The following is a 114,161-nucleotide window of genomic DNA, read 5'->3' on the forward strand; positions in this document are numbered from 1 at the left end:
CCGCCGCCCTTGCCTCGGCGCGGGTCAATGTCACCGATCCGCGTGCCATGTTCCACTGGGCCGATGCGACCACATTCCGGCTGCCGCGCGGGGTTGACCATGTCCTGTGCAACCCGCCCTTTCACCAGTCGCGTGAGGCCGATCCGGGGCTGGGCCTTGCCTTCCTGCGGGCCTCGGCCCGCCTCTTGGCACCGCATGGCACGCTGTGGCTGGTCGCGAACCGCCATCTGCCCTACGATCGGCCCCTGTCCGAGTTGTTCCGTGACTGTGCCGAAATCGGCAGCGACACCCGCTTTCGCCTGACGCGCGCAAGCCGTCCCCACCGCCCGTAACCCTGACAGCAATCACCGGAGAAATCCCATGTCCTTCGCCCTGACCGGCAAGACCGCCATCGTTACCGGCTCTGCCGCCGGGATCGGCCGCGCCATCGCCCGGCACTTCCTCGACAAGGGCGCGAATGTGATGTTCGCCGATATCGACGATGACCGGCTGTGCGACGAATGCGCGGAAGAGGCCAGGACCGAAGGCGCGCTGCGCTATTTCGCGGGCGATCTGCGCCAGAAACTGACCATCGCCAATCTGCTTTCGGCAACGATCGACGCCTTTGACCGGGTGGATGTTCTGGTCAATGCCAGCCGCCAGTTCCGCATTTCCGATCCGCTGAACCCCGAAGAGGATGCAGTCGAGCCGCTGTTGCAGCAGAACATGATCACCAGCCTGCGTCTGGCGCAGGCCACGGCGAAACGCATGATCGCGCAGGCCGAAAAGGCGGGCCAGACCGAGGGGTCGGTCGGGTCCATCATCAACCTGTCCTCGATCGCCTCGACGCGCACGCAGGCGGAATTGCTGGGCTATTCGGTGTCCTGCGCCGCAGTGGATCAGATGACCCGGTCACTGGCCGTGGCGCTGGCGCCCAAGCGGATCCGGGTCAATGCGATTTCCTTCGGCTCGGTCATGAGCGCAAGCCTGCAATCGGCGCTGAAAGACAATCCCGATATCCGCGACGAGATCGCCCGGGGCACGCCGATGGAACGCATCGCCCCGGCCGAGGTGGTGGCCGAGACGGCACAATATCTGGCCTCGGATGCGGCGTCTTTCGTGACCGGGCAGATCATCACGGTCGATGGCGGGCGCGGCCTGATCGACGCGGTGACGGTTCCGGCCTATTGACCGGGGGCGTGGCACCCCGGGCACCGCTGGCCCTTGGGCGCAGACCCGGTCATTCCGGATATGTCGCGCGGCATTGCGCAATGGCAGGTTCCGCCGCGCGGGCAAGGCTTTGGCGTTTCTTGCGCATCTCGGCCAGTTTCACGCGCTCTTCGGCCAGATTGATCGAGACCGGCCGCGTTACCGTCCGGTCATAGTCGCGCCAGCAATATTGCGGCGCAATGGCAGGACTGTCCGCGGTTGCCGGGCGGCCCGGATAGCACATGACAAAGCGGCTGTCGGTGCGGATCTCATCGCGCAGCGCATAGCCGCGCTGCAGGTTGCTTTCACTTTCCACGATCAGCCGGTCCAGCACCCGCATGTCGCGCGTGACCCCCGCAATACATTGCTCCTGCGGCGTGCCACAGGCGGCAAGCAGCGTCATTCCGGCAAGGGCGGCGGTGGCGATCAGGCGCATGGCGGTTTCCTTTCAAGGCGGGGCCCGATGGGGGCTGCAGGCCGAAGCGGTCAGTCCGGGTCGCGCGGCCCGGAGCGGGCAAGACGATAACTTCCCTCGGGCAGGTCAAGCGCCGCCATCAGGTCATTGAGCTGCGCCATGGACAGGGTGACGGTCACCGGCTCACCGTTCAAGGGATCCAGTTGCTGCAGGGTCACGCAATCCTCGAAGGCGGAAATCGTGACATCCTCGCCCAGCATCACGCTGCCCTCGTCGATGAGCGTTATGACGGTCGCGTCGAATTCGTGCTCGATGGTGAACATGATCTGAAGATAACACCGGCGGCGGCGTTCACAAGACCGCGCAAGCGGGCTTTCCTGTCGATGTGGTCGTGCTAGAAACCCGCAAAGACCGGCGCGGCGCCGGGACGGCCCGGCAAGGGTGTTTGTGGATGGAGCGGATCATGAAAGTGTTATTCCCCGTACTGGTCACGCTGGCGCTGGCAGGCTGTGTTGTTCCCTCCGACCCCATGCCGCAGCCCGCGCCCGTGCCGGTTTCCGGAAGTCCTGCGGGGACGGGGCGGCTGACCTCGGATCAGGCCGCGCGCAATTTCGTGACCGCGATCAAGGCGGTCGAACCCGTGGCCGAGCGGATCTGCCGGGAGCGCACGCGCAATGTTTCCTGCGATTTCCGCATCGTGGTCGATGATCGCCCCAATCAGCCCGCCAATGCCTTTCAGACGCTTGAGGCTGATGGACGCCCCGTTCTGGGCTTCACGCTGGGGCTGATCGCGGATGCGCGCAATGTGCATGAAATCGCCTTTGTCATCGGGCATGAGGCCGCGCATCACATCCTTGGCCATATCCCGCAGGTGCAGCGCAGCGCCTCGCAGGGGGCGATGCTGGCGGGGATTCTTGTCGCGGTCGGCGGTGGCGGGCAGGGCGCGGTGCAAAGCGCGCAGCAGATCGGCGCAAGCCTTGGGGCGCGGCGCTATTCCAAGGAGTTTGAACTGCAGGCCGATGCCCTTGGGGTCGAGATCACCGAACGTGCGGGGTTCGATGCCCTTTCGGGGGCCGAGTTCTTTTCCCGCATCCCCGATCCGGGCGACCAGTTCCTTGGCTCCCATCCCCCCAATGCCGAGCGGATGGCCGTGGTGCGCCGCAGCGTGGCGGCGATGCGCTAGGCCTCGCATTGCGGGGCGGCACTGGACGCGGGGGGTGTCGCGGTCCAGACTGGCGGTGATTGGCTTGCAGGGGCGGTGCAGATGATTTCCCGATGGCGTTGGTATCTGCGGCAGATGCTGCGCAAGCTGTGGGTGATTGCCGGGCTTTATGCCCTGCTGGCCATCATCACGCCTTTTCTCGCCGGGCTGATCGGGCCGTTCCTGCCGTCTGGGCTGGGGGAAAAACTGGGCTCGGGCGCGGTTGAGACGGTGCTGTCGATCCTTGCCAGCTCCATGCTCTCGGTCGTCACCTTCTCCCTCGGGATCATGGTTTCGGCCTTCGGGGCGGCCACCAGTTCAGTGACGCCGCGCGCGACGGCACTGCTGAAATCGGACCGGACGACGCAGCGGGTTCTGTCCACCTTTCTTGGCGCCTTTCTTTACAGTCTGATCGGCATCATCGCCCTGAAGGCGGGGGCCTATTCCGAAAATGACCGGCTGGTGCTGTTCATTGTAACGGCGCTGGTGGTGGCCGTGATCGTCATGACGATCCTGCGCTGGATCGCGCATCTTACGGTGTTCGGCCTGATGGATGATTCGATCGCCAAGGTCGAGAAGGCGACGCGCGACGCGCTGGAAACCCGGATGGCGGCGCCGTTTCTGGGCGGGGTCCGCCATGACGGCGACCCGCCTGCCGATGCCCTTGCCGTTGTCCATCCGGATATCGGCTATGTCTGCAATGTCGACATGGCCCACCTGCAGCAGCACGCCGCAAACTTTGATCTGCGGTTGTATCTGGCGGCGCTGCCGGGGACGTTCCTGCATCCGTCCGAACCAGCGGTCTGGTATCGGGCCGGGGCAGATCTGGATCCCCAATTCGATCCGCGCCTGCTGCTTGAGGCGTTCACGATCAACATGACGCGCAGTTTCGATCAGGACCCGCGTTTCGGGCTTTCGGTGCTGGCCGAGATTGCCGAACGCGCGCTGTCCTCGGCGGTGAACGATCCCGGCACGGCCATCGACATTCTGGGCCGCGCGGTCCGGCTGTTGTCGGGTTGGGCCGAGGGCGATCCGCCAGACCCGGATTTCCCGCGCGTGGGCGTGCCGCCACTGCGGCTGTCGGATGCGTTCGAGGATGTCTTTTCCCCGATTGCCCGCGACGGGGCAGGGGTGTTCTCGGTGCAGATCCGGTTGCAGAAGGCGCTGCTGGCACTGACGCTGCATGCGCCCGAAACCTTTGGCCGCGCGGCGCGGTTGCAGTCGCTGGAAGCGATGGAGCGGTGCCGCGACAAGATGCTGGCCTCGGAACTGGAGCGGTTGGAGAAGGTGGCGGGTGAAGTCGAGGAATGCGCGCTGCGGATCCGGGCCCGACCGATCTGAGAGTTGCCAATCTGAGAGTTGCCAATCTGAGTGTGGCCGATCCCGGGGCCAAACCCGGGACGAAACGGAAACCCGGGACGCAGAACGGAAAACGGCGCCCCCGGATTGCCGGAGGCGCCGTTTCTGCAATGCCCCGAAGGGCATCGCTTCAAAGGTCAGGCAAGCGTCGGGTCAATGCCCTTGCAGGCCTCGACAAGGCCCTTCACAGCCTCCACCGACTTGTCGAACATCACCTGCTCGGTCGGGTTCAGCTTAATATCGACGATCCGCTCGATCCCCTTGGCACCGATGACAGTCGGCACGCCGACATACATGCCCTTCAGCCCGAAAGCACCATCCACCCATGCCGCGCAGGGCAGAAGGCGCTTCTGGTCCTTCAGATAGGATTCCGCCATCTCGATGGCCGAGGTTGCCGGGGCATAATAGGCCGAACCGGTTTTCAGAAGGCCCACGATCTCGGCGCCGCCATCGCGGGTGCGCTGGACGATCGCATCCAGTTTTTCCTGCGTGGTCCAGCCCATCGTGATCAGATCCGGCAGCGGAATGCCCGCCACGGTGGAATAACGGGTCAGCGGCACCATCGTGTCGCCATGCCCGCCCAGAACGAAGGCGGTCACATCGCGCATCGAGACGTCGAATTCGAGGCTCAGGAAATGGCGGAAACGGGCCGAGTCCAGCACCCCGGCCATGCCCACGACCTTTTCATGCGGCAGGCCCGAAAATTCGCGCAGCGCCCAGACCATCGCGTCCAGCGGGTTGGTGATGCAGATGACAAAGGCGTTCGGGGCGTGCTGCTTGATGCCTTCACCCACGGCCTTCATGACCTTCAGGTTGATGCCCAGCAGGTCATCGCGGCTCATCCCCGGTTTACGCGGAACGCCGGCGGTGACGATGCAGACATCAGCGCCCGCGATATCGGCATAGCTGTTGGCGCCCTTCATCACGGCATCGAAGCCTTCCGAGGGGCCAGATTGCGCGATGTCCAGCGCCTTGCCCTGCGGCGTGCCTTCGGCGATATCAAACAGAATGATATCCCCCAGTTCCTTGATCGCGGCGAGATGGGCGAGCGTGCCGCCGATCTGCCCCGCGCCGATCAGTGCAATCTTGGGTCGGGCCATGATGTCTGTCTCCGGGTCGGTTGCGTTGCATGAGACGGCGGCATCGGGACGCGCCGTTTCGCGGCGATGGGTAGTCGTTTGCAGCGCATAGCGCAAGCCTGCTGCACTGCGGCGGGGGCGCGGACTGGCCGCGACGCGCCGATTGCGCTAGGAGGCGGGGCAGGGACGGGGCAGGGGGCAGGGAGCGGGCAGGACCGGCATGGAAGGCGCGTTTTTCTGGACGGTCGCGGTGATCGCCTCGATCATGGTCGGGCTCAGCAAGGGGGGATTGCCGGTCGTCGCGATGACCTCGGTGCCGATCCTCAGCCTTGTGATGCCACCCTTGCAGGCGGCGGGGCTGCTGCTGCCGATCTATATCGTCTCGGACGCTTTCGGCCTGTGGGCCTATCGGCGCGACTATGACCTGCGGGTGCTGAAGATCATGGTGCCGTCGACGGCCATCGGCATCTTCATCGGCTGGGCCACGGCGGCCTGGGTTTCGGATGCGGTGGTCGGCGGCCTGATCGGGCTGCTGGGGGCGGTGTTTGCCGCCACACGCCTTGCCGGGATCGGGGTCTCGGCCGCACCACGCCCGGCCCGGACGGGGCCGGGGCTGTTCTGGGGTGCGGTGGCCGGGTTCACCAGTTTCGTCAGCCATGCGGGCGGGCCACCTTATCAGGTCTATGTGTTGCCGCTGGGGCTGACCAAGACTGTCTTTGCCGGCACCTCGACCATTCTGTTCGCATGGGTCAATGCCGCGAAACTGCCTGCATACTGGTCGGTCGGGATGCTGTCATGGGACAGTCTGCCGGTCGCGGTCTGGCTGATGGCACCCGCCTCGCTGGCCGTTCTGGCCGGGGTGCGGCTGGTGCGGGTGATCCCCGAGGCGCTGTTCTTCCGCATCGTGCTTTGGGCGCTGCTGTTGCTGTCCTTGCGGCTGATCTGGGTGGCCTTCACCTGACCGCGATCAGACCGGTTCGATCAGACCGGGCTGCCCTTGGCGGGCAGGGGATCGGTCAACGCCTCAAACCCGCTGCCCGAGGCCAGAAGGCAGGTCTGGCCCTGTGGCGTGGTGATCGTGATGGTCCAGCTTTGCGAATCGGAATTCACGAAAAGCTCCATCACCATGTTGTTTGCGGCGATCCCGACCGAGCGGCGGTTTTCGCCGTAACGGTCGGCCAGTTGTTCCAGAACCACCGCGCGCGGCGCGCAGCGGGGGGCGGCCCCTGCGGCCTGCGCCAGCAGGATCAGCGCCCCGAACCCCAGCGACAGCGCGAAAAGTCTTTCTGCCATGGTCATCCCTTTCCGATGGGTCGCGCCGGTCCGGTTTCACCGGTTCTGCGCGACGGATGCGACAGGGCCCTTTCCCGGCCCCGTCCCCAAACCTGCGCCGCGATGCTGGATATAAGGTTAACGTGACGCGCCGGGATTTCTGCACTGCGGCAGATCCGCCCTTGCCGGAAGTGGCCGGAATGTGATCTTTGGCGCAAGAATATTGCGCAGGAGAGAATCATGGACAGCCTTGCCCGCCCCTACCGGTCAGTCCTCTACATCCCCGGATCGAAGGAACGCGCGCTGGAAAAGGCGCAAGGCCTGCCCACGGATGCGATCATCTTCGATCTGGAGGATGCCGTCGCCCCCGAGGAGAAAGCCGCCGCAAGGGCGCTGCTGGCGGCGACGTTGCGGACGGCCGATTACGGGCGGCGGGCGCGCATCGTGCGGGTCAACGGGCTGGACACGGACTGGGGCAAGGCGGATCTGGCGGCCTTTGCGCATCTGCCGCTGGATGCGATCCTTGTGCCCAAGGTGAATTCGGCTGCCGATCTGGATGCTGTGGCGCGGCTGGTGCCGGATCAGCCCCTTTGGGCGATGATGGAAACCGCGCGCGGCATGCTGAACGCTGCCGAAATCGCGGCCCATCCGCGCCTTGCGGGCATGGTGATGGGCACCAATGACCTTGCGCGCGAGTTGGGCAGCCGCAACCGCGCCGACCGTCTGCCGATGCTGCCGGGGCTGGGTCTGTGCCTTCTGGCCGCAAGGGCCGAGGGCCTTGTGATCGTCGATGGCGTCTATAATGCCTTCAAGGATGAAGAGGGCCTGCGCGCCGAATGCGAACAGGGCCGTGACATGGGATTTGACGGCAAGACGCTGATCCATCCCGCCCAGCTTGAGATTGCGAATGCGGGTTTTGCTCCGTCAGAGGCGGAACTGACCCTTGCCCGCCGTCAGATCGAGGCGTTCGAGGTGGCCAGTGCCGCAGGGCAGGGCGTTGCGGTTCTGGATGGTAAGATCGTCGAGAACCTGCATATCGTGACCGCAAAGGCGATGCTGGCGAAAGCCGAAGCGATTGCCGCAATGGCCAGCTGACCCCGCTACAGGGGACCGGCAAGCAAGGGAGACTGCCATGATGATGCTTGTTCTGATCCTCGGGGTCGCGCTTTGGGCAGGGGCGCATCTGTTCAAGCGGGCGCAGCCCGCGCGCCGCGCCGCCATGGGCGAGGCGGGCAAAGGATTGATAACGGTGCTGGTGCTGCTGTCGGTCGCGCTGATGATCGTCGGCTATCGCGGGGCGGATTTCATCCCGCTCTGGTCATCGCCCGCGTTCCTGACCCATCTGAACAATCTGCTGATGCTGCTGGCCTTCTATCTTTACGCAGCCTCGGGCCTGAAAACAGCGATCACGCGCCGCATCCGGCATCCGCAACTGACCGCGATCAAGACATGGGCGGTCGCGCATCTGCTGGTCAATGGCGATCTGGCCTCGGTGATCCTGTTCGGCGGGCTTTTGGCCTGGGCCGTGGTCAGTGTCATCGTGATCAACCGGGCGCAGCCGGTCTGGAAGAAACCCGCCCCCGCGCCGGTCAGCCGTGAGATCATGGCGGCAGTCGGCGCCGTTGTCGTGATGGTCGCGGTCATGCTGATCCACAACTGGCTGGGCGTCACGCCCTGGGGCTGAACTGCAAGGAAAAGACCATGAAACTTTATCGTTTTCTGTCCGAGGATGACACATCGGCCTTTTGTCACAAGGTGACGGCGGCGCTGAACAAGGGCTGGGCGCTGGAAGGCGGGCCGACCTATGCCTTTGATGCCGCGCGCGGGGTGATGCGCTGCGGGCAGGCCGTGGTGAAAGAGGTGCCGGGCGATTATTCCCCCGGGATCAAGCTGGGTGAACAGTAAAAGGCGCGCGCGATGAAAACCAATCCCGGCCGGTTCTTTGAGGATTACCGCCTTGGCCAGAGCATCGACCATGCGGTGCCGCGCACGGTTGGTGCCGGGGAACGGGCGCTTTATCACGCGCTTTATCCCGCGCGGCATGCGCTGCAGTCCTCGGATGAATTTGCCCGCGCCTGCGGCCTGCCCGCCAGCCCGCTGGATGATCTGCTGGCCTTCCATACGGTGTTCGGCAAGACGGTGCCGGATATCAGCCTGAACGCGGTTGCCAATCTGGGCTATGCTGAGGGGCGCTGGCTGGCCCCGCTTTGGCCCGGGGATACGATCCGGGCAAGATCAACCGTGATCGGGTTGAAGGAAAATTCCAACGGTGCGTCGGGCGTGGTCTGGGTGCGCACGACGGGGCTGAACCAGCGCGACGAACGGGTGCTGGATTATGTCCGCTGGGTGATGGTGCGCAAGGGCGACCGCGCGGCCCCTGTCCCGCAGACCGTGGTGCCGGATCTGGCCCCCGCCGTTGCCGCCGCCGATCTGGTCGTGCCGCAAGGGTTGGATTTCACGCGCTATGATTTCGCGCAGGCGGGTGAGCCGCATCGCCTGTCCGATTACCGGATCGGTGAAAAGATCGACCATGTCGATGGCGTCACCATCGAGGAAGCCGAGCACATGATGGCGACGCGGCTGTGGCAGAACACCGCCAAGGTGCATTTCGATGCCACCTTCCGCCCCGATGGTCGCCGCCTGATCTATGGCGGCCATGTCATCAGCATGGCCCGCGCGCTGTCCTTCAACGGGCTGGCCAATGCGCAGATGATCGTTGCGCTGAATGCGGGCGCCCATGCCAATCCCTGTTTTGCAGGCGATACGCTGCGGGTCTGGTCCGAGGTGCTGGAAAAGGCCGAAACGCTTGCGCCCGGGGTGGGCGCGATCCGGCTGCGGCTGGTGGCGGTTAAGGCAGGGGCGGCCCCCTTCACCCTGCGCGGCGAGGACGGCAAATATGCGCCCGAAGTGCTGCTGGATCTGGATTACTGGGCGCTGATGCCGTTCTGATTTCGCGCATCGGCGCAAAAACGGGCGCGGAGTGGCAGCCTTGTGCGAAAGAGCTGCGAAACCGTCGTGAATCTGTGACCTTTCAGCATGGCGCGCGGGGGACGATGCGGGACTCCCTATGCGGATCGCGGGCGATGTGCTGAAGATCTGCCATTCACATACGATCACGGGGTCAAACATGCGTCGCTATCTCGCCACCACTGCCCTTATTGCCCTTTTCGCCGCGCCCGGAGCCTTGCTTGCGCAGGATTTCTCGGTCTCTGCCGGGGCGACACTGACAAGCCGCTACATGTCCAGCGGCATCGAACAGACAAACGGTTTTGCGATCCAGCCATGGATCGAGGTCGAGGCGAACGGCTTCTATGCGGGCGTCTGGGCATCGAATGTGTCGAAATCGCTTCTGGGGTCCTCGGCGGAGGTCGATCTTTATCTGGGGTATCGCAACGAGATCGGGGCCTTCAGCTATGATATCGGCTATGCGCGCTACTACTACCGCAGCCCCAATGTGGATTGCTGTGGCGAGTTCATTCTGGATATGGGCTATGCCGTGACTGATGAATTCAGCATCGGGGGCAGGGTTGCCTATGACCCGAAGGCCGAGGTGACGAATACGAGGCTCAGCGCGGCCTACGCCTTCACCGACCAGATTTCGGCCGATATCACCTATGGCAAGATCAACAAGGGCGGGCATCGCTACTGGCAGGTCGGTGGCAGCTACGCGGTCAATGACACCCTGTCGCTGGGGCTGGCCTGGCATGACACGAATATCACAAAGGGGCGGCTTGTGGCCTCTATGGATATCAGTTTCTCGCTGCGCTGAGCGGCGCAGGCGTGACCAGATAGCGGTGGGCCGGACGACTCGGCCCGGGACGGGATGATACGGGGGCCGCACAACAGCGCGTGGCCCCCTTTTCCATACAGCAGGTTTGTGATCGCACAGAAAAATTGTGTGATCACAACATGAATTTTTCTGCATCCGCGCAGCGCATCCGGGCTGTTTTTACCGCCTTCGGGCGTGACTTCGCCGAAAAAACCGCTAAGGAGAAGGGAAACACCCGCCTCGGATCCGGCAGGCGCCGAACCGGGCAAGGCAAGAAGGGAACCGAGATGGCAGAACCGAAACGGGTCGAACGGCCCCTTTCCCCCTTCATGATCGGGCCGTATTACCGCCCGCAACTGACCTCGATGACCTCGATCCTGACGCGGATCACCGGCAATGCGCTGGTCGTGGCGGCGGTGCTGGTGGTCTGGTGGCTGCTTGCGGCCGCGACCGGGCCGGAAAGTTTTGCGACCGCCAATGCGGTTGTCACCTCATGGTTCGGCGATCTGGTCTTTGCCGCCTCGGCGCTGGCGCTGTGGTATCATTACCTTGCGGGCCTGCGGCATCTTTGGTTCGATGCCGGGCACGGGCTGGATGTGCCCACGGCGGAAAAGCTGGGGATCGCCTGTCTGGTGGGTTCGGTCATCCTGACCGCGCTGACCATCCTGATTGTGCAGTAAGAGGGGCCGGGAATGCGTTTTCTGACAGACCGCAAGCGCGCTGTGGGCAAGGGTGCCTCGGGCACCGGGACCGAACATCACTGGTATATGACCGTGTCCGCCGTCGGGCTGGCCTTTCTGCTGCCCGTCTGGGTCTATATCTTCGGCTCGGCGCTGGGCCAAAGCCATGCCGAGGTGGTCGCCACCTTTTCACGTCCCTTCCCGGCGATCCTGACGGGGCTGGTGATCGTCGTGGGCATGCGCCATTTCGCCAAGGGTGCCACAAGCATGATCGAGGATTACTGGCGCGGCACGACGCGCAAGATCCTGATCATCCTCGCCCATTCGATTTCCTATGCGGTGATTGCGGCCGGGCTTTTCGCTCTGGCCCGCATCGCGCTCTGAAGGGTCCGACATGACTGCCTATCCTTATGAAGTGCATGAATATGATGTTGTTGTGGTCGGTGCGGGGGGTGCAGGACTGCGCGCGACGCTGGGCATGGCAGAACAGGGGCTGCGCACGGCCTGCGTGACCAAGGTGTTTCCGACCCGCAGCCATACGGTTGCCGCACAGGGCGGGATTGCCGCCAGTCTTGCCAATATGGGTCCCGACAACTGGCAATGGCATATGTATGACACGGTGAAAGGCTCGGACTGGCTGGGCGACACTGATGCGATGGAATATCTGGCGCGGGAGGCCCCGAAGGCGGTCTATGAGTTGGAACATTACGGCGTTCCCTTCAGCCGGACCGAGGATGGCCGCATCTATCAGCGCCCCTTTGGTGGCCATACGACCGAGTTTGGCGAAGGCCCGCCGGTGCAGCGCACCTGTGCCGCCGCTGACCGCACCGGTCATGCGATGCTGCACACGCTCTATGGTCAGAGCCTGAAGCAGAAGGCGGAATTCTACATCGAATATTTCGCGCTCGATCTCATCATGACCGAAGGGCGCTGCACCGGCGTCGTGGCGTGGAAGCTGGATGACGGCACGATGCATGTCTTCAACGCCAAGATGGTCGTTCTGGCCACGGGCGGATATGGCCGGGCTTATTTCAGCGCAACCTCGGCCCATACCTGCACCGGCGACGGCAACGGGATGGTGGCGCGCGCGGGCCTGCCGCTGCAGGATATGGAATTCGTGCAGTTCCACCCGACCGGCATCTATGGCGCCGGCTGCCTGATTACCGAAGGCGCGCGCGGCGAGGGCGGCTATCTCACCAATTCGGAAGGCGAGCGGTTCATGGAACGCTATGCGCCGACCTACAAGGATCTGGCCAGCCGCGACGTGGTTTCGCGCTGCATGACCATCGAAATCCGCGAAGGGCGCGGGGTGGGGCCGAACAAGGACCATATCCATCTGCACCTGAACCACCTGCCGAAAGAGGCGCTGGACCTGCGCCTGCCCGGCATTTCGGAATCCGCGCGCATCTTTGCGGGCGTGGATGTGACCAAGGAACCGATCCCGGTTTTGCCCACCGTGCATTACAATATGGGCGGCATCCCCACGAATTACTGGGGTGAGGTGCTGAACCCGACCGCCGACAATCCCGATGCCGTCTTCCCCGGTCTGATGGCCGTGGGGGAAGCCGCCTGCGCAAGCGTCCATGGCGCGAACCGTCTGGGATCAAACAGCCTGATCGACCTTGTGGTCTTCGGTCGGGCGGCCGCAATCCGCGCCGGTGAGATCGTGGACCCCAAGGAACGCAACCGCCCCGTGGACGGCGCGGGCGTCGACAAGGCCTTCGCGCGGTTCGACGGGCTGCGTCATGCCAAGGGCTCGGTTTCCACGGCAGAGCTTCGGTTGGAGATGCAGGTCACGATGCAGGCCGATGCGGCGGTGTTCCGCACCGACAAGACGCTGGCCGACGGGGTTGAGAAGATGACCGCCATCGCCGGAAAGATGGACGATCTGCGCGTCACCGACCGCAGCCTCGTGTGGAATTCCGACCTGATGGAGACGCTGGAACTGACCAATCTGATGCCGAATGCGCTGGCCACGATCGTGGCCGCCGAGGCGCGCAAGGAAAGCCGTGGCGCCCATGCGCATGAGGACTGGCCCAAGCGCGATGACGAGAACTGGCGTGTTCACAGCCTTGCTTATGTCAATGGCACCGATGTTCGGCTATCCTCGCGTCCGGTTCACCTTGAACCGCTGACCAAACAGGAAGATGGCGGGATCGACCTGAAGAAGATCGCGCCCAAAGCGAGGGTCTATTGATGCTGAAAGCTGCCGCCTGTTCAATCGCCACCCTTGTCGCGCTGACCGTGGCCGCCCCGGCCCGGACGGTGGTGACACCGGATGACTGCCGGGCCGAGTTCCAGACCAATCTGCGCCTGCAGGGTGGACTTGCCTCGGAACGTGATGCGCTTGCGCGCCGCCCCGGCACGGCCGAGGCGATCTATAATGCCTGTCTGGCCCATACCCGGGGGCAGGGCGGCTATGTCGCGGTGCGCGCCTCGGGCAGCCGGTTTGCCGAGCCGGTCGTGCAGCGGCGCGGGCCGCGCCCGGACTGCGCGCTGACCATGGTGGGCGGTGCGGAATATGCCTGTTACTCGACCCGGTTCGGGGGCTGATCCTTCGGTGTATCCGTCGTTTGTTCCTGTCGCTTTGGCTCCGGTCGCTTTGGCCCTTGCCCTTCTGGTCGCCTGTTCCCCGCAGCGGATGGCCGAGGATATGACACGCGCCGCCGCGAAATCGGTGATCCTGCCGGTCGTGGGCCAGCGCCTGCCCGAAACGCAGGCCGAGCAGGTGACCGCCTGTGTGCTGGACAATGCGACCCTGCCCGAATTGCAGGCGCTGGCGCGCGATGTCGGCACAAGGGCCGGAACGCGCACCGTGGCCGTCGTTGCCGATGTGCTGCGCCGTCCGGGCACGGTGCAATGCGTGGCCCGGCTGGGCCTGCCGGGGATCGCGTCATGACCCGGCATCGCGGCGTTGCACTGGCCCTGCTGACCGTGCCGGCGCTGGCCGCCTGCGCCCCGGTTCCGCTGGACCGGGCCGAGCGGCAATGCCTGCGCGATGCCGAGCTTGCCAGCCGCCCGAGGGGCGAGATTGCCATCGGCACCGGAACCGGCGGCCCGCAAGGCCGGTTCGAGGTCGATATCTCCTCTGATTTCCTGCTGCAGCGCGACCCGTCGGCGGTTTATGCGCGCTGCGTGCAGAACCTGTCCGGCTTGCCGCCGTCGCAGCCGCTTTATACCCGCACCGACTGGAAGGGATGATCCATGGCCCAGTTCACTTTGCCGAAAAACTCTACCCTGCGCACCGGCAAGACATGGCCGAAGCCGGAGGGTGCCACCAATCTGCGCACCTTCCGCATCTATCGCTGGAGCCCGGATGACGCGGAAAACCCGCGCGTCGATACCTATTTCGTGGATATGGATACCTGCGGCCCGATGATTCTGGACGCGCTGATCAAGATCAAGAACGAGATCGACCCGACCCTGACCTTTCGGCGGTCCTGCCGCGAAGGCATCTGCGGATCCTGCGCGATGAATATCGACGGTATCAACACTCTGGCCTGCATTTATGGCATGGATGAGGTGAAGGGCGATGTGCGCGTCTATCCGCTGCCGCATATGCCGGTGGTCAAGGACCTGATCCCGGATCTGACGCATTTCTATGCGCAGCATGCCTCGATCATGCCCTGGCTTGAGACGGAATCGAATACGCCCGCCAAGGAATGGAAACAGTCCATCGAGGACCGCGAGAAACTGGACGGGCTGTATGAATGCGTGATGTGCGCCTGCTGCTCGACCTCCTGTCCCAGCTATTGGTGGAATTCGGACCGCTATCTGGGCCCGGCCTCCTTGCTGCATGCCTGGCGCTGGATCGTGGACAGCCGGGATGAGGCGACACCAGAACGGCTGGACCAGCTTGAGGATCCGTTCAAGCTGTATCGCTGCCATACGATCATGAACTGCGCCAAGACCTGCCCCAAGGGGCTGAACCCGGCCAAGGCAATCGCCTCGATCAAGAAACAGCTGGTGGAGCGGATCGTCTGATCCGCTTCCCCTGCTGCTATGCCTGTGTGATGTGACTTTTGTAACCAGTTGACCAGTGTAAGGGGTGTTGTCCGTTGCCCATCCTTGCCCTTGCCATTGTGGCCTTGATCGTTGTCGTCGTGTTGTGGAGCCAGCGAAAACCGGGCTGGTCCGGATCGCGTTGCCGATGGCGCAGGGAGGGGTTCCGGCATGGCACCGCCTCGACCCGCTGGCTGTGCATGGCCTGCCGCGCCGAGGCCTATAGCTGGGACGGCAAGCCCCCCAAGGACTGCAAGCGCGACCTGCGCCCGACCGATCTGTAAGGCGCGGGGGGGTGTTCTGCACCGGGGCCAGGATGAAAGGAAGGATCGGGGCCGATGCCGTTGTTCCTGCTGGCTCTGGCGCTTTCGGTGCTGTTGTGGATGTGGCTGGCGCGGCGCGGATCAAGCCTGACGCGGCAATGCCGCTGGCGGTTGGACCGCAGCGGCGGCGCGGATCATTACCGCTGTGCGGCCTGCGGCGCCGAGACCGACATGCCAGCCGGACGCGCGCCGCGCGACTGCCTGCGGCGCTCGGACTGATGAGCCGGACTGATGGGTAAGCGGCGGGGCAGCGACCGTCCGGCGTAACCTCCGGAAGCCGCCGCCCGCAAGTTCAGCAGTAGCTTTCCACCGACAGCGTCTGATGCTCGCCATAGCGCGCACCAGCGGCAAAGCCGACCGGCAGGACCCTCTCGATCTCGGCCCGGTCGGCGGCGGACAGGTCAGGCAGGGGCAGCCATTCGTGCAACCGTTCGGCGCGGCGCGTGCCCGGGATCGGGATGACATGGTCGCCCGCGCCGATCACCCAAGCCAGTGCGGTGGCCGGTGTCGACCAGCCGCGCGCGGCGCAAAAGGCGCGGAAGGCGTCGATCCGTGCCGTGTTGCGGGCGAAATTCGGCTCGGTGAACCGCGGATTGCGTCCGCGGAACCCGTCCTGCACCTGCGCGTGATCCAGCGCGCGATTGCCCAGCATTCCGCGCGCCAGCGGCGAGAAGGCGACAAGGGCCACGCCCAGCCGCGCGCATTCCTGCAAAAGCCCCAGTTCCGGCGCGCGCGTCCAAAGCGAATATTCGTTCTGCACCGCCGTGCAGGGATGGATCGCATGGGCCTGCCGCAGGGTTTCAGGCGCGATTTCCGAAAAGCCATAGCCGCCGATCTTGCCCTCTTGCTCCAGCCTTTGCAGCGTGCCGATCACCTCATCCAGCGGACGGTCCTGTTCGCGGCGATGGATGTAGAACAGATCCACCCGCTCCACCCCCAGCCGCTTCAGCGAGCCTTCCAGTTCCGCGCGCAGATAGGCGTCGGAATTGTCGGCCCGTCTGGGTGTTCCGTTCACGATCCCGGCCTTGGTGGCCAGCACGATATCGGGTTTGCGGCTGGCGATCCAAGTGCCAAGGATCGTCTCGCACAGGCCGAGCCCATAGATATTGGCGACATCGACATGGGTGATCCCGGCCTCCAGCATCGCGTCCAGACAGGCAAGGCTGGTTGCCTCATCCGTCGCGCCATACATCCCGCCAAAGGACATTGCGCCATAGCCAAGCGCCGCAACACTGCGGCCGCCGATCATGCGTTGCTGCATGCGGGTTTCCTTTCCTTCAATCCGCGCGCAGTCAAACCCGGTCCGGGGGCTGGGTTCAAGTCCTGTCAGCCGCTTTGGGTGTCTTTGATCCGGTGCCGTTTCATCCTGGCCCAAATACCTCCGCCGGAGACACCCAAAGGGGCCGCCCGCGGGCTGGGGTCAGGCAAAGGCGGCGGCCAGCGCGATCTCGACCATATCGCCGAAGCTTTGTTCGCGATCCTCGGCCGGCAGGGATTCCCCGGTCTGCAGATGGTCCGAGATGGTCAGGACGGCCAGGGCCCTGCGACGGTGCCGGGCGGCAAGGGTGTAAAGCTCTGCTGCCTCCATCTCGACGCACAGCACGCCATGGCGGGACAGTTGCGCGCTCAGATCCTCACGTTCGTCATAGAACACCTCGGTTGAATAGATCGGCCCGACATGCACCCCCGCCTTGCGGCCCTGTGCTGCCTCCCATGCCGCGCGCAACAGGCCGAAATCGGCGCAGGGGGCGAATTGCGCCTCGCGGAAGATCGCGCGCGACGGGGTCGAGGTGGTCGAGGCCGTCATCGCCAGAACCACATCGCGCAGTTGCACATGCGGCTGCATCCCGCCCGCCGATCCGATCCGGATCAAGGTCTGCGCGCCATAGTCGCGGATCAGTTCATTGGCATAGATCGACAGGGACGGCATCCCCATGCCGGACCCCTGAATGGTGACCCGATGGCCGTTCCAGAGGCCGGTATAGCCCAGCATCCCCCGCACCTCATTCACCAGAACGGGGTTTTTCAGGAAGGTCCGGGCGGCCCAGCGGGCGCGATAAGGATCACCCGGCATCAGGACGGTTTCGGCGATATCGCCCGGTTTGGCGCCGATATGGGTGCTCATGCTTCCTCCTCAACCGGCCAGATGGCGCAGGCCCTGGGTGACATCGGTGCGGATCGCCAGCCGCAGGCCGGGTTCGTCCCCGGCCTTCAGCGCGGCAAGGATCAGCCGGTGATAAGGCGGCGCCTCATTGCGCCGCAGGCGTCCGTAAAGCGCGCGCATCGTCGGGCCAAGCTGCAACCAGACGGTTTCGGTCAGGGCCAGCATCGCCGGGGCCTGCGCGCGCAGATAAAGCGTGCGGTGAAATTCCAGATTGGTGCGGATATAGCCGACCGCATCCTGCCGGATCACCGCCTCGCTATTGGCGGCATTGATCGAGGCCAGCCGGTCGATCAGCGCGAAATGGGCGCGCGGCAGGGCGCGGGCGGCCAGTTCAGGTTCCAGCAGGGCGCGGATCGCGGCCAGCTCCTCAATCCGTTCAGGCGTCAGTTCTGGTGTTGCCACCCGGCCTGACGAGGACAGCGACAGCGCCCCTTCTGCCACCAGCCTCCGGATCGCCTCGCGCGCAGGGGTCATCGACACCCCGAAACTGCGCGCCAGTCCGCGCAGGGTCAGCGCCTGTCCGGGGGCGAGTTCGCCATGCAGCACCTGCTGGCGCAGGGACCGGTACAGCCGTTCATGCGCGGCGGCATTGGGATCCACGGGGCGGGTCCCGAACAGGGGCGGGGCAGAGATGACCATCACAGCAGCCAAGCACCAAGCCCGCCCGGCGGTCAATCCCCGGAAAGCGGCGCATTGGCGTCAATCGCCGAAACGATAGGCATGCAGCGCGTGGCCTTCGGTCTTCAGCCAGCGGCGGGGGGCTGCGTAATCCGGCATCAGACGTTTGACCACGGCCCAGAAGGCGGCAGAGTGGTTCATCTCGACCAGATGCGCGACCTCATGGGCCGCGACATAGTCCAGCACCTCGGGCGGGGCCATCACCAGCCGCCAGTTATACATCAGCGCACCATCAGCCGTGCAGGAGCCCCAGCGGGACCGGGTGTCGCGCAGCGTCAGCCGGCTGTAGCGGCGTCCGGCCTGTTCTGCATGACGGTCCGAGGCCTCGGCCAGCCGGTCGCGCGCCCGGGCCTTGAGAAACGCCGCCGCCCGGATCGCCGCCCGCGCCGGGTCACCGGGCAGGAGCAGCCGGTCCCCCTCAAGCCGGGGCAGGCGTCCGGGGCCGCTTTCCAGCCGCACCGGTTGCCCCTCGACCGGGATCGTATCGCCCGGTCCGACCGGCGCAGGCCCCGCCGATGTCGCCAGCGCCTGTCGCAGCCAGTCCTCCTGCGCGCGCAGAAAGGCCATCGCCTCGGTCATGCGCACATGGGGGGGCATCGACAGGGTGACCCGCCCGTCCAGCCGCGAGACCCGCAGGCTGAGCCGTCGGGATTGCGCCGAACGGCGCAGTTGCACGGAAACGGGAGGGGGGCCGGGAAGCAGCAGCATGACAGGGTCCTGAGGGTCCGCAGCGGGATAATCGCGCGCGACGCGCAGGGACACAAGGCCGGGTAGGGGCGCGCCATAACCATGGCTGCGACAGCCCTTGGTACAGCCGATCCGGGCGGTCACGACAGCCGTTGAGCGGTGAGCCGCAGAGAGGCCCGCAGAGGGGCTTGCACAGAAGGCTGAACGGGCTGTCACGGGGCGCGCGCGACTGTGATGCGAAAGCCTTTGACAGCCGCTTCGCCCTGTGGCAAGGGGCGCCTTTGCCACCGACTGGATCGCTTTCGGCCAGCCCCGGTCGCAAGGGCCCTGTCGCGAGGGCCGCAACAGCGCCCGCAATCACGAGGAACTGCATATGCCCAAGCAAGAATGGGGAACCAAGCGCATCTGTCCGACGACGGGCAAACGCTTCTACGATCTGAAAAAGACCCCGATCGTCAGCCCCTATACCGGCGAAATCGTCGATATCGAAAGCGCGCGCCGCAAGATCGTCGCTTCGGTCGCTACGCGCGCCACGCCCGGCAAGGAAGAGGATGATCTGCTGGTCGATGATCTGGATACCGATGACGATCTGCTGACGAATGCGGAAAGCGACGACGCTGAAACCGATGACGACCTGCTGGAAGATGATGCCGATGACAATGTCTCGCTGGACGACATCGCCGATGTCGGCGGTTCGGATGACGACAGCTAAGGCTGTCTGACCGGCCCGGGCACCAGTCCCGGGGCGGTTGCCGAGGTTTTCCGTCTGCACCCGATTTTTCGCTTGCAGCCTTCCGGAGCCTCCCCTAAATAGCCCGAGCGCAGGGCAACCTGCGCACCCGGTGGGGTCATAGCTCAGTTGGGAGAGCGCTTGAATGGCATTCAAGAGGTCCGCGGTTCGATCCCGCGTGGCTCCACCAAATAAACCAAAGACTTAGACGAAAAGTGGCCTCGTTTCGACGAGGCTTTTTCTTTGCGCGCAACGTCGGGGATGACAGAGCGCGCCGGGCGATTCCCGCCAGCACATCCCGCGACCCTCAACGGGCCATGCCACGCGCAGCTGCAAGTCAGAGAGCAGTCGGTGGACCGATCCTGTCTGTGCGCTCGGAACGGTCTGCGATTCCGCCTGGCCAAGGTGGGGACTCTTCACGACGTCGCGTGTCTGGGCCGGTGCCGAATCTTATGGCGCAGGGTCCTTGCCCGCATCACGCGGACCGGCCCGGCGCTTGCCTGTTGTCTTCCTGTATCGGCTGCACATTTCCCTTTGGCGTCCGTGTCTTCCTGTCGGCAAGGGGCGGCGCCGGCGTCGGGTGATCTCCGGGTTTCGGGGTTTTCGGGCCTTGCCTCTGCCCCCGGAAGGTGATTGACAACAAGGGATTGTCAGGGACACCGCCGATGCGACCGCTGCGCGGAATCATCTTCAAGCTGCTCTCGGTCACGCTGTTCATTATGATGTCGGCGCTGATCAAATACATCTCGGATGAGGTGCCGCCGGGGCAGGCGGTGTTCTTCCGCTCCTTCTTTGCCATCCCTGTCATTCTGGTCTGGCTGATCCTGCGGCGTGATCTCAAGCGCGGTTTGCGGGTCACATCGGTCTTTGGCCATGTGCGGCGCGGGGTTTCGGGCACGATGGCGATGGGGCTGGGATTTGCCGGGCTGGCCTATCTGCCCTTGCCCGAAGTGACGGCGCTTGGCTATGCCGCGCCGCTGCTGACGGTGATCTTCGCGGCGCTGATCCTTGGGGAAAAGGTGCGGCTGTTCCGCATTTCCACGGTGCTGCTGGGGCTGGCGGGCGTTCTGGTCGTACTGTCGCCCCGGTTGGGATTCGGGGACAGTCCCAATGACGCGGCGGCCGCCTTCGGGGCGATGCTGGTTCTGGGTGGCGCGGTTTTCGCGGCCCTTGCCCAGATCGCGACGCGGGCGCTGGTCAGCACCGAATCGACATCGGCCATCGTCTTCTGCTTTTCGGTCACGGCGTCAGTCATCTCGCTGGCAAGCCTGCCTTTCGGCTGGGTGGTGCCCGAGCCTGCCACGGCGGCCATCCTTGTGCTGATCGGTCTGATCGGGGGCTTTGGGCAGATCCTGCTGACCAGCAGTTACCGCGAGGCCGATGCCTCGTTGGTGGCACCGTTCGACTATGCCTCGATCCTGTTCGCACTGGCCATCGGTTATTGGGTCTTTGACGAGGTGCCGACGGTCACGATGCTGGCGGGGGCGGCACTGGTGATCCTTGCGGGGGTCCTGATCATCTGGCGCGAGCACCGGCTGGGGCTGGAACGCGCGCGGCAGCGCAAGGCGATGACACCGCAGGGTTGAACCCTGCGCCCCCTCCTGCGCCAATTGCGGCATGTTGCCGCGCGACAGCCTGCGACAGGGGCGCGCAGGCATGGCCAATTCGACCGGAATCGCGCCGGTTTTGCTTGACACTCACGACCCTGTCACACAGTTAAGGGGCGAAAGCGGCATCCCTTCATGCCGCATTTTTCATATCTGACGACCCGCGCAAAGAATGGACCGCCCATGTCGCTTGCCCTGATCGCCGCACTTCCCTTTCTCGGCGCCCTGCTTCCCGGTTTGCTGATCCGGTCGGGCCGGACCGCCTGTGCCATGGTGACCGGTTCGGTGACGGCGCTGGCGCTGCTGGGCATCCTGCTGCACGCCCCCGCCGTGCTGCGCGGTGAGGTGATCCAGACCCGGATCGAATGGCTGCCCGCGCTGGGGCTGAATGCGAATTTCTTTCTGGACGGACTGGGCCTGCTGTTTACCGGGCTGATCCTCGGCATCGGTCTGCTGATCATCCTCTATGCGCGGTTCTATCTGTCCTCGAAGGATCCGATGGGGCAGTTCTACAGCTATCTGATGCTGTTTCAGGGTGCGATGGTCGGGATTGTTCTGTCGGACAACATCCTGCTTTTGCTGATTTTCTGGGAACTTACATCGCTTTCCTCCTTCCTTTTGATCGGCTATTGGAAACATCTGCCCGAAGGGCGGCAGGGCGCGCGCATGGCGCTGGCGGTGACCGGTGCCGGCGGGCTGGCGATGATCGGTGGCATGCTGATCCTTGGCAATATCGTCGGCAGCTATGACCTGACTGTGATTCTGACGCAGAAAGAGGCGATTCAGGCCTCGGAATGGTATCTGCCCGCGCTGATCCTGATCCTGCTGGGCTGCTTCACGAAATCCGCGCAGTTCCCGTTCCATTTCTGGCTGCCCCATGCGATGGCCGCGCCGACACCGGTTTCGGCCTATCTGCATTCGGCCACGATGGTGAAGGCGGGGCTGTTCCTGATGGCGCGGATGTGGCCGGTTCTGGCGGGCACGCCGGAATGGTTCTACCTCGTCGCGACGGCAGGGCTGATCACGATGGTTCTCGGCGCTGTGATCGGCGTCTTCAAGGATGACCTGAAGGCGCTGCTGGCCTTTTCTACCGTGTCCCATCTGGGGCTGATCACGATGCTTCTGGGCTTCGGGACCAAGGCCGCCGCGACGGTTGCGGTGTTCCACATCCTGAACCATGCGACTTTCAAGGCGGCGCTGTTCATGTCGGCGGGGATTGTCGACCATGAGGCCCATACCCGCGACATCAAGCGGCTGGGGGGCTTGCGCAAGCTGATGCCGGTCACCTTTGCGATTGTCTGCATCGCGGCGCTTTCGATGGCGGGCATCCCGCCGCTCAACGGTTTCCTGTCGAAGGAATTGATGCTGACCGAGGCGGTTGAGACGCCCTGGGCCGGCAATGCCTGGATCCTGCCCGCGCTTGCGACCATCGGTGCGCTTTTCTCGGTCGCCTATTCCTTCCGGCTGATCGCGCATGTCTTTCTGGGCCCGGTGCGGGATGATTACCCGCACAAGCCCCATGACCCCGGTTTCGGCATGTGGGCGGCGCCCGCCTTTCTTGCGCTGCTGGTCGTTCTGATCGGCCTGATGCCGATGACCTTTGCCGGGGATCTGGTGCGCGCCACGGCCAGCGCGGTGATCGGCGAGCCGGCCTATGTGAACATCTATCACTGGCACGGCTTTGTGCCCGCGCTGTTCCTGTCCTTGCTGGCCGTCGGTGGCGGTCTGGTGGTCCTTGGCCTGCATCCACGGCTTGAGGCCGGGTGGAACGCCGTGCCGCGGCCCGAGGCCAAGGCGATTTTCGACGGACTTGTCGAGCCTTTCGCGCGCCTGTCGCGCCGGGTGACGGACTGGCTGCATGACGGGCGCATCGCGGGTTATTTCGCCATTGCGACGGTCGCGATCGTCGCGGCGGGTTACTACGCATGGTCCAGCACGACCGCCGGTGTCGTCACGCGGGACCTGACCCCCATCGCACCGGTCGCGGCGGTGGGCTGGCTGTTGCTGATGGGCTGCACAGGTGCGCTGTTCTTCATCCATCGCAGTCGTCTGGTGACGCTGGTGGTGCTGGGTGTGGTGGGGTTGATGGTCTCGGTCGGCTTTGCCTATCTTTCCGCCCCCGATCTGGCGCTGACCCAGATCAGCGTCGAGGTGGCGACCATTATCCTTTTGCTGCTGGCGCTGAACTTCCTGCCGAAGGCCGATGCCGAGAAGATCACCGCCGGGCGCGGGTTCCGCGATCTGGTCGTCGCCGGGGCGGCGGGGCTTGGCGCGGGCGCGCTGGTCTATGCGCTGATGATGCGCGATTTCTTCTTCCCGACAATCTCGGACTTCCACCTTGCCAATTCCTATATCGGGGGCGGCGGCACCAATGTCGTCAACGTGATTCTCGTGGATTTCCGGGGCTATGACACCTTTGGTGAGATCATCGTGCTGGGGATTGCGGGCCTGTTGATCTATGCGCTGGCCGAGGCGCTGCTGCGGGGCGGCCCGGCGAATGACCGGCTGCTGTCCTGGGTGCCGGACCAGAAACGCGCGGGCGACCGTCATCCGCTGATGCTGGTGATCGCGACGCGGGTAATGCTGCCGGTGGCGCTGCTGGTGGCGGTGTTCATCTTCCTGCGCGGTCACAACATGCCGGGTGGCGGCTTCATCTCGGGTCTTGTCGCGGCGATTGCGCTGGTCATGCAATACATGGCCTCGGGCTATGGCTGGACGGCGGCGCGCCAGCGCGTCGATTACCATGCGATGATCGGCTGGGGCGTCACCATTGCCGCACTTTGCGGTGTCGGGTCCTGGCTTGCCGGGCGGCCTTTCCTGACCTCGGCCTTTGGCTATGTCCATCCGCCGGTGATCGAGAAGTTCGAGATTGCGACGGCTGCGATCTTCGATCTGGGCGTGTTCCTGACCGTGGTCGGCGCGGTGATGCTGGCGCTGGCCTCGCTGTCGCGTTTCGCGGTCCGGGCCGGAGAGACGGTTAACACCGCGCCTTTCGACATCCGCCCCGACCAGTCCCCCGCATCCGTGGCAAAGGAGGGCCACTGACATGGAGCTTCTTGTTGCTTCGGCCATCGGGCTGATGACGGCCTGCGGGATCTACCTGATGCTGCGTCAGCGCAGCTTTCCGGTGATCGTCGGGCTGGCGATGATCACCTATGCGGTCAATGTGTTCCTGTTCGCCTCGGGGCGGCTGACGCTGGGCCTGCCCCCGATTCTGCGGGATGACGCGGCGGGCTATACCGATCCGCTGCCGCAGGCACTGGTGCTGACGGCCATCGTCATCAGCTTCGGGATGACGGCGGTCATCGTGATGATGGCGCTTGGCGCTTTCCTCGATACCGGATCGGACAAGATGGACCTTGATGATGACCGCGCCGAAGACCCGGAGGCCCGCAAGTGAACCACTGGATCATCGCCCCTGTCATTCTTCCTGCCATGCTTGCGCCGTTCATCGTGCTGGCGATGCGGCACGATCTGGGCCTGCAGCGCATCTTCTCGACGCTGGGCACGGCGGCACTGGTCGCCATTTCGGCGGGCCTTCTGGTCATGTCCCATGGCAACCCGCCCGAAACCTATTTCCTTGGCAACTGGGATGCGCCCTTCGGCATCGTTCTGGTGCTGGACAAGCTGGCCGCGACTATGGTGCTGCTGACTGCGGTGCTGGCGCTGATGGTGCAGCTTTACGCCATCGGCAGCGGCTGGGATGCGCGCGGCAAGCATTTCCATGCGCTTTTCCAGTTCCAACTGATGGGCGTCTGCGGCGCCTTCCTGACCGGCGATGCCTTCAACCTGTTCGTCTTCTTCGAGGTGCTGCTGATCGCAAGCTATGGTCTGATGATCCATGGCGGCGGCGGCGCGCGGCTCAAGGCGGGGGTGCAATATGTCGCCTATAACCTGCTGGGATCGACCCTGTTCCTGTTCGCGCTGGCAACGATCTATGCGACGACCGGCACGCTGAACATGGCCGATCTGGCCGTGAAGGCGGGACAGCTTGCGGCCGAGGATGCCGCCTTGCTGCGGGTCGGCGCGGTGCTGCTGTTGCTGGTCTTTGCGGTCAAGGGCGCGCTGGTGCCGCTGCAATTCTGGCTGCCTGCGACCTATGCGCTGGCACCCGGTCCGGTGGCCGCGCTGTTTGCGATCATGACCAAGGTCGGGGCCTATGCCGTCATCCGCTTCTACACGCTGATCTTTCCCGACGGGGCGACCTCGACGGGGATGCTGTATTCCGAACTGCTGATGCCTGCGGCGCTGGTGACGCTGGCGCTGGGGGCGGTGGGTGTGCTGGGGGCCTCGGGCCTTGCGCGGCAGGTGGCCTTTGCGGGCATCGCCTCGATGGGGACGCTGTTTATCGCGGTTGCGGCCTTCACGCCGCAGGGGATCGCGGCGGCGCTTTACTATGCGGTTCATTCCACCATCGCCACGGCATTGCTGTTTCTGGTCGTCGATCTGGTGCGCGCACGGCGCGACAGCGATACGCTGGACAGCACCCTGCCGCGTTTCGGGCAAAGCGGCCTTCTGGCGGCCTTGTTCTTCGGCGGGGCCATTGCCATGGCGGGGATGCCGCCGCTGTCGGGGTTCCTTGGCAAGCTTCTGGTGATGGATGCGACGCGGGGCGACCAGATGGCCCTGATCTGGGGCGTGATCCTTGTGTCCTCGCTGCTGATCGTGGTCGGCTTTGCCCGGGCGGGATCCACCGTGTTCTGGAAATGTCATGCGGTATCCGAACCTGCCGAACCGCAGTCCCGGCCCGATCTGCTTGCCTTTGCGATGGTCTTTGCGATGCTTGCCGCCCTTGTGGGTCTGACGCTGGCCGCCGGGCCGCTGATGGGCTGGTTCGACACGGTAGCGGAAGAGCTTTTCGCCCGCAGCCCCTATATCGACTCGGTTCTGGCCCCAAGGGAGGAGTAAGACATGCTGCGCAGGCTTTACCCCCACCCGTTCCTGACGCTGCTGCTGATCGTCAGCTGGATGCTGCTGGTCAATCAGGCCAAGCTGGGTTCGCTGCTGATGGCGGTCATCCTTGGCACGGTGATCCCGCTCTTGACCGCGCCCTATTGGCCCAACCGTCCGGCCCTGCGCAACATGCCGGCGCTGGCGGGCTATCTGGCGGTGGTGATTTATGACATCGTGAAATCGAACTTCATCGTCGCGCGGATCGTGCTGTTCATGCCCAACAGTCAGCTGCGCCCGGCATGGGTGTCGATTCCGCTGGATCTGCGCACGCCTGAGGCGATCACGGTTCTGGCGGGCACCATCACCATGACGCCCGGCACCGTCACTTCGGACATGTCCGAGGACGGGCGGACGCTGCTTGTTCATTGCCTTCATGCCCCCGATCCCGACGGGGTGCGCGACGAGATCAAGACGCGCTATGAGGCCCGGCTGAAGAGGATCTTCGAATGATCGCCCATGCCATGACCTTTGCCTTTGGCTGTTTCGGCCTTGGCCTCTTGTGCAACCTCTGGCGCCTTTATTCCGGGCCAGGCATCATGGAGCGCGTTCTGGCGCTTGATACCATGGTCATCAACATGATCGCGCTGATCGTGCTTTACGGCATGGCCACCGATACCGGGCTGTATTTTCAGGCAGCATTGCTGTTTGCGATGACGGGCTTTGTGTCGACCGTCGCCTATTGCAAGTTCATCCTGCGCGGCGACATCATCGAGTAAGGGGGCGACAGATGGAATTTGTTGCAGAGATCGTGATTTCGGCCCTGCTGGTCATGGCGGGCCTGTTCGGTCTGGTCGGATCCTTCGGGCTGCTGCGCCTGCCCGACACGATGACACGGCTGCATGCGCCGACCAAGGCCACCACGCTGGGCGTCGGCGGGGTGCTGGTTGCCTCGATGATCTATTTCTGGGTCTTCAACGGTCTGGTCAGCTGGCAAGAGCTGCTGATCACCATGTTCCTGCTGCTGACCGCACCGATCACCGCGAACTTCATCGCGAAATCCTATCTGCATCTTAACCGGGGCACCGAAAAGCTGCCCGCAGCACAGGATTGCCGGGAATGGGCCACCTATGCCGAGGCAGAGCGCGCGGTGGAACCCGTGATGACGGGCGCGCCAGGGCAGGACGGCCCCAACGCCTGAGGCATGCACCGTTGAAGCGGCATGACCTAACCTGACCGATCGGTAAAATTCCGCCGCGTCGCTGCTGCGGCCCGCTTGCGCGGGGACCGGACCCATGACAGCCTTGCATCCGAACAGACGGCCGGAGAAAGCGATGTCTGAGACGGTTTCCATGACGACCGGGGCGCGGGCAATGCAGGTGCTGCCGCAAGCGGGTCATCCGCGCAATCCGGGCATGACGCTGGATCTGGACTGGGTTGCCGCCGTGCAGGCCAATACCTCGGCCATCGAGCGACGCGCCGCGACCCTGCCGGGACGGCGCAGCGTCAAGAAGGACCATCAGGCGGCGTGGCTGTGCAAGGCCATAAGCCTGATAGACCTGACCACGCTTTCCGGCGACGATACGACAGGCCGGGTGCAGCGGCTTTGTGCCAAGGCCCGCGCGCCGGTGCGCGCCGATCTGCTGGACCGGCTGGGCATGACGGGGCTGACCGTCGGCGCGGTCTGTGTCTATCATGAGATGGTTGGACCGGCGGTCCGCGCGTTGGAAGGCTCGGGCATTCCGGTCGCCGCCGTTTCGACCGGGTTTCCGGCGGGCCTGTCGCCTTTCCATCTGCGCATTGCGGAAATCGGCGAAAGCGTCGCGGCGGGCGCGCAGGAGATCGACATCGTGATCTCGCGCCGCCATGTGCTGACCGGCAACTGGCAGGCCCTTTATGATGAAATGGCCGAGATGCGCGCGGCCTGCGGGGCTGCGCATGTGAAGGCAATCCTTGCAACAGGCGAGTTGGGCACATTGCGCAATGTCGCCCGCGCCAGCCTTGTCTGCATGATGGCAGGGGCGGATTTCATCAAGACCTCGACCGGCAAGGAAGGCGTGAACGCGACCCTGCCCGTCAGCCTGACCATGATCCGCGCGATCCGCGATTATGAGGCCCGGACTGGCTTCCGCGTCGGCTACAAACCCGCAGGCGGGATATCGAAGGCCAAGGACGCGCTGGTTTACCTGAGCCTGATGCGGGATGAGTTGGGCCTGCCCTGGTGCCAGCCCGACCTGTTCCGCTTCGGCGCCTCCAGTCTGCTGGGCGATATCGAGCGTCAGCTGGAACATCACGTTTCAGGCAATTACTCGGCGGGCAACCGCCATCCGATGGGGTGATCCATGACCATTCGCGACATTTTCGATGATATGAGCTATGGCCCCGCCCCGGAATCCGCGACTGAGGCGTTTGACTGGATCGCCCGGCATGACGGAAAATTCGGCCATTTCATCAACGGGGCCTTCATCCCGGCGGGGCAGGGGTTCGAGACCCGCGCGCCTGCGACCGGGCAGGTTCTGGCGCAGGTCACCCAAGGCAGTGCCGCCGATATCGAGATGGCCGTTTCGGCGGCGCGCAAGGCACAATCGAAATGGGCCGCCCTGCCGGGGCATCGCCGGGCGCAGATCCTGTATGCGCTGGCCCGGCTGGTGCAGAAACATGCCCGCCTTCTGGCGGTGCTGGAAACGCTGGATTGCGGCAAGCCGATCCGCGAAAGCCGCGATATCGACCTGCCGCTGGTCGCGCGGCATTTCTACTATCACGCGGGGCTGGCGCAGTTGCTGGAGGCCGAACAGCCGCAGATGGGGCCGATGGGGGTTTGCGCGGCGGTGATCCCGTGGAATTTCCCGCTGCTGATGCTGGCGTGGAAAGTGGCCCCCGCCCTTGCGGCAGGCAATACGGTGGTGCTGAAGCCCGCCGAATGGACGCCGCTGACAGCCCTTCTGTTCGCCGAGATCAGCCGCGAGGCGGGCCTGCCCAAGGGCGTTCTGAACATCGTCACCGGTGACGGTGAAACCGGGGCCGCGCTGGTCGCCCATCCCGGGGTGGACAAGGTGGCCTTCACCGGATCAACCGGGGTGGGCCGCAAGATCCGCGCGGCAACCGCCGGAAGCGGCAAGGGACTGACGCTCGAACTGGGGGGGAAATCACCCTATATCGTCTTTGACGATGCAGATCTGGATTCTGCCGTCGAAGGGCTGGTCGATGCGATCTGGTTCAATGGCGGTCAGGTCTGCTGTGCCGGGTCGCGCCTTCTGGTGCAGGAGGGCGTGGCCGAACGGTTTCATGCCCGGCTGAAGGCCCGGATGGACGGGCTGCGCATCGGCGATCCGCTGGACAAATGCATTGATGTCGGGGCCATTATAGACCCCGAGCATCTGGCCCGCATCACCGCCATGGTGGACGCCTGCGACGGGCAGATCCATCGCGCCGCAACCGACCTGCCTGCGGGCTGTTACTATCCGCCGACGCTGATCACCGGGCTTTCCGCCGCCTCCCCCCTGATGCAGGAGGAAGTGTTCGGCCCGGTTCTGGTCTCGATGACCTTCCGCACCCCCGCCGAGGCGGTGGAGCTTGCCAACAACACCCGCTACGGCCTCGCCGCCTCGGTCTGGACCGAGAATGTGAACCTTGCGCTGGACATGGCGCCGAAGATCCGTGCGGGCGTGGTCTGGATCAATGCGACGAACCTGTTCGACGCGGCGGCGGGGTTCGGAGGTGTGCGCGAAAGCGGCTTTGGCCGGGAAGGCGGGTGGGAGGGGCTGATGGCCTGGCTGCGCCCCAAGGTGCAGGGCAAGGCGCTGAAACCCGTTCTTCCCGTCGATGCCCCTGCGGATCCGCAGGTCGAGGGGATCGACCGCACCGCAAAGCTTTATATCGGCGGCAAACAGGCGCGGCCCGATGGCGGCTATTCCCGCGCGGTCTGGTCGCCGAAAGGGCGGCTTCTGGGCCATGTCGGGATCGGAAACCGCAAGGATATCCGCAACGCGGTCGAGGCCGCCCATGCCGCGAAGGGCTGGGCCTCGGCCACGGCGCATCTGCGCGCGCAGGTCATCTATTACATTGCCGAAAACCTGTCGGCCCGGGCCGACGAGTTCGCCGATCGCCTGCGGCAGATGACCGGCAAGGACGGGAAGGCCGAGGTCGAGGCGGCGATTGCACGGCTGTTCACATGGGCCGCGCGCGCCGACAAGGTGGAGGGGCGGGTGAAACCCGTGCCGATCCGGGGTGTCGCGCTTGCGATGAATGAACCGGTCGGCGTCGTGGGCGCGATCTGCCCCGATGAGGCGCCCCTGCTGGGTTTCGTGTCGCTGATGGCGCCGCTGATCGCCATGGGCAATCGCGCGGTTCTGGTGCCGTCCGAGGCCTTTCCGCTGGCCGCGACGGATTTTTATCAGGTGCTGGATACGTCGGACCTGCCGGGCGGGGTGGTGAATATCGTCACCGGCCGCCATGCCGAACTTGCGCCGGTTCTGGCTGGGCATATGGATCTGGATGCGCTGTGGAGTTTTTCCTCCAGCGATCTTTCGGCACGGGTCGAGGCGGGTTCGACCGCCAACCTGAAACGCTGCTGGGTCAATCACGGTCGCGCGACCGACTGGACCCGCGCTGACGGCCCGGACTTCCAACGCGCCGCGACAGAGGTGAAAACCGTCTGGCTGCCCTATGGGGAGTGATTGCGGCAGGGTGAATTTTTGCCGGGCGGATCTTTCATCCTGCCCCCTTTGCGCCGTTGGCCCGGTCTGCGGTCCTGATTCCGTCTGCGCTGCTGAGTCTGTCGCCTGTCCGGCCCCCTTTGCGCCGCGTCTGCCTCTTGACTGAGCCCCCCCGCTCTGGCACCCCATGGCGCAGGCCGGGCCTGTAGCTCAATTGGTCAGAGCAGGGCGCTCATAACGCCTTGGTTGGGGGTTCGAGTCCCTCCGGGCCTACCAAACCCCATCTATTTTTCCTTCTATGGTTCGACATTCAAAGACCGACTTTTCGACAAAAGTTGGTTTTTGAGGATCATGGGCTTGCAGTAAACGCTTTTTGCCGATTCTAGTGTTCCCCGCCTGACGCAAGACGCCCTGCGTCGCCGTCGAACCCATCAGCGATATTCAGGCGTCCCGTAGCATGGAAGGCCCTTTCGCAGGTGCGGCAACGCGATCGGCCCTAAGCCGACGGTCGGTCTAGTCGGATGCCGCACCTTCACCGGCCGAAAGGTGCCGTTCATTCTCTTGCTACATTAACCCCTTAAACGCGCCAATCAGGTTGCAGAAGTGTCGATGGGCAACACAGTTGTCGATTTCATGCGTTCCATCGAGAATTTGGAGGTCACGTTCCGGCAAGGCACGCGCTTCGTCAAGTCGAGGTAAAGGGCATCGTAGGCGGACATGCCGCTTACCACCACTTTCAGCAGATAGTCGACTTCGCCCGCCATGCGGTGAACCTCTTGGATTTCGGGATAGTCCGCGACCACTCCGGCAAAGGAAGCACGCCATTCCGGTGTGTGGTCGGCGGCCTCGATCTCGACAAAGACGCACAGGCCAAGGCCGATGGATACCGGGTCGACGATAGCGACCCGGCCAGTGATCACCCCCGCCGCTTCAAGCTTTTGCACCCGCTTCCAGCAAGGGGTCTGCGACAGGCCGACACGTTCGGCTAGCTGCGTCACAGGAAGGGTCGCATCCTGCATCAACTCATGCAGTATTTTCCGGTCGATCCGGTCGAGTGTCGGTGGCGGTGCGGGAACTCCGGTCATGCCGATATGAACTCCCTGACGAATTCGGTCTTCGGCCTGGCACGGATATCCTCGGGTTTGCCCACCTGTTCGATCCGGCCCATCGACATGACCACCACCAGATCGGCCAGTTCCATGGCCTCCTCCTGATCATGGGTGACGAAAATGCTGGTCAATCCGGTGGTATCATGGATGTCGCGCAAGCCTTGACGCAGTTCGCGTCGCACTTTGGCATCCAGCGCGCCGAAGGGTTCATCCAGCAGCATCATCCGTGGTTCGATTGCCAGCGCACGCGCCAGCGCCACCCGCTGACGCTGGCCGCCCGACAGCTGGCTGGGGTAGCGCGCGCCGATGTCGGGCAGCTTGATCAGCTCCAAAAGCTTGGTCACGCGGCGCGCAATCTCGGCCGTTTGCGGGCGCGACTTGCGGGGGCGGGCACGCAGACCATAGGCGATGTTGTCGAACACCGTCATGTGCCGGAACAGAGCATAGGACTGGAACACGAACCCCGCCCGGCGGTCCTGCACGCTGAGATTGGTGGCATCCGCGCCATCAAACAGCACACGTCCTGCGGTTGGAAACTCGAGGCCCCCGAGGATGCGCAAAAGCGTCGTCTTGCCCGACCCGGACGGCCCCAGCAGAGCAACCAGCGTCCCCGAGGGGATGGACAACGACACGGGATGCAAGGCTGCGGTGGTGCCGAAGTCCTTGGAAATCTCTTCAATCTCGATGTTCATGGCGGTCTCCATCAATGCCGGTAGGTGGCGGCCAACTGGTCGGCGTAGCGCCATTCCAGAGCCGTCTTGAGGGTCAGGGTCACAAAGGCCAGAAGCGCCAGAAGGCCCGCCATCGTGAAAGCCGCGACCGAGAGGTATTCGTTATAGAACATCTCGATCATCAGCGGCATCGTGGTGGTCTGGCCCCGGATCTTGCCCGAGACCACGGCGACCGCGCCGAACTCGCCCATCGCGCGGGCGTTGCAGAGCAGCACTCCATAAAGCAGTGCCCAGCGAATGTTGGGCAGCGTGACGGTCAGGAAGGTGCGCCAGCCGGATGCGCCGAGGGTCAGCGCCGCTTCCTCCTCGGCCCGGCCCTGTTCCAGCATCACCGGGATCAGCTCGCGCGCGACGAAGGGGAAGGTGATGAACAGTGTGGCCAGCACGATGCCGGGCACCGCAAAGACAACCGGAAAGCCATTCGCCACCAGCCACGCCCCGAGCGCTGAGTTCGCACCGAACATCAGCACGAACAGCAGGCCCGCCACGACGGGAGAGACCGAGAACGGCAGGTCAATCAGGGTGATGACCCACGCCTTGCCGCGCCAGTCGAACTTGGTGATGGCCCATGCGGCCGCAATGCCGAAGACGGCGTTCAGCGGCACGGTGATTGCGGCTACCAGCAGCGTCAGCCGGATCGCGGCCTGCGCATCGGGTTCGGACAGGGAGGCCACCGCAAAAGCCCAGCCGCGCCGCAGCGCCTCGTCAAAGACCGCGAACAGGGGCGCAAACAGCAGCACCGTCAGGACAGCAAGGCAGAACGCGATCAGCGCCCACTTCACCATCGTGGGCTCTGTCGTTGCCGGGCGAAAGGCGCGGGGGCGGGAGGAGATGGTCAGGGTATCGGTCATGATGTCCTCCATTACACCGCGCCCATGCGGCGGCGGCTCCAGATCTGGATGAGGTTGATGGCCAAGAGCAGCGCGAAGGAGATCGTCAGCATCGCGATGGCGATTGCGACGGCACCGTCATAGTCGAACTCCTCAAGCCGGATGACGATCAGCAAGGGCGCGATCTCGGTCACGTTGGGCAGGTTGCCCGCGATGAAAATGACCGACCCGTACTCCCCCACCGACCGGGCGAGCGCGAGGGCGAACCCTGTCAGCGCCGCGGGGGCCAGCATCGGCAGAACCACATGGGTCAACGTGCGCAGTCGGCTGGCGCCGAGGGTTGCGCTGGCTTCCTCGGTCTCGCGGTCGATTTCCTCGATCACCGGCTGCACGGTGCGGACCACGAAGGGCAGGCCCACGAAGATCAGCGCGATCCAGATGCCAAGCTCGGTATAGGCAACACGGACGCCGAAGGTGTCCTGGATTACCGACCCGAACACTCCGTTCGGCGCATAGATCGCCGTCAGGGCGATGCCAGCAACGGCCGTGGGCAAGGCGAAAGGCAGATCGACGGCCGCATCGATCAAGCGCTTGCCCGGAAATCGGTAGCGCACCAGCACCCACGCCAGGATCACACCGAAGACAAGGTTGAACAGCGAGGCGATCAACGCGGCGCGAAAGCTCAGTTCCAGCGCCGACCAGACGCGGGGGCGGTTCACAACATCCCAGATCCCGCCCGCACCGAAGCCGACAAACCCGCGCCACAGCAGCACCGTCATGGGGATCAGAACCACCACCGACAGCATGGTCAGCATGATCCCGAATGAAAGCCCCCACCCCGGCATCGGGGTGGGCGACCGCAATGTGAAAGAGCGCACGGTCATCTTACTGCGCCTGATAGATCTGGTCGAAGATGCCGCCGTCGCCGAAATGCTCGGGCTGCACGACCGCCCAGCCGCCGAAATCTGCGATGGTCAGGCGCACCAGATCGGGAAAGCGCGCCACATCCTCTGGATCGGCCGCAGATGTATCCCAGGCGCGGTAGTAATGCCGCAGCGCCATGGCTTGTGCTGGGGGGCTATAGAGCTGTTCCAGATAGGCCGTCGCCAGCGCCCGCGTGGCGTCGTCGGGGATATTGCCCTCGACCAGTGCTACTGGTGGTTCGGCCAGCACCGAGACGGACGGCACCACAATGTCGAACTGGTCCTCGCCCAGTTCTGCCAGCGCAAGATAGGCCTCATTCTCCCAGGCCAGCAGCACATCACCCAGACCCCGCTGCGCGAAGGTGGTGGTCGATCCGCGTGCAGCGGTATCAAGCACCGGGACGTTGCGATAGATCGCGCCGACGAATTCCTGCGGATCAAGGCCGTTGCGTTCCGCGTAGCCCCAGGCGGCGAGGTAGTTCCACCGCGCCCCGCCGCTGGTCTTGGGGTTCGGCGTGATGACCTGCACGCCGTCGCGGATCAGGTCGTCCCAGTCCTGGATGCCCAGCGGGTTGCCCTGCCGCACCAGGAACACGATGGTCGAGGTGTAGGGCGAGGCATTGTGTGGCAGGCGGGATTGCCAATCTTCGGGGATACGCCCTGTTCGCGTTGCGATGGCATCAATGTCGCCGGCCAACGCCAGTGTCACCACTTGCGCGTTGAGGCCGTCGATCACCGCCCGGGCCTGTGCGCCCGATCCGCCATGCGACGTCTGGATTTCCGGGCGCGGTTTGCCTTGCGCCACCCACCAGTCAGCGAACCAGACATTGTACTCGCGATAGAACTCACGCGTCGGGTCATAGCTGACGTTCAAGAGCGTCTGGGCCGAGACTTGTGGCGCAGCTGCTGTCAGCGATGAAAGACCGATCAGTGCGGCAGCGACAAACGCTTTCCATCCCCCTGCCCGCTGCAACACGCGTGCAAGTGGATGACCTGCAACCTGGCTGCCCCCCGCTTCGATCAGGAGACGGCCATCAGGCAGCCGTTTGATCAGCGGACCCTGTGCCTGGACATGGGACGAGATGGCTACGGTGTGGATCATGGCTAGGACCTCCTGTCAGATCGGAGGCACCCCGCCTCCATGTCGATAATCACGACAGAGATGGTCGAGAAAAGCAATGAAATAATCACGTCAAAGTTTGTCGTGAAAAGAGGGGATCCTTCTCCTGCTGATCACTCAGGCAGTGAGTGTGTTCTTCAAATCCCGATTTGACGTGCCGCAGTCGCGGGTTTTCCCGATTCGGGCCGATCCATCAAGTCAGCGAGCGTGAGGGACTCGATCAGAAGCAGGTAGGACCAGAACACCTGGCCGAAGACCTGTCTCAGTCGGCACGCTTCCTCGTCAGGGCAGTCATCGCATTTCTGATAGGCGCGGCGCGACAGGCATGGCAACGGCGCGATGGGCCCGTCGATCAGCCGCATGATTTCGCTGAGGGGAACCTCGCGAGGGTCCTTGATCAGGATGTATCCGCCATGGCGACCACGTGCAGAAGCAATGAAGCCAGCGTTCCGGATCTCCAACAGGATATGTTCGAGGAACCGCTTCGGCGTATCCGACCGCGTGGCGATCTCTTCGATCCGCAACGGTCTACCCTCGCCCGCCCGTTCAGCAGCGAGTTCCATGAGGGCCTTGAGGGCGTACTTCATCTTTTGCGTGATCATGACCTTGAATACGCCCCGATGCGGTGTCACTCAATACAAATCACGTCAAACCCTATCGTGTATCTGATCAATCACTTTGTCCGACGCGAAGAGTTGATCGGAAAGGGTCCGTAAGACCGGCCACCGGCATGGTTGCGAACGGCGGCTCAGCCATATGCTAGGGTCAGGACCCATTGATCTGCTTGAGGCCGCGGCGGCAGCGTGATTCAATCTCCCGAACTGACGGGGGTGATGATGAGCAACCTTTTCTGGCTGACTGACGCGCAGATGGACCGGCTTCGGCCGTTGTTTCCCAAGAGCCACGGCAAGCCGCGCGTGGATGATAGGCGCGTTTTGAGCGGCATAATCTTCATCAATCGCAATGGCTTGCGCTGGTGTGATACCCCAAAGGAATACGGCCCCGCCAAGACCCTTCACAACCGCTGGAAACGATGGGGCGAGAAGGGCATTTTCGCGAGGATGATGCACGGCCTTGCGTCGGAGGCAGCCGTTCCGAAGACTGTGATGATCGACGCGACCTATCTGAAGGCGCACCGCACGGCGAGCAGCCTGCGGTCGAAAAAGGGGGGGCCGAGGACCAGCGGGGGCGCGCGATCGGCCGAACCAAAGGTGGCATGAACACTAAGCTGCATGCCGTCACCGATGCTGATGGGCGCCCGATCCAGTTCTTCATGACCGCGGGTCAGGTCAGTGACTACACCGGTGCTGCAGCCCTGCTGAACAGCTTGCCCTCAGCAAATTGGCTGCTGGCCGATCGCGGCTATGACGCCGACTGGTTCAGAGATCCTGCTCAACGGAGCCGGTCCATCGCTTCTGGGCGTCCGAGGTCGCATGACCCCGCCTCGGACTTGCTCGCTACTTGCGACACCAGGTCAGGTGCCGGAGACCCTGCTTCGAGCTTTCGGGATGCAGGTTGGCCTATGGTCTCACCCCGTGGCAGGCCGTCTTCTGTGTCGTGCGCCACCGTCTGAACCGTCCAAACGACACAGTTCCGCCGATCAGGCGCGGTTTCCGTCGCCCTCCTCGATCAGTTCATGTTGCGGGCCGTAGAACAGTTCATCCGTCATGCGCTGCATGATCGAGAGCTGCTTTGCCGACGGTCTCCACCATGGCTTTTCGGCCTTGGCGGCAATCTCACTGGCAAACTGCTGTTCCCAACGGTTCCGGGCGGCCTTCTGGACCGCATCCCAGAAGATCAGGCATTCATCGGAGCAACGGCCCGTCATGCTGCTTTGCTCCTCTGCACATAGGCGAGGAAGGAAGCGCGATCCTTGGGAGGCATGGCGTTGAAGCTGGCGAGACAATAGGCTTTGCGCTCGTCTGGCGTTGCCCATTCCGCCCAAGATGACGCCTCGTCCACAGCTGACAGAAGGAGAGGCGGGGGAGACCCTGCCATCATCCGAGTGAGGGCAGCGGACATGATCGAGGCGGCGTCCGAGGCGTGCGCATCCCGTATCGCGACCTCAAGGGCAGTTGCCAGTTGAATCCGCGTCAGATATTCTGTCAGGCGAGACGAAGGTTTTTCAGAGGCTTTTTTCTCGTTTTCAGCCCCGGTTGCGCCCGCCAGCGCGCCGGGGTTTTCGTTTTCCTGCCCCTGCGAAAGGTTCGCCAAGCCTGCGTCTTGTTTTTGCGGGTGATTTTCAAGCCCTCCGGGCCTACCAAAACCCCACGCCTGAAAGATCCGACATCAGATGCCGGTCTTTCCCGGCCCGCAGGCTTTGCCGCAGGTTTCAGCGTGTCAGGGCTGCCGTCTCGACGCGGCGGCGTTCCAGCATCAGCGCGCGTTCTCGATGCCAGATATAGATGCCCGATGCGATGATGATCGCGGTGCCAAGGGCCGTGCCCCAGCCCGGCAGGTTGCCGAAGACCAGAAGGCCCGAGGCGGTCGCATAGATCGCCTGCACATAGGTCACCGGCGCCAGCGTCGAGGCCGGCGCATAGCGATGCGCGGTCACGGCCAGCCCATGCCCTACCGCGGCGAAAATCCCGATGAACAGCATCACCAGCCAGTCGGTCACGGTGGCAGGCCAGACCCAGCCGGGCAGGCCGAACGGAATCAGCGCCAGCGTGGCAATGCCCGAGGCCCAAAGCTGGCTGGTCGAATTGGCCTCGACCCCCGCCAGCCGCCGGGTCAGCACAAAATAGCTGGAGGCGCAGATCAGCGCCGAAAGCGACAGCAGCATCGCGGGATGAAAATCTGCACCCCAGGGCGCCACCACGATCAGGACCCCGACAAAACCGACAAGGATCGCCAGCGCCCGTTTCAGCCTGATCTTTTCCCCCAGAAAAGCCACCGACAGGATGGTGATGACGATGGGAGAGGCGAAATAGATCGCAGTGGTGATGGTGATCGGAAGGTATTTCAGCGCCGCGAAATTGAAGGCGGTGCTGGCCAGCAAAAAGAGGGCGCGCAGGAACTGAAGCCCGGGATGAACCGCGCGAAAGGCCGAAAGCCCCTCACGCGGCAGGAACATCACCAGCGAGGCGATGAAATGTCCGGCATAGCGGACAAACACCACCTGCATGATGGGCAGGCCCGAAAGGATCAGCCACTTGGCCGAAGTGTCGATCGAGGTGAACAGCGCCATGGCGATGCACATCAATCCCAGCCCGAACATGGGCCGGTCTTCCCTCGGCTGGTGTGGCTTCATCCTCAGCGGTCTTTCACGATGTCATCCTCAAGGAACCAGCGCACCGAATCCGCAAAGGACTGGTCCTGCTGAAAGCCAAGACGAAGCGCCTTGTCGGCCTTCAGATGCCCGCGCCACCCGGCGATGATCTTCTGGATCACCGGATCGGCGTTCCATGTGATGCGGCCTGCGGGCTCGGGGCCCGCAACCAGCGTCATGGCGGCAATCATCTCGGCCACGGTATCGGTGCGGCCGGGCAGGTTGATGTTGCGGTTCGGCCCGAAAGCCGCGCCGTCGATCTCGGCCGCATGGATGAAATTGGCGACCACCGTGCGCGGTGCTGTGTGAAAGATCGGGTAATCCTTCGAGGAGGGGCAGTTGGAAACCTCCCCCTGCATCGTGTCGCGGAAGATCGAAGACATGAAGGAGGACGCCGCCGCATTGGCCTTGCCCGGACGGATCGACACCGTGGGCAGCCGCAGACCACGCCCGTCCATCCAGCCCCGGCGGCTCATGTCATTGAGCAGCAACTCACCCATGACCTTCTGCGCGCCGTAGGAGGTTTGCGGGTTCAGTTCCACCCCGTCCACGATCACCTCGGGCTCTTCCCCGCCATGGGCGGCGACCGAGGAGGCATAGACCACGACCGGCGCATTGCCCGCGTGGCGGATCGCCTGAAACAGGTTCAGCGTGCCGAACAGATTGACCTGAAGCCCGAGGTCGAAATCAGCCTCGGCCTGACCCGAGACGACGGCGGCCAGATGGAACACCACGTCATAGGCTTCGGCAAAGGCCGCGCTGACCGCCGCGGCATCGCGGATGTCCAGCGCCATGCCCGACACGGGAAGGCTTGCGCCCTCCAGCGTCGGGGCATGCAGGTCGGCCAGCACGATCTCGGTGATTGCCTTGCCGCGAAGCTGGCCCTGTTTGTCAAGCGCGCGGGCCAGTTTCTGCCCGATGAAGCCGCCGCCGCCGGTAATAAGGATACGCATGATTTATGCCTTGCCCCCGAATTTCTCGGACAGGAAGTCCACCATCTGCGGCACAAGCTTGTCGCCCCAGCCATCCTTGACCGCCTCACCCAGCGTGGCGCGCGCAGCACCCGACATGCGCGAGGTCTTGCCCAGACCTTCGGCCATCTGCGTGTAATAGCCCACGTCTTTCGACGCATTGGCCAACGAGAAGGCAAGGTCGATCTTGCCATCAATGGCATAGTTGCGCACGAAATCCATCATGCCGGATTTCAGCGGACCCGCCGACATCACGTCATACAGCGCCTGACGCGGAACCCCTGCCGCATCGCCAAGCGCGAAAGCCTCGGACATGGCGCAGGCCGTGGTCATGGCAAAGAAGTTGTTGATCAGCTTGATCGTATGTCCGGTTCCAAGCGCGCCGAGGTGAAAGACGTTTTCGCCCAGATCATCGAGGATCGGCTTGACCTTGTCGAAGGTCGCCTTGTCGCCCGAACACATGATGTTCAGTTTGCCATCCACCGCATGGGCAGGCGTGCGGCCAAGTGGGCTGTCCAGATAGACAGCACCCGCCTTTTCCATATCGGCGCCGATCTTCTGGGTGGAACCCGGCAGCGAGGTGCCGAAATCGATGACCACCGCGCCGGGTTTCACGCCCGCCAGAACACCGTCATCGCCATAGACGCGGCTTTCGACCGATGCTGACGTGTCCATGCAGAACATCACGATATCAGAGGCCGCAGCCACTTCACGCGCGGTTTTCACCTCGGTCGCGCCTGCGGCCACGGCCTTTTCAACCGCGTCGCGCGAGCGGTTTGCGACGACTGTCATCGGATAGCCGAGGCTTTGCAGCCGTCCGACCATTGCGGCCCCCATCAGTCCGAGACCGATGAAGCCGATTGCTGGTTTTGCCATGATATTTTCCTCCTTACATGACCGCGCCGATTTGCCAGGGAACGAATTCGTAATCCCCCAGACCCTGCGCCTCTGATTTCGTCACCTCACCCGAGGCGACCGCCAGAATTTTCTGGTAGATCTCGCGCCCGACCTCCTCGACCGATTTGCCATCGGTCAGGATCGTGCCCGCGTTGATGTCCATGTCCTCGACCATCCGGGTATACATTTCCGTATTGGTCGCGACCTTGATCGACGGCGACGGCTTGGCCCCGAAGGCCGAACCGCGCCCGGTGGTGAACACCACGACATTGCAGCCGCTGGCGATCTGCCCCGTGACCGAGGCCGGATCATAGCCGGGGCTGTCCATGAAGGTGAAGCCGCGCGCCGTGACCGGTTCGGCATATTTGAACACCCCGGTCAGGGGCGTGGTGCCACCCTTGGCCGCCGCCCCCAGCGATTTTTCAAGAATGGTGGTCAGACCGCCCTTCTTGTTTCCGGGGGAGGGGTTGTTATCCATGCTGCCGCCTGCGCGCTCGGTGTAATTCTCCCACCATTTGATCAGACCGATCAGCTTTTCCCCCACGGCAGGCGTTGCCGCACGCTGCGTCAGCAGATGTTCGGCGCCGTAGATTTCGGGGGTTTCAGCCAGAACCCCGGTGCCGCCCTGCGCCACAAGAAGGTCGCAGGCATAGCCAAGCGCCGGATTTGCCGTGATCCCCGACATCGCATCCGACCCGCCGCATTGCAGTGCCACCATCAGATCCGAGGCGGGGCAGGGCGTGCGTTCAAAGGCGTTGACCACCGGCAGCATCGCCTCGACCTTGGCGATGCCCGCCTCGACCGTGCGGCGCAGGCCTGCCACATCCTGAATGTTCATGGTCTGGAACAGCGGCCCGGGCGTCAGCCCATAGCTTTCGATCAGCCAGTCGATCTGCATCATCTCGCAGCCCAACCCCACCAGCACCGCGCCGCCGACATTGGGGTTGCGGGCATAGCCCCACAGCACGCGCTGCAGCGCCTCGAACCCTTCGCCATTGCCGCCCATGCCGCAGCCCGTGCCATGGGCAAAGGCCACGACCCCGTCGACATTGGGATAGGCCGCCAGACGTTCGGGCGTGAAATAGTCGGCAATCCGGTGCGCGGCTGTGGCCGAACAGTTCACGCTTGTCAGCACCGCGATATAGTTCCGGGTCCCGGCCTTGCCGTTGGGGCGGCGGAAACCCATGAACGTGTCCTGTTCCGTCGCCGGGGCGACGGGGCGCAGGTTGGTGCCGAATTCATAGGTTGTGTCCACATTGCGGAATTCCAGATTATGGACATGGACATGATCGCCGGCGGCGATATCACTCGCGGCATAGCCGATGATCTGCGCGTATTTCCGCACCGGGCTGCCTTGGGTGATGGCTTCGCGCGCCAGTTTATGGCCGCGCGGGATCGGGCCGGTCGCGCCTTCATCGCCGGGGGCGAGGTTGCGCGTCGCGGTCACGACATTGTCGGAAGGATCAAGCAGGATGGTGGCGGACATGATGTCTGGCTCCGGAAGGGTCAGCAGGCTGCATGTCCCGCTGCCCGTCGGGCAGGGGGGACATGGGGCGGGGTGAGTTGCGGGAAAGCCGCGCAATCGGCGCGTCGGGCAAGGTCGGCGGGTCGGTCCGCAATCGGTGCGGTCGGCATGACTTAAGGCTCCGTTCTCCGGTGGGCGGCCCTTTACCGGGGCCGCCCGTCGGGGGCAGTTACAGCAGGATCGAGATGATCGGTGGCCAGATCAGCATCACCGAAAGCGCCAGAAGCTGCAGGCCGATGAAAGGCAGGAAACCCCGGAAGATATCGGTCAGCGAGATATGCGCCGGGGCGACGGATTTCAGATAGAAGGCCGCAGGGCCGAAGGGGGGCGACAGAAAGCTGACCTGCATGTTCATGCAGAACAGCACCCCGAACCAGATCGCGACATGGCTGGGGTCGGGGCTTCCGAGAAAGCCCAGTTCCTCAACCGGCAGGCGCATGACGATGGGCAGGAAGACCGGCATGACCAGCAGCACGATGCCGACCCAGTCCATGAACATGCCCATGACCAGAAAGACCAGCATCATGACAAGGATAATCCCCATCGCGGGCAGGTCATATCCGGTGATCATATTGGCCACATAGGTTGGTCCGCCTGCCAGCGTATAGGCGGCGGCAAGGGTCGCGGCGCCGATGGTCACCCAGATGATCGTGCCGGTGGATTTGATCGTCCGCATCGCGGCATCCCAGACGATATCGAACGTCATTTCACGGCGGATCATCCCTAGGATGAACACCGCGATGACGCCCATCCCGGCGGCCTCGGTGATGCCGGTGATACCGCCATAGATCGAGCCGAGAACCACCCCGATCACAAGGATCGGCGCGACCAGACCCTTGCCCATCTCCCAGCCGCGCCTGGACCGTTCAAGCCCCGCCACAAGGAAGATCACGACCAGAAAGACCAGCGCCGCCCCGATCAGCCAGGGCAGGTCGGACACCATGCCCAGCGGAATGGGCTGCACGCCCTCGCGGATCTGGTTCGCGCCGGTCAGCGTGAAGAACCCCGCGCGCAGCGTCAGCACCGCCGCGATGCCGCAAAAGACCATCGACAGGAAGCCAAGGAACATCAGCCCCTTTTCGCTGCCCTTGGGATCGTTCGGATCCTCGGGCGGCAGCGGGGCCTGATCGGGGTGCAGCGTGGTGCGGATGATGATGTAGAGGATGAAGAACGAGGCCAGCATCAGCCCCGGAATGAAGGACGCGGTGAACAGCGCCTTGATCGAGGTTTCCGTGACCAGCCCGTAGAAGATCAGCACGATAGAGGGCGGGATCATCGCCCCCAGCGATCCGCTGGCGCAGATCGTCCCGATGGCAAGGTTCTGGTTGTATCCCAGCCGCAGCATCTGCGGCAGTGCGATCAGCCCCAGCAGAACAACCTCGCCGCCGATGATGCCCGACATGGCGGCCATGATGACCGCCATGAGCGAGGTGACAATGGCAATGCCGCCCCGCGTGCGCGACAGCCAGACATTGAGTGAGGTATACATGTCGCGCGCAATGCCGGATCGTTCCAGCAGGGCCGCCATGAAGATGAACAGCGGCACCGAGATCAGGACATAATTCGTCATCTGGCGGTAGACCGCCTGACCCAGCACATTCAGCGGCCCCATGCCGAAGCGACCGAACAGCAGGTCGGGGCCGAATTTCATCAAGAGCGTCGCCACCGCCAGAAAGGCCGAGGCAAAGCCAAGCGGCATGCCGATTGCCAGCAGGGCGAACATGCCCAGCAGCAGGATCAAACTCATCGTACCGATATCAACCATTCTTCGGGATCTCCAGCGTGCGACGGATGTTCTCGATCTCGGTCTGGTCGATGTCATCGGCGGGCGAGTGATGCTCGGGCGCCTTGTTCCAGTCCGCGATCAGATTGGACAGGGCCTGAAGGGCCACCAGCACGACCAGCAGCACGATGGCGGGTTTCAGCGTGCCGGGAAGCGGCGGATCCCATGCGGTGCCGAAGGCCTCCCACCGCATCAGTTTGGTCAGGGCCTCGGAATAGCCGCCCCAGATGACGCAGAAGGCAAAGACCCAGATCAGGAAGACCGAAATGCAATCCGACAGTTTCTGCGCCCAGCGGGGCATCATGTCATAGATGACATAGATGCGGATATGGCTGCGTTGCTGCATCGCATAGAGACCGGCCAGCAGAAACAGGAATGCTGCCATCCACAGCGACAGTTCATTGGCCCAGAGGGTCGGTTTTTCAAAAACATAGCGGGCCACGACCTCATAGAACATGACCAGAACGATCAGGACGGTGCTGATCATCGCAAGCCGTGACAACACCAGTGAAATCCAGTCGAAGAAGCCTTCGGCCTCGATCTCGATGGCGCCACGGATATCGGACAGATAGACCGAGCCCAGCAGCAGGGCCGCGAAAAGCGACCAGAGCGCAAGCTTGACCGAAATCAAGTCGCCGGGGCGCAGCATCTGATGCATGCCGATCTCGGACCCCAGAAACAGACGGTTCACAATCAGCCAGCCGCAGGTCAGCACTGCTGCTGCCGTGGCGGCAATGGCTGCAACCCTGACCGGTTGCCGCATCGGACCCAGCCAGACACTTTCCTGCTGCATCGACATACCCACTACCCTCGTGATGCCGGACGCCGTGGGTCCGGGAGAAAAAGCCGACGGGCCTTGGGGGGCCCGCCGGCGCGTTGTTCAAACCCTGCGGATCAGTCGATCATGCCTTGCGAGCGCAGATAGTTGGTATGGCTTTCGACCAGCGCCTTGGCCTCATCCGTGGTGGCGAATTCGGGCCAGGTTTCCACGGCGACCTTGCGATAGGCGGCGCGGGATTCGGCGCTGAGATCATGCAGCGTCACACCCTGCGCGGTCAGTTCCGCCGCTGCCTTGGCATTCTCGAAATCAGCCGTCAGCGCCTGTTGCAGCGCCAGTTTCTGCATCGCGGTTTCCATCATGCGCTGGTGATGGGGGGGCATCGAATCCCACACCGTCTTGTTGCAGGCCAGATGGTCCGAAGGCATCGAATGAAAGCCGGGATAGGTCGCATGCTGGGCGATGTCATAGATGCCCATGCTTTTGTTATTGGCAAGGATCGAGGCATCCGCGCCTTCGATGATGCCCGATTCCAGCGCGGTGAAGACCTCGGTGAAATCCATCACGACGGGTGAGGAACCCAGCTTTTCAAAGATCTTGGTCTGCATGCCGGGGGGGGACCGGAATTTCCAGTCCTGCATCGCCTCGACATCGGCCAGAGGGACCGTCGAGGCAAGCGATTCCTGCCCCACGACCCACCAGCCGACCAACTGCATGCCGTATTGGTTGTAAAGCACCTGCGCATCCGCAAGGCCGCCGCCCATGTAAAGCCAGCCAAGCTGCTGATAGGCGGTGTCATAGCCGCCCATGATGTCGCCCACGAACTGGAAGGCCGGGTTCTTGCCGGTCTGATAGGCGGCGCCGGTCATGTCGCAGTCCAGAATGCCGTTGGCGGCTGCGTCAAAGGTTTCCACCGTCGCCACGACCGGCGACGAATAGAACATCTCGATGGTGATCTCGCCATCCGACATGGTCATCACGTCATCGGCGAACTGGGCGGCGTTCTTGCCCGAGATGCTTTCAGGGCCGTAATGCGTCTGGATGCGCAGCGTCGTCGCCTGTGCGGGCAGCGCGAATCCGGCTGCCACCAATGCGGGGATAAGATAGGTCCGAAGTTTCATGGTTCCTCCCACGGAATTGTTCTTTTATGGGCCGGGGCGACACCGCTGCGTTTGCCCACTCCGGAGCCGACCGGCCTGAGTAAATAGCCTAGCGGCTTCGTCGGGGAATGCAATAGTTCTGGTATACCAAAACCGGTGCCGGGATCAGAATGCTTGAAATGCGACGGGCAGAGGCGGCAAATGGAACGAGCACAGGGCGGGATGATTGCGATGAACGAAAACACACTGGCCGAACAGCTTGCGGACGGGCTGCGCAGGGACATCCTTCTGGGGCGGCTCAAGCCCGGGGCGCGGATCAAGGAGCGCGACAGTTCCGCCGATCTGGGGGTCAGCCGCACGCCCCTGCGCGAAGCGATCCGCATTCTGGCCTCGGAAGGGCTGGTCACGCTGCGACCCTCGCGCAGCCCGGTCGTGGCGGATCCGTCGCTGAAGGAAATCACCGATGATCTGGTGGTGATGAACACGCTGGAAATCCTTGGTGCGCGGCTGGCCTGCATGAATGCGACCCCGCAGGAACTGGCGCAGATCGAGGCCCAGCATGAGGAAATGCTGCGATTGTCCGAGATCGCCGATGCGGTGACTTATTTTGAGGCCGACATGACCTTTCACCGCCAGATCACCGCAGCCTCGCACAATAATGCGCTGATCGACACCCATGGGGCCTATATGGCGCGGCTGTGGCGGCCGCGCTTTCTGGCGGCCAGCCTGCGGCGCGACCGGCCGCGCGTGCTGCGCCAGCATGGCGATATGGTGCGGGGGCTCAGGATCCGCGACATCGTGCTGGTCAGTGCCGAGATCGAAAGCCATATGCGGCATCTCGTTCTCAATATCACCGATATCTACCAGTCGCAGGACAGAGAGCGCGCCGAGGCCGAAGCCCCGGCGTAATGGGTTCGGCCGCGGCGGTGGGCGGGAGGATCCGGACCGCCGCCGCGCCGTTCAGTTCAGGGCGGTCAGTTGACAGCTGTCAGCAATGGCTTGCCCGCTACAAATGCCGCGATATTGGCACGCTGCAATGCGCCCATGCCCTTGCGCGTCTCGACCGTGGCAGAACCCTGATGCGGCTGCAGATGCGCGTTGGTCAGCTTCAGAAAACGCGGGTCCAGATCGGGCTCTACCCGGAACACGTCCAGCGCCGCGCCACGGATGCGCCCGGCCTCAAGCGCATCCAGCATCGCGGGCTCGTCGATGGTGGTGCCGCGCGAGATGTTGCAGATCACCGAATCCGGCCCCATCGCCTCGATCACGCTGCGTGAGACATAGCCTTCGGTCGCCTTGCCGCCCACCAGCGCCACGACAAGGTAGTCGCAATTCGCCGCCAGATCCTCGGGGCGTTCATGCCAGATCCAGCCTTCGGGCGTCTCCTTGCGGGACCGGCTGTGGTAATGGATCTCCATCTTGAAGGCGGCCATGCGGTCGGCAATCTCCCGCCCGATGCGACCCAGACCCATGATGCCGGCGCGTGCCCCGCTCAGCTTGCGGGCCAGTTGCGGATCGCCCTTGGACGACCAGTCGCCACGATGCAGCCAGGCCTCATTCGCCGTCAGGTTGCGGTTCAGCGCCAGCAGCATGCCGATGGCCAGATCGGCCACATCGTCATTCAGGACATCGGGCGTGTTGGTGACGCGGATATTGCGTGCGCTGGCGGCCGCGACGTCAATGGCATCATAGCCCACGCCAAAATTGGCAATCAGTTCCAGCCCCGGCAGCAGATCCATCTGCGCCGCCCCGAACGGCGAATGCCCCTTATAGGCCACGGCGCGCACCGCTGCGCGGCGGTCGGCGTCCAGCCCGTCCAGTCCTGCGGGCGAGGACAGTTCGGTCAGGTCATAATCCGCCCGCATCGGCGGAATATCCCATTCTGCATAGCTGCCAATCGACAGAACGACGGTCTTGGTCACGGCTTCTCCCCCCGGGATCTGGTGAATTCTGGTATACCGGACGCAGTCATAACGCTTGCCGCCGGGTATTTCCAGCACCGAGGTGGCGGTTCCGGACAGGATTGCTGCCGCGAACCGGACCCGGTGATCGGCGCATTGGTTCATTTCGCGCCCCGATGGGCGGGAAAGCGCCCCAGTCATGGGGGCGGGGGATGCTTTGCTTGCGACCTTGCGGAGGCAAGGATATAGCAATCATTGATCGGTAAATCGCAATTGCTGCCCTGGCCGGGCGGTTGGGATGTGTTGGTTTGCGCGCGATTGTTCAGGAGTGATTATGCTGGGTACACTACAGGGCGTCTTTTTCAGATTTGTTGATTCCCTGTCGCGTTTCCAGAAACAGACGGTTCTTTTCGCTGTTGATACCGTGATCGCCCCTCTGGCGCTGCTGGTCACCCTTTTTGTCGTTTCAGGTGGCAGCCCGGGTTCTGATCTGCTCCCCGGCCTCTGGCCGCTCTTTCCCGTCGTGGCGTTTCTGGCGGCGATTGCGACCTTGGCGCTGCGCATGACGCGCATTCAGCTCAAATCCTACGAGACGAGCGGCATCATGCGCACGGCCTGGATGGCCGTGATGGTTACGGCCGCGTTGCATTTCGTGATCGTCGCGGGGCGGGTGAACCTAGGCGCCGAGACCGTCATCCTGTTTGGAATGATCTTTTTTCTGGGATGTGCGATCACCCGCGTCCTGATGTTGCAGGTCCTGCTCTGGGCGCTTCGCGCCGGAGAGCCGCGCCGCCGCGTGCTGATCTACGGGGCGGGCAATACCGGGGTTCAGCTTGTCGCCGCCTTGCGCAATCATGCCAGCATCCGTCCCGTCGCCTTCATCGACGACAGTGCCGCGCTGCAGTCGCTTTCGGTCGCGGGGCTGCGCATCTATTCGCCTGACAAGATCCGGATGCTGGCCACCAGTCTTGGGGTCGACAGGGTGATCCTTGCCATGCCCTCCCTTTCGGCACCAAAACTGGCACAGATCGCGCGGCGGGTTCAGGCGATGGATCTCAAGGTGATGTCGGTGCCTTCCTTTGCGCAGCTTGTCGGGCTGGAGGATCTGCTCGACACGTTGAAACCCATTGAACCGGATGAATTTCTGGGCCGCATCCAGATCGACCGTGCCATGCCGCAGGGCGGGGAAACCTATCGGGGGCGCACGGTGCTTGTCTCGGGCGCAGGAGGCAGCATCGGATCAGAGCTTTGCCGTCAGTTGCTGCGCGCGCGTCCCGCCTGTCTGATCCTGTTCGAGATGAGCGAAATCGCGCTTTACACCATCGAGCGCGAATTGCGCGATCTGGCCGAAGGCAGTGATACGCGGATCGTGGCGGTTCTGGGCTCCTCCACCGACAGCCGCATGGCGCGTATGGTCATGGCCGAACATCGTATCGACGTGGTTTTCCATGCCGCCGCCTATAAACATGTGCCGCTGGTTGAATCCAATCCTCTTGCAGGACTGGCCAATAACGTGCTGGGCACCAGAACGCTTGGCGATGCCGCGAATGAGGCAGGGGTGCGGAAATTCGTGCTGGTTTCCAGCGACAAGGCGGTGCGCCCGGCAAATGTCATGGGGGCGTCTAAACGGCTGGCAGAACTGGTCATTCAGGATCTGGCCAAACGCGCCGAGAAGACACATTTTTCCATCGTGCGTTTCGGCAATGTGCTGGGATCTTCCGGTTCGGTCATCCCGCTCTTTCAGGAACAGATCGCCCGTGGCGGCCCGATCACCCTGACCCATGATGACGTGACTCGCTATTTCATGACGATTTCCGAGGCGTCTCAACTGGTGTTGCTGGCCGGATCCTTCAGCGATGAACAAAGCCGGGACAGTGCCGATGTCTTCGTGCTGGACATGGGCAAACCCATCCGCATCCGCGATCTTGCGCGGCAGATGATCGAACGCGCCGGATGCACCCTGCGCGATGAAGACAATCCTGAGGGCGATATCGAGATCCTTGTGACCGGCCTGCGTCCCGGGGAAAAGCTGCATGAGGAACTCCTGATCGGTGAGGGTCTTCTGACCACGCCGCATCCCAAAATCTTGCGGGCCCAGGAACAAAGCCTGTCTGAACTTCAGATGGCCTCGGCGCTGCGGGCGCTGCGCGGTGCGGTCGCCACCGGCGACAAAGAGGCCGCGCTGGATCTGGTCCGCACCTATGTCGAAGGCTACGGCCAATCGGCAAGAGTTGCTGCAAAGCTATGATGCCCAACCGATTTGGCGGCGCAGCAAAAGTGCGATTGCCCTGCCGGGCAGTGCAGAATAGTTTCGAATGAAAATTGAGGTTGGCATGACCAGACGATCCCCCCCCCTGAACGCGCTTCCGCTGACCGTTTCCGGTCTGCTGCGCGGGGGGGCAATGACGGCGGCGCTGCTTTGCGGCACGGCGGGAGCAGCCTTGCCCGAGACGCGGCCCAGCCTGAATTTCTATGGCGCGACGGGTCTGATCGACATGCCCTCGGGCGAATCGCAGCCCGACGGGCAGTTTTCGGTCTCGGTCGGCCATTTCGGCCCGATCACCCGCACCACGCTGTCCTTCCAGATCACGCCCCGGATCTCGGCCAGTTTCCGCTTTCTGGGCATTGCCAAATGGAATGCGCAGATCCCCCCGGCCGACCGGGTGGGGACCAATGCGTTCGACACCTATTACGACCGCAGCTTCGACCTGCGCTTCCGCGTGCTTGATGAAAGCCGCTACCTGCCTTCGGTAACGATCGGTCTGCAGGATTTCGCCGGAACCGGGGTGCTGGCGGGGGAATATGTCGCCGCGACCAAACATGTCACCCCCTCGGTCAAGGTGACGGCGGGTCTGGGCTGGGGACGGCTGGGCAGCAATGGCAGCATCGGCTCGGTCTTTGGTGATCGTCCTGTCGCCACGGTCGGGCAGGGCGGGCGCCCGAACTGGGACCAATGGTTCCGCGGGCCTGCAGCCCCCTTCGCCGGTGTGGAATGGCAGATCAACCCGAGCTGGACTTTCAAGGCCGAATATTCCTCGGATGCCTATGAGGAAGAGGCCGGGCGGCGCGGCACCTTCGACCGCAAAAGCGATTATAACTTCGGCGTGGAATATCAGAAAAGCGACAGTTTTCGTGTAGGGGCCTATTATCTTTACGGCTCCCGTGTAGGACTTGCGGGTCATATCATGCTGAACCCGCGCAAATCCGCCGCGATAGATGAGCCCGCGCCCGCCCCCGTGCGGCCCCGTCCGCCGCGTTCGGATGTGGCGGCATGGTCGGGCGACTGGGTGACGCAGGCCGATGCGGGGGGCATCCTGCGTGGCAATATCGCGCGGCGGCTGGAAGATGACGGCATCCTTGTCGAAAGCCTTGGCTACAGTGCGGGCGTGGCGCAGCTGCGCATCCGCAACACACGTCTGATGTCCGAGGCGCAGGCCGTAGGCCGCGCCGCGCGGGTGTTGAGCCAGACCCTTCCCGCCTCGGTCGAACGGTTCGAGATCGTGCCGATGGTCAATGGCCTGCCCACGGCCGCAGCCGTGATGAACCGCGCCGATCTTGAGGCGCTGGAGTTTTCGCCGGATGCGACCGCGCGGATGCAGGACCGGGTGGCGATCACGGATGTGGCCGGTGATGCCCCCGGCATGGTCGCGCGCGATCCCGACCTTTACCCCCGTCTGACATGGTCACTTGGCCCCTATGGCCGGCTGGGCCTGTTCGATCCGGATGGCCCGATCCGCGCCGATGCCGGGCTGCGCCTGTCGGGCCGCTATGACCTTGCCCCGGGTTGGGTGCTGTCCGGGTCGGTGACGCAGAAGGTTGTGGGCAACCTGGACGACTATGACCGCCCGTCGAATTCGGTTCTGCCGCGCGTGCGCACCGAGGGTTATCTTTACGACCGCAATGACGGGCCTGCGCTCGAGAACCTGACCCTGGCCTGGTATGGCAAGCCGGGCCGCGACATCTATACCCGCGTTACAGGCGGCTATCTGGAACGGATGTTCGGCGGCGTTTCGGCCGAGGTGCTGTGGAAACCCGCCGGAAGCGCGCTCGCCCTCGGGGCCGAGGTGAACTATGCCCGGCATCGCGACTTCGACCAGCGCTTCGGCTTTCAGGATTACAGCATCGTGACCGGCCATCTGTCGGCCTATTACGAATTCGGCAATGGCTATCTCGGGCAGGTCGATGTCGGGCGCTATCTGGCCGGAGATATCGGGGCGACCGTCTCTCTTGACCGGGAATTCGCGAATGGCTGGCGCGTTGGGGCCTTTGCCACCAAGACCGATGTTTCCTCGGCTGATTTCGGCGAGGGATCGTTTGACAAGGGCATCCGGGTGGTCATTCCGCTGGGAACCGCATTGGGAACGCAGACGAAATCCAGCTATCGCACGACCTTGCGCCCGATCACACGCGATGGCGGGGCGCGGCTGAATGTCGACGGGCGGCTTTATGAAACCGTGCGCGAGACCCATGGCGGGCGGCTGGATGCGCAATTCGGAAGGTTCTGGAAATGACGCGGACGGCGATGATGCGCCCGGCGGCCTGTTTTGCCGCGCTGCTGCTGGCGGGCTGCGGGTCCGATCCTGAACAATTGCCGGTGTTGGGCATGGCCCGCGATGCGGTGCAGTCGACCCGCGCGGCACCCGCCGCGCAGCCGAAGGATCTGGGATTGACGCGCGCCTATATCGCCACGCTTTCGGCGCCGGTCGATCTGGTGACGATCGAACGGGTCGGCGCGCAGGGGGTGATCGCGCGAATCGCCACCAATGGCGGGGTAGAGACCTGGTCATCGGTCGATAACAAGACGCTGGGCCTGCGGCAGGGAATCGTCACCGCGACCCGTGGTCTGGGGGCAGATCTGATTTCGGCCTCGGTGCCCTCGCCGGGGCAGGTTGCAAGCGATGGTGGGCATCACCGCCGCAGCCATGTCGTGCTGGGGCCGGATGATGCGGCGGTCGCGCAGGTTTATGACTGCCGCGTGTCGCTTGTCGGACCCGAAACCGTCAGCTTTGTCGAGCGCAGCTACCAGACCCGCCACTTTCAGGAAGCATGCAGCAGCCCGATGGGCGGATTCCGGAATGACTATTGGTTCCAGATCGGCGGAAAGCTGCGCCAGTCGCGTCAGTTTGTAAGCGATGACGCAGGATATGTGCTCATTAAGCATCTATCCGATTGAGTTTTTGACTTTCCTGCCTTTGACTTGGTCCCACCCTGTGCTAGGAAAGAGCGTGAACCCTCGCGGTCAAATGGAGATACGATTATGAAGAAGATTACCACCATCCTCGCAGCTGCCGCAACGGTTGCTTCCTCGGGCTTCGCCTATGCTGGCGGCGCCAATGAGGTCATTGTCGAACAAGAGCCCGTTGTGGTTGTTCAGCAATCCTCCAGCTCCTCGGCGCCGGGCGCTGCCGGTTCGCTGGGTGGTCTGGGTGCAGGCGGCGCTGCTGCCGCAGTTCTGGGCGTCGCCGTTCTGGCAGCCGCGCTGTCCGACAGCTCCAGCTCGACGACCACCACCAACAACTGATTTTCCGTCAGAACGGAATGGATCGGGGGCCAACCGGGTTGGCCCCCGTATCAATTTGAAGGGCCGGCATGTTTGCACGCCTCCTAGGCATCTGGGAACGCCTGAACCGCGTCGATCTGAGCCTGATCTCGGCCGGGGTGGCCTTTTTCGGGTTTCTTTCGGTGTTTCCGGCCATTGCCGCCGTCATCACGATCTGGGGCTTCGCCTCGGATCCGACGGTGATTCGGGCGCAACTGAATCTGGCGCAGGACTACCTGCCAGCCGATGCCTATATCCTGCTTTATGGACAGGTTGAGCGGCTTCTGGCCACGACCGGCAGTTCGCTGGGTCTGGCGACGCTGGTTTCCCTTCTGATCGCAACATGGTCGGCGCGGGCCGGGGTTGCCGCCCTGATCGGTGGCGTCAATGCGATCCATGGATTTCCGGCGCGGGCCGGTCTGCACGGCGTGCTGCGGGCGCTTGTTCTGACAATGATGCTGGTGGCGCTGGTGATCGCGGCCATGGCGATGACGGTCATCACACCGGTCATTCTGGCGGTTCTTCCCCTGGGACCGGCTGAAAGCTTTGCGCTGGAAGCCGTGAATTTCGCAGTCGGCCTGCTGCTGGTGGTTCTGGCCATCGCGATGACCTATCGCCTTGGCCCGAACTGGCGCGGCTCGGGGTTTCGGCCCCGCCTTCTGACGATCGGGCTTTTTGTCGCGGTCACGCTTTGGGCTGCGGCCTCGCGCGGGCTGGTATTCTACCTGACCAATTTCGCGGATTATTCCAAGGTCTATGGTTCTATCGGTGCCGTTGCCGCGCTGCTGATGTGGTTCTATCTCAGCGCGTTTGCGGTGCTGCTGGGGGCGTCAGTGGATGCGATGCGACGCCCCGATCCGGATGCCGATGTGCCACAGGACTATCCCTTGCCTGCAACGGATGACCGGGAGGCCGCCCCCCCGGCCACACGCTGACCGCGCCAGCCTGTCCGCTCAGTAATCCTTTTCGACGAAGATCCCGATCCCGGCCTCGCCGGATGCGCCCATGGACCCGCGCACTGTCACGCCGGGCTTCACATCAAGGTTCAGGTTGATGCGGCTGCGTCCCTCCTGATCGACCTCGACCTCGGTATAGACGTTTTCCGAGATGTATTTCCCGGCGGTCAGTGACGCATTGCCCTCGGCATCGGTTTGCAGGTCCAGATCATCCAGCCCGAACCCGCGCCGCAGGCTGCCGATGATGCCTTCACCGCCGCGTCCGGCAAGGGTCGCCACCGCCGCTGCAAGCTGTGCGGCCTGCAGGGCCGAAATCTTGTCCAGTCCGCGCCCGAACAGCAGCCGCGCCAGAACCTCTTCCTGCGGCAGTTCCGGGCTTGAGGCAAAGCGCACTTCGGGTTCATTCGCCGGACCCTCGACAATGATCGAGGTTACGATCCCATCACTTTCATTCGAGGCCCGGACATCCAGATAGGGGATCAGCCCCCCCTGCATGGACAGCCGCGCCGAGGTCAGATCCAGCCGCTTGCCCAGAATGTCGAAGCGGCCCCGGATCAGGTCGAACTGCCCAAAGGGGATGATATCGGCTGTGGTGCCGCGCAGCGTGACCGAACCGCCAAGCTCGGCATCCAGCCCGCGGCCGCGGATGAAGATGCGGGCAGGCGCGTTCACCAGAAGATCCAGCCGGAAGGCACCGCTGCCGCGCCGGGTTTCGGCACTGCCCGGTTCGGTGGCGGGGAATCCGGCCCGGGCGCGGGTGGTGCGAACCGCTCCCGGTTCGCCCTGATGCTGCAACCCGGCCAGATCGCCGCCGCCGGAAAATCCGGTATCGGGAATGCGCAGCTCGGTTTCCCCTACCTCGATCCGGCCAGCAATCAGCCCGCCACCGGTCAGGGGCCCGCTCAGACGCAGTTCACCGTCCAGCGTGGTGCGGTAGAAATCCGGGTCGCGCAACCGTAACCCCTCCAGCGCGACGGTCAGGTTCGATGCAAAGGGCGCGGCCATGCCAACGGAGCCGCTGACCCGCATCTGCCCGCCGCTGGTCGCCCCCAGCGTGCCGTTCAGGTTGACCGAACCGCCGCCCAGCCGGGCCTGTGCCTCGATCCCTTCCAGCGAGAAGGGCAGGGCGGGGTCTGAAAACCGCCCGCCCGAAAGCTGCGCATTGCCCGACAGCGAGGACAGCGCCAGCGGACCGTTCAGGCGCAGATCAAACCGCGTCTGGCCGGATACGGCGCGCGTCCCAAGGAAAGGATTGGCCAGTGCCGCCTGCGCCGAGCCGGTGACCGAAAGATCCGCCGTGCCAAAGTCAGGGGCAAGCCTGCCCGCAACCCGCGCGTCAATCCCGCCCGGACCAGTGCCCGCCAGATCGACGACAAATCCCGAACTGTTCTCGGTCACTGTGCCCGACAGCCGGACAGGACCGGGGAATTCTGGCATGATCAGCGCCAGATTGGCCAGCCGACCCTCCAGCGCAATGCGCCTCAGGCTGTCGGATACCGTGCCGGTTGCGCGTGCCTCCAGTTGCGGATTGTTCAGCCGCGCGCTTTCAACCTCCAGCCGACCGTCGCGCAGATTGACACTGGCCTCGATCGTGCTTTGCCCCGCCAGCAGGCGGTCGGCCTGTGGCTGGCCGATACCAAGACCACGGCCCTGCCCGCGCAGTTCCAGCCGTCCCGCATCCAGCGTGCCGGTGGCGCGCAGATCGGCGTTCAGCCCGCCACGAAAGGAGCGCCGGACCGCGCCGATATCCGGCAGGGCCACGCGCAGGGCCAGATCACTGCCCGCCGGATCATAATGCCCCTCGGCGGTGGCGTTGATCTGCGCATTGCCGATCCGGGCCGTTGTGATGTCATAGCGTCCGTCCCGCAGCCCCACATCCAGCGTTACCCGGCTTTCGCCCGTCAGCAGCCCGTCCAGATCGGCGATGCCGCTGCGCAGGGACTGACCGGTGCCATCAAGTTGCACTTGCCCCTCGTCCAGTGTGCCGGTGAACCTCGCCTCGGCGCGCAGCGATCCGTCATAGCCCGCCCCCAGAACCGACAGATCGGCAAAGGTGAAGCCCGCCGTGATGTCATTGCCGGTAGAGGACAGCCTGCCGCTGGCCTCGGCCGTCAGTTGCCGGGCCAGAAGGTCGAACTGCCGCAGCAGCAGGCCGCTTTCGTCACGCTTTGCCGACAGGGTCATGGTGCTGCGCCCGGTCAGCAGGCGGTCTGCCTCATCAATGCCGATGGCAAGATTGGTGGTTGCCAGTTCCGCATCGCCGTCGAAATCGCCGCCCAGCAGGCTGCCATCGCCCTTGGCCGTCAGGCGCACCGCACCCGACAGGGGGCGACCGGCCAGCCCGGCCAGCCGTGTCAGATCATCATAGCGCGCCTCGATGCGGCCCGAGACCGGAAAGCCGTTGGCCAGATCCCCCAGTCGCCCGTTCAGCGCCAGCCCGTAATCGCTGCCATCCAGCGTCAGTTGCCCGATCCGCAGGCCAAGCCCGCCGCGCTGCCAGTCAAAAATCGCGCGGCCCGTTACTGCGCTGCCCAAAGCCTCGGCCAGCGCGGCATCGGCAGGGGCCACGCCTTCGGCGCTGAACCGCAAGGTGCCGCCGACGATATCGCCACCATCTGCCGGCGCCCGCCGCGTGATCCGGCCCGAACCGGTAAGTTCGGCCTGGTCCAGTTGCAGATCGTCGCGTTGCAAGCCTTGCAGACTGGCCGAGGCCCGCCAGCCATCACCGCGTGCCGCGTCAAATCCCAGCCGGATATCCGCCGAGGTCAGCCGCGTCTCGACTTCTCCGGACAAAGGCAGCAGCACCGCAGACCCATCGGGCAGGCCCAGCCGTCCCTCCAGCGTCAGGCGCTGGGGCAGGCCATCCGCCGCGATTTCGGCAGCGCCGTCCAGTTGCAGCGCCCGGGTCGTGACCGACAGCGACCGCAGGCTGATCTGTCCCAGCGGGCCGCGCAGACCGGCAGTGCGCAAGGCGATTTCGGGGCCGAAGAAGTCCTGATATTCCGGCAGGAACAGCGGGGCGAGATCGCCCGCGATATCGGCGCTGAACTCGGTGCCGCCGCCCTCGGCTGCGGCAACCGTCACCTCACCGTCCAGCCGGGGCTGACCATCGGTTTCCAGCGCAATCGTCGTGACCAGATTGCGGATCGGACCGCTGCCTTCGACCGCCAGCCGCACCGCAGGATCACCCGGCAGCCCCATCAGCCGCGCAGCGACGCCGCCGGGGCCTTCCTCGGCGGTGATGCTGATTTCGGTCTGGCCGGTGGCATTGGCATAGGACAGATCCAGATCGACCCGCCCCGATTTGCCCGCATCGGTGCGCAGCAGTTCCAGTTTCGCACTGCCCTCACCGTCCGACAGATTGGCCGAGGCCTCAAGCGTGGCGGTGATCTCTTCACCGAGCAGGGATGCGCCCAGGGTCAGGCTCTGGATCGACAGCTTGCCGATATCGACGGAAACGGGCAGTTCAGGAAGGGAAAACCCACCCGCCTCGGCCGCCGGAACATCGCCTTCCGCCCCAACCGGTGCGCGTTCGACCGTGACCTGCGCTGCGGACAGTTCATTGACCGAGATTTCCCCGCGCAGCACGGCCAGCCGGTTCCAGTCCAGCACCACATCGGTCAGTGTGATCCAGACGCCCTGTTCATCGGCAATCGTCAGACTGTCCATCGCGGCACGCGAGGACAGCGCCCCGCGAAAGCCGGTGACGGTAACCTGACGGCCCGACCCGGACAGATTGTCCTCCAGAAAGGCGGTGAAACGATCCCGCTCTTCTGTCGGGGTCTGCGCGATGGCGGGAACCGTGCCAAGACCCAGCGTTCCGGCCAGCAGAAGAGGAAGAATGAAATGCCGCATCAGAACGCCTGCCCTATACCGATATAGACCTGCACACCGTCGCCCGTATCGCCCGAGACGGGGGCCGCGACATCCAGCCGGATCGGCCCGAAGCCGGTGTCATAGCGCAGGCCAAGACCGGCCCCCGCATGGCTGTCGCTGACGCCCGATCCATCCGCGCCGATGAACCCCGCATCGACAAAGCCGACAACGCCGATCCGTTCGGTCAGCTTGGCCCGGACCTCGGCGGAAATCGCGGCAAAGGTGGTGCCACCCGTGCGCAGCGTACCGCCCTCGAGCACATTCACGCCCAGTGACTGATAGGGCTGGCCGCGCACGGTGCCGCCCCCCCCGGAATAGAACAACAGATCGCGCGGCGTGCCCTGCAGGCTGGTTCCGAAGACGCCGCCAAGCTGCATCCGGCCCGCAAGCGTTATCCGGTCGTCCGCGCCGAAACTGTAATAACCGCGCGCATCGACCGTGCTGCGCAGCCCGGAATCGGTGCTGCCGAAACCAAGGAAGGGCCGCAATTCGGCATCGACATAGAACCCCCGCTTGGCATCGGTGGTGGAATCGCGACGATCCCAGTTGACGCCCACTGGCAGGCCGAGCGTCTGGAACTTGGTGCGCCCGGCCGCATCCGTGACCTGCGAATACTGGAAGTCGATCCCGGCGCGATAGGTCAGGCTGTCCGAGACATATTGCGTGAAGCCCAGACCGATCTCACCGAAGTTGCGGTCGAAATCTGCCTCGTTCTCCTGCCCGATGCGAAAGCGGAAGGTGGCGGTCGTGTCGCGGGTCAGGGTCGCGGGGCGGTCGATGGTGACGCCCAGCACATAATCCGCACCACTGTCCTTGGCGCCGATCTGCGCGATCTCGGCATCGACGCGCAGACGCTCCCCCCCACGCAGAAGATTGCGATGCAGCCAGTAGCCCGAGATTTTCGCGCCCTCGCTGCTGGCGATCTCAAGCCCATAGCTGTAGCGGCGGGTCTTTTCCTCGACCACCTGCGCCGTGATGCCAAGAATATCGGGCGCGGTGACGGTTTCGTCCTCGACCAGCGTGACCGACCGGAACACCCCGCTGCGGCGCAGCCGGTTCGCGGCGTCCTCCAGTTCTTCGGGGTCGTAGGTTTCGCCTTCGGGCAGGCCCGCGATCCGCTTCAGCCGCCGCAGATCCATGCGTTCGGCGCCTTCCACCTGCAAGGGGCCGAAACGCAGCCGCGGCCCGGCGGCCAGCGTCAGATCCGCCGAAAGGCGTGCCTTGGGATGATCAGCGATCAGATCCTGACCCGAGACCCGGGCCTTGGCATGGCCCACATTGCGCCAGCCATCCACCGCCGCCTCTGCCGCGTCGCGGATCAGCCCGCTTTGCGCCGGTTGCCCCGCAGCATAGCCTGCGGGCAGTTCGGTGCCTTGCGCCAGCGGTGCGGCGGCGGCCCGGTCGAACAGGAATTGCGGGCCGGGATCGACGGTGACGACGATGCGGTCAATCCGGCTTGGCGCGTCCAGCGGCGGAATGGCCGCCGCCTCGCGCCCGTCCACCTGAACCTCGATCACCGCCGAATAATGCCCCAGCGCATAAAGCGCGCCCAGAAGGCGCGCATATTCGCCGCGCGCGGTTACCAACAGGTCCTGCGCGTTCTCGCTGCCCTCGGCCTCGGCGGCCAGCAGGCCCGAGGCATCGCGCACCGCCTGCTGCAGATCTTCCGACCCGCCGCGCAGATCGAATGTCACAGCCTCCAGCGCCGCTGCCGGCGTTCCTGCCATCAGCAAAGCCGCAAGCATCCATGCCGGGCGCCGCAGCGCCGTTCCGATCCTTTGTGACATTCCACGCCTGTTTGCACCAATATACGCAATATGTATGCCAGTCGCCGCGCGGCGATACAATTGAACGATGACGTGAAACATCCCGGGATTGCCCGCTTTTAGGAGCGCCGCAGTGAAGGCCGGAGAAATCCTGCCGATCCTGTTACCAAATCCGGGGATTTCGTGACCAGATCACCGCAGGACGGGGGTGGGGGCGCCTATTGTGCCGCAACATCGCGGCCCGGGGCATCCCGCGCGGCGGGGTCGCGGCCCGCGCCCAGCATCCCCTCGGTCACCGCCGACAGCGCCAGCGCCGCCGCGCCATGCGCCCAGAGCAGATCGCCCCAGGCATGGATCTCGATGGGCGGGCGGGGGCGGCCAGTGACGATGGCCAGATTGTCCATCTCGGCCAGTGTGTCATCGGCATAAAGGTAGTCATAGCGCATCCGTTCGCCTGACAGGATGATCAGCGAAGGGTCGAACAGATTGACAATATTCGACAGGCCCACCGCCAGATAGCGCCCCGCGCGGCGGAAGATCGACCTTGCGGCGGGATGGCCCGCCTTGGCATGGTCAAACAGGCTTTCCAGCAGCACGGTGATCGACTGGCTGTCCTTGTTGACCCAGTTCAGCGCGGTCGAGGCTTCGCGCGCCAGCGCGTAATCGGCGATATAGGCCTCAAGGCAGCCGCGCTGCCCGCAGCGGCATAGTGCGCCGTCCAGTTGCACCTTGGTATGGCCAAGCTCCATCCCCAGACCCTGCGCGCCGCGATAGATGCGATGGTTCAGCACCAGACCCATGCCGACGCCATGTTCGATGGTGACGACGGCAAAATCCGACAATCCGCGCCCGGCCCCGAACCACAATTCGGCCAGCGTCACCAGATTGGCGTCATTGTCGACATGGACCGGCAGGCCCAGATGCGCCGTGGCGGCACGGGCAAGGTCTATGCCGCGTCCGGCCAGAACCGAGGACCACATGACCTGCCCGGAATTGCAATCGACGAATCCCGGCAGGCCAAGGCCCAGTGCCGCCAGATCGCCCCGGTCCAGTCCCGCCCGCGCGCAGACCGTATTCAGCAGGGTGGCGGTGGTTTCCAGCAATTGCGGAAGCTGCATTTCCCCCGGCTGGCGCGGCACCACCGCGTCGGCGATCAGATTTCCCGCGAAATCGACGATCACGGCGGTATGTTCGCGATCCGAGATCTTCATGCCCGCCACGCGATACGCCTCGCGCCGCACGCCCAGCGCCACGGCGGGGCGTCCGCGCCCGGTTTCGCCTTCTCGCGGAGCTTCCCTTGGGGCGGCAACTTCCTCGATCAGCCCGGCCTCGATCAGTTCCGAGGTGATCGTGGTGACCGAGGCAGGACTGACCCCCAGCTCCTTGGCGACCTGAACCCTTGCGATCAGCCCTGCCGCCCGCACCCGTTCAAACACCTGTTGGCGCAGTGGGCGCTGCGAATCGGACAAGGGCGGGATCAGCGGACCGACGCCCTTGCGGCCTTCCTGCAGTTCTGTCGACTCGATCCGAGGCTTCATTTATTCGATGTCCGAACTAAAACTGACGGGTTTCGGTGGGTTTCAGGTGTGATCTGCCGAAATTTTGCTGCAGTGCGGCGAATATTCGGTGATATTTCTTGCACCTTGAGGATTGCGGATTATTTTTATTTTGACAACTGAAATTAATATCGGCATTTTCCCGATGTGTCGGCGAATCCGCCGGACCGGCCATGCGCTGGCCGCATCCACAGGGAGGATATTCATGCGTAATGCATTCATGCTTGCCGTTGTCGCGGCAACCGGGTTCTCGTCGGCCGCGCTGGCGCAGGGCCTGACCGTTGGCGTGTCCTGGTCGAACTTTCAGGAAGAACGCTGGAAAACCGATGAGGCCGCGATCAAATCCGCGCTGGAAGCGGCCGGAAACTCTTATATCTCGGCCGATGCGCAGGCCTCGGCCGCCAAGCAGCTGACCGATGTCGAGGCGCTGATTGCGCAGGGCGCGAATGCGCTGATCATCCTTGCGATGGACAAGGACGCCATCGGACCCGCCGTCGATGCCGCTGCCGCCGAAGGCATTCCGGTCGTCGGCTATGACCGGCTGATCGAGGATGAACGCGCCTTCTATCTGACCTTTGACAACAAGGGCGTGGGCCGCATCATCGCCGAAACCGTGAAGGCCGCGCAGCCCGAGGGCAATTTTGCGATCATCAAGGGCGACCCCGGCGATCCGAACGCCAATTTCCTGCGCGAAGGCATGGAGGAAGTGCTGGCCGAGGATGTCGCGGCGGGCAAGATCACCATTGTCGGCGAATCCTTCACCGATGGCTGGCGTCCCGAAGGCGCGCAATCGAACATGGAACAGATCCTGACGGCGAATAACAACGATGTCGATGCGGTTCTGGCCCAGAATGACGGCATGGCGGGCGGTGTCATCGCGGCGCTGTCGGCGCAGGGACTGACGATTCCGGTCGGCGGTCAGGACGGCGACCTTGCCGCGCTGAACAGGGTTGCACGCGGCACGCAGACCGTTTCGGTCTGGAAGGACAGCCGCCAGCTTGGCAAGGCGGCGGCCGAGATCGCGGCGGCGCTGGCCGGTGGCACGGCGCTGGATGCGGTTCCCGGCGCGGTGAAATGGTCGGGCGGTGAGAATGGCGTCGAGATGAACGCGATCTTCCTTGAACCGACCCCGGTCACCAAGGACAATCTGAACGTCGCCATCGACGCGGGCCATATCTCGAAAGAGCAGGCCTGTGAGGGTGCCATGGCCGGCGTTTCCGGCTGCTGATACCGGGCTTCCGGCGTCGGGCATGTCCCGGCGCCGGACCTTCGGACGATGTGTCCTGACCGCTTTTGCCCTGAACGAACGCCCGGCGCCGGATGCGCCGCCCCTTTCGCGCGACTGAAGGCCCGGCGGGACTGGTCCCCCTGCGGCCCCGTCTGCACATTCCCCTTCCTCAGTGCCGGACGTATCCCATGACCCAATCTGCCCAACAAACTGCCCGCGACGGCAAGGACGGCAACGTCCTGTCGCGTTTTCTCAAAGCGACCGAGATCGACACGCGCCTTCTGGGCATGGTCGGGGCGCTTTTGCTGATCTGGATCGGCTTTCATTTTTACGGCATGATGAAATTCGGCACCGGCGCCTTTCTGACGCCGCGCAACCTGTGGAACCTGTCGGTGCAGACCGCGTCGATCGGGATCATGGCCTGCGGCATGGTTCTGGTGATCGTGACCCGGCATATCGACCTGTCGGTGGGGTCGGTTCTGGGCTTCACCGCGATGATCATGGGCATGGTGCAGGTGCGCTGGCTGCCTGAGGTTTTCGGACTGGGCCATCCGATGATCGTCGTGCTGACCATCCTTGTCGGGCTGGTTCTGGGCGCGATGGTCGGGGCGCTGCATGGATGGCTGATCGCCTATCGCGGCATTCCCGCCTTTATCGTCACGCTGGGCGGCCTGCTGGTCTGGCGTGGCATGGCGTTTCTGGTGGCGCGCGGTGAAACGATTTCCCCGGTCGACAGCACATTCGCTCTGCTGGGCGGCGGGCCCTATGGGTCGGTCGGTGCGCTGGGCAGCTGGATCGTCGGCGCGATCTGCTGCGCGGGTGTGGTGTTCCTGATCGTCAACGGACGCTCGCAGCGGCGCAAGTTCGACTTTCCCCTGCGCCCCGTCTGGGCAGAGTATTTCCTTGCAGCCCTTGGCTGCGGGCTGATCGTCGGCACAGTGCTTCTGTTCAACAATTATCCCTGGCCCATCGGCATCGTGCGCCAGTATGCGGCCGCCAATGACATCACACTGCCCGAGGGCGGGTTGTTCATCAGCCATGGCTTTGCCATCCCGGTGCTGATCCTGATCGCGGTGGGCATTTCCATGACCATCCTGATGACCCGCACCCGGTTCGGCCGCTATGTCTTTGCCATCGGGGGCAACCCTGATGCAGCCCTGCTGGCGGGGATTGACGTGAAATGGGTCACGGTCAAGATCTTCGCGCTGATGGGGTTCCTGACCGCGCTGGCCGCGATTGTCGCCTCGGCACGGCTCAATTCCGCGACCAATGCCCTTGGCACGCTGGATGAGCTTTACGTCATCGCCGCTGCCGTGATCGGGGGCACGTCGCTCGCCGGTGGCGTCGGCACGATCTATGGCGCGATCCTTGGCGCGCTGGTGATGCAAAGCCTCAAGACCGGGATGGTGCTGATCGGCTTTGACGCCGCGATCCAGAACATCGTCGTGGGGGCCGTGCTGGTTCTCGCCGTCTATGTCGACATCCTTTACCGCAAGCGCAGCAAGTGAGGGCCGGAACCATGCCTGCAAATACTGGAACACCGCTGGTCGAACTGCGCGACATCTCTATCGCCTTCGGCGGGATCAAGGCGGTCGACCGCGTCACCGTCGATCTTTACCCCGGCGAGGTGGTGGGCCTTCTGGGCCATAATGGCGCCGGGAAGTCCACGCTGATCAAATGCCTGTCGGGGGCATACCGCGCCGATGCTGGTGAGGTGTTCATCAATGGCGAAAAGGTGGAAATCACCAATCCCCGCGATGCCCGCGCCCATAATATCGAAACGATCTATCAGACGCTGGCGCTGGCCGACAATCTGGACGCGGCCTCGAACCTGTTTCTGGGGCGCGAACTGGTGACAGCGGCCGGTTTCGTCGATGATGCGCGGATGGAGGCCGAGACGCGCAAGATCATGGCGCGGCTGAACCCGAATTTCGCCAAGTTCAACGTGCCGGTTTCGGCCCTGTCGGGCGGGCAGCGCCAGTCGGTCGCCATTGCTCGCGCGGTCTATTTCAACGCCCGCATCCTGATCATGGATGAACCGACCGCCGCCCTTGGCCCGCATGAAACGCAGATGGTGGCCGATCTCATTCAGGAGCTGAAAAAGCAGGGCATCGGCATTTTCCTGATCGAGCATGACATCCATGCCGTGATGGATCTGTGCGACCGCGCCTCGGTCATGAAGAACGGACAGCTTGTCGGCACGGTCAATGTCGCCGATGTGACAGATGAGGATATCCTCGGCATGATCATTCTGGGCAAGAAGCCCGGGCAGGCCGCCTGATGTATCTTGGTCTCGATCTTGGAACCTCGGGGCTGAAGGGCCTTCTGATCGGCGAGGATCAGAAGGTTCTGGCCGAGGCACAGGCCCCCCTGACCGTGCAGCGCCCGGCGGATGGCTGGTCGGAACAGCGGCCCGCCGACTGGATCACCGCCGCCGAAACGGTGATGGATCAGTTGTCCCGGCAAGGGCTTGAAAATGTGCGCGGCATCGGGCTGTCGGGGCATATGCATGGCGCGACGCTGATTGATGCGCGCGATGAGGTTCTGCGCCCCTGCATCCTGTGGAACGATACGCGCAGCGCTGACGAGGCCGCCGAACTGGATGGCGACCCGATGTTCCGGCGCATTTCCGGCAATATCGTCTTTCCGGGCTTCACCGCGCCGAAACTGCTTTGGGTGGCCCGGCATGAACCGCAGATCCGTGACCGTGTGGCCATGGTGCTGCTGCCCAAGGATTACCTGCGGCTTTGGCTGACCGGTGAACATGCGGCGGAAATGTCGGATGCGGCGGGGACAAGCTGGCTGGATACCGGCGCGCGCGACTGGTCGGATGATCTGCTGGCCGCGACAGGCCTGACCCGCAGTCAGATGCCGCGACTGGTCGAAGGGTCTGAGGTTTCGGGCCAGTTGCGCAACAGTCTTGCCGCCCGCTGGGGCCTGCCCACAGGCGTGCCCGTCGCGGGCGGGGCGGGGGACAATGCCGCTTCGGGCATCGGCGTGGGCGTGGTCCGGGCGGGTGATGCCTTTGTCAGCCTTGGCACATCTGGCGTGCTGTTTGCCGCCAATGACGGCTATCAGCCCAGCCCGGACACGGCGGTGCATACGTTCTGCCACGCGCTGCCGGGCACATGGCACCAGATGGGGGTGATCCTTGCCGCCTCGGATGCGCTGAACTGGTATGCGGGGCTGGTGGGGCAGGGCGCGGGCGATCTGACCGCCGAACTTGGCCCGCTGCAGGCACCGGGCAAGACGCTGTTCCTGCCCTATTTGGGCGGCGAGCGCACGCCGTTGAACGATGCCGGCATCCGGGGCGCCTTTCTGGGGCTGGAACATGCGACCGACCGTACTGCCGCCACCCGCGCCGTGCTGGAAGGCGTGGCCTTCGCGCTGCGCGACTGCCGCGATGCGCTGGCCGCGACCGGAACGCGCATAGATCGCTTGCTGGCGGTCGGGGGCGGCTCGCGCTCGGATTACTGGTTGTCGGTCATCGCAACCGCGCTGGGCGTTCCGGTGCAATTGCCCGCAGCGGGTGATTTCGGCGCGGCCTATGGTGCCGCGCGTCTGGGCATGATGGCGGCAACCGGGGCGGGGGCCGAGATCGCGACCGCCCCGCCGATTGCCCGCCAGATCGACCCCGATCCCGGCCTTGCCGCCGCCTTCGACACTTCCTTCGGCCGCTACCAAGCGGCGCAAACCGCCATCAAGGGCCTGACATGACCGAGTTTTTCCGCGATATCCCGAAAGTCACCTATCAGGGTGCCAGCAGCCCCAATGAATTCGCCTTCCGCCACTACAACCCCGATGAGGTTGTGATGGGCAAGCGGATGGAGGATCATCTGCGCTTTGCCGTCGCCTATTGGCACAGTTTCGCATGGCCCGGCGGCGACCCGTTCGGGGGGCAGACCTTTGACCGCCCTTGGTTCGGCGATACGATGGATCTTGCCCGCCTCAAGGCAGATGTGGCGTTCGAGATGTTCGATATCCTTGGCGCACCCTTCTTTTGCTTCCACGATGCCGATGCCCGGCCCGAAGGTGCCAATTTCGCCGAAAGCCAGCGCAATCTTGAGGAAATCACCGATTATTTCGCCGCCAAGATGGAAGGGTCGAAGACCCGCCTGCTGTGGGGCACGGCGAACATGTTCAGCCACCGGCGCTGGATGTCCGGGGCCTCGACCAACCCTGACCCCGAAGTGTTCGCTTATGCCGCCGCCACGGTGAAGGGCTGCATGGATGCGACGCATCGGCTGGGTGGCGCGAATTACGTCCTGTGGGGCGGGCGCGAAGGCTATGAAACGCTGCTGAACACCGATCTGGGGCAAGAGGCCGACCATATGGGCCGCTTCCTGTCGATGGTGGTCGACTACAAGCACAAGATCGGCTTTGACGGCGCGATCCTGATCGAACCCAAGCCGCAGGAGCCGTCGAAACATCAGTATGATTACGATGTCGCCACGGTTTACGGCTTCCTCTGCCGTTACGGTCTGGAAAAAGAGGTGAAGGTCAATATCGAGCAGGGCCATGCCATTCTGGCGGGCCACAGTTTCGAACATGAGATTGCGCTGGCCACGAGCCTTGGCATCTTCGGGTCCATCGACATGAACCGCAACGATTACCAGTCCGGCTGGGACACGGATCAGTTTCCGAACAACCATGCGGAAAAGGCACTGGCCTTTTATGAAATCCTGCGCGCGGGGGGCTATACCACCGGCGGCACGAATTTCGATGCCAAGATCCGGCGGCAAAGCCTTGATCCCGAGGATCTGATCCTGGCCCATGTCGGCGGCATGGATACCTGCGCGCGGGCGCTGAAGGCGGCGGCGGCCTGTCTTGAGGATGGCGGGCTGGAGGCGGCGCGGAAAGAGCGTTACGCCGGATGGGAAACCCCGCAGGCACAGGCGATGCTGCAATCCGATCTTGCCGCGATCAGTGCCGATGTGCTGGCGCGCGATGTGAACCCCGAGCCGCGTTCGGGACGGCAGGAGCGCCTGGAAAACCTGTGGAACCGCTTCGTCTGATCCGCGCCGCCCGATCCTGACGGCTTTCCCCGCCGGTGGCTATGGCGGGGAAAAGGGTGTCATGGCTTGCCGGAAAAATCATCGCTTGCGATGCCCTGAAGAAACAAAAGCGCCGTCAGGTCGCCGTGATTGATGCGGATATCGCAATGGGCGGCGACCGCCGGTTTGGCGTGCAACGCGACGCCTGCACCCGCCAGCCCCAGCATCCCCAGATCATTCGCCCCGTCCCCCACGGCCATGGCCTGACCGGGGGTGATGCCGCGTTCCGCCGCGATCCGGGTCAGGGTATCAACCTTGGCCTGACGCCCGAGGATCGGCTCGGCCACCTGTCCGGTCAGTCTGCCATCGGCAATCATCAGGGTGTTGGCGTGGTTCTCGTCGAAGCCCAGCCCTGCCGCCACCCGTTCGGTGAAGGCGGTGAAGCCGCCCGAAACCAGCGCAGTATGGGCGCCGCGCGCCTTCATCGTGGCCACCAGTTCGGCCCCACCCGGCATCATCGTGATCCGGTTTGTGAACACCTGTTCGATAACGCTTTCGGGCAGGCCCTCCAGCAGGCCGACCCGTTCGCGCAGCGCGGCCTCGAAATCCAGTTCGCCATTCATCGCCCGTGCGGTGATCGCGGCGACATGGGCGCCGACGCCTGCCTCATCGGCCAGCTCGTCGATACATTCCTGCCGGATCATCGTGCTGTCCATATCGGCGATCAGCAACTGTTTCGCGCGGCCCTCGGCGGCCTGCACGACCAGATCCACCCCGCGCGCCTGCAGATCCTGCCAGACATCCCAGCGGTTCCCCGGCACCTGTTCCAGCGCAAATTCCGCCGCGATCCCGGGGGCCAGCCAGCGCGCATCGCCGCCGCCCCAGGCATTGCGCAGCGCCTCGACCGTGGTGGCGTCAAGCGCGGGGCGGGCGGGATCGGTCAGCAGGGTTGCAACGAACATCGGGCAGCCTCCGTCAGGGAACAGGACGGCCCGGACTTATGCCAGTTCGCGCCGCAGCACCAGTGCGCGAAGGGCGATCAGAACGCGGCTCCGCTCAGTCCAGCCGCCGGGCCTCAGCCACCAGCATGATCGGGATGCCCCCCCGGATCGGAAAGGCCAGCCCCGCCGGTGCCGACAGCAGTTCCTGTGCCCCGGCATCATAGGACAGCGTGGCCTGAGTCACCGGGCAGACCAGCGATTCCAGCATGCGCCGGTCAAATCCGGGTGTTGCCTGCTGGGGCGTATCCGGGCCGGGATGGGCCGGGGCGGGGCTGTCTTCGGTCATTGCAGCAATTCCTCGTCATTTCCGCCGCGCAGGGCGAATTCGATCAGCGTCACCATGGTTTCGCGCCGCGTCGTCAGGGACGGCGCCTCCAGCAGCGCCTGCTTGTCCTCTGGCGAAAACGGGCAGAGCATGGACAGCGAATTGATCAGCAGTTCCGGCTCGGCCTCTTTCAGGCTGGACCAGTCGGTGGACAGTTCCATCGCCGCAAAGAAACGCGCCAGAAGTTCCATGAATCCGCTGCGGTCAAAATCGGGGTCGGTCTCTACCGGTCCAAGATCGCGGCCGAACGGTGCCCATTCGGCCAGACAGCGGCGATAGGGGGTGAAGCCCGAAATCTCCTCATGCAAGCGGAAACGCGAAACCCCGGTGAGCGAGATCATGTAGCGCCCGTCCTCGGTCTCGGAAAAGCCGGTCAAGCGTCCGGCACAGCCGATGGCCTGCAACCGCGTTCCGGTCTGGCCGTCGGGCAATTCACGCGGCTGGATCATGCCGATCAGCCGCGTCGGTGTTTTCATCGCATCCTCGATCATCTGCAGATAGCGGGGTTCGAAGATATGCAGCGGCAGCCGCGCCCGGGGCAGCAGCAGCGCCCCGGGAAGCGGGAAAATCGGGATCGTGTCGGGAAGGTCGCCGATGCGTTTCATCTGATGTGACCTAGAGTTGCTGCGCGACCCGGCAAGCGGTTCAGATGAAGATCATTGAGGACAGGCGGCGGCGGCCCTTGAGCACGATCGGATCCTGCGGCTTCAGCGCCTCGAAGATCGTGAAAAGCTGGGCCTTGGCCGCGCCGTCATTCCACTCGCGGTCACGGCGGAAAAGGTCCAGCAATTCGTCCACCGCCGCCTCGACCTCACCCGCCGCATGCAGCGCCAGCGCCAGATCGAACCGGGCCTGATGGTTCGCCGGGTCCGCCTCGACCACCGCGCGCAATTCGCCGACCGGGCCTGCATGGGCGGCCTGATCCATCAGCGCGATCTGCGCGCGCACGGCCTCGACCTCCTTGGCATTGGCGATGGCGGCAGGCACGGCCTCCAGCAGGCTGCGGGCGCGGTCAGGCTCATTCAGCGCCAGATAGCTGCGCGCCAACCCGCCAAAGGCCGCCGCATTCTCGGGCTCTTCGCCAAGGATTGCGGCAAAGGTTTCGGCGGCGTCGACGGCCGCCCCTTCCGCCAGCATGGTCTCGGCCGCCTCGATCGCCTCGGCCAGCCCGCCATCCCCGCCAAGGGCGGCAACGCGGTCGATGAAAGTCTTGATTTCGGAGGCTGGAAGCGCACCCTGGAATCCGTCGACCGGCTTGCCGTCGAAAAACGCATAGACCGTCGGGATCGACTGGATGCGCAGTTGCGAGGCGATCATCTGGCTTTCATCGACATTGATCTTGACCATGCGCACCTTGCCGCCCGCTGCCGTCACGGCAGCCTCAAGCGCCGGGCCAAGCGTTTTGCAGGGGCCGCACCATGGCGCCCAGAAATCGACGATGACAGGCACCTCGCGGCTGGCCTCGATCACGTCCTGCATGAAGGTCGCTTCCGATCCGTCCTTGATCAGATCGCCCTGCGGCGCTGCCTGTGCCTTCTCGCCAAATGTGAGCATTGCATCCTCTCTGCCCGGAAATCCTTGCCCCTTATATGCGCATCATGGGGGCAAAGGCCAAGGGGGGGAATGTTGGGTTGCAGCGGCAATCCTGCCGCCGGGCCGGAACCCGGCCCCCCGGAATGGCAGATGCAAGACCGGGGAGGGGGGGCAGGTCAAAGATCGAAACTTGCAAAGACCGGGGCATGGTCGGACGGGCCGTCCCAGCCGCGCACGGCGCGCAGGATGCGGCTGCCATGGGCGGCATTGGCGATATCGCGGCTGGCCCAGATATGGTCCAGCCTGCGGCCCTTGTCGGCGGCATCCCAGTCGGCGGCGCGATAGGACCACCAACTGTAAAGCTGGCCCGAGGGAATATCGGCACGCGTCACATCCACCCAGTCGCCCGCCTCGATCACCGCGTTCAGATGATCAACCTCGATGGGGGTATGGCTGACGATTTTCAGCAGTTGCTTGTGGCTCCAGACGTCATCCTCGCGCGGCGCGATGTTCAGATCGCCGACAAGGATCGACTTTTCCGGCTTTTCACCATGGAACAGGTCGCGCATCTCGGTCAGGTAATCCAGTTTCTGTCCGAATTTCAGGTTCACCTCGCGGTCGGGAATATCCCCGCCTGCGGGAACATAGCAGTTGTGGATCGTTACGCCGTTTTCCAGCCGCGCGGCCACATGGCGCGCATGGCCCAGACTGGCAAAATCGCGCTCCCCCGCATCGGTGATCGGCAGTTTCGACAGGATCGCGACGCCGTTATAGCCTTTCTGACCACGGGCAACGATATGGGTGTAACCAAGCGCGCGGAAGGTTTCGAGCGGGATCTTCTCGACCGGGCTTTTGCATTCCTGCAAGCACAGGATGTCGGGCTGTTCATCGGTCAGCAGCCGCGCGACCAGTACCTCGCGCAGGCGGACCGAGTTGATGTTCCATGTTGCAAGCGTGAAGGACATGCCGGGCCTTTCTGTTGGTCGCGCCAGATTAGGGCGGGGGCGGGGGAGGCTCAACCCCGCAAAGCAGCAAGCGCGCAGCGGGCCGGGACGGCTTGCGCGGCGCGCGCTTTTCAGGCTTCATCGCCGAAAAGGCCAATGCGGCCGGCAGGGGCGGGCGATGACAGAGACGCGGAAACGGATCTGGGGCTGGTATTTCTTCGACTGGGCCAGCCAGCCCTATAACACGCTGCTCCTGACCTTCATTTTCGGCCCCTATATCACCGAAGTTCTGGGCGATGGCAGCCGCGCGCAGGCGGTCTGGGGCTATGGCATCGGGGCGGCGGGTCTTGTCATTGCGGTGTTTTCGCCGCTGCTTGGGGCGATTGCGGACAAGGCGGGCGGGCGGATGCGCTTCATCTGGCTGTTTTCGGCCATGTATGTGCTGGGGGCATGGGGGCTGTGGTTCGCGGCCCCGCAGGATTTCAACCTGACGCTGGTGATGCTGTCCTTCTGCATCGGCCTGATCGGGATGGAATTTGCGACCACCTTCACCAATGCGATGATGCCCGATCTTGCGCCACCGGCAGAAATCGGCCGTCTTTCGGGCACCGGCTGGGCCTTTGGCTATATGGGCGGGATGGTCGCGCTGATCCTGATGCTGACGCTGCTGGCCGAGAACCGCGACGGCGTGACGCTTCTGGGCATCGCGCCGATCCTTGGACTTGACCCGGAAACCCGCGAGGGCGCGCGGTCGGTCGGGCCGCTGACGGCGATCTGGTATGCGGTCTTCATGATCCCCTTCTTTCTGTGGGTGCGCGAACCCCGCAAGCCGGGTGCCCTGCCGGTGCGCCGCGCCGCCGCGACCGCCTGGCCCGACCTGCGCGCCACGCTGGCGGCGTTGCCGCAGCGGCCCTCGCTGCTGAATTACCTTCTGTCCTCGATGTTCTATCGCGATGCGCTGAACGGCATCTATGTCTTTGGCGGCATCTATGCGGCGGGCGTGTTGGGGTGGAGCCCGGTGGATCTTGGCATCTTCGGCATTCTGGGCACGATCACCGGGGCGCTTTTCGCCTGGCTGGGGGGCAAGGCCGACAGCCGTTTCGGCCCCAAACCGGTGATCGCGCTGACGGTGATTGCGCTCACGCTGACCACGATCTGCATCATCTTCGTCTCGCGTGAGGCGGTTTTGGGCATGCCGGTTGCGGAAGGATCGCGCCTGCCCGATATCGCCTTCTACATTCTGGGCGCGCTGATCGGGGCGGCGGGCGGGGCGATGCAATCGGCCAGCCGCACGATGATGGTCCGGCAGGCCGATCCGGCCCGGATGACCGAGGCTTTCGGCATGTATGCGCTGACCGGCAAGGCCACATCCTTCCTTGCGCCGCTCAGCATCGGCATTGCAACCGACCTGACCGGCAGTCAGCAACTGGGGATCCTGCCGATTGTGTTGCTCTTTGTGATTGGCCTCCTGCTTCTGATCCGGGTTAAACCGCATGGAGACCGGCAGACGGCATGACAGGACAGGAGGCAGGAATGCGGGCAGTATGGACAGTGGCGGCGGCACTGGCGGCGGGGCTGCTGATGACGGGCGAGGCGCGCGCGCAATCGCTGGCCAATCAGTTGTTCGGCGCCAAGAGCGAGGCATCCTTGCAGCCGCCCATGCCGATCGGGTCCTATGCCAAGGGCTGCGGCGCGGGTCATGTGCAACTGCCCGAAACCGGGCCGACATGGCAGGCCATGCGCCTGTCGCGCAACCGCAACTGGGGCCAGCCCGAAATGATCCAGTATCTGATGGACCTCAGCCGGACAGCAACGCAGATCGGCTGGAACGGTCTTTATCTTGGCGATATCAGCCAGCCGCGCGGCGGGCCGATGACCTCGGGCCATGCCAGCCATCAGATCGGGCTGGATGCCGATATCTGGATGCTGCCGCCCGCGCGCCTGAACCTGAGCCGGGCCGAGCGCGAAAGCATCAGTTCGATCCCGGTGCGGTCCGCCGATCAGCGTTCGGTCACACGCAACTGGACGCCCCGGCATCATGCGCTGCTGCGTGCGGCGGCCTCGGACAACCGGGTGGACCGGATTTTCGTGGCCGCAGCGGTGAAGATCGAGATGTGCAAGACCGCAACCCGCGCCGACCGCGACTGGCTGCAGAAGATCCGCCCCGTCGCGGGTCATGACACGCATTTCCATGTGCGGCTGAAATGCCCGGCGGGCGCCACCGCCTGCCAGACCCAGACGCCCACGGTGCGCGAATTGTCAAACGGCGGCAATGGCTGTGACGATACGCTGATGTGGTGGGTGACCGATTACCTGAACCCGCCCAAGGTGACCGAGAAACAACCCAAACCCGCGACGCCGCGCCCGCGCGGCCCGCGCCAGTTCACCATGGCGGATCTGCCCGGACAATGTCAGACCGTTCTCGCCTCGCGCTGATCGCGGGGCTGGCCGCCGGTTCGCTGCTCTGGCTGGGCGCTGCGGCGGGAAACAGCCCCGAGATCCCGCATTCTGCCTATCGCTGGACCGATGATGATCCGCGCTTTGGCGGGATCTCGGCGATTGAGCTGGGACCGGCGGGGCGGGGGTTCATCGCGCTGACCGACCGGGGTGACTGGCTGCATGGCACGATCCGGCGCGATGACACCGGCGCGATTGCCGGGGTTGCGATTGCCGGGATTCAGGCGCTGAAAGGGCCGGATGGCGGGCCGCTGCCGCCGAAACAACGCGATTCCGAGGGGCTGGCCCTGCTGCCCAGAGGCGGCTTTGTCGTCAGTTTCGAAGGCATCGCCCGGGTTTGGCGCTATCCCGCCCCGCATGGCCCGGCCCATCCGCTGCCGCGCCATCCCGATTTCGCGCAGATGGGGATCAATTCCGCGCTGGAGGCGCTGGCCATCGGGCCGGATGGCACGCTTTACACGATCCCCGAACGCTCGGGCGCTGCCGACCGGCCCTTTCCGGTCTACCGGTTCCGCAAGGGCGTCTGGGACCGCGACCTGTCGATCCCGCGCGACGGCGCCTTCCTGCCGGTTGCGGCAGATTTCGGGCCGGATGGGCGGCTGTATGTGCTGGAACGCAGCTTCACCCCCTGGCGGGGCTTTCTTGGCTTTGCGTCACGGCTGCGCAGTTTCGCGCTGATGGGCGATGCCCTGACTGACGCGCGCCCGGAAATGCAAAGCCCGCCGGGACGTCATGACAATCTGGAAGGGCTGTCGGTCTGGCGTGATGCGCAGGGGCGGATCGTCGCCAGTATGGTTTCGGATGACAATTTCATCCGCTTTCAGCGGACAGAGATTGTCGAATACCGGCTGGGCGCGGCAACTGCCGATTGAAGCCCCGTAAAGCGTCCCGCATCACGCGGGCCCTTGACGATCTGAAATTGGCGGCCTAATGCGCGCCCGTCCCCGGGCTCGCCGGGGGCCAAGTCTCCGCGACCTTGTCAAAACGGAAAACAGCTATGCCCCGATCCCATCCCGGCGACGTCAGGTCGTCCATCCCGCTGCTGCCCGGCATCCTTGCCATGGCCGCCATCGTGCTTGCCTCGAATATCCTTGTGCAGTTCCTGTTCGGCCAATGGCTGACTTGGGGGGCCTTCACCTATCCGCTGGCCTTTCTGGTCACCGATGTGATGAACCGCGTCTATGGCCCTGCCGCCGCTCGGCGCGTGGTGTTCGCAGGTTTCGTGACCGGCGTGCTTTGTTCGCTGATCGGCACGCAGATCAGCGGTGAGTTCGGCCCGCTGGTGACGTGGCGCATCGCGATTGCGTCGGGGCTGGCCTTTCTGACGGCACAACTGCTGGATGTCGCGATCTTCGACCGGCTGCGCGGGGGGCGCTGGTGGCGGGCGCCGCTGGCCTCGACTTTGCTGGGATCCTCGGTCGATACGGCGATCTTCTTCACCCTGGCCTTTTCCGCGTCGCTGGTCTGGATCGAACCTGCGAATGACGTGTCCTGGGCCAATGAAGCCCTGCCCCTGCTGGGCTTCGGGCCGGTCCTGCCGCTGTGGGTTTCACTGGCGCTGGCCGACTGGAGCGTAAAACTTGGGCTTGCGCTGATTGCACTGGTGCCGTTTCGCCTTATCGTTCAGCGATTGATGCCACGGACGGTATAAAAACTCTTGCCAAACACAAAATCTGTGTCAGGCTCCCCCTATCGGCAACATTTTGAAAGGAGGTGATCCAGTGTCTAGAGTGATATTGGAGAGAGGTGTCGGGACAGTCGGGAGGCGTGTTTTCTAAGGGCAATCCCTTAGGTATACAGACCACCGATTGGGCTTGTTGCAACTCTAACTGGCCCATCTCCTTGGAACTCGGAAAGGGTCGCGCTGACGGGGCGCGATCCTTTCTCGTTTATGGCCCGACCTGTTTCGCCCCGGTTTCGGGGGCAGGCTGTTCAAGCACGGGCCCAATGCGCGCAAGACGCAATTGCATGGTGTCGGACGGTCATGGTGGCGGGTGGTCAAAGCGCCATGCCGCCCCACCAGATGCCCGACAGCGCCAGATCCTTGTCCAGATGCACCATATCGGCGCGGCGCCCCGGTTTCAGATGTCCCAGCCGGTGACCGACCCCGATCAGCGCCGCCGGAACCGAGGTCGCCATTGCCAGCGCGCGTTCGGGGGCGATGCCCGCATGCCGGACCATCACCGAAATCGCACGGTCCAGCCGCAGATCACTGCCCGCCAGCGTTCCATCCGGCAAGGAGATGCGCCCCGCATGCCGCTCGGCCCGCCGCCCGCCCATGGTGAATTCCGACAGATCGGTGCCCGCGAAACAGGTGGCGGCCGAAACAAGGAACAGCCCATCGGGCCGCGCGGCCATGGCGATACGCAGCATGGCTGGGGCGACATGCAACCCGTCGGCAATCAGCCCGGCCGGCAACGCGCTGTCCAGAAGTGCGCCCGCAAGGCCGGGTTCGCGCCCGGTCATCGGGCCCATCGTGTTGAACAGATGCGTCGCACAGGCCGCCCCGGCGGCAATCGCCGCCCGCGCTTCGGCCATGCTGCATTCGCTATGCCCCAATGAAACCAGCACCCCCGCCCGGGTCAGGGCGGTGATCTGACCGGGCGAGACGGCTTCGGGTGCCAATGTGACCATCAGAACCGGCAATCGGCCCGCCGCATCACACAGGATTTCAAGGTCTTCGGCGGCCATGGGCCGGATCAGCGCGGCATCATGCGCGCCGGCGCGGCGCGGATCCAGATGCGGCCCTTCCAGATGCAGGCCCAGAAAGCCGGGCACATTGGCCTGCGCGGCGGCGATGGCGGCGTCGATCACATGGCGCGTTGCCGCTGGCGTATCAGTAATCAGCGACGGCAGAACGCCCGCGCAGCCCTGCAGGATATGGCTTGCACAGATCGCGGCCAGCCGTCCTGCATCGGCCTCGCCATCAACCATGATCCCGCCACCGCCATTGACCTGCAGATCGACAAAGGCGGGTGTCAGAATTCCGCCCGGCAGCACGACATCTGGCGTGGGCGGCACCGGCCCGATTCCGGTGACGCTTCCGTTCTCGACGGTCAGGGCGCAATTCTCATGCAGTCTCAGCCCGTCAAAGATGCTTGCCCCGGAAAATACCAGCTTCATGCCGTTGCCATGCCCTTCCTGACCCGTCGGTGCCAATCTGTACCGGTCGTTCATTCTGGCAAGACTAGCAGAACGGGGAAAAGGCGAAAGGGATTGCAGCCACAAGTTGTCCACGCAGGATATATCCCAGCCAGCGCTGGGTCTCGCAGAGCACAATTGTCCGTTTTTGACAACGGTTCGGACAAAAACACTAGAATGAGAAAATAAAAGGCCGTAATGAGGCAGCAATAGGGCAAAAATGCCCCAATCAGATGGCCGGGTCGCCAATGAACCCGGCAGTGAGGCGGAGTAGTGTTATGGTAAAGGCGATTGATTTCGCCGTCCGCAATTCTGCGGGTGGTATCGTGCGTGGCCAGGTGGCTGGCGACGGGGGCAGCGAATTCATACAGCTCGGTTCGGGTGAGGCGGTATCGCTCAATCTTTCCCGCAGCAGCGTTCTGGCCTATGAACGCAAGGGCAATGATCTTGTCCTCAAGCTGACCGACGGGCGGTCGGTCGTTCTCAGCGGTTTCTTCGATGCTGATGCCGGGCAGGACAACCGGCTTTATCTCAGCACAAACGGTGAGGTGACCGAGGTCAATCTGACCGATGGCGGCAATGGCTTGATGTATGCCAGCTATGGTCCGGCAGATACCTGGAGCAAATATTCGCAGCTCGACGGTCTGCGCTTTGTCGAGGACAACGCCCTTGCCGCGACCGAGGCCTATTCGGATGATACTGTCGGCATGGGGGCCTTCGTGCCGGGCTTGCTGGGTCTGGGCGGTGCCGGCGCGGCGGCGGCCATCATCGGCGGCGGCGCGATCATCGGCGGCTTGATCGGCGGCGGGGGCGGCGGCAGCGGCCCGGGGCGCGCGACACCCACCGTGAACGAACCGGACAGCACTTCGGAGCTGACGACGAATACCGAGGATCCAAAGGTCATCGTTTCGGGCACCGGTGAACCGGGCGATACCGTTGTCGTCACCGTGGGCGACCAAGAGCAGACGACCACCATTGACGAGGATGGCACCTGGGAGGTCGGGTTCGAGGGCGACAATTTTCCCGAGGACGGCACGCATGAGGCCGAGGTTGTGGTCACCGGTCCCGATTTCGGGCCCGAAGAACTGGACGGTCCGACCTTTGTCATCGACATGACTCCGCCGGATGTCTCGGTGACCGAAGGCACGCAAAGCGTGGGTCATATCGAGAACCTTGACGATTACGCCGATGGCGTGACCCTTGCCGGTGAGGGCGAACCCGGCGCGGCCATTGAGGTGAAGGTCGGTGAACATGTGCGCACCACCACGGTTTCCGAATCCGGCACATGGACTGTCAATTTTTCGCAGGAGCAGGTTGCGGGCGGGGAATACACGATACCGGTGACCGTTACCGCGACTGACCCCATGGGCAACCAGACCGTCATCACCGATGTTCTGGATATCGACACCGTGCCGCATCCGCTGAATTTCAATGCGGTCACGGGCGATGACATGATCAACGGCGCCGAGGCGGCGGGCGCCGTCAACGTGACCGGAAGCACGACGGCGGGTGCCGCCGTCACCGTCACGATGGAGGGCAGCAGCCAGACCGTCACCGCCAATGGCGAAGGCCAATGGAGCGTGACCTATCCCGCCGGCACCTTCCAGACCGGTGACCATGACCGGAGTTTTACCGCGACAACCGTGGACCGGGCGGGCAATACGACCATCACCACCCATACGGTTGTGGTCGATACGGTCACCGAAGTCACCTTCTCGACCGATCTGATCGCGGGCGATGATGTGGTGAACAATGACGAGGCGGGCGGAGCAATCACCTTTACCGGTCAGGCCGAGGCCGGGCAGACGATCGTCACTGTCGAATGGAACGGCACGACCCTGCCTGCCACGGTCAACGGCACCGGCGGCTGGACTGTCACCTTCCCGGCGGGCTCGGCCCCTGTGGCAAATGGCATGACCACCGCAACCGTCACCGCGACCGATGCGGCAGGCAATACCGACAGCGACACGCGCAGCTTCATGGTGGACCGCTCGACAAATGTGGCCATCGACGCCGGACAGGCGGGCGGCGATGATGTCGTTTCGGGCGCCGAGGCGGATGGTGGCATCACCCTGACCGGCACCGCCGAGGCCGGGGCTGCGGTCGAAGTGACGTTCCAGGGCGTCACGCGCGACGTGATGGCTGACGAAGACGGCACATGGTCGGCGGATTTCGCCAGCAGTGAGATCACGCGCGGCACCCATGCCGACCAGATGGTCAGCGTCCGCGCGACCGATCCGGCGGGCAACGTCGCCACCGGCTCTCACATCTTGCAGATCGACACTGAAGTGACCGATTTCGCCGTCACGTCACGCTCGACCGGTGTCGATAACGTGCTGAATGACGAAGAGGCACAGGAGGGACTGACCGTCACCGGCACGGTTGAGGCGGGCGCCACCTCGGTTCTGGTGACCTTTGGGGATGCAGGCCCCTATCCGGCCACGGTTTCGGGCGGGACATGGACGCTGACGATTCCCGCCGCCGACATTCCACCCGGGGAAACCATGGTTGCGATGACGGCCGTGGCGACAGACCGCTATGGCAATGTCTCGGACCCGATCACCGAAATGGTCGAGATTGACCGCATCGTTGATCCCTTCACCCGCGAAGGCGGGATGATCGGCGGCGACGGCATGCTGAATGCGGCGGAAGTGGCGAACGGGCTTGACCTGAACGGCACGGCCGAGGCGGGATCAACCGTTGTGATCGAACTGGCGAACGGGGCCAGCCGCACCGTGACCGTGGGCGAGGATCAAAGCTGGAGCGTGCGCTTTGAACCGGGCGACCTGCCGCAGGGCGAGGGCGGCCCGGCGCTGGACATCACCCTGACCGCCACGGACCGCGCCGGAAACGTCGCCAGCTTCACCGAAAGCGTGATTGTGGACACGGTGGCCCCCGGTGCGCCCGAGGTGTTGGGCTTTTCCAAGATCGGCAGCCTTGTGGATGGCATCCGCACCGAAGCGACGGATGACAACTATGAATTCATCCGTGTCGATCAGAACGGACCAAATGTGCAGATCGGGGCCGAGGATGGCCCCTATCGCGGCAATCCCGAAATCACCGAGTTTGAGTTCGACACGACCGTTCCGGACGGGTCCTATCTGGTGGTCAATACCGAAGACGCGGCAGGCAATTCCTCATCCACCCTGATGATCGTCGATAACACGACCTCGACGGCGGTGGATCTCGCGCGCGCCGGACTGGCCCAGTTCGATCTCAGCGCGATTGACCTCAGCTGGGCCCCCGATGCCCAGCTGACGATCAGCGCAGATCAGCTGATCGCGATGACCGGAACCGAGAACAGGTTGCTGGTCAAGGGTGACAGCGATGACCGCGTGACGATCACCGGTCCGGCCGAGGAAACCGGGACCGAGATGGTCGATGGCAAGTCCTATACGGTCTACACGCTGGGATCGAACGGCGCGACGTTGCTTCTGGACGATGACATCCAGACGGTGATCTGAGGGGACGGGGTCATGCCCGGACAACCCGGAACACAAGCGCATGGCTGGGGAAACCCGGCCATGCGTCTGGGGCTGCTTGCCTCGGTCCTGTTGCTTTCGGGCTGTATGGGCGTGGGCCTGCCCGGCGTTGCAAAACAAGGTTCCGCCCGTGCGACCGATGCGCTTGGCCCCGGTCAGGGGCAGATGGCGCTGGCGATGCAGGACAATGCCGAACGCGGGGACGCGCGTTCAACCCTGATCGAGGGGCTGATCGCGCGGCAATCAGTGCTGCCGCGTGACAGCGCCTATGCGCGGGTCGCCGATGCGATCCTGACCGCCAACAAGGGCAGCGCTGCGGCGGAACTGCGGGTCGCGCGGCTGAAGGCCGAGGCGAAATCAAAGAACTGGCTGCCGCGGATCGGGCCTTCGGTCGATCTGACCTCATTGGGTGGGCTGGTCGCGTCAATCCTTGTCGAGCAGGTGATCTTCGACAATGGCAGGCGCAAGGCCGAACGCGATTTCGCGGCGGCGGATGTCGAGGTCGCGGCGGTGTCGCTGTCCTCCGAGATGAACCTGCGCGTGCATGAGGGGTTGGTGCATTACGTCACGACGCAAAAGGCCACACAGCAGGCCGCACTTGCCGAGGCGGGCGTGACGAAACTGCGCGATTATGGCCGCATCATGCGGCTGCGCGTCGAGGGTGGCATGTCGGACCGGTCCGAGGAACGGGTGATCCAGCAGAAGATCGCCGAGATGAGCGCCATCGCCTCGGCCGACCGGCAACAGGCGGCGACGGCTGCGGCAGAACTGGCGGCGATGACGGACCGGCCTTTGACAGGGCTTGCGGGACTGCCGCCCGTCGATGCGCTGGTGGCGGGCACTGCTCCCCTGACGGTGCTGAAGGCCGAGGGTGAGGGGCGGCGCATGGTTGCCGAGGCTCGCATGGCGCGCGCAGGGCTGCTGCCCGGACTGACCGCCAGCGCCAATGTCACGGAAGGTGGCATCACCAGCGGATTGCGTGGCGCCTCGGATGAAGGATTCGGCTTTGGCACCGGCGCCAGCCTGCGCGCGCTGGAGGCGACCGGGGAGGTGGCCGCCAGCCGCATCGACAGCGCCCGCGATGAGGCCGCCCGCCGGATCGTGGCGCTGGAGCGCGAGATCGCGATGCTGCAGGCGCGCGAGGCCGAGGGCGCATCCGTCCTGCGCCAGACCGAGGCCAGCCTTGCGATCTTCACCGAACAATACACGCTGGGCCGCCGTCCGCTGATGGAACTGGTGGGGCTGTATGAGACATGGGCAAGGCTGCAGCGCGATCAGGCAGCGCTGCCCTATGACATGGCGCTGGCCCAGCTGCGGATAGGGCTGGAAAACGGGGTGCTGGTGGATGGGAGCCGGATGTGAATGACCGGGTCGTATCCTTTGACATGAATGCCGGCAGGGGGCCCACCCCTGCCGCCCGGTCCTTGCGTCCTGCGCCCTCAGGACCTGCGCGCGATCCGGGTCATACCAGCCGCGCCATGGCGCGGGCCGAACTGGCCTCGGTCTATGCCGGGCTGCTGGGTGCGGACCTGTCGGCGGTGGATCTTCTGGAACAAATTCAGCTTGCGGCAGGGGCGGGCAGGCCGGGCCTTGGCGAGATGGCACAGGCCCTGAGGGGCGGCGGGCTGACGGCGAAGGTCGAAATCCTGCCGCTGCACCCCGATCACTGGCCCGCCATCGCGTTGATGAAATCCGGTCAGGTCGTGCTGGTTCTGGGCCAGAGCCATGAAACGGTCGAGATCTACGACACGACCTGCCCCGACAACCGCACCGAGGTCGCGCTTGCCGATTTTGCCCCGGTCTATGCCGGGCAGATCCTGCGCGCCCGCATCACCATGGCCGATCTGGAAATACGCCATGGCGAAAAGGCCACCGCGCCGCATTGGTTCTGGGGCGAATTCCGGCAGTATCGCCGCCAGTTGGTCGAGGTTGCTGCAGGGTCGATGGTCGCGAACCTTCTGGCGGTTTCTGTCGCGCTGTTCTCATTGCAGGTCTATGACCGGGTGATCCCGCATCAGTCCGAACCGACGCTTTGGGTGCTGGCGCTGGGCGTGATGATCGCGGTCATGCTGGAAGGCGCACTGAAAATGGCGCGGTCCGGGCTGATGGACACGACGGGGCGGCGGATCGAACTGACGGTTCAGGCGCGGCTGATGGGCCGATTGCTGGGCATGAAATCCGCCCCCGGTGCAAAACAGCCCAGCCAGATTTTCGGCGCGATGCGCGAATTCGGTTCGGTGCGCGAGTTTTTCACAGCATCGACCATCGGCACGATTGCCGATATTCCCTTCATCCTGATCTTTCTGCTGCTGGTCGCCTCGATCGGCGGCAATCTGGTCTGGATCCTGGTGATCGGTGGTGCGCTGATGGTGCTGCCGGGTTTTCTGTTTCAGAAACGCATGATCGCGCTGACCGAGGCCACGCAGGGCGCGTCGAACCGGGCCGCCAAACTGCTGTACGAAGCGGTGTATGAACAGGAAACCGTCGCCACCCAGCGGGGCGAGGACCGGTTTCAGAGGATTTGGCAGGAACTGGTCACACTGTCGGCGGTGAAATCCTCGGAACAGCGCAAGCTTTCCTCGGCGCTGACCTATTGGGCGCAGGGCGTGCAGCAGGCCACCTATGTCATGGCGGTGGTGGCGGGGGCCTATCTGGTCTTTGCGGGCGATTTCACCATGGGCACGATCATCGCCATCGGCATTCTGACAGGCCGGACACTGGGCCCCCTGGCGCAGTTGTCGGCCACTCTGGCGCGCTGGACCAATGTGAAGGCCGCGCTGACCGGCCTTGATGCGGTGGCCAAGGCGGAACAGGCCGCTGACGAGACGCGCCGCTATCTGCGCCGTGAAACGCTACGCGGCGCTTTCGAGATGCGGCTTCTGGAATTCCGCTATGCGCCCGACCTGCCTGCGACGGTCGAGATTCAGGGCTGTTCCATCCCGGCAGGGCAGCATGTCGCGGTGCTGGGCACCAACGGGTCGGGCAAATCGACATTGCTGCGCATCCTTGCCGGGCTTTATGAACCGACGGCGGGCCGCATCTTGCTGGACAATGTCGATATGGGCCAGATCCATCCACGCGACCTGCGGCGGGGCATCGGGTATCTGGGGCAGGATGTGCGGCTGTTCTCGGGCACCATTCGCGACAACCTGAACATGACGCTGCTGGAACGCGATGATGACCGTCTGTTCGCCGCGCTGGATTTTGCGGGGCTGGGGCAATTCGTGCGCAACCATCCGCGTGGTCTGGATCTTGAGATCCGCGAACTGGGGGAGGGGCTGTCGGTCGGCCAGCGCCAAAGCCTTGGCTGGGCGCGGCTGTGGTTGCAGGATCCGCGTATCGTGCTGCTGGATGAACCCACCGCAGCGCTGGACCAGACGCTTGAGGCCACATTGGTCAGCCGTCTGGCGGGCTGGCTGAAGGGGCGCACGGCGGTGATCGCGACCCATCGCGTGCCGATCCTGCACCTGACGACCCGGACGCTGATCCTGCAGAACGGGCGGCTGGCCGTGGATGGCCCGCGTGAGGCGGTTCTGGCGCATCTGAACAAGACGCAACCCGCCGCCGGCACACCGGGGGGCCAGATCGCTGGGGGACAGGGCGGATGATGACCACGATCGACCATGATCTGGACGACCGGATGCGTCGCCCGGGGCGGATGATCTGGATCATCGCGGGCGCGGTGGTGATCTTCGTCCTCTGGGCCGCCATCGCCTGGGTGGATGAGATCGTGCGCGCCCCGGGCAATGTCGTCTCCTCCTCCCGTCCGCAGATCATCCAGAATCTGGAAGGCGGCATTCTGGCCGCGCTCAACGTGGCCGAGGGCGACACAGTCGAACCTGGCCAGACGCTGGCCCGGCTTTACGGCACGCAATACCAGTCCGCCGTCGATGAATTGCAGGACCAGATCGCAGGGCTTGAGATCCGCAAACACCGGCTTGAGGCCGAAATGGCGGGCAGGTCCGATTTCGACCCGCCTGCGGCACTGGCCGCGCGGCTGCCCCAGATCACCGCATCCGAACGCGGGTTGCTGGCGGCGCGGCAGGGGGATTTCATCGCGCGGCGCGAGGGGGCGAAACAGGTTCTGGAACAGGCTGCGAACGAGTTGGACCTGCTGGAACGCATGCTGAAACTGGAGGTCGCGCCGCTGATCGAGGTCACGCGCGCCCGCAAGGCGCATCGCGATGCCGAGAACCGCTATTCCGACACGATCACCCAGATGGAACTGGAACGCGCCAAGGAATTTTCCGACACGCTGAAAGACCTGACCTCACTCCGCCAGAACCTGACGGCAGCGCAGGATCAGTTGAACCGCACGGCGCTGACCGCCCCGATGCGCGGCGTGGTAAACAAGCTGTCGGTGACGACCATCGGCGGCGTGGTGCGCCCAGGTGAGGAGATCCTGCAGATCGTGCCGCTGGACGGGGAGATGTTCATTGAGGCGCGGGTCCGGCCCGAAAACATTGCCAGCGTGCAGCCCGGACAGACCGCGACGATCAAGCTGTCGGCCTATGATTACACAATTTACGGCTCGCTGCAGGGCAAGGTCACGCTGGTTTCGGCCGATACATTCACCGATGAGCGATCCCGCGCGGCGGATGGCGATCCGCATTACAAGGTCATGGTTTCAGTGGATCTGTCGAACCTGTCCGGGCGTCAGTCCCAACTGGAAATCCGCCCCGGCATGCAGGCCGAGGTGGAATTGCAGACCGGCGGCAAGACGGTGCTGACCTATCTGACCAAGCCACTTTACAAATCGCGTGAGGCCCTGCGCGAGCGTTAATCGCATAAAGGGCCCTGAAATGGCCCCCTGAAATGCCCAAGGCCCCGGCGAGGGATCCGGGGCCTTGGGGTCGTTGCGGCGCATGTCACGTCACACGGGGGGCTTGCCCCGCACGGCGCGTGCGACCATTGCCACGACAAACAGGATCAGGAAGATCACGAAAAGGATCTGCGCGATCCCGGCAGAGGCCCCGGCGATCCCGCCAAAACCCAGCGCGGCCGCGATCAATGCAACCACAAGAAAAGTCAGCGCCCATCCAAGCATTTCCAAGTCCTTTCCTACATTCTTTAATTTTACTGGCTTCGTAACAGGCAAACGCGGCGGGCCGGGCTCTGGTTCCCTGTGTCTGGTTCCCTGTGGCGGTGACGGTTCTTTTTTGATCTGCGTGGTCTGCTCTTCCCGCGTTCTGGTCTTCCAGAGTCGTGGCACACGGATCAGCGGTCAGGGCCGGGCATCCCGCCCGGATGGCTGCACCTTGAGTATGGGCTGCAAGCGCGCGGATGCACAGCGATGCACAAACGGCCCACAGATCGCTCTGCAGGCCGTCTGGCTGGTCTTACTGATACGTTTGGGCAGGTACGAGGCCAACCCACCCTTTCACTCGTCAGCTGCGCGCGATGAAGTCATCCACCTCACGCTCGGCATCGGCCTTGGCCTTGCCGTATTTCTGCTGGATCACGCCGACCATCTGGTCGCGCTTGCCTTCCATGCGGTCGATCTCATCATCGGTAAGATCGCCCCAGGTCTCTTTGGCCTTGCCTTTGAGTTCTTTCCACTTTCCTTCGATCTGGTCGCGGTTCATGGTGTACTCCTTTGACTGGTTGCTTCGACGGATCAACGCAGGGGTGCCGCGGGTGGTTCCGGATCTTATTTCCGGAACCTTTCCGGCCCGACCGCGTTTGGCGGCGCTCAGACCATTTCTTCGGGGATGATCGGCAGGGGCAGGCCGAAGCGTTCCGCCGCCGCGAAATCATGCGGCAGCAGAAATCCCCGGCGATCCTGCGGCGCAAGCCGCGCATTGGACCATGCCAGCCTGCGCCAGTTTGCCAGCAGCGTTTCGGGGTTCAGGAATTCCGGTTCCGCATCATCGGGCAGCCAGTGGCGCATCACCCGGTCGCGCAGATAGGTTACATCCTCGCGGTTCTCCAGCAGAACACCCGCCTCGGTATCCCAGTAAAGGCTGCGCCCGTTGAGATTGGCCGAAGAGACGGTCGCGGCGCTGTCATCAAAGATCGAGACCTTTGCATGGACATAGACGATGGGCGCGTTCTTCAGGCTGGCGCGTTCGGCGATCCCGTGTTCATCTGTCCCGATATCCTCGTCTTCGTCCAGCGGGGGCAGGGCAGGGGCCGGTCGCGTCTGCGCCGGGGACAGCACGAGATGCCGCCTGCCGAAGGCCTTGCGCACGATGCGCAGGCAGCGCGCCTGCAAGAACTCTCCCAGCCGGGAATCCGATCCCGGCCTGCGGGAAAAGGCCACCTCTTCCGGGGCGGCGGGGATGATCAGGATCAGTTCCAGATCCGGCTCGGCCGCGGCCTGCCGGGCCAGCGCGCGGGCCAGTTTGCGATCGCGGAAATACTGGGTTTCCAGATAAATCAACCGGCGGCTGCGCCGGATCAGCGCATGATGCGCCTCGGCGATCTCGGTCGTCTTGCGGGCCGGACCAAAGCGGAAGGGCGCAAAGGTCCGGCGACGCGACAAGGTGCGCAGAAAGGGCGGTCGCGGCGGATCCTCGTCACTGTCGGAAACCGAGGTCAGAAACCGTTCCAGATGGGACTGCGCCGCAAGGGCGACCGGGCCTTCGATCATGACCTGAACATCATGCCATGTCTGATCGGCATTCTGCCGGTGTCCGGGCGTGTCGAAACGGCGTTCATCCAGATCCAGCCCGCCGATATACAGGATGCGGCGGTCGATCACGGCCAGTTTCTGATGATGGGTCAGCGGGAAAAGATCGGGCAGATGCCAGATCCGGGGACGGACATGGCCATCCGGCGCAAAATGCATCAGCCGTTCGGCATCGGGCATATCGCGCAGCGCGGCGCGGCGCAGTTCGGGGGGCAGGCGGTTCAGATCCCGCGCGACGCCGAACAGTCGTTTGACCACATAGGGCCAGATCAGCATGCGTATGCCCAGACCCGTCCGGGCGGGATGCCGGGCCGCGCGCACCACCAGCCGTGCCCCGGGCCCGGCGACAGCCGCTGCCGCCGAAAACATCCGCATCGATTTCCACGCGGCGCGATGCATCACCGGCCGGCCGATCCCGTCGACATCGCTGATCGTGAAATGGATCGCGACGCCGCGACGCAGCACATGCACGACAAGATCGAACCATGTCCGCCCGATCTTGCGCGCCTCGTCCGAGCGCAGCCGTGTCGAAAGGTCAAAGACCAGAAAACTGCCATGGATCTCGGTCTCTGCCTCGAGAAAGGCGCGTTCCAGTGCCGGATAGGCCTCAGCGGCAGTGACCAGAACCCGCAGACGCCGCGCCGCATCCTGCTGCGGCAGGTAGCTGCCGGTTTCGTCGGCGGCTGTCACCTCGGGTTCTGGCGTCCCGGGTTCGGGGGGGCGCATCGTTCAGCCCTCCTGCCCGGTCGGGTTGTCTGTCTCTTCATCCCCATCCTCTGCGGTATCCGCCACATCGAGGGGTTTCGGAGAAAAGGTCACTGACAGGCGGTAATGATCCTCTTCTTCCTGCTGTTGCAGCGTGCCGCCGATCTGCTGCGAGAAGGCCACCAGCAGTTGCGACCCCAGCCCCGTGCTGGTCAGCATGACCTCGGGCGGGCGGGATTTCTGATCGCCCACCGTGTTGAGGACCTCCAGCACCGCCTGATCGCCCTTGATCCGTTTCAGACGCACGCGGATCATCGGATTGATATGCGCATCGGGACGGCCGACATATTTCAGCGCATTGGTCATCGCCTCGGTCAGCAGCAGCGACAGCGGCACGGCCTGATCGGGCGGCAGCCGGATATCGTCATAATCCTGTTCAACCTCCAGCGTGCGGCTGGTCCCGCCGCCGAATTTCATGATCTGGCGCACGATATCGGCCAGCAGTTCATCCGCGCGCACATCCACAAGGCCGCTGGTCTGGTAAAGTCCACGATGGATGGTCGCAAGGCTCATGACCCGGTCCTGCAACCCCTTCAGCAGAAACTTCGCCTCGGGTGTGCGGGACTGGCGCATCTGCATGTTCATGATCGAGGCGATCAGTTGCAGGTTGTTCTTGACCCGGTGATGGACCTCACGCAGCAGCACTTCCTTTTGATGAATCGAGTCCTCAAGTTTCGCCTCATCCTGCGTGATGCTGTCGGTCATCGACAGATAGGCCTCGGCCATTTCCCGCAATTCGACCGGCGCGCCGCGCATGTCGATTTCCTGCCGGTGACGGTCGCCCGCAGCAAAACGCCGGATCGACCGGTTCAGCGTGCGGATATGGCGCAGCACCAGCAGTTCCGAGGCCCAGACCGCGACGATCAGCCCGACAACCCACATCATCAGCGGAAAGAAGGTCGGGCTGATGCCGAAATCACGCAGCGTGCTCTGACTGCTCTGGTTCCAGCTTCCCATGACGAAAAGCCGCCCCTCTTCGACGGGCACGACCGAATAGGTCAGCATCTCGCCGCCCATCGACATGTCGCGGAACAATTTGCTGCCGGGGGTCGCAAGATCGGCAAGATTGCGGTTTAACGGCAGGCGGCTGTCGATCCGGTCGCGTCCTTCCGAGGCGGTCAGCACCCCGCCCGAGGCATCGAAGGTCCAGAGCGAGACCGGCAGCGGATCCTGCGATCCGCCGGGAAGATTGAAGATCTTCTCGACCCCGTCCATTTCATTCTGCGGCATCCAGACCGAAACATAGCCCAGATAGCGTCCGTCGGACGAGATCACCGGATGCAGCACCCCCAGAACCGTGGTGCCCGAGACCGGTCCGCGCGGCACCACGACGAAAGACGGCTCCAGCTTGCCGCGTTCCGCCTGAAACAGCGGTTCGCGCGAATAGTCATAGGTCGCGCCGCTGGAGGAACAGACCATCAGGCCGCTGGCCGGAACAAAGGCCACGATCGAGGCTTCGCGCACGAAATCAGCAGCGCTGTTCAACGCGGAAATGCAGCCGGGCACATCCTCGACCAGCCTGGGCATGGCCGGGGCAAGCCCCGCGACAAGGCCCTGCGCGCGCCGGATGGCATCCAGCTCGGCCGAAGCGGCGCGCAGGGTCGCGCCGGTCAGCGCCGCCTCGGTGCGGGCCTGCGCCTCCTGTTTCAGGTTGAAGGTCTGCGTATAGGCGATGATGCCCAGAGGCAGCAGTGTCGCTGCCATCAGAAAGCCCAGCCGCCAGCCAAGTTTCTGCGTCAGCCCCAGGGCGGATCGCTTCATTCCGGAACTCTCATGCAGCCTGGGGGGGACCAGACCGGCCGATCACGGCCATGGTCTGCGCATCGACACCGGCCAGCACGTCCTCACCCTCGGCCATGCCCATGAGTTCGGCAAGACGGCGGCGCGCCCGGCTGGCGCGGCTTTTGACGGTGCCTGCGGCGACATTCATCATGCCTGCCGCTTCTTCGACCGAGAACCCCGAGGCGCCGACAAGGATCAGCACTTCACGATGTTCGGGCGACAGCCGGTCAAAGGCAGCCTCGAATTCGGCAAAGATCAGCTTGCCGTCATGATCGGGCCGTACTGAAAGGCTTCCGGCATGGATGCCATCGGGATCGGCCACCTCCCGCTTGGTCTTGCGGCGGTCGGAATAGAAGGTGTTGCGCAGGATCGTGAACAGCCAGGCCTGAAAATTCGTGCCGGGCTGGAACTTGTCGATATGCGTCCATGCCTTCACCACCGTGTCCTGAACAAGGTCATCGGCAGCCGCGACATTGCGCGTGAGGCTGATCGCGAAGGCGCGCAGCGACGGCAGCGCCGCGACAAGGCCGTCGCGCGGATCGTGAGACGCGTTGCTCATCACTTCTGCTCCCGCTGGCTGTCCTTGGCGCGCAACTGGGCCAGAAGATCCTTGAACCGATCAGGAATATCTTCCTGTAGCACAGTGTCATAGACACGCTTCAGGTTGCTGTCGATTTCTTGCTTCAGGCGAGACTTCTGTTGATCTTCTGACATGGCACCATACGTTTACTTGCAGGAATGATCTATTTCTCAGTGAGAGCGGGAACCAAACGTATGATGACGCGTTTGGTTCCCAGAAAAACGTCAGTGACAGGATTAAAATTAGATGCCCGACGTGAACAAGCCCGACACCGATCCGCAGGAACAGGATCTTTCATCCGTCATCGGATCCCATCTTCCCTATCTGCGTCGCTACGCGCGCGCGCTGACCGGCAGTCAGGGCACAGGCGACACCTATGCCGCCGCCACGCTTGAGGCGATCCTGATCGACCCTGCAGCCCTTGATCGCGGCACGACGCCGAAGACGGGGCTGTTCCGTGCCTTTCATCTGGTCTGGTCCAGCGCGGGCGCGCCCCTGGGCGAACCCGACAGCCGTTTCTCGACAATTGCGCAGCAACATATGGAACGTCTGACGCCCAACTCGCGTGAGGCGCTGCTGCTCAACACCGTTGAGGGCTTCACCCCCGGAGAGGTCGCGTCGATCATGGGCATCGGCCGGGACGAGGCGCTGGTCCTGATCGACACCGCACTGGACGAGATGCAGGAAGCCGTGACCGGTGAGGTCATGATCATCGAGGATGAGGCGATTATCGCGATGGATATTTCCGCGATCGTGACCGAGATGGGCCATTCCATCGTCGGCATCGCCCGCACCCGGACCGAGGCGGTGGCGCTTGCCGGACGGCGCAGGCCCGACCTGATCCTTGCCGATATCCAGCTTGCCGACAATTCCTCGGGCGTGGATGCGGTGAATGACATTCTGGCCGAACTGGGCGACGATCTTCCCGTCATCTTCATCACCGCCTTCCCCGAGCGGCTGTTGACCGGTGAACGGCCCGAACCGGCCTTTCTGATCACCAAGCCCTATTCCGAGGAGCAGGTGCGCAGCGCCGTCTCGCAGGCGATGTTCTTTGCCTCGACCGAGACGCTGAACGCGTGACGCGCGACTGAAAATGCGTCACATCCGCGACCGCGTGTCGATCACCTGAATGTGTCCTGAAAACCCCGCCCGCAAGGCGGGGTTTTCTGCATCCTGGGGAACCTTTCCGAACCGGTCGCGTTGTCCTGTCACAATCGGCAAGGCTGTCTGCAACTGCATTTTCCGGCAGGCAGGGCCTTCCACCCCCGATGATGGAGTATTGATATGTTTCGCAAATTTGCTGCAATGACTGCGACGGCCCTGCTGCTGGGCGGCACCGCCATGGCGCAGGATACGCTGACCGTGAAAGACGTCATGGTCGAGGCAGATCTGACCGCCGTTTCGAATGAAAAGGCTGCCGCCTATTGGGCCAATCTTCCCGCCGATCTGGAAGCGGCCATCGCCGCCAAGGTTTCGGAGCAGCTTGCCGAAGATGGCACAAGCATCTCGGTCGATATCTCCGAGGTCGAACTGTCCAGCGGTTTCGAAGAGGCCGCAGGTCTGGCCGACACCCGGCTGGTCGGACAGGTCCGCATGGATAACGAGGCCAATCCCAGCCGTTTTTCGGTCTTCGAACTGACCGTTGACGTCAATCAGGCCATGCCGGTCCTGCCGGAAGGCGTGACGATGGATGAGGTTCTGGCTGATACCGAACGCTTCTATCAGGTCATGATCGATGCTTTCGCACAGGCGGTTGTCGACCGTCTGGTGTGATCGGGCTGATCTGATCGGACTGGTTTAGTAAGCCTGGGTTAGCCGAGCCTGCCGCAGTTTCGCGGATCGTCTGACCGCCGAGACGTGCCTCGACCGGACTGATTATATGCGTGTTCGATGCTGCATCGCGGCAATTCTAAGTGAAAGGCCAGCCCCTAGGGGCTGGCCTTTTGTCGTTACGGGTGACCCCCAATCATCACGCCAGATGCGCGCGCAGCATGGAGGCGTCAAACGGCATCGGCAGATTGCGGCGTCCTTCGCGCCGTGCCGGATCGGAGGCGCTGGCCGCACTCGCGTTTACCCCCAGCAGCACGATCGTGCCGCCACATGCCTCGATCTCTTGCAGGATCGCTTCGCGTTCGTCCGGAGCGATTGCCGCACAGTCCAGAAAGGCGATCTCCAGCCCTTCCGGACCCCCGGCGGTGCCGATGGTCCGTAAGTCCCGGCGCAGCTCTGCCAGATTATGGCAGATCAGCAGCCGGGCCTGCGGAAATGTCTCGACGATACATTCGGCCATATCCTGACCGACCAGAATTTCAGCGGTCAGGATGAGATAGGCCCTGTTTTCTTGTGTCACCTGTCATCCTCTTCATATCTACAACTTATGGATGATGGAACCTTTTCACAGTCACTGCATTAAACCACGACATAAAGGGGAATGTTTTCCATGGCCACTGATTGTCTTGATTGTCCGCTTCGCAACTGTGGCCTCTTCGTGCCCTTCTCGGCGGAAGAACTGGAATTCATGCGCGAATTCAAGGCGGGTGAGATTACCGTGATGCCGGGGGAAACCTTCCTGTCCGAGGGCGATGGAAGCAGCGGGCTTTACACCGTGCTGGAAGGGGCCGGGACGCGCTACAAGACGCTGGAAGACGGGCGGCGGCAGGTGATCAACTTTCTGCTGCCGGGTGATTTCATCGGTATGCAGGCATCGCTGATGGGAGAGATGAAACATTCCGCCTCGGCCTCGACTGTCATGCGGCTGTGTCGCTTCAATCGCGCGGATCTGTGGAAACTGTTCCGGTCCTATCCCGAACGCGCCTATGCGTTGACATGGATCGGCGCGGTTGAAGAGCATTTTCTGGGAGAGGCCATTGCGACGCTGGGGCAGCGCGATGCCGGGCAGCGTCTGGGCTGGGCGCTGCTGCGGTTGCATGCGCGGCAGATGGCGGCGGGTCTGGCGCGCGGGATGGCCGTTCCGCTGGCCTTTCGCCAGCAGGATCTGGCCGATGCACTGGGCCTGTCGCTGGTTCATACCAACAAGACATTGGCGCGGTTCCGCCGCGCAGGCTGGGCCGACTGGTCGAAAGGCTGGCTGAAGATCCCGGACCGGGCCACGCTGGCCCATCATTGCGGGGTCGAGAATGAAGGCCCCGAACCCAGGCCGCTGATCTGAGGCCGTTCAGCCCCGACCACGGTTCCATTCGGGGCCGGTTTGTGCCGCACCGAACACTGGCGTGACGCGGGCATTCTCTGCCCCGGGTTGTTGAACCGCCCGATCCGGACAGCGGTGTCGCCTCGGTCATGGCCAGCCGGTCCGGTTTCCGGTCCGGCACGAATGCGGTGATTCAGCTTGCCCGCAGCTACGGCCATAAAGGCGTTGGGATCACCGGCATTCGATCCGGTTAGCTGTGCACAGGGCAGGCCGGTTTGCCGCGCGCAGGGCTGGTACAGCAATGCATATACGCGCCTGAGATGCTGCGCCGCGTCACACCGCCCCGTCCCTTGGTCTTTGTCGCGGAACATCCCGCGCGGGGGGGCGCCGGTCGCGGGGCAAGCCGCAGGCCCCCGACCGTGGCGTCTGTGGTGGAAAGCCCGGATCGCGGACATGGTCCATCGGCACGACAATGCTCCCCCTGTCGGGGGGTGTTGGACAGGTGCTGCCTGCCGCTCGGTTCTGGCGTGTCAGACAGTCGCGGCGATGTCCTCCTCTGGCGTGGCCACAAGGACGGGGTTTGCGTCTTCCGGGCAGAATTCCACCAGAATGTCGCAGATGGCCGAGCGCCGCAGCGGTTTGGTCAGGTAGCGGTCGATCCCCGAGGCGAGGATCGACAGCTCATCCCCGTCCATCGCATGGGCGGTCAGGGCGATGATCGGAACCCGCTTGTCGGCTGTGCCTTCAAGCTGCCGGATCGCCTGCGCGGCCTCGCGCCCGTCCATTCCCGGCATGGAAATATCCATGAAGATCAGATCGGGCCGGAAGGTCTGGAAGAATTCAACCGCCTCATTGCCATTGCTGGCGAATGTCAGGTCGATATCGAGATCCTTCACCATCTTGCGGAACACAAGCTGATTGGTGCGGTTATCCTCGGCGGCCAGAACGCGCATCCGGCGGGTCAGGGGGGCGGTGGCTGGTTCGGGCAGCGTCTCCTCGGGCGGGGCGGCAACCGACAGGGCCTGCAATCTGCGGTAAAGATCGGCGCGCAGAAGCGGCTTCTGGATCACTGCGGTCAGCTGGTCGCTGCCCGGCCCCTGACGCGCCTCGGCCGGGTTTGACGACAGCAGCACGATGGGCAGGTCATGCCCCGCCGCGCGCACCCGCTCGGTCAGCATCAGACCGGTCATTTCGGGCATTTCGTGATCGGTCAGCAGCGCATCGAAGGCGCTGTCGCGCGCCAGAACCGCCAGCGCCTCGGCCCCCGAACGGCAGAGCGTGACGTCAATGCCGCAGGTCGTCAGCTGGCGTTCAAGAATGGTGCGGTTGATGAACTGGTCATCGACCACCAGCGCGCGGCGCAGCATCACCGGCACGGGGGCGGGGCCGGATGTTTCGGCAATGGGCAGCGTCACGCGAAAGCCGAAACACGACCCCTTGCCCGGTTCGCTTTCCACCCAGACCGCGCCTTCCATCCGTTCGATCAGGCGGCGGGTGATCGCAAGGCCCAGACCCGTGCCCTCAAACTTGCGGTTCGTCTGGCTTTCGACCTGATTGAACTCACCAAAGATATGGTCAAGCTGATCCGACGGGATGCCGATGCCGGTATCTTCAACCGTGATGTGCAATTGCTGACGCCCGTCCCTGACCTCCAGCCCGACGACGCGGATCAGCACATGGCCCTTGCGGGTGAATTTCACCGCATTGCCCATCAGATTGGTCAGAACCTGCCGCAGCCGACCCGGATCCCCGACGAAACGCGTGGGCAGGAACATGTCGAAATCAATCATCAGGTCGATTCCCTGCGCCCGGGCGCGGGGTTGCAGCAGCATCGCGACCTCATGAATCACGCGTTCCAGATCGAAGGGTTCGGGATGCAGGGTCAGCCGCTCGGCCTCAATCTTGGAATAGTCCAGAATATCATTGATGATGACCAGCAGCGCCTCACCCGAGGAGCGGATGGTTTCGGCAAAAAGCCGCTGTTCCTCGGACAATTCGCTGTCACAAAGCAGTTCTGCCATCCCGACGACCCCGTTCATCGGGGTGCGGATTTCATGGCTCATATTGGCCAGAAAGGCGGATTTGGCGCGATTGGCGGCCTCGGCGGCGCGGCGGGCCTCTTCCAGCGCGGCCTGCTGTTCGCGCAGTTGCGTGATGTCGGTGCGCAGGCAGACGCGTCCGCCATCGGGGGTGACCTGATCGGATTCAAGGATATGGCGGCCATTGCCCAGTTCGGTTTCCATCGGTTCCCCGGCCTCGCGGAAGCGGCGCAGGCGTTCGGCCAGCCATTCCTCCTCCCGTCCGACGGCGGTGGGGACATGGCCATTGGCCAGCCCGTGGCGCAGAAGATCCTCAAACGTGGTGCCGGGTTTCATTGCGGGCGCGCTGTCGGGAAACATTTCGCGATAGCGCTGGTTGCACGAGATCAGCCGTTCCTCCCGGTCGAACAGCACGAAGGCATCCGGCAGCGCCTCGATCGCAGCCCAGATCCGCATCTGGTCGGTGATGTTCAGTGCAAGGCTGACCATATCGCCATCGCGCGCGCGCCGGTCCACCAGCCGCACCCAGGTGCCGTTCGAGAATTTTACGACCAGGGGCAGGATCGGGTCGCTTTCCCAGCGGGCCAGCATTTCGGCCACCCATTCGTCGGTCGTGCGTGCACCGATATCGACCAGCCCGGCATTGCCGGTTATGCGCAGGATCTGTTCATAGCTCATGCCGGGCACGACACCGCGCCCGTTGAAGGCTGCCAGATAGGCGCGGTTCGCCACGATCAGGCGCAGATCTGCGTCGAAAACCGCAAAACCGTCGCGGATCGTGTCGATGGAATCGCGCAGGCGGCGTTCGGCCATCACGGCGGCGGTATGGGCATTTTCCAGATCCGACAGGAAACGCAGATTCTGGCCCTTCAGCGCCTCGGCCTCGGATTGCGCGGCGCGCACGACATGGCGCTGCTCGACGATCTCTTCGGCAAGGGACCGCGCGTGCAGCGCCAGTTTTTCATTGGCGGCGTAAAGTTCGCGCTGTTTCTGTTCCAGCAGCCTTTCGGCCGCCAGCCGCGCCCGCCTTTCGCGTGAGAGGCGGTCCATCATGTCGATGCGTGCGTCCACCACTGTCGGTTCACTCCGTTCCATGGCCCGAGATTGGCGCAAGATCGTGAACCGAGGATTAATGACAATTTCCGTCATCCTCGTTGCCGTGCTTGCCCGTCGGGCCGGGCCTGTGCGACTGTCGCGATGCAGGATCAGGAGGGTATCGCTATGGATCGGATCGCGCGGCATGTCGGGACGGCAAAGGCGGGGATCGGCGGGACCCTGCGATCCCTTGCCCTGGCAGCGGTGACGCTGCTGGCGGTGCCCGCCGATCAGGTGTCGGCGCAGGAACTGGTCGCGCCCAAGCGGCTGGCGATCACGCGCGACATGGACCTGCCCGGCGGCGATATCGCCTCGATGCTGGACACCACGATCGAGGCCTGCCAGCGCGCCTGTCTGGCAAACGACTCCTGCACGGCGCTGACCTTCAACTCCCGCGCCGGGGCCTGTTTCCTGAAGAACGGGGCCGGCGCGCCCGCCCCTTATCAGGGCGCGATTTCGGCCCGGGTGCTGAATGCCGAACCGGGGCTGGCCGGGGCGGCGGCGGGGCGGTCGGCGGCGCTGGCGTTCCTGCGCCCGTCGGATCTGGACGCCGCGCGGGATCTGGCGCGGGGTCTGGCCATGCTGCATGTCACGGGTGAGGTTCCGGCCGGGGATCATCTGGCCGCCGCGCGGCGGGAAGAGATCAACGGCTATGCCCTGCGCGCGGCCGAACGGGTTGGTGCTGCGCTGAACCTGACTGATTCGGCCGGGGACTGGGCGGAATATGCGCGGCTGGCGCTGAAAGGCTCTGCCAGCAATCAGGACATGCGGCGTGAATGGGCGCAGCGCGCGGTTTCCGCCGCAATCAATGCGCTGTTGCGCAGCGACAATCCGGGGCTGCGCCATGGCGCGCTGGTCACCATGGCGCAGGCGCTGGAAAGCATCGGCCGGGGGCGCGACATGGTTCCCGCGCTGCAACTGGCGCAAGCGGAGCAGCCGCGCGATGACACTGCCGGTCTGCTGGATGATGCCATCGAAAAATTCGGCTTCCGCATCACCGAACATCAGGTCCAGTCCGATCTGGCCCAACCCCGGCTTTGCGCGGTGTTTTCAGAAGAACTGGCCGAAAGCGGGGTGGAATTCGGCGATTTCGTGCAGACCGATATCGCGGGCATTTCGGTCGAGAAATCCGGCTCGCGGCAGCTTTGCGTTGACGGGCTTTCGCATGGCCAGCGCGTTTCGGTGACCTTCCGTGCGGGCATTCCTTCCGCCGAGGGGCAGATGACGGCGCGTCCGGTGGCGGTCAATGCCTATATCCGTGACCGCAATCCGGCGGTACGCTTTGCAGGGCGCGCCTATGTGCTGCCGCGCATGGCCGAGGTTTCGATCCCGGTCGAAACGGTGAACACAACCGAACTTGACCTGACGCTGTATCGCGTGACCGACCGCAATATCCTGCGCTCGGTTCAGGGCAGGTTCCTGTCAGAACCCATGCCCTATTACCGCGAGGACGATTTCGGGGGGGAAGTGGGCACGGAAATCTGGACCGGCAGCGCGACCGTGACCCAGGAGGTCAACCGCGACATCACCACCCGCCTGCCGCTGGCCGAGGCGCTGGCGGGGCAAGGGGCGGGTATCTATGCGCTGCGCGCGGCATTGCCGGGCAAGGAGCCCTATGATTTTGCGCCGGCCTGGCAGTGGTTCGTGTCCTCGGATCTGGGCATGATCAGCTTTTCCGGGGTGGAAGGGCTGCATGTCGTGATCCGGTCCCTTGGCACGGCGGGCCCGAAACCGGGGGTCACGGTCGAACTCCTGAGCCGCGCGAATGAGGTTCTGGGTGTGACCGAGACCGATGCCGAGGGGATGGCGCATTTCCCGGCCGCGCTGACGCGGGGTCGGGCCGGGGCCGCGCCCGCGATGCTGGTGGCGCGGGAAGGGGAGGACGATCTTGCCTTCCTGTCGCTGACCGATCCCGAATTTGACCTGTCGGACCGGGGCGTCGAAGGGCGCGAACCCGCGCCGCCGGTCGATGTTTTCGTCACGACCGAACGCGGCGCTTACCGCGCAGGCGAAACCGTGCATGTCACCGCACTGGCCCGCGATCCGCAATCGCAGGCGGTGGAGGGTTTGCCGCTGACCGCCATCGTCAAACGGCCAGACGGGGTGGAATACAGCCGCAGCACCGCGCAGGACAGCGCCATGGGCGGCCATGTCTTTGCCCTGCCGATTGCCGGATCCGCACCGCGCGGCCTGTGGCGGCTTGAGATTCTTGCCGATCTGGAGGCGCCGCCGCTGGCTGCGAAAACCTTCCTTGTCGAGGATTTCCTGCCCGAACGCATTGATTTCGACCTGACGCTTGCCGATACACCGCTGCGCCCCGGTGATGTGGCCGAGGCCGATCTGGCGGTGCGTTACCTCTTCGGCGCGCCGGGGGCGGATCTGGCGATCGAGGGGGAAACCCTGCTGCGCGCCACGCGTGCGCTTGATGGCTTTCCCGGTTTTGTCTTCGGTCGTCATGACGAGCCTTTCAACACGTTGGTCCGCAGCTTTGACGGAATGCGCACCGATGCCGAGGGGCGTGCCACGCTGCCGCTGGCGCTGGCCCCGGTGGAAAATGCCGACCGGCCGCTGGAGATGGTTGCGGCGGTGCGGGTGTCCGAAGGATCCGGCCGCCCGGTGGAACGGAGGGTGACCCGCGCGCTGACCCCCGATGCGCCGGTGATCGGGCTGCGCCCGTTGTTTGACGATGTCGTGCCCGAGGGCGGTGCCGCGGAATTCGAGATCGTCGCGGTTGGCCCGGAAGGCCGTGCCGTGCCGATGCCGGTGGTATGGGAGGTGACGCGGATCGAAACCCGTTACCAGTGGTATCAGGAATATGGCGACTGGTATTGGGAACCGGTCACGACCCGGTCGCGGGTTGCCAATGGCGTGACCGAGCTTGGCGCCGAACCCGCGCGGATCGCGGCCCCGGTGACATGGGGGCAGTATGAGCTTGCGGTGACGCAAGCCTCGGGCGGGGCGGCGGCAAGTTCGGTCGGGTTCGATGCCGGATGGTATGCGCCTGCCGATGTCGCATCATCCCCGGACCGGCTGGAATTGTCTCTGGACAAACCCGGATACCGGGCAGGCGAGGTGGCGCGACTGCGCATCGTGCCGCGTGCGGCAGGCACGGCGCTGATCTCGGTGCTGTCGAACCGGCTGGTCTCGATGCAGGCGGTTGCGGTGACTGAGGGCGAGAATATCATTTCCCTGCCGGTGACCGATGACTGGGGCGCGGGCGTCTATGTCACCGCATCCGTGCTGCGGCCGATGGATGTGGCGGCGGGGCGCAATCCGGCGCGCGCCATGGGGCTGGCACATGCCGCCATCGACCCGGGCGACCGGGCGCTGGATGTGACGGTCGAGGCCCCGGCCGAGGTCGCGCCGCGCGGGCCGCTGGATCTGGCGGTGCGTGTTGCGGGCGTGCAGCCGGGCGATACCGCCCATGTCACCGTTGCGGCGGTGGATGTCGGCATCCTGAACCTGACCGGCTTTGAGGCGCCCGATCCGAAGGGGCATTATTTCGGCCAGCGCAAGCTGGGCGTGGGGATCCGTGACCTTTACGGGCGGCTGATCGACGCGATGGCGGGCATGCCGGGGCAGGTGCGTTCCGGCGGGGATGGCGGGGCGCAGGCCCGGCTGCAATCGCCCCCCCCGACCGAAGAACTGGTCGCCTACTTCTCGGGCCCGGTTCAGATCGGGCCGGATGGTCTGGCGCGGGTTTCCTTCGATCTGCCCTCGTTCAATGGCACGGTCCGGGTGATGGCGGTTGCATGGTCGCAGCGCGGCGTCGGACAGGCCGAGGCCGATGTGCTGGTGCGTGATCCGGTCGTGGTGACGGCCTCGGTGCCGCGTTTCCTGTCGCCGGGCGATGAAAGCCGGATGCTGCTGGAGATCGTTCATGCCACCGGGCCTGCCGGGCGGATGGGGCTTGATGTCACGGCCTCTGGCCTCGCGCTCGGCCCGGTGCCTTCGGGTTTTGACCTTGCCGAACAGGGCAAGGCCCGGTTCGAGATCCCGCTGGTCGCCGGGGCCGAGGGGGTGCAGAGCATCGACATCACCCTGACCACGCCCGAAGGGCGGCAACTGACCAAACGGCTGTCCCTGCCGGTGCAGGCGGGGGATCCGGAAGTGGCGCGGATGACGCGGCTGGAGTTGCAACCGGGTCAGACCTTCACGCTGGACCAGTCGGTTTTCGCGGGTTTCCATGCCGGATCGGGCCTTGCCACGATGGCGGTCGGCCCGATCGCACGGCTGGACACGCCGGGCCTTCTGGCCGCGCTGGACCGCTATCCCTATGGCTGCACGGAACAGATCACCTCCCGCGCGCTGCCCTTGATCTATTTCGATCAGGTGGCGCAGGCGATGCGGCTGAAAGGGGCTGAGGATATCCGCGATCGCATCGAACAAGCCGTGGCCGAGGTGCTGACCAATCAATCCTCGGATGGCGGCTTTGGTCTGTGGTCCGCGAATTCGGGGGATTTCTGGCTGGATGCCTATGTCACCGATTTCCTGAGCCGCGCGCGCGCCAACGGCCATACCGTGCCCGATATCGCCTTCCGCGCGGCGCTGGACAACCTGCGCACGCAAGTGAACTACACCGCCGATTTCGACCGGGGCGGAGAGGCGCTGGCCTATGCGCTGATGGTGCTGGCGCGGGAGGGGGCGGCGGCCATCGGCGATCTGCGATACTATGCCGATGTGAAGGCGGATGCCTTTGCAACCCCTGTGGCGCTGGCGCAACTGGGCGCGGCCCTGGCCAGCTATGGCGATCAGGCCCGGGCCGATGCGATGTTCCGCAAGGCAGGCGGCTGGGTCAGCAGCCTGCCGCTGGAGGAGACCGAACAGCTGTTCCGCGCCGATTACGGCACCAACCGCCGCGACACGGCGGCGGTGCTGACGCTGGCGCTGGAATCGGGGTCCGAGGCGCTGGACCGGGAGGCCTTTGCCGCGCGCCTGACGCGCCCGGCAAACCGGCTGTCGACGCAAGAGGCGACATGGACCCTGCTGGCCGCCAATGCGCTGATCGACCGCCCGGGCACCGAGGGCATCACCCTGAACGGCCAGCCGGTGGACGGCCCGCTGGTGCGGGTGCTTGAGGCGGGCAATCCCGACCCCGTGGCGGTGGTCAACGGATCCGACCGGGCGGCGGTGCTGACGGTCACGGCTTACGGTGTGCCGGAGGTGCCCGAGGCGGCGGGCGGCAATGGCTATGCGATCCGGCGCAGCTATTACGACATGGAGGGCAATCCCGCCGATGCCTCGGCGGTGGCGGCGGGCACGCGGCTGGTCGCGGTGCTGGAGGTCGAACCCTTCAGCATGGGCGAGGCCCGGCTGATGGTGACCGATCCGCTGCCCGCCGGGTTTGAGATCGACAATCCGAACCTGATCCGCGCAGGCCAGATTTCGGCGCTTGACTGGCTGGAAGTGGCCGAGGCCGAACATGCCGAATTCCGGCAGGACCGGTTCCTTGCGGCGGTGGATCAGCGTGATGAATCAACGATCCGTCTGGCCTATGTCATCCGCGCGGTCAGCCCCGGCGCCTATCACCATCCCGCAGCCTCGGTCGAGGATATGTATCGCCCGGATTTCCGTGCGCAGACCGATGCGGGCCGGGTGATCGTGACGCCGTGACCGGCCGGGGCCGCTTCCGTTCGGCGCGGACGCTGTTTGCGCTGGCCCTTGCCCTTTGGGCGGGTGGGGGCTTGCGCGATGCCGGGGATCGCTGGGTGGCAGCCACGGTCCTGCCGCCTTTGCAGGTGGCGACGGCGACCGAGATTCTGGCGCGGGACGGACAGCTTTTGCGCGCCTATCAGGTGGCCGACGGGCGCTGGCGGCTGGCGGTTTCGGTTGACCGGGTCGATCCGCGCTATCTCCAGATGCTGATCGCGTTCGAGGACCGGCGCTTTCGCAGCCACGCCGGGGTCGATCCGCTGGCGGCGTTGCGGGCGGGCTGGCAGGCGGTGACATCGCGCCGCGTGGTCTCGGGCGGGTCCACCCTGACGATGCAGGTCGCGCGGCTGTTGGAGGAAAGCGGCACCGGGCAGATCACGGGTAAGCTGCGCCAGATGCGCGTCGCGCTGGCGCTGGAACGGCGGTTGGACAAGGATCAGATCCTGTCGCTTTATCTGCATCTCGCCCCTTTCGGCGGCAATCTGGAAGGGGTGCGGGCAGCAACGATCAGCTATTTCGGGAAAGAGCCGCAGCGCCTGACCCCGGCCGAGGCCGCCCTTCTGGTGGCCCTGCCACAATCGCCCGAGACCCGTCGCCCCGACCGCCATGCAGATCACGCCGAGGCGGCCCGGGCACGGATTCTGGCGCGGGCGGTTGCGGCGGGGGTGATCGGCGCCGATCAGGCCCTTGCCGCGCAGCGTGAGGCCGTGCCGACCCGCCGCCGACCCTTTCCCGCCCATGCACCGCATCTGGCCGACCGGGTGGCGGGCCCCGTGTCATCCGGTCTGTCGCCGCATCGCCTGACGATTGATGCGGGCCTGCAAAAGCGGCTAGAGGCGTTGGCCCGCGACACCGTTGCCGCCCATGGCGCGCGGCTGCAGATCGCGATGATGATCGCCGATCACCGCACGGGGGAGGTTCTGGCCTCGGTCGGATCGGCGGATTACACCGAGGAGGCCCGGCAGGGGTTCGTCGACATGACCCGCGCGGTGCGCAGCCCCGGATCGCTGCTGAAACCACTGGTTTACGCTCTGGCCTTCGATGAAGGGCTGGCCCATCCGGAAACCCTGATCGACGATCAGCCGATGGATTTCGCAGGCTACCGCCCGCAGAATTTCGACCGCCGGTTCCGGGGCACGCTGCGGGTGCGTGAGGCGCTGGTGGAAAGCCTGAACCTGCCGGTGGTGGCGCTGACCGAAGCGATGGGACCGGCGCGGCTGATGACCGGGTTGCGCCGCGCGGGCGTCGATCCGCGTCTGCCGGGGGGCGGGGGCAGGCCGGGGCTGGCGCTGGCACTTGGCGGTGTTGGCGTGACACTGGAGGAAATGGCGGGCCTTTATGCCGCCCTCGCCCATGGCGGTGTGGCGCGACCTTTGCGCGTTTCGGCGGGGGATGCGGGCGCCGGGACGCGGGTGATTTCGGCCGTGGCGGCATGGCAGATCGGGGATATTCTGGCCGGAATGCCGCCCCCGGGCGGCGGGGGCCGAGGGATCGCCTACAAGACCGGCACCAGCTATGGCCATCGCGATGCCTGGGCTTTGGGCTATGACGGGCGGCATGTGGTGGGCGTCTGGCTGGGCCGCGCGGACGGAACCCCGGTGCCCGGTGTCTTTGGCGCGGATCTGGCCGCCCCGGTGCTGGCGCAGGCCTTCGCGCGGATCGGTCGGCGGATTGAGCCCTTGCCGCCACCACCCTCGACGGCGCTGATCCTGTCCAATGCCGCCCTGCCGCAACCGCTGCAACGCTTCCGCCCGCGCGGTGCCGCCTTCGGCCCCGATCCCGGCGCGCCCGCCGTGGCCTTTCCGCCCGACGGGGCGCAGGTGGAATTGCTGCCCGAGGGCGTGCTGCTGCGGGTCCGGGGTGGCACCGCGCCTTTCACATGGCTGGCCGACGGGGTGCCGGTTGTCACTGCCCTGCGCAGCCGTGATGCGCTGGTGCCGCTGACGGGGCCGGGTTTCGTGACCCTGTCAGTGATTGATGCCAATGGCCGCTCGGCCCGGTCCTCGGTTCGGCTGGCGATGCCCTGAGCCTGTCAGGCGGCAGGATCGCGGATGTTCAGCGCGGCGTTCGCCCAGTCCTCCAGCGCCTGTGCATCGGGGGGCAGGGGCTGTGCCATTCCGGCGGCAAAGGCGTCAAACCCGGCCTGCCCCGAACGGTTCAGCCCGACCAGAACCGGCAAGCCCGCCGCCACCGCCTCGGCGATCAGCGCACGAAAGCCGTGGCCTGCGGCCTCCTGCTTGCCGAACTTGTTCAGGATCAGCAGATCCGCACCCTGCGCCAGCCGCAAGGATATCTCGGCCACAGCGGTTTCCAGTGCCGCAGCATCCAACTGGCACCCGCCCGCCCCCGGCCCGCGATTTTCCGATATCCGCAGCATTGCCCCGTCGGGCAGCAGCCGCAGATCCATGTCGCAGCGGGCCTGACCGTCGCGCGGGCTGTCGATCTGCACGCAGCCGCAGACCCGCAGCCCCTGTGCGGCCAGCCGCGCCGCAAGATCCGCCAGCAGGCGGTTCGTCTGCCCCGTTTCCGGCGCATGGAGAAAGGCAAGAGCTGTCATCACCGCGACCATGGACCGAAAGCCGCATCTGCCGCAATGGCCCCTGAACCGGGGCCGCAGCCTTGCGCAGTCAGATCCGCTCCAGCGCCAGCGCGATGCCCTGACCGCCGCCGATGCACATCGTTACCAGCGCGCGACGCCCGCCGGTCCGCTCCAGTTCATGAAGCGCCTTGACGGTGATGATCGCGCCCGTCGCGCCGACCGGATGGCCAAGCGCGATGGCCCCGCCATTGGGGTTGACCCGCGCGGGATCAAGGCCAAGTGCGCGGTTCACCGCCAGCGCCTGTGCGGCAAAGGCCTCATTCGATTCCACCACATCGAAATCGCCGGGCGCGAGCCCCAGCCGCGCACAAAGCGCCTGCACCGCCGGCACGGGGCCGATGCCCATCACCTCGGGCCGCACACCGGCCACGGCCGATCCAAGGATGCGGGCGCGGGGTTTCAGCCCCGCCGCCTCTGCCGCTCCGGCGCGCGCCAGCACCAGCGCCGCCGCCCCGTCATTGATGCCGCTGGCATTGCCCGCCGTCACGGTGCCGTCCTTCTGAAACACCGGGCGCAGGGCTGCCAGCGCCCCGGCACTGGTCGCTTTCGGGTGTTCGTCGGTGTCAAAGGCCACCGTGCCCCGGCGCGACGTAATCTCGACCGGAACGATCTGCCCGGCAAACCGCCCCTCGGCGATGGCGCGGGCGGCGCGGCTCTGGCTTTCCAGCGCGAAAGCGTCCTGATCGGCGCGGCTGATGCCATGTTCGGCGGCGACATTTTCCGCCGTGACGCCCATATGCCCGGTGCCGAAAGGACAGGTCAGCGCCCCTGTCATCATGTCGATGGCGCGCAGATCGCCCATTTTCTGGCCGAACCGCGCGGCGGGCAGGATATGGGGGCTGCGGCTCATAACCTCGGCCCCGCCGGCAAGGGCGAAATCGGTCTCATCCAGCATCAGCGCCTGTGCCGCCGACACGATGGCCTGCGCCCCGGACCCGCACAGCCGGTTGACGTTCATCGCGGGCGTCGTTTCGGGCACGCCCGCCTGCATTGCGGCCATGCGCGACAGATACATGTCGTGCGGTTCGGTATTGATGACATGACCGAAGACGCTGGCCCCGATCCGGTCCGGCGCGATCCCGGCGCGGGCGATGGCGGCCTTGCTGACGATGCTGCCAAGGTCCACCGGCGAAAGGCCGGACAGCGCGCCGCCAAAACCGCCGATGGCGGTGCGTGCGCCGGACAGGATCACGATATCGGTCATGGGGGTGCCTTTCGCTGCAAGGGGCATTTTGGATCGGTCGGGCCGACCAGAGCTGCGGATCGGGTTTCAGGATAGACGGTTTCGGATGGCAGGGGGCAGAAACGTCACGTCGCCTGCCGGTCTTGTCCTGTCAGACGGGCCGCCGTGGCGCGGCCCGCATGCAGGCCTGTCGCCATGGATGCCGTCAGCAGATAACCCCCTGTCGGGGCCTCCCAGTCCAGCATCTCACCGCAGGCAAAGATCCCGGGCAGGGCCTTCAGTTCCAGCCCTTCGGTCAGGCTGTCCTGCAGGATGCCGCCCGCGACCGAGATCGCCTCATCCAGCGGGCGCAGGCCCGCGTGGCGAACGGGCAGGCGTTTCAGCAACCCGGCCAGCGCCGCGCCTGTGGGCAGGGGGCGCGGCCCCCATTCCAGTACCAGCGCGGCGGCGGCGGGGGGCAGGCCCAGCTTGCGCAGGCGCGATCCGATACTGTCGCCATTGCGCGCCCGGGCCATGCGCGCGGCCAGCGCATCCTGTGAAAGATCCGGAAAGAGGTCGAGCCAGAGCACCCCGCCCCCTCGCAGTGCAGGCGACAACGGATAGATCCCACCGCCTTCCAGCCCGCGTTGCGAGATCACGAATTCGCCGCGTGAAACCGGCCCTTCGGGGGGACATAGCGCGGCACCCTTGACCGGGGCGCCGAAATGGCGCGCCATCAGCGGCGACCAGTCGACCCGCAACCCGGCATTGGCGGGCGCGAAACCGGCCAGCCCCACGCCTTGCGCCGCCAGCCATGGTGCCCATGCGCCATCCGATCCCAGCCGTGCCCAGCTTGCCCCGCCAAGCGCCAGAACGGTGACGCGGGGGCGCAGCAGGCGGGGGCCATCCGGCGTTTCAAAGCGCAGCGCATCGGCCTCAAACCCGGTCCAGCGCCAGCGGTTGCGCAGATCGACTCCCGCCGATGCCAGACGCCCCAGCCAAGCCCGCAGCAATGGCGAGGCTTTCATCGTCACCGGAAAGACCCGGCCGGAACTGCCGGTGAACACCTCTTGCCCAAGGGCGCGGCACCAGTCCTGCACGGCCTCCGGGCCGAACTGGTCCAGCATCGGGGCCAGCCAGTCCGTGGCCTGTCCGAAAGCGGCGCCAAAGGTCGCGGGGTCTGCGTCCTTGGTGATGTTCAGACCTGATTTTCCTGCCATCAGAAACTTGCGCGCGGGGGAGGGTTTCGCCTCGGCGATCACGACCCGCGCCCCTGCGGCGGCCAGCGCCTCGGCGGCCATCAGCCCGGCAGGACCTGCGCCGATGACCAGCGCCTCCGGGTGGTCAGTAGAGCGGTCTGTTGCCCCGGCGGTCATAAGGACGGCCCCTTGCGCAGTGTCGTCACGCGCTGCGGATGGGAGATGTGGATACCCTTTGCCTTCGGCGCATTGCGATTATCGGGTTCAACACGATCGCCCATGATCGCCCCCCCGCATGACCGGTTGGCGCAGCGCCTCCGGCCTCATGTTCGACAACTCTGCCCGACAGTCCATCCGTTTTGTCCCCATTCCCTGCTTCTGCGCTCTGTGGCCCTTGCTCTGTGGCCCTCGCTCTGTGTCTCTGTCGCCGTGACTGTATGGCGGGACGGCGGGCAGTCGCTGCCTCAGCCTATGCCGCAGATGCGCGGCCTTTGGCAACGGCCTGCGCCGCTGCGCAGCTGGGGGAAGCGCACAGGCAATGACATTGCCGTGAACCTGTCGCGGCGGCTGAATTGGCCCCTTCCGCGACGCGATGACGCAGCTATAGTCGGCGTATATTTCCAGCGAGGAGCCAGTGAAATGACATTTCTGACCAAGACCCTTCCCACCAAGGCCCTGATTGCTGCAATTGTGCTGACCGGCGGCGTGGCTTTTGCCAAGGAGGGCGTGCAGGATCCGACCGTAAAGGCCCGGATGGACCTGATGGGAGAGGTTGCCCGCCAGACCAAGGTTCTGGGCGATATGGCCAATGGCTCTGCCGCGTTCGACGCCTCGGCCGCTGCCGCTGCGCGTGAGGCGCTGATCGCCGCCGCTGCGGATATCCCCGCGAAATTCGAGACCGAGGCCGATGATCCCGTGGCAGAGGCCCGCCCCGATGTCTGGATGAACTGGGACGGCTTTGTCGAACGGGCCACTGCGCTGCAATCTGCGGCCGAGGCGATGGATGTCACCGCGCTGGCGGGCGTTCAGGGTGGAATGGGTGCTGTCGGCGGATCCTGCCGCGACTGCCACACGGATTTCCGCGCCAAGAAGTGAGGCGCGGCCGGGGTGGAAGTCCCGGCAGCATCGCGGCATCGGCAAGCAAGCGGGCGGCCCTTTCAGGCCGCCCGCTGACGTTTCGGGTGGAAGCGTCCAGCAGCGGATCAGCCGCAGAAGACGCGCAGAATGCGCCGGTTTTCCCCCGTCTCGATATTCAGGCGGTCCTCGCGGAAATCCATTGTCACGGCCATTCCCGGCCCGATCACGCGCGAGGGTTCGGGCAGGCGCAGACCGCGCAGCGCGCGTTCATGCTGGCCCACAAGTCCCTGATACCCCTCTGCGCCGCAGGAGGCGACAGGATCGGGTGCCTGGTCCTGCGGCACACAGGCCGCAAGCAGGGACATCACGACAGGCAAGGCGAAAACCGGTTTCATCCGCAGGATATCCTTCCGACAAGGCCGTTGGCATCAAGATAGAAATTGATGCGTTCCGGGGTGTAGTCCCGAGTTACCATCCCGCCCAGCGGGATGACGCGCACAGGGCCTGAAATCCCGGCCCGTTGCACGGCATCCCCCGGCTGACCCTGAAGATGCATGTATCTAACGACGCCGCAGCTGTCCGGTTCCCCGCCTGCACCGCCCGACATTCCCGAAGGACTGCCCGAGCCAGAGCCGCAGGCGGTTGCGCCCAGCAGGGCGAGTGTCGCAAAAGCGTGTCGAATCATGTCTTTCCCGCGTTGCAATCATGGGCATCTTGCCCCAGCCTCGCAAAAAACCTGTCAGGAGGAAACCCCATGCGCACCCGTGCCGCCGTCGCCCTTGCCCCCGGCAAGCCCCTTGAGATCATGGATGTCAATCTTGACGGCCCCAAGGCGGGGGAGGTTCTGGTTGAAATCAAGGCCACCGGCATCTGCCATACAGATGAATTCACGCTGTCGGGCGCCGATCCCGAAGGGCTGTTTCCCTCGATCCTCGGGCATGAGGGCGCGGGCGTGGTGATCGAGGTGGGCGAAGGTGTCACGACGCTGAAACCCGGCGATCATGTGATCCCGCTTTACACACCCGAATGTCGGCAATGCTATTCCTGTCTGTCGGGCAAGACCAACCTTTGCACTGCGATCCGCAATACCCAGGGTCAGGGCCTGATGCCCGATGGCACGACGCGGTTCTCGATGTTGGATGGCACACCGATCTATCATTACATGGGCTGTTCCACCTTCGCCAATCACACGGTCCTGCCCGAAATCGCGCTGGCCAAGGTGCGCCCCGACGCGCCGTTCGAAAAGATCTGTTATATCGGCTGCGGCGTCACCACCGGCATCGGGTCGGTCATCAACACCGCCGGGGTCGAGATCGGATCAACCGCCGCCGTCTTCGGTCTGGGTGGCATCGGTCTGAACGTCATTCAGGGCCTGCGCATGGCGGGCGCGGACATGATCATCGGGGTCGATCTGAACGACGCGAAAGAGGAGATGGCGCGCAAGTTCGGCATGACCCATTTCGTCAACCCGTCGAAAATCGAAGGCTCGGTCGTGCAGGAAATCCAGCGCCTGACGCAGAATGAGCGCGATCATCTGGGCGGGGTGGATTATTCCTTTGACGCGACCGGCAATGTGAAGGTGATGCGCGACGCGCTGGAATGTTCGCACCGCGGCTGGGGCGTATCGGTCATCATCGGTGTGGCACCTGCCGGGGCCGAAATCTCGACGCGCCCCTTCCAGCTGGTCACCGGCCGCGTCTGGAAGGGCACGGCTTTCGGCGGGGCCAAGGGCCGCACCGATGTGCCGAAATTCGTCGACTGGTATATGGATGGCAAGATCGAGATCGACCCGATGATCACCCACACAATGCCGCTGGAAAAGATCAATGAGGCGTTCGACCTGATGCATAAGGGCGAATCCATCCGCTCGGTTGTGATCTACTGATGTGACCCGGCGCTGGTTGCCGTCCCGGCGGCTGGCCTTCTGGCTGATTCTGGGGGCGGCGGTTCTGGCCTTCGCCGCCGTTTCGGTGCGGATCCGGGTGCTGCCATGGATGTGGTATTCGGCCCGGACGACCATCAGCCCGATGCCCGAAGGCGACAGTACGATCGGTTTGTCACGCTATCGCGCGGCCTCGCCCCGGGGGCTCCCGATTGCGGGCATTTCCGGCAATCTTTCGGGCCTTACCTTTGTGGCTGAAACGGGCACGCTTTTCGCCTCGATCAACCGCCCGCCCGAGGTGGTGGAGCTTTCGACCGGGGGGCAGATCCTGCGCCGTCTGCCCGTCTCCGGCGGGCGCGATGTCGAGGGGATCACACATGTCGAAGGCAACCGGTTCGTGTTGTCGGATGAGGGAACCCAGACGCTGCATTGGGTCGAGATAGGACCATCGGATACCGAAATCGACCTGACCGACGCGGCGCAACTGCATCTGGGCATCGACGCCTTCCACAATATGGGGTTTGAGGGCGTGTCATGGGATGCCGTGGGGCGGCGTCTGCTGGTGGTGCAGGAAATGCTGCCGCTGCGCGTGCTGGAGATCACTGGCATTGATGAGGCGTTGGCGGGGAAACGCTTCGACATCTCGGTGCGCGAGTTGCGCGGCAGCAATGAGATGCGGCTGTTCATGCGCGATCTGTCCTCATTGACGCTGCATGAACGGACGGGGCATCTGCTGTTGCTGTCCGAGATGTCGGCCATGATCGTCGAATATGATCATGACGCCGAGCCGGTGGGCACGCTGGATCTGGGGCCGGCGGTGCCGGGATTGCCGAACGGATCCCGCAGGCCGAGGGCATTGCGATGGGATCCGAAGGCGAAATCTACATCGTGTCCGAACCGAACCTGCTTTACCGGCTGGACCGTGACGCGGTCGCCCCATGGGGGCTGCAGGACTGACGGCCGGGTGCGGCGGGGTGAGCCCCCCGAACAGGGGGGAGATCGCGCGCGCCGGGACGGGCAGAATGACAAATACCGTCATCCGCGCGCCCGGGGGCGATTGCCGATTGATTGCAGGAAAATCGCGCTCTAGCGTTTCTTTATTGATGAAACCAAAGGAACAACCGCCATGAAATCGCTGCTTGCCGCTGCCGCCCTGTCCCTTGCCACGGTTCTGCCCGTTGCCGCACAGGATGCCACGATGACCGTTCCGCAACTGATGGATGTCGCCACTGCGGAACGTCTGATCGCTTTGGGGGAGGCGCGGGGAGAGCCGCTGCTGATCCTTGCGGCCCTGCGGCTACGCGCCACCATGGGCGGGGCTGAACCGGACGGCGTGGCCGGGATGATGGAGGATGAGGCCGCCCTTGCCCGCGCCCGTGAACTGGCCGAGGGCGACGAGGCGCTGACCGGCCTGATCGATGATGTGGCCGCCGCCGGATCGCGCCGCATGCCGATCTGTGCGCGCAACGGCTTCTGCTACTGACGCTTGCACAACCTTTATGAACGACAGGGACCCGCCTTCGTGCGGGTCCTTTTGCCGTCTGGTTGCAATCTGTGGGCCGCTTTCCATCCTGGCGGGGATCGGGCATAAGGATCCAAAAAGGAGGCGTCATGCCCGATCCCCGTTCCCCCCGTCTCTGCGTTCTTATTGATGCCGATAACGTGCCCGCAGGCTATGCCGAGGCGCTTTTCGAGGAAATCGCCAGTCTGGGCGAAGCCTCGGTCCGGCGCATCTATGGCGACTGGTCGGCGCAGCGTCTGGGCGGATGGGCGCGCAAGGTCGCCGCATTGGGCATGGTCGCCGATCAGCAGTTTTCCAATACAAGAGGCAAGAACGCCTCCGATATCGGGCTGGTCATTGCGGCGATGGATTTCCTGCATTCCGGCCTTTTCGATGCGTTTGTGCTGGTCTCTTCCGACAGCGATTTCACGCGGCTTGCGGCGCGGATCCGTGAACAGGGGCTGGATGTCTATGGTATCGGCGAGAAGAAGACACCCGAAGCCTTCCGCATGGCCTGCAAGCGCTTCATCTATGTCGAGAACCTGAACGGCGAGCCCGAGAAAGAACCCGAGAAGGATTTCGGGCGCGACGATCTTCGCGAACCGGCCCCCCGCAGCGGGCGCCAGACCGCCGAGCCACAGGCCGCGTCCAGCGCCACCAAGGAGCCGCCGCAAAAGGCGATCCCGCTGATCATCGCGGCAATGCGGGCCATCGACCCCGAGGGCGAATGGTATTCGCTGGGCCAGATCGGCCAGTATATCACGCAAGGCACGCCGGATTTCGACACCCGCACCTATGGCAGCGCCAAACTTTCAGATCTGGTGCGCAAGATAAGCCGTTTCGAGGTGAAGCAAGGCCCCGGCGGGCAATTGCTGGCCCGCGATGTGGCCTGAAATGCGTCAGGTGCCACGCAGAGAGCCGTGAGGCAGGCGCGCAGCCCTGACCCGCAGCACCCGGTATTCAGCCGATCGCGGCCAGCAGCCGCCGCAGCACCACCGGCACGCGATCCCGTTGCAGCGTCAGCGCGCCGCCCGTCACACCGGGCACTGCGGCCTCGGCCCGCGCCTTTTCGGCGGTGTTGGACAGATGCGCCTGCAAACCCATCCTTTCCGGGTTGAAAAGGCGCAGCAGGCGCAGGTGCTGACTGTCCGGGCGACCCTGCAGGAACAATCGCAGATAGGATTGTCCCGTTGCCAGATCCGGCAGAATCCCCGGCGGAAGTTTCGGGCGCAACTGCGCGTAGATCTCTTCCCAGAAAGCGCGCAGATCTGCCCGGCGCAGCGCCTTGTCCAGCCGCAGCGGATATTCCTCTTCCAGCAGCAGCGGCCCGTCATAGGCCCGGCCCCCCGCCGCGACATAGGCGGCCTGATGTGCCTGCCAGTCGGGACATGCGGCAATCAGCGGGGTCGCGTTCCAGAATTTATGCCGCCCGATGGCATGCAGGATCGCCGCCCCGGCGGTTCCCGCCATGGCCACCGGATGATTAAAGGCCAATGGCAACGGCTTTACCGGCATGGCCCGGGTTGCGGCCAGAAGGTAATAGGGCAGTTCATCCACCTGATCGGTCTTGCAGCGCATCAGCACCCGGCGGGCCAGCGCGAACAGATCGTCCGATCCGGCATGGTCCAGAAAGCCCCGTGCCACCCCGACCAGCCCGCCATTGAGCAGCGGCACATCCGCCGCGCGCGGCAGGTCGCCGAATTCCGCCAGAATTCGCGCACGGCGTTCCATCGCTCCATTCGGCAGGGGGCGCCATGTCAGGCAATCGAAATCCCAGACCGCAGTGATCGGCCTGCGGATCAGCATATCGGCATCCAGCCACAGAACCTGCGCAAAATCCTCCAAAAGATCGGGCAGCATCAGCTTGGCCAGAAACAGCGGGCTGAAGCGATGCAGAAGCCCGTCAAGTTGCGGGATCTTTTCCATCTTCAGCCGGGCCAGCAGCGTGGCCTCGTCAAAGACGCGGAACTGCACCTTTGGGGCCATCTGTGCCAGTGCTGCCTGTTGCGCCTGCGTCAGCCCGTCATGTAGGATGACCACATGACCGGCGAAATCCGGTTCCTGCGCCCTCAATGACGCTAGAACTGCGCCCGCCGCAAAATCAAGACCCGGCGTGATGCCCAGAACAATCGCGCGACTGGAAGCGGTGAAGGACAAGCGGGTAACCTTGGGAACAGGACAGAACTCGTGACATCTGCAATCATGCGCTGATGCTGCGAAACGCGCAACGCCCTTTGCCATACATCCTTTACACGGGGTTGCCCGCGATTGCATTTCCGGTCCCGAAGGCTTATCTGGCAACTCGATCCGCAGACCAGAGGGCCCAACGTCGATGAACTGGATTACCAATTATGTCCGCCCGACGATCAACTCGCTTTTTTCGCGCCGTGAGGTGCCCGAGAACCTCTGGACCAAATGTCCCGAATGCGGAACCATGCTGTTCCACCGGGAACTGAAGGACAATCTGAACGTCTGCACCGCCTGCGATCACCACATGGCGATCACCCCGCGCGAGCGTTTTGCCAAACTCTTCGACGGGGGCCTCTTTGCCGAGGTGAAGGTGCCCGAGCCCTTGGCCGATCCGCTGCAGTTCCGCGATCAGAAGAAATATCC

At 64.4% G+C, this 114,161-nt stretch carries 106 protein-coding genes, 2 tRNA genes and 1 pseudogene (2 of these 109 cut by a window edge); 62 read left to right on the forward strand and 47 right to left on the reverse strand.

The window, feature by feature from the left end; all coding sequences use genetic code 11:
• On the forward strand, positions 1-332 hold the final stretch of the coding sequence (locus JL811_RS00260; protein ID WP_202686226.1) for a class I SAM-dependent methyltransferase. 676 nt of this gene lie to the left of the window's left edge; only the last 332 of its 1,008 coding nucleotides appear in the window; its start codon lies beyond the left edge, outside the window; it ends in the stop codon at positions 330-332.
• 28 nt (positions 333-360) lie between these two features.
• Entirely contained in the window at positions 361-1,170 is an 810-nt protein-coding gene (locus JL811_RS00265) for an SDR family NAD(P)-dependent oxidoreductase (RefSeq protein WP_202686227.1), read from the forward strand.
• Positions 1,171-1,219: 49 nt separating this feature from the next.
• Here the strand turns inward: JL811_RS00265 and JL811_RS00270 are convergent, their stop codons facing one another.
• Together JL811_RS00270 and JL811_RS00275 are read right to left on the reverse strand one after the other, a co-directional pair.
• Positions 1,220-1,624, reverse strand: a complete 405-nt coding sequence (locus JL811_RS00270; RefSeq protein ID WP_202686228.1) for a hypothetical protein — start codon at positions 1,622-1,624, stop codon at positions 1,220-1,222.
• Positions 1,625-1,674: 50 nt separating this feature from the next.
• Complete coding sequence (locus tag JL811_RS00275) at positions 1,675-1,926, reverse strand: hypothetical protein (RefSeq protein ID WP_202686229.1); 252 nt, start codon at positions 1,924-1,926, stop codon at positions 1,675-1,677.
• A 140-nt stretch (positions 1,927-2,066) separates the two neighbouring features.
• On the opposite strand from JL811_RS00275, the gene JL811_RS00280 reads away from it, so the two are divergent.
• Both JL811_RS00280 and JL811_RS00285 read left to right on the forward strand, forming a co-directional pair.
• A complete protein-coding gene (locus JL811_RS00280) occupies positions 2,067-2,786 on the forward strand; it encodes a M48 family metallopeptidase (RefSeq protein ID WP_202686230.1) in 720 nt (239 codons plus the stop codon).
• Between the two features lie 81 nt (positions 2,787-2,867).
• Positions 2,868-4,145: a DUF2254 domain-containing protein gene (locus JL811_RS00285; RefSeq protein WP_202686231.1), complete on the forward strand. Its 1,278-nt coding sequence runs from the start codon at positions 2,868-2,870 to the stop codon at positions 4,143-4,145.
• A 155-nt stretch (positions 4,146-4,300) separates the two neighbouring features.
• On the opposite strand, the gene mdh is transcribed toward JL811_RS00285, so the two are convergent.
• The gene (mdh, locus tag JL811_RS00290; RefSeq protein ID WP_202686232.1) at positions 4,301-5,263 is read right to left on the reverse strand and encodes a malate dehydrogenase; all 963 of its coding nucleotides are present in this window, start codon (positions 5,261-5,263) and stop codon (positions 4,301-4,303) included.
• 199 nt (positions 5,264-5,462) lie between these two features.
• Between mdh and JL811_RS00295 the strand changes: the two genes are divergently transcribed.
• Positions 5,463-6,203, forward strand: coding sequence for a sulfite exporter TauE/SafE family protein (locus tag JL811_RS00295; protein WP_202686233.1), 741 nt, complete (start codon positions 5,463-5,465; stop codon positions 6,201-6,203).
• Positions 6,204-6,223: 20 nt separating this feature from the next.
• Here the strand turns inward: JL811_RS00295 and JL811_RS00300 are convergent, their stop codons facing one another.
• Positions 6,224-6,535 (reverse strand): hypothetical protein, encoded by a 312-nt coding sequence (locus tag JL811_RS00300; protein WP_202686234.1) that lies wholly within the window; start codon positions 6,533-6,535, stop codon positions 6,224-6,226.
• Positions 6,536-6,754: 219 nt separating this feature from the next.
• On the opposite strand from JL811_RS00300, the gene JL811_RS00305 reads away from it, so the two are divergent.
• The 14 genes from JL811_RS00305 (at position 6,755) to JL811_RS00370 (ending at position 15,507) form a co-directional block, all read left to right on the forward strand.
• Positions 6,755-7,609, forward strand: coding sequence for a (3S)-malyl-CoA thioesterase (locus tag JL811_RS00305; RefSeq protein ID WP_202686235.1), 855 nt, complete (start codon positions 6,755-6,757; stop codon positions 7,607-7,609).
• 43 nt (positions 7,610-7,652) lie between these two features.
• Positions 7,653-8,198, forward strand: coding sequence for an NnrU family protein (locus JL811_RS00310; protein WP_202687134.1), 546 nt, complete (start codon positions 7,653-7,655; stop codon positions 8,196-8,198).
• Positions 8,199-8,215: 17 nt separating this feature from the next.
• Complete coding sequence (locus tag JL811_RS00315) at positions 8,216-8,419, forward strand: DUF1737 domain-containing protein (RefSeq protein WP_202686236.1); 204 nt, start codon at positions 8,216-8,218, stop codon at positions 8,417-8,419.
• A gap of 12 nt (positions 8,420-8,431) precedes the next feature.
• Positions 8,432-9,463 (forward strand): MaoC family dehydratase, encoded by a 1,032-nt coding sequence (locus JL811_RS00320; RefSeq protein ID WP_202686237.1) that lies wholly within the window; start codon positions 8,432-8,434, stop codon positions 9,461-9,463.
• A 178-nt stretch (positions 9,464-9,641) separates the two neighbouring features.
• Positions 9,642-10,283, forward strand: a complete 642-nt coding sequence (locus JL811_RS00325; RefSeq protein ID WP_202686238.1) for a TorF family putative porin — start codon at positions 9,642-9,644, stop codon at positions 10,281-10,283.
• 287 nt (positions 10,284-10,570) lie between these two features.
• A complete protein-coding gene (gene sdhC / locus JL811_RS00330) occupies positions 10,571-10,963 on the forward strand; it encodes a succinate dehydrogenase, cytochrome b556 subunit (protein ID WP_202686239.1) in 393 nt (130 codons plus the stop codon).
• Between the two features lie 12 nt (positions 10,964-10,975).
• Positions 10,976-11,347 carry a succinate dehydrogenase, hydrophobic membrane anchor protein gene (locus tag JL811_RS00335; RefSeq protein WP_202686240.1) on the forward strand — a complete coding sequence of 124 codons (372 nt, stop codon included), beginning with the start codon at positions 10,976-10,978 and terminating at the stop codon, positions 11,345-11,347.
• Positions 11,348-11,357: 10 nt separating this feature from the next.
• On the forward strand, positions 11,358-13,160 hold the full coding sequence (gene sdhA, locus JL811_RS00340) for a succinate dehydrogenase flavoprotein subunit (RefSeq protein ID WP_202686241.1): 1,803 nt from the start codon (positions 11,358-11,360) through the stop codon (positions 13,158-13,160).
• Positions 13,160-13,516, forward strand: coding sequence for a hypothetical protein (locus tag JL811_RS00345; protein WP_202686242.1), 357 nt, complete (start codon positions 13,160-13,162; stop codon positions 13,514-13,516). Before sdhA ends, JL811_RS00345 begins: the two co-directional genes overlap by 1 nt.
• Positions 13,517-13,565: 49 nt before the next feature.
• Complete coding sequence (locus JL811_RS00350; RefSeq protein ID WP_237684710.1) at positions 13,566-13,862, forward strand: hypothetical protein; 297 nt, start codon at positions 13,566-13,568, stop codon at positions 13,860-13,862.
• Positions 13,859-14,164: a hypothetical protein gene (locus JL811_RS00355; RefSeq protein WP_202686244.1), complete on the forward strand. Its 306-nt coding sequence runs from the start codon at positions 13,859-13,861 to the stop codon at positions 14,162-14,164. The genes JL811_RS00350 and JL811_RS00355 overlap by 4 nt, the downstream gene beginning before the upstream one ends.
• A gap of 3 nt (positions 14,165-14,167) precedes the next feature.
• Complete coding sequence (locus tag JL811_RS00360; protein ID WP_202686245.1) at positions 14,168-14,947, forward strand: succinate dehydrogenase iron-sulfur subunit; 780 nt, start codon at positions 14,168-14,170, stop codon at positions 14,945-14,947.
• Between the two features lie 74 nt (positions 14,948-15,021).
• A complete protein-coding gene (locus tag JL811_RS00365; protein ID WP_202686246.1) occupies positions 15,022-15,249 on the forward strand; it encodes a hypothetical protein in 228 nt (75 codons plus the stop codon).
• 54 nt (positions 15,250-15,303) lie between these two features.
• Positions 15,304-15,507: a hypothetical protein gene (locus JL811_RS00370; RefSeq protein WP_202686247.1), complete on the forward strand. Its 204-nt coding sequence runs from the start codon at positions 15,304-15,306 to the stop codon at positions 15,505-15,507.
• 73 nt (positions 15,508-15,580) lie between these two features.
• On the opposite strand, the gene JL811_RS00375 is transcribed toward JL811_RS00370, so the two are convergent.
• From JL811_RS00375 to JL811_RS00390, 4 genes are all read right to left on the reverse strand, one after another.
• Complete coding sequence (locus JL811_RS00375; protein WP_202686248.1) at positions 15,581-16,549, reverse strand: aldo/keto reductase; 969 nt, start codon at positions 16,547-16,549, stop codon at positions 15,581-15,583.
• Positions 16,550-16,708: 159 nt separating this feature from the next.
• Entirely contained in the window at positions 16,709-17,413 is a 705-nt protein-coding gene (deoD, locus tag JL811_RS00380) for a purine-nucleoside phosphorylase (RefSeq protein ID WP_202686249.1), read from the reverse strand.
• A 9-nt stretch (positions 17,414-17,422) separates the two neighbouring features.
• Entirely contained in the window at positions 17,423-18,091 is a 669-nt protein-coding gene (locus JL811_RS00385) for a GntR family transcriptional regulator (RefSeq protein ID WP_202687135.1), read from the reverse strand.
• 60 nt (positions 18,092-18,151) lie between these two features.
• Positions 18,152-18,838, reverse strand: a complete 687-nt coding sequence (locus JL811_RS00390; RefSeq protein ID WP_202686250.1) for a M48 family metallopeptidase — start codon at positions 18,836-18,838, stop codon at positions 18,152-18,154.
• Positions 18,839-19,190: 352 nt separating this feature from the next.
• Between JL811_RS00390 and JL811_RS00395 the strand changes: the two genes are divergently transcribed.
• The 12 genes from JL811_RS00395 (at position 19,191) to JL811_RS00450 (ending at position 30,975) form a co-directional block, all read left to right on the forward strand.
• On the forward strand, positions 19,191-19,529 hold the full coding sequence (locus JL811_RS00395; RefSeq protein WP_202686251.1) for a TIGR02300 family protein: 339 nt from the start codon (positions 19,191-19,193) through the stop codon (positions 19,527-19,529).
• Positions 19,530-19,661: 132 nt separating this feature from the next.
• Positions 19,662-19,737, forward strand: a tRNA-Ala gene (locus JL811_RS00400).
• A 475-nt stretch (positions 19,738-20,212) separates the two neighbouring features.
• The gene (locus JL811_RS00405) at positions 20,213-21,133 is read left to right on the forward strand and encodes a DMT family transporter (protein WP_202686252.1); all 921 of its coding nucleotides are present in this window, start codon (positions 20,213-20,215) and stop codon (positions 21,131-21,133) included.
• A 204-nt stretch (positions 21,134-21,337) separates the two neighbouring features.
• Complete coding sequence (locus JL811_RS00410) at positions 21,338-24,199, forward strand: monovalent cation/H+ antiporter subunit A (RefSeq protein WP_202686253.1); 2,862 nt, start codon at positions 21,338-21,340, stop codon at positions 24,197-24,199.
• A 1-nt stretch (position 24,200) separates the two neighbouring features.
• A complete protein-coding gene (locus JL811_RS00415; RefSeq protein WP_202686254.1) occupies positions 24,201-24,554 on the forward strand; it encodes a Na+/H+ antiporter subunit C in 354 nt (117 codons plus the stop codon).
• Positions 24,551-26,062: a monovalent cation/H+ antiporter subunit D gene (locus tag JL811_RS00420; RefSeq protein WP_202686255.1), complete on the forward strand. Its 1,512-nt coding sequence runs from the start codon at positions 24,551-24,553 to the stop codon at positions 26,060-26,062. Before JL811_RS00415 ends, JL811_RS00420 begins: the two co-directional genes overlap by 4 nt.
• A gap of 3 nt (positions 26,063-26,065) precedes the next feature.
• Positions 26,066-26,557 (forward strand): Na+/H+ antiporter subunit E, encoded by a 492-nt coding sequence (locus JL811_RS00425; protein ID WP_202686256.1) that lies wholly within the window; start codon positions 26,066-26,068, stop codon positions 26,555-26,557.
• Entirely contained in the window at positions 26,554-26,823 is a 270-nt protein-coding gene (locus tag JL811_RS00430) for a K+/H+ antiporter subunit F (protein WP_202686257.1), read from the forward strand. The genes JL811_RS00425 and JL811_RS00430 overlap by 4 nt, the downstream gene beginning before the upstream one ends.
• Positions 26,824-26,834: 11 nt before the next feature.
• Positions 26,835-27,245 carry a Na+/H+ antiporter subunit G gene (locus JL811_RS00435; RefSeq protein ID WP_202686258.1) on the forward strand — a complete coding sequence of 137 codons (411 nt, stop codon included), beginning with the start codon at positions 26,835-26,837 and terminating at the stop codon, positions 27,243-27,245.
• Positions 27,246-27,378: 133 nt separating this feature from the next.
• The gene (deoC, locus tag JL811_RS00440) at positions 27,379-28,383 is read left to right on the forward strand and encodes a deoxyribose-phosphate aldolase (RefSeq protein ID WP_420496750.1); all 1,005 of its coding nucleotides are present in this window, start codon (positions 27,379-27,381) and stop codon (positions 28,381-28,383) included.
• A gap of 3 nt (positions 28,384-28,386) precedes the next feature.
• Entirely contained in the window at positions 28,387-30,720 is a 2,334-nt protein-coding gene (locus JL811_RS00445; protein ID WP_202686259.1) for an aldehyde dehydrogenase family protein, read from the forward strand.
• 178 nt (positions 30,721-30,898) lie between these two features.
• Positions 30,899-30,975: transfer RNA gene (locus tag JL811_RS00450), tRNA-Ile, on the forward strand.
• A gap of 314 nt (positions 30,976-31,289) precedes the next feature.
• Here the strand turns inward: JL811_RS00450 and JL811_RS00455 are convergent.
• The 6 genes from JL811_RS00455 to JL811_RS00480 form a co-directional block, all read right to left on the reverse strand.
• Complete coding sequence (locus tag JL811_RS00455) at positions 31,290-31,784, reverse strand: Lrp/AsnC family transcriptional regulator (protein WP_202686260.1); 495 nt, start codon at positions 31,782-31,784, stop codon at positions 31,290-31,292.
• A complete protein-coding gene (locus tag JL811_RS00460; protein ID WP_202686261.1) occupies positions 31,781-32,500 on the reverse strand; it encodes a sulfate/molybdate ABC transporter ATP-binding protein in 720 nt (239 codons plus the stop codon). The genes JL811_RS00455 and JL811_RS00460 overlap by 4 nt, the downstream gene beginning before the upstream one ends.
• Before the next feature lie 11 nt (positions 32,501-32,511).
• Complete coding sequence (gene cysW, locus JL811_RS00465; protein ID WP_202686262.1) at positions 32,512-33,390, reverse strand: sulfate ABC transporter permease subunit CysW; 879 nt, start codon at positions 33,388-33,390, stop codon at positions 32,512-32,514.
• An 11-nt stretch (positions 33,391-33,401) separates the two neighbouring features.
• Positions 33,402-34,253 carry a sulfate ABC transporter permease subunit CysT gene (gene cysT / locus JL811_RS00470; protein WP_202686263.1) on the reverse strand — a complete coding sequence of 284 codons (852 nt, stop codon included), beginning with the start codon at positions 34,251-34,253 and terminating at the stop codon, positions 33,402-33,404.
• A gap of 1 nt (position 34,254) precedes the next feature.
• Complete coding sequence (locus JL811_RS00475; protein ID WP_202686264.1) at positions 34,255-35,394, reverse strand: sulfate ABC transporter substrate-binding protein; 1,140 nt, start codon at positions 35,392-35,394, stop codon at positions 34,255-34,257.
• 155 nt (positions 35,395-35,549) lie between these two features.
• Positions 35,550-36,014, reverse strand: a complete 465-nt coding sequence (locus tag JL811_RS00480; RefSeq protein ID WP_202686265.1) for an RrF2 family transcriptional regulator — start codon at positions 36,012-36,014, stop codon at positions 35,550-35,552.
• 234 nt (positions 36,015-36,248) lie between these two features.
• Between JL811_RS00480 and JL811_RS00485 the strand changes: the two are divergent.
• A pseudogene (locus tag JL811_RS00485) lies at positions 36,249-36,808 on the forward strand (IS5 family transposase); the annotation flags it as partial.
• Positions 36,809-37,012: 204 nt separating this feature from the next.
• Here the strand turns inward: JL811_RS00485 and JL811_RS00490 are convergent.
• The 9 genes from JL811_RS00490 to JL811_RS00530 form a co-directional block, all read right to left on the reverse strand.
• The gene (locus JL811_RS00490; protein WP_202686266.1) at positions 37,013-37,240 is read right to left on the reverse strand and encodes a hypothetical protein; all 228 of its coding nucleotides are present in this window, start codon (positions 37,238-37,240) and stop codon (positions 37,013-37,015) included.
• The gene (locus JL811_RS00495; protein ID WP_202687230.1) at positions 37,237-37,626 is read right to left on the reverse strand and encodes a hypothetical protein; all 390 of its coding nucleotides are present in this window, start codon (positions 37,624-37,626) and stop codon (positions 37,237-37,239) included. The genes JL811_RS00490 and JL811_RS00495 overlap by 4 nt, the downstream gene beginning before the upstream one ends.
• A gap of 118 nt (positions 37,627-37,744) precedes the next feature.
• Positions 37,745-38,632, reverse strand: a complete 888-nt coding sequence (locus tag JL811_RS00500; RefSeq protein WP_237684711.1) for a DMT family transporter — start codon at positions 38,630-38,632, stop codon at positions 37,745-37,747.
• Positions 38,633-38,667: 35 nt separating this feature from the next.
• On the reverse strand, positions 38,668-39,636 hold the full coding sequence (gene denD / locus JL811_RS00505) for a D-erythronate dehydrogenase (RefSeq protein ID WP_202686268.1): 969 nt from the start codon (positions 39,634-39,636) through the stop codon (positions 38,668-38,670).
• Positions 39,637-39,639: 3 nt separating this feature from the next.
• Entirely contained in the window at positions 39,640-40,530 is an 891-nt protein-coding gene (locus JL811_RS00510; RefSeq protein ID WP_202686269.1) for an NAD(P)-dependent oxidoreductase, read from the reverse strand.
• 13 nt (positions 40,531-40,543) lie between these two features.
• Positions 40,544-42,037 carry a UxaA family hydrolase gene (locus tag JL811_RS00515; RefSeq protein WP_202686270.1) on the reverse strand — a complete coding sequence of 498 codons (1,494 nt, stop codon included), beginning with the start codon at positions 42,035-42,037 and terminating at the stop codon, positions 40,544-40,546.
• Between the two features lie 208 nt (positions 42,038-42,245).
• Positions 42,246-43,841, reverse strand: coding sequence for a TRAP transporter large permease (locus JL811_RS00520; protein ID WP_202686271.1), 1,596 nt, complete (start codon positions 43,839-43,841; stop codon positions 42,246-42,248).
• Entirely contained in the window at positions 43,834-44,652 is an 819-nt protein-coding gene (locus JL811_RS00525) for a TRAP transporter small permease subunit (protein WP_202686272.1), read from the reverse strand. Before JL811_RS00525 ends, JL811_RS00520 begins: the two co-directional genes overlap by 8 nt.
• Positions 44,653-44,753: 101 nt before the next feature.
• Complete coding sequence (locus JL811_RS00530) at positions 44,754-45,758, reverse strand: TRAP transporter substrate-binding protein (protein ID WP_202686273.1); 1,005 nt, start codon at positions 45,756-45,758, stop codon at positions 44,754-44,756.
• Positions 45,759-45,938: 180 nt separating this feature from the next.
• Between JL811_RS00530 and JL811_RS00535 the strand changes: the two genes are divergently transcribed.
• The gene (locus tag JL811_RS00535; RefSeq protein WP_237684712.1) at positions 45,939-46,646 is read left to right on the forward strand and encodes a GntR family transcriptional regulator; all 708 of its coding nucleotides are present in this window, start codon (positions 45,939-45,941) and stop codon (positions 46,644-46,646) included.
• Positions 46,647-46,711: 65 nt separating this feature from the next.
• Here the strand turns inward: JL811_RS00535 and JL811_RS00540 are convergent, their stop codons facing one another.
• A complete protein-coding gene (locus tag JL811_RS00540) occupies positions 46,712-47,602 on the reverse strand; it encodes a 2-hydroxyacid dehydrogenase (protein ID WP_237684766.1) in 891 nt (296 codons plus the stop codon).
• 370 nt (positions 47,603-47,972) lie between these two features.
• Between JL811_RS00540 and JL811_RS00545 the strand changes: the two genes are divergently transcribed.
• The 5 genes from JL811_RS00545 (at position 47,973) to JL811_RS00565 (ending at position 54,112) form a co-directional block, all read left to right on the forward strand.
• Positions 47,973-49,886 carry a polysaccharide biosynthesis protein gene (locus JL811_RS00545; RefSeq protein ID WP_202686274.1) on the forward strand — a complete coding sequence of 638 codons (1,914 nt, stop codon included), beginning with the start codon at positions 47,973-47,975 and terminating at the stop codon, positions 49,884-49,886.
• An 85-nt stretch (positions 49,887-49,971) separates the two neighbouring features.
• Positions 49,972-52,149 carry a YjbH domain-containing protein gene (locus tag JL811_RS00550; RefSeq protein WP_202686275.1) on the forward strand — a complete coding sequence of 726 codons (2,178 nt, stop codon included), beginning with the start codon at positions 49,972-49,974 and terminating at the stop codon, positions 52,147-52,149.
• Positions 52,146-52,811: a YjbF family lipoprotein gene (locus JL811_RS00555; RefSeq protein ID WP_202686276.1), complete on the forward strand. Its 666-nt coding sequence runs from the start codon at positions 52,146-52,148 to the stop codon at positions 52,809-52,811. The genes JL811_RS00550 and JL811_RS00555 overlap by 4 nt, the downstream gene beginning before the upstream one ends.
• 84 nt (positions 52,812-52,895) lie before the next feature.
• On the forward strand, positions 52,896-53,159 hold the full coding sequence (locus JL811_RS00560; RefSeq protein WP_202686277.1) for a hypothetical protein: 264 nt from the start codon (positions 52,896-52,898) through the stop codon (positions 53,157-53,159).
• Positions 53,160-53,227: 68 nt separating this feature from the next.
• The gene (locus tag JL811_RS00565) at positions 53,228-54,112 is read left to right on the forward strand and encodes a YihY/virulence factor BrkB family protein (RefSeq protein ID WP_202686278.1); all 885 of its coding nucleotides are present in this window, start codon (positions 53,228-53,230) and stop codon (positions 54,110-54,112) included.
• An 18-nt stretch (positions 54,113-54,130) separates the two neighbouring features.
• On the opposite strand, the gene JL811_RS00570 is transcribed toward JL811_RS00565, so the two are convergent.
• The 3 genes from JL811_RS00570 to JL811_RS00580 all read right to left on the reverse strand — a co-directional run bounded on the left by JL811_RS00570 (position 54,131) and on the right by JL811_RS00580 (position 61,313).
• Positions 54,131-57,988 (reverse strand): translocation/assembly module TamB domain-containing protein, encoded by a 3,858-nt coding sequence (locus JL811_RS00570; RefSeq protein WP_202686279.1) that lies wholly within the window; start codon positions 57,986-57,988, stop codon positions 54,131-54,133.
• Positions 57,988-59,796 (reverse strand): autotransporter assembly complex protein TamA, encoded by a 1,809-nt coding sequence (locus tag JL811_RS00575; protein WP_202686280.1) that lies wholly within the window; start codon positions 59,794-59,796, stop codon positions 57,988-57,990. Before JL811_RS00575 ends, JL811_RS00570 begins: the two co-directional genes overlap by 1 nt.
• 197 nt (positions 59,797-59,993) lie before the next feature.
• Positions 59,994-61,313, reverse strand: a complete 1,320-nt coding sequence (locus tag JL811_RS00580) for an ROK family transcriptional regulator (RefSeq protein WP_202686281.1) — start codon at positions 61,311-61,313, stop codon at positions 59,994-59,996.
• 223 nt (positions 61,314-61,536) lie between these two features.
• Here JL811_RS00580 and JL811_RS00585 point away from each other — a divergent pair, with 223 nt between their 5' ends.
• From JL811_RS00585 to xylA, 5 genes are all read left to right on the forward strand, one after another.
• On the forward strand, positions 61,537-62,559 hold the full coding sequence (locus JL811_RS00585) for a substrate-binding domain-containing protein (RefSeq protein WP_202686282.1): 1,023 nt from the start codon (positions 61,537-61,539) through the stop codon (positions 62,557-62,559).
• Between the two features lie 188 nt (positions 62,560-62,747).
• The gene (locus tag JL811_RS00590; protein WP_202686283.1) at positions 62,748-64,067 is read left to right on the forward strand and encodes a sugar ABC transporter permease; all 1,320 of its coding nucleotides are present in this window, start codon (positions 62,748-62,750) and stop codon (positions 64,065-64,067) included.
• An 11-nt stretch (positions 64,068-64,078) separates the two neighbouring features.
• On the forward strand, positions 64,079-64,840 hold the full coding sequence (locus JL811_RS00595) for an ATP-binding cassette domain-containing protein (RefSeq protein WP_202686284.1): 762 nt from the start codon (positions 64,079-64,081) through the stop codon (positions 64,838-64,840).
• Positions 64,840-66,276, forward strand: a complete 1,437-nt coding sequence (gene xylB, locus JL811_RS00600; RefSeq protein ID WP_202686285.1) for a xylulokinase — start codon at positions 64,840-64,842, stop codon at positions 66,274-66,276. The genes JL811_RS00595 and xylB overlap by 1 nt, the downstream gene beginning before the upstream one ends.
• The gene (xylA, locus tag JL811_RS00605) at positions 66,273-67,574 is read left to right on the forward strand and encodes a xylose isomerase (protein WP_202686286.1); all 1,302 of its coding nucleotides are present in this window, start codon (positions 66,273-66,275) and stop codon (positions 67,572-67,574) included. The genes xylB and xylA overlap by 4 nt, the downstream gene beginning before the upstream one ends.
• 59 nt (positions 67,575-67,633) lie before the next feature.
• On the opposite strand, the gene serB is transcribed toward xylA, so the two are convergent.
• The 5 genes from serB to JL811_RS00630 all read right to left on the reverse strand — a co-directional run bounded on the left by serB (position 67,634) and on the right by JL811_RS00630 (position 71,377).
• Entirely contained in the window at positions 67,634-68,515 is an 882-nt protein-coding gene (gene serB, locus JL811_RS00610; RefSeq protein WP_202686287.1) for a phosphoserine phosphatase SerB, read from the reverse strand.
• A gap of 94 nt (positions 68,516-68,609) precedes the next feature.
• Positions 68,610-68,840 carry a Trm112 family protein gene (locus JL811_RS00615; RefSeq protein WP_420496751.1) on the reverse strand — a complete coding sequence of 77 codons (231 nt, stop codon included), beginning with the start codon at positions 68,838-68,840 and terminating at the stop codon, positions 68,610-68,612.
• The gene (locus JL811_RS00620; RefSeq protein ID WP_202686288.1) at positions 68,837-69,484 is read right to left on the reverse strand and encodes an LON peptidase substrate-binding domain-containing protein; all 648 of its coding nucleotides are present in this window, start codon (positions 69,482-69,484) and stop codon (positions 68,837-68,839) included. The genes JL811_RS00615 and JL811_RS00620 overlap by 4 nt, the downstream gene beginning before the upstream one ends.
• 40 nt (positions 69,485-69,524) lie before the next feature.
• Complete coding sequence (gene trxA / locus JL811_RS00625; RefSeq protein ID WP_202686289.1) at positions 69,525-70,433, reverse strand: thioredoxin; 909 nt, start codon at positions 70,431-70,433, stop codon at positions 69,525-69,527.
• 155 nt (positions 70,434-70,588) lie between these two features.
• Entirely contained in the window at positions 70,589-71,377 is a 789-nt protein-coding gene (locus JL811_RS00630) for an exodeoxyribonuclease III (RefSeq protein ID WP_202686290.1), read from the reverse strand.
• A 157-nt stretch (positions 71,378-71,534) separates the two neighbouring features.
• Here JL811_RS00630 and JL811_RS00635 point away from each other — a divergent pair, with 157 nt between their 5' ends.
• From JL811_RS00635 to JL811_RS00650, 4 genes are all read left to right on the forward strand, one after another.
• Positions 71,535-72,872, forward strand: coding sequence for an MFS transporter (locus JL811_RS00635; protein ID WP_202686291.1), 1,338 nt, complete (start codon positions 71,535-71,537; stop codon positions 72,870-72,872).
• A 17-nt stretch (positions 72,873-72,889) separates the two neighbouring features.
• Positions 72,890-73,792, forward strand: a complete 903-nt coding sequence (mepA, locus tag JL811_RS00640; protein ID WP_202686292.1) for a penicillin-insensitive murein endopeptidase — start codon at positions 72,890-72,892, stop codon at positions 73,790-73,792.
• A complete protein-coding gene (locus JL811_RS00645; protein ID WP_202686293.1) occupies positions 73,765-74,685 on the forward strand; it encodes an esterase-like activity of phytase family protein in 921 nt (306 codons plus the stop codon). Before mepA ends, JL811_RS00645 begins: the two co-directional genes overlap by 28 nt.
• Before the next feature lie 125 nt (positions 74,686-74,810).
• The gene (locus JL811_RS00650; protein WP_202686294.1) at positions 74,811-75,464 is read left to right on the forward strand and encodes a queuosine precursor transporter; all 654 of its coding nucleotides are present in this window, start codon (positions 74,811-74,813) and stop codon (positions 75,462-75,464) included.
• Between the two features lie 347 nt (positions 75,465-75,811).
• On the opposite strand, the gene JL811_RS00655 is transcribed toward JL811_RS00650, so the two are convergent.
• Positions 75,812-76,936: an N-acetylglucosamine-6-phosphate deacetylase gene (locus JL811_RS00655; protein ID WP_202686295.1), complete on the reverse strand. Its 1,125-nt coding sequence runs from the start codon at positions 76,934-76,936 to the stop codon at positions 75,812-75,814.
• 296 nt (positions 76,937-77,232) lie between these two features.
• Here JL811_RS00655 and JL811_RS00660 point away from each other — a divergent pair, with 296 nt between their 5' ends.
• From JL811_RS00660 to JL811_RS00675, 4 genes are read left to right on the forward strand one after another with little or no spacing between them, the layout of a single operon-like run.
• Entirely contained in the window at positions 77,233-80,418 is a 3,186-nt protein-coding gene (locus tag JL811_RS00660; protein WP_202686296.1) for an Ig-like domain-containing protein, read from the forward strand.
• A 12-nt stretch (positions 80,419-80,430) separates the two neighbouring features.
• Positions 80,431-81,798 carry a TolC family protein gene (locus JL811_RS00665; protein WP_202686297.1) on the forward strand — a complete coding sequence of 456 codons (1,368 nt, stop codon included), beginning with the start codon at positions 80,431-80,433 and terminating at the stop codon, positions 81,796-81,798.
• Positions 81,799-81,821: 23 nt separating this feature from the next.
• The gene (locus tag JL811_RS00670) at positions 81,822-84,044 is read left to right on the forward strand and encodes an ATP-binding cassette domain-containing protein (protein WP_202687140.1); all 2,223 of its coding nucleotides are present in this window, start codon (positions 81,822-81,824) and stop codon (positions 84,042-84,044) included.
• Positions 84,044-85,219: an HlyD family type I secretion periplasmic adaptor subunit gene (locus tag JL811_RS00675; protein WP_202687141.1), complete on the forward strand. Its 1,176-nt coding sequence runs from the start codon at positions 84,044-84,046 to the stop codon at positions 85,217-85,219. The genes JL811_RS00670 and JL811_RS00675 overlap by 1 nt, the downstream gene beginning before the upstream one ends.
• A gap of 90 nt (positions 85,220-85,309) precedes the next feature.
• Here JL811_RS00675 and JL811_RS00680 read toward each other — a convergent pair whose 3' ends face one another.
• From JL811_RS00680 to JL811_RS00705, 6 genes are all read right to left on the reverse strand, one after another.
• Complete coding sequence (locus JL811_RS00680; protein WP_202686298.1) at positions 85,310-85,483, reverse strand: DUF1328 domain-containing protein; 174 nt, start codon at positions 85,481-85,483, stop codon at positions 85,310-85,312.
• Positions 85,484-85,823: 340 nt separating this feature from the next.
• Positions 85,824-86,021 (reverse strand): CsbD family protein, encoded by a 198-nt coding sequence (locus tag JL811_RS00685; protein ID WP_202686299.1) that lies wholly within the window; start codon positions 86,019-86,021, stop codon positions 85,824-85,826.
• 107 nt (positions 86,022-86,128) lie between these two features.
• Complete coding sequence (locus tag JL811_RS00690) at positions 86,129-87,793, reverse strand: phospholipase D-like domain-containing protein (RefSeq protein ID WP_202686300.1); 1,665 nt, start codon at positions 87,791-87,793, stop codon at positions 86,129-86,131.
• A 3-nt stretch (positions 87,794-87,796) separates the two neighbouring features.
• Positions 87,797-89,593, reverse strand: coding sequence for a sensor histidine kinase (locus JL811_RS00695; protein WP_202686301.1), 1,797 nt, complete (start codon positions 89,591-89,593; stop codon positions 87,797-87,799).
• Between the two features lie 10 nt (positions 89,594-89,603).
• Positions 89,604-90,173: an RNA polymerase sigma factor gene (locus tag JL811_RS00700; RefSeq protein ID WP_202686302.1), complete on the reverse strand. Its 570-nt coding sequence runs from the start codon at positions 90,171-90,173 to the stop codon at positions 89,604-89,606.
• Positions 90,173-90,328, reverse strand: a complete 156-nt coding sequence (locus tag JL811_RS00705) for a NepR family anti-sigma factor (protein WP_202686303.1) — start codon at positions 90,326-90,328, stop codon at positions 90,173-90,175. The genes JL811_RS00700 and JL811_RS00705 overlap by 1 nt, the downstream gene beginning before the upstream one ends.
• Before the next feature lie 112 nt (positions 90,329-90,440).
• On the opposite strand from JL811_RS00705, the gene JL811_RS00710 reads away from it, so the two are divergent.
• Positions 90,441-91,274, forward strand: coding sequence for a response regulator (locus tag JL811_RS00710; protein ID WP_202686304.1), 834 nt, complete (start codon positions 90,441-90,443; stop codon positions 91,272-91,274).
• Positions 91,275-91,478: 204 nt separating this feature from the next.
• On the forward strand, positions 91,479-91,967 hold the full coding sequence (locus JL811_RS00715; protein ID WP_202686305.1) for a hypothetical protein: 489 nt from the start codon (positions 91,479-91,481) through the stop codon (positions 91,965-91,967).
• A 196-nt stretch (positions 91,968-92,163) separates the two neighbouring features.
• Here JL811_RS00715 and JL811_RS00720 read toward each other — a convergent pair whose 3' ends face one another.
• Positions 92,164-92,544, reverse strand: coding sequence for a hypothetical protein (locus tag JL811_RS00720; RefSeq protein ID WP_202686306.1), 381 nt, complete (start codon positions 92,542-92,544; stop codon positions 92,164-92,166).
• Positions 92,545-92,634: 90 nt separating this feature from the next.
• Between JL811_RS00720 and JL811_RS00725 the strand changes: the two genes are divergently transcribed.
• Positions 92,635-93,363, forward strand: a complete 729-nt coding sequence (locus JL811_RS00725) for a Crp/Fnr family transcriptional regulator (RefSeq protein ID WP_202686307.1) — start codon at positions 92,635-92,637, stop codon at positions 93,361-93,363.
• Between the two features lie 509 nt (positions 93,364-93,872).
• On the opposite strand, the gene JL811_RS00730 is transcribed toward JL811_RS00725, so the two are convergent.
• Entirely contained in the window at positions 93,873-96,440 is a 2,568-nt protein-coding gene (locus JL811_RS00730) for a response regulator (RefSeq protein ID WP_202687142.1), read from the reverse strand.
• Between the two features lie 162 nt (positions 96,441-96,602).
• On the opposite strand from JL811_RS00730, the gene JL811_RS00735 reads away from it, so the two are divergent.
• Both JL811_RS00735 and pbpC read left to right on the forward strand, forming a co-directional pair.
• Positions 96,603-102,089 carry an alpha-2-macroglobulin family protein gene (locus JL811_RS00735; protein ID WP_202686308.1) on the forward strand — a complete coding sequence of 1,829 codons (5,487 nt, stop codon included), beginning with the start codon at positions 96,603-96,605 and terminating at the stop codon, positions 102,087-102,089.
• Complete coding sequence (pbpC, locus tag JL811_RS00740; RefSeq protein WP_420496752.1) at positions 102,086-104,155, forward strand: penicillin-binding protein 1C; 2,070 nt, start codon at positions 102,086-102,088, stop codon at positions 104,153-104,155. Before JL811_RS00735 ends, pbpC begins: the two co-directional genes overlap by 4 nt.
• Positions 104,156-104,160: 5 nt before the next feature.
• Here pbpC and JL811_RS00745 read toward each other — a convergent pair whose 3' ends face one another.
• The 3 genes from JL811_RS00745 to JL811_RS00755 form a co-directional block, all read right to left on the reverse strand.
• Positions 104,161-104,685, reverse strand: a complete 525-nt coding sequence (locus JL811_RS00745) for a DUF2478 domain-containing protein (RefSeq protein ID WP_202686309.1) — start codon at positions 104,683-104,685, stop codon at positions 104,161-104,163.
• A gap of 70 nt (positions 104,686-104,755) precedes the next feature.
• Positions 104,756-105,931: an acetyl-CoA C-acyltransferase family protein gene (locus JL811_RS00750; protein ID WP_202686310.1), complete on the reverse strand. Its 1,176-nt coding sequence runs from the start codon at positions 105,929-105,931 to the stop codon at positions 104,756-104,758.
• A 104-nt stretch (positions 105,932-106,035) separates the two neighbouring features.
• Positions 106,036-107,265: a TIGR03862 family flavoprotein gene (locus tag JL811_RS00755; RefSeq protein ID WP_202686311.1), complete on the reverse strand. Its 1,230-nt coding sequence runs from the start codon at positions 107,263-107,265 to the stop codon at positions 106,036-106,038.
• Positions 107,266-107,727: 462 nt separating this feature from the next.
• Between JL811_RS00755 and JL811_RS00760 the strand changes: the two genes are divergently transcribed.
• Positions 107,728-108,183, forward strand: coding sequence for a c-type cytochrome (locus tag JL811_RS00760; protein ID WP_202686312.1), 456 nt, complete (start codon positions 107,728-107,730; stop codon positions 108,181-108,183).
• Positions 108,184-108,290: 107 nt separating this feature from the next.
• On the opposite strand, the gene JL811_RS00765 is transcribed toward JL811_RS00760, so the two are convergent.
• Together JL811_RS00765 and JL811_RS20295 are read right to left on the reverse strand one after the other, a co-directional pair.
• A complete protein-coding gene (locus JL811_RS00765; protein WP_202686313.1) occupies positions 108,291-108,560 on the reverse strand; it encodes an I78 family peptidase inhibitor in 270 nt (89 codons plus the stop codon).
• Positions 108,557-108,850: an I78 family peptidase inhibitor gene (locus tag JL811_RS20295; protein ID WP_202686314.1), complete on the reverse strand. Its 294-nt coding sequence runs from the start codon at positions 108,848-108,850 to the stop codon at positions 108,557-108,559. The genes JL811_RS00765 and JL811_RS20295 overlap by 4 nt, the downstream gene beginning before the upstream one ends.
• A gap of 69 nt (positions 108,851-108,919) precedes the next feature.
• On the opposite strand from JL811_RS20295, the gene JL811_RS00775 reads away from it, so the two are divergent.
• From JL811_RS00775 to JL811_RS00790, 4 genes are all read left to right on the forward strand, one after another.
• Positions 108,920-110,050, forward strand: coding sequence for an S-(hydroxymethyl)glutathione dehydrogenase/class III alcohol dehydrogenase (locus JL811_RS00775; protein WP_202686315.1), 1,131 nt, complete (start codon positions 108,920-108,922; stop codon positions 110,048-110,050).
• Position 110,051: 1 nt separating this feature from the next.
• Positions 110,052-111,137, forward strand: a complete 1,086-nt coding sequence (locus JL811_RS00780; protein WP_202686316.1) for an SdiA-regulated domain-containing protein — start codon at positions 110,052-110,054, stop codon at positions 111,135-111,137.
• 36 nt (positions 111,138-111,173) lie between these two features.
• On the forward strand, positions 111,174-111,530 hold the full coding sequence (locus tag JL811_RS00785) for a hypothetical protein (protein WP_202686317.1): 357 nt from the start codon (positions 111,174-111,176) through the stop codon (positions 111,528-111,530).
• A 128-nt stretch (positions 111,531-111,658) separates the two neighbouring features.
• Positions 111,659-112,441: an NYN domain-containing protein gene (locus tag JL811_RS00790; RefSeq protein WP_202686318.1), complete on the forward strand. Its 783-nt coding sequence runs from the start codon at positions 111,659-111,661 to the stop codon at positions 112,439-112,441.
• Positions 112,442-112,508: 67 nt separating this feature from the next.
• Here the strand turns inward: JL811_RS00790 and JL811_RS00795 are convergent, their stop codons facing one another.
• Entirely contained in the window at positions 112,509-113,705 is a 1,197-nt protein-coding gene (locus JL811_RS00795) for a glycosyltransferase (RefSeq protein WP_202686319.1), read from the reverse strand.
• 175 nt (positions 113,706-113,880) lie between these two features.
• Here JL811_RS00795 and accD point away from each other — a divergent pair, with 175 nt between their 5' ends.
• Positions 113,881-114,161: the start of an acetyl-CoA carboxylase, carboxyltransferase subunit beta gene (gene accD, locus JL811_RS00800; protein ID WP_202686320.1), read on the forward strand. 772 nt of this gene lie beyond the right edge of the window; 281 of the gene's 1,053 nt are visible here — the first part of the coding sequence; it begins with the start codon at positions 113,881-113,883; its stop codon lies off the right edge, out of view.

The sequence above is a fragment of the Szabonella alba genome (genome assembly GCF_016765775.1).
In the GTDB taxonomy this organism is placed as follows: Bacteria; Pseudomonadota; Alphaproteobacteria; order Rhodobacterales; family Rhodobacteraceae; genus Szabonella; species Szabonella alba.

Bases quoted from the DNA above. Each gene is read 5' to 3' on its own strand.
- JL811_RS00785 (WP_202686317.1), top strand. From the start codon at position 111,174: ATGAAATCGCTGCTTGCCGCTGCCGCCCTGTCCCTTGCCACGGTTCTG.
- JL811_RS00395 (WP_202686251.1), top strand. From the start codon at position 19,191: ATGCCCAAGCAAGAATGGGGAACCAAGCGCATCTGTCCGACGACGGGC.
- cysW (WP_202686262.1), bottom strand. From the start codon at position 33,390: ATGACCGATACCCTGACCATCTCCTCCCGCCCCCGCGCCTTTCGCCCG.
- serB (WP_202686287.1), bottom strand. From the start codon at position 68,515: ATGTTCGTTGCAACCCTGCTGACCGATCCCGCCCGCCCCGCGCTTGAC.
- JL811_RS00510 (WP_202686269.1), bottom strand. From the start codon at position 40,530: ATGGCAAAACCAGCAATCGGCTTCATCGGTCTCGGACTGATGGGGGCC.
- JL811_RS00680 (WP_202686298.1), bottom strand. From the start codon at position 85,483: ATGCTTGGATGGGCGCTGACTTTTCTTGTGGTTGCATTGATCGCGGCC.
- JL811_RS00790 (WP_202686318.1), top strand. From the start codon at position 111,659: ATGCCCGATCCCCGTTCCCCCCGTCTCTGCGTTCTTATTGATGCCGAT.
- JL811_RS00665 (WP_202686297.1), top strand. From the start codon at position 80,431: ATGCCCGGACAACCCGGAACACAAGCGCATGGCTGGGGAAACCCGGCC.
- JL811_RS00415 (WP_202686254.1), top strand. From the start codon at position 24,201: ATGGAGCTTCTTGTTGCTTCGGCCATCGGGCTGATGACGGCCTGCGGG.
- JL811_RS00535 (WP_237684712.1), top strand. From the start codon at position 45,939: ATGGAACGAGCACAGGGCGGGATGATTGCGATGAACGAAAACACACTG.
- JL811_RS00760 (WP_202686312.1), top strand. From the start codon at position 107,728: ATGACATTTCTGACCAAGACCCTTCCCACCAAGGCCCTGATTGCTGCA.
- JL811_RS00435 (WP_202686258.1), top strand. From the start codon at position 26,835: ATGGAATTTGTTGCAGAGATCGTGATTTCGGCCCTGCTGGTCATGGCG.
- JL811_RS00540 (WP_237684766.1), bottom strand. From the start codon at position 47,602: ATGCGGGCGGATTATGACCTGACCGAACTGTCCTCGCCCGCAGGACTG.
- JL811_RS00590 (WP_202686283.1), top strand. From the start codon at position 62,748: ATGACCCAATCTGCCCAACAAACTGCCCGCGACGGCAAGGACGGCAAC.
- JL811_RS00425 (WP_202686256.1), top strand. From the start codon at position 26,066: ATGCTGCGCAGGCTTTACCCCCACCCGTTCCTGACGCTGCTGCTGATC.
- JL811_RS00280 (WP_202686230.1), top strand. From the start codon at position 2,067: ATGAAAGTGTTATTCCCCGTACTGGTCACGCTGGCGCTGGCAGGCTGT.
- JL811_RS00615 (WP_420496751.1), bottom strand. From the start codon at position 68,840: ATGACCGAAGACAGCCCCGCCCCGGCCCATCCCGGCCCGGATACGCCC.
- JL811_RS00595 (WP_202686284.1), top strand. From the start codon at position 64,079: ATGCCTGCAAATACTGGAACACCGCTGGTCGAACTGCGCGACATCTCT.
- JL811_RS20295 (WP_202686314.1), bottom strand. From the start codon at position 108,850: ATGATTCGACACGCTTTTGCGACACTCGCCCTGCTGGGCGCAACCGCC.
- JL811_RS00620 (WP_202686288.1), bottom strand. From the start codon at position 69,484: ATGAAACGCATCGGCGACCTTCCCGACACGATCCCGATTTTCCCGCTT.
- mdh (WP_202686232.1), bottom strand. From the start codon at position 5,263: ATGGCCCGACCCAAGATTGCACTGATCGGCGCGGGGCAGATCGGCGGC.
- JL811_RS00755 (WP_202686311.1), bottom strand. From the start codon at position 107,265: ATGACCGCCGGGGCAACAGACCGCTCTACTGACCACCCGGAGGCGCTG.
- JL811_RS00500 (WP_237684711.1), bottom strand. From the start codon at position 38,632: ATGTTCGGGCTGGGATTGATGTGCATCGCCATGGCGCTGTTCACCTCG.
- JL811_RS00575 (WP_202686280.1), bottom strand. From the start codon at position 59,796: ATGTCACAAAGGATCGGAACGGCGCTGCGGCGCCCGGCATGGATGCTT.
- JL811_RS00655 (WP_202686295.1), bottom strand. From the start codon at position 76,936: ATGAAGCTGGTATTTTCCGGGGCAAGCATCTTTGACGGGCTGAGACTG.
- JL811_RS00430 (WP_202686257.1), top strand. From the start codon at position 26,554: ATGATCGCCCATGCCATGACCTTTGCCTTTGGCTGTTTCGGCCTTGGC.
- JL811_RS00580 (WP_202686281.1), bottom strand. From the start codon at position 61,313: ATGAAGCCTCGGATCGAGTCGACAGAACTGCAGGAAGGCCGCAAGGGC.
- JL811_RS00375 (WP_202686248.1), bottom strand. From the start codon at position 16,549: ATGCAGCAACGCATGATCGGCGGCCGCAGTGTTGCGGCGCTTGGCTAT.
- JL811_RS00270 (WP_202686228.1), bottom strand. From the start codon at position 1,624: ATGCGCCTGATCGCCACCGCCGCCCTTGCCGGAATGACGCTGCTTGCC.
- JL811_RS00355 (WP_202686244.1), top strand. From the start codon at position 13,859: ATGACCCGGCATCGCGGCGTTGCACTGGCCCTGCTGACCGTGCCGGCG.
- JL811_RS00300 (WP_202686234.1), bottom strand. From the start codon at position 6,535: ATGGCAGAAAGACTTTTCGCGCTGTCGCTGGGGTTCGGGGCGCTGATC.
- JL811_RS00565 (WP_202686278.1), top strand. From the start codon at position 53,228: ATGTTTGCACGCCTCCTAGGCATCTGGGAACGCCTGAACCGCGTCGAT.
- JL811_RS00650 (WP_202686294.1), top strand. From the start codon at position 74,811: ATGCCCCGATCCCATCCCGGCGACGTCAGGTCGTCCATCCCGCTGCTG.
- JL811_RS00335 (WP_202686240.1), top strand. From the start codon at position 10,976: ATGCGTTTTCTGACAGACCGCAAGCGCGCTGTGGGCAAGGGTGCCTCG.
- JL811_RS00285 (WP_202686231.1), top strand. From the start codon at position 2,868: ATGATTTCCCGATGGCGTTGGTATCTGCGGCAGATGCTGCGCAAGCTG.
- deoD (WP_202686249.1), bottom strand. From the start codon at position 17,413: ATGAGCACCCATATCGGCGCCAAACCGGGCGATATCGCCGAAACCGTC.
- JL811_RS00775 (WP_202686315.1), top strand. From the start codon at position 108,920: ATGCGCACCCGTGCCGCCGTCGCCCTTGCCCCCGGCAAGCCCCTTGAG.
- JL811_RS00530 (WP_202686273.1), bottom strand. From the start codon at position 45,758: ATGAAACTTCGGACCTATCTTATCCCCGCATTGGTGGCAGCCGGATTC.
- JL811_RS00325 (WP_202686238.1), top strand. From the start codon at position 9,642: ATGCGTCGCTATCTCGCCACCACTGCCCTTATTGCCCTTTTCGCCGCG.
- xylB (WP_202686285.1), top strand. From the start codon at position 64,840: ATGTATCTTGGTCTCGATCTTGGAACCTCGGGGCTGAAGGGCCTTCTG.
- JL811_RS00645 (WP_202686293.1), top strand. From the start codon at position 73,765: ATGTCAGACCGTTCTCGCCTCGCGCTGATCGCGGGGCTGGCCGCCGGT.
- JL811_RS00275 (WP_202686229.1), bottom strand. From the start codon at position 1,926: ATGTTCACCATCGAGCACGAATTCGACGCGACCGTCATAACGCTCATC.
- JL811_RS00320 (WP_202686237.1), top strand. From the start codon at position 8,432: ATGAAAACCAATCCCGGCCGGTTCTTTGAGGATTACCGCCTTGGCCAG.
- denD (WP_202686268.1), bottom strand. From the start codon at position 39,636: ATGCGTATCCTTATTACCGGCGGCGGCGGCTTCATCGGGCAGAAACTG.
- JL811_RS00560 (WP_202686277.1), top strand. From the start codon at position 52,896: ATGAAGAAGATTACCACCATCCTCGCAGCTGCCGCAACGGTTGCTTCC.
- JL811_RS00370 (WP_202686247.1), top strand. From the start codon at position 15,304: ATGCCGTTGTTCCTGCTGGCTCTGGCGCTTTCGGTGCTGTTGTGGATG.
- JL811_RS00475 (WP_202686264.1), bottom strand. From the start codon at position 35,394: ATGATCCACACCGTAGCCATCTCGTCCCATGTCCAGGCACAGGGTCCG.
- xylA (WP_202686286.1), top strand. From the start codon at position 66,273: ATGACCGAGTTTTTCCGCGATATCCCGAAAGTCACCTATCAGGGTGCC.
- JL811_RS00635 (WP_202686291.1), top strand. From the start codon at position 71,535: ATGACAGAGACGCGGAAACGGATCTGGGGCTGGTATTTCTTCGACTGG.
- JL811_RS00385 (WP_202687135.1), bottom strand. From the start codon at position 18,091: ATGGTCATCTCTGCCCCGCCCCTGTTCGGGACCCGCCCCGTGGATCCC.
- JL811_RS00315 (WP_202686236.1), top strand. From the start codon at position 8,216: ATGAAACTTTATCGTTTTCTGTCCGAGGATGACACATCGGCCTTTTGT.
- JL811_RS00660 (WP_202686296.1), top strand. From the start codon at position 77,233: ATGGTAAAGGCGATTGATTTCGCCGTCCGCAATTCTGCGGGTGGTATC.
- JL811_RS00750 (WP_202686310.1), bottom strand. From the start codon at position 105,931: ATGACCGATATCGTGATCCTGTCCGGCGCACGCACCGCCATCGGCGGT.
- JL811_RS00735 (WP_202686308.1), top strand. From the start codon at position 96,603: ATGGATCGGATCGCGCGGCATGTCGGGACGGCAAAGGCGGGGATCGGC.
- JL811_RS00710 (WP_202686304.1), top strand. From the start codon at position 90,441: ATGCCCGACGTGAACAAGCCCGACACCGATCCGCAGGAACAGGATCTT.
- JL811_RS00695 (WP_202686301.1), bottom strand. From the start codon at position 89,593: ATGAAGCGATCCGCCCTGGGGCTGACGCAGAAACTTGGCTGGCGGCTG.
- JL811_RS00690 (WP_202686300.1), bottom strand. From the start codon at position 87,793: ATGCGCCCCCCCGAACCCGGGACGCCAGAACCCGAGGTGACAGCCGCC.
- JL811_RS00555 (WP_202686276.1), top strand. From the start codon at position 52,146: ATGACGCGGACGGCGATGATGCGCCCGGCGGCCTGTTTTGCCGCGCTG.
- JL811_RS00305 (WP_202686235.1), top strand. From the start codon at position 6,755: ATGGACAGCCTTGCCCGCCCCTACCGGTCAGTCCTCTACATCCCCGGA.
- JL811_RS00700 (WP_202686302.1), bottom strand. From the start codon at position 90,173: ATGAGCAACGCGTCTCACGATCCGCGCGACGGCCTTGTCGCGGCGCTG.
- JL811_RS00480 (WP_202686265.1), bottom strand. From the start codon at position 36,014: ATGATCACGCAAAAGATGAAGTACGCCCTCAAGGCCCTCATGGAACTC.
- JL811_RS00455 (WP_202686260.1), bottom strand. From the start codon at position 31,784: ATGACCGGAGTTCCCGCACCGCCACCGACACTCGACCGGATCGACCGG.
- JL811_RS00390 (WP_202686250.1), bottom strand. From the start codon at position 18,838: ATGCTGCTGCTTCCCGGCCCCCCTCCCGTTTCCGTGCAACTGCGCCGT.
- JL811_RS00445 (WP_202686259.1), top strand. From the start codon at position 28,387: ATGACCATTCGCGACATTTTCGATGATATGAGCTATGGCCCCGCCCCG.
- JL811_RS00705 (WP_202686303.1), bottom strand. From the start codon at position 90,328: ATGTCAGAAGATCAACAGAAGTCTCGCCTGAAGCAAGAAATCGACAGC.
- JL811_RS00715 (WP_202686305.1), top strand. From the start codon at position 91,479: ATGTTTCGCAAATTTGCTGCAATGACTGCGACGGCCCTGCTGCTGGGC.
- JL811_RS00345 (WP_202686242.1), top strand. From the start codon at position 13,160: ATGCTGAAAGCTGCCGCCTGTTCAATCGCCACCCTTGTCGCGCTGACC.
- sdhA (WP_202686241.1), top strand. From the start codon at position 11,358: ATGACTGCCTATCCTTATGAAGTGCATGAATATGATGTTGTTGTGGTC.
- JL811_RS00525 (WP_202686272.1), bottom strand. From the start codon at position 44,652: ATGCAGCAGGAAAGTGTCTGGCTGGGTCCGATGCGGCAACCGGTCAGG.
- trxA (WP_202686289.1), bottom strand. From the start codon at position 70,433: ATGCTCACATTTGGCGAGAAGGCACAGGCAGCGCCGCAGGGCGATCTG.
- JL811_RS00685 (WP_202686299.1), bottom strand. From the start codon at position 86,021: ATGAACCGCGACCAGATCGAAGGAAAGTGGAAAGAACTCAAAGGCAAG.
- JL811_RS00405 (WP_202686252.1), top strand. From the start codon at position 20,213: ATGCGACCGCTGCGCGGAATCATCTTCAAGCTGCTCTCGGTCACGCTG.
- JL811_RS00460 (WP_202686261.1), bottom strand. From the start codon at position 32,500: ATGAACATCGAGATTGAAGAGATTTCCAAGGACTTCGGCACCACCGCA.
- JL811_RS00725 (WP_202686307.1), top strand. From the start codon at position 92,635: ATGGCCACTGATTGTCTTGATTGTCCGCTTCGCAACTGTGGCCTCTTC.
- sdhC (WP_202686239.1), top strand. From the start codon at position 10,571: ATGGCAGAACCGAAACGGGTCGAACGGCCCCTTTCCCCCTTCATGATC.
- JL811_RS00765 (WP_202686313.1), bottom strand. From the start codon at position 108,560: ATGAAACCGGTTTTCGCCTTGCCTGTCGTGATGTCCCTGCTTGCGGCC.
- JL811_RS00410 (WP_202686253.1), top strand. From the start codon at position 21,338: ATGTCGCTTGCCCTGATCGCCGCACTTCCCTTTCTCGGCGCCCTGCTT.
- JL811_RS00360 (WP_202686245.1), top strand. From the start codon at position 14,168: ATGGCCCAGTTCACTTTGCCGAAAAACTCTACCCTGCGCACCGGCAAG.
- JL811_RS00630 (WP_202686290.1), bottom strand. From the start codon at position 71,377: ATGTCCTTCACGCTTGCAACATGGAACATCAACTCGGTCCGCCTGCGC.
- JL811_RS00550 (WP_202686275.1), top strand. From the start codon at position 49,972: ATGACCAGACGATCCCCCCCCCTGAACGCGCTTCCGCTGACCGTTTCC.
- cysT (WP_202686263.1), bottom strand. From the start codon at position 34,253: ATGACCGTGCGCTCTTTCACATTGCGGTCGCCCACCCCGATGCCGGGG.
- JL811_RS00570 (WP_202686279.1), bottom strand. From the start codon at position 57,988: ATGCGGCATTTCATTCTTCCTCTTCTGCTGGCCGGAACGCTGGGTCTT.
- deoC (WP_420496750.1), top strand. From the start codon at position 27,379: ATGTCTGAGACGGTTTCCATGACGACCGGGGCGCGGGCAATGCAGGTG.
- mepA (WP_202686292.1), top strand. From the start codon at position 72,890: ATGCGGGCAGTATGGACAGTGGCGGCGGCACTGGCGGCGGGGCTGCTG.
- JL811_RS00585 (WP_202686282.1), top strand. From the start codon at position 61,537: ATGCGTAATGCATTCATGCTTGCCGTTGTCGCGGCAACCGGGTTCTCG.
- JL811_RS00295 (WP_202686233.1), top strand. From the start codon at position 5,463: ATGGAAGGCGCGTTTTTCTGGACGGTCGCGGTGATCGCCTCGATCATG.
- JL811_RS00515 (WP_202686270.1), bottom strand. From the start codon at position 42,037: ATGTCCGCCACCATCCTGCTTGATCCTTCCGACAATGTCGTGACCGCG.
- JL811_RS00265 (WP_202686227.1), top strand. From the start codon at position 361: ATGTCCTTCGCCCTGACCGGCAAGACCGCCATCGTTACCGGCTCTGCC.
- JL811_RS00520 (WP_202686271.1), bottom strand. From the start codon at position 43,841: ATGGTTGATATCGGTACGATGAGTTTGATCCTGCTGCTGGGCATGTTC.
- JL811_RS00545 (WP_202686274.1), top strand. From the start codon at position 47,973: ATGCTGGGTACACTACAGGGCGTCTTTTTCAGATTTGTTGATTCCCTG.
- JL811_RS00310 (WP_202687134.1), top strand. From the start codon at position 7,653: ATGCTTGTTCTGATCCTCGGGGTCGCGCTTTGGGCAGGGGCGCATCTG.
- JL811_RS00670 (WP_202687140.1), top strand. From the start codon at position 81,822: ATGAATGCCGGCAGGGGGCCCACCCCTGCCGCCCGGTCCTTGCGTCCT.
- JL811_RS00745 (WP_202686309.1), bottom strand. From the start codon at position 104,685: ATGACAGCTCTTGCCTTTCTCCATGCGCCGGAAACGGGGCAGACGAAC.
- JL811_RS00675 (WP_202687141.1), top strand. From the start codon at position 84,044: ATGACCACGATCGACCATGATCTGGACGACCGGATGCGTCGCCCGGGG.
- JL811_RS00490 (WP_202686266.1), bottom strand. From the start codon at position 37,240: ATGACGGGCCGTTGCTCCGATGAATGCCTGATCTTCTGGGATGCGGTC.